The organism is Okeania sp. SIO2B3, from assembly GCF_010672525.1.
Lineage (GTDB): Bacteria > Cyanobacteriota > Cyanobacteriia > Cyanobacteriales > Microcoleaceae > Okeania.
The window spans coordinates 192,768-308,110 of the sequence record NZ_JAAHGH010000001.1 but is presented as its reverse complement, the minus strand read 5'-3'; the positions used below and the strand labels follow the sequence as shown (position 1 = coordinate 308,110).

Annotated in this window: 104 protein-coding genes, 5 tRNA genes and 1 pseudogene (2 of these 110 cut by a window edge); 54 read left to right on the top strand and 56 right to left on the bottom strand. The window is 36.5% G+C overall.

Annotation, left to right across the window (positions count from 1 at the left end; genetic code table 11):
- Positions 1 to 1,953, top strand: the end of a protein-coding gene (locus F6K15_RS01210) for a response regulator (protein WP_293056093.1). 3,693 nt of this gene lie to the left of the window's left edge; 1,953 of the gene's 5,646 nt are visible here — the last part of the coding sequence; its start codon lies off the left edge, out of view; the stop codon is at positions 1,951 to 1,953.
- A 1,002-nt stretch (positions 1,954 to 2,955) separates the two neighbouring features.
- On the top strand, positions 2,956 to 8,463 hold the full coding sequence (locus F6K15_RS01205; protein WP_293056091.1) for an ATP-binding sensor histidine kinase: 5,508 nt from the start codon (positions 2,956 to 2,958) through the stop codon (positions 8,461 to 8,463).
- Between the two features lie 108 nt (positions 8,464 to 8,571).
- Here F6K15_RS01205 and F6K15_RS01200 read toward each other — a convergent pair whose 3' ends face one another.
- Positions 8,572 to 9,351, bottom strand: coding sequence for an SH3 domain-containing protein (locus tag F6K15_RS01200; protein ID WP_293056088.1), 780 nt, complete (start codon positions 9,349 to 9,351; stop codon positions 8,572 to 8,574).
- Between the two features lie 434 nt (positions 9,352 to 9,785).
- Here F6K15_RS01200 and F6K15_RS01195 point away from each other — a divergent pair, with 434 nt between their 5' ends.
- From F6K15_RS01195 to F6K15_RS01180, 4 genes are all read left to right on the top strand, one after another.
- Complete coding sequence (locus tag F6K15_RS01195; protein WP_293056086.1) at positions 9,786 to 11,132, top strand: NACHT domain-containing NTPase; 1,347 nt, start codon at positions 9,786 to 9,788, stop codon at positions 11,130 to 11,132.
- Positions 11,133 to 11,371: 239 nt separating this feature from the next.
- Positions 11,372 to 11,614: a hypothetical protein gene (locus tag F6K15_RS01190; protein WP_293056083.1), complete on the top strand. Its 243-nt coding sequence runs from the start codon at positions 11,372 to 11,374 to the stop codon at positions 11,612 to 11,614.
- A 763-nt stretch (positions 11,615 to 12,377) separates the two neighbouring features.
- Entirely contained in the window at positions 12,378 to 13,196 is an 819-nt protein-coding gene (rsmA, locus tag F6K15_RS01185) for a 16S rRNA (adenine(1518)-N(6)/adenine(1519)-N(6))-dimethyltransferase RsmA (RefSeq protein ID WP_293056080.1), read from the top strand.
- A 223-nt stretch (positions 13,197 to 13,419) separates the two neighbouring features.
- Complete coding sequence (locus tag F6K15_RS01180) at positions 13,420 to 14,778, top strand: recombinase (RefSeq protein WP_293056078.1); 1,359 nt, start codon at positions 13,420 to 13,422, stop codon at positions 14,776 to 14,778.
- Between the two features lie 120 nt (positions 14,779 to 14,898).
- On the opposite strand, the gene F6K15_RS01175 is transcribed toward F6K15_RS01180, so the two are convergent.
- The 4 genes from F6K15_RS01175 to F6K15_RS01160 form a co-directional block, all read right to left on the bottom strand.
- Positions 14,899 to 15,609 (bottom strand): hypothetical protein, encoded by a 711-nt coding sequence (locus tag F6K15_RS01175; RefSeq protein ID WP_293056075.1) that lies wholly within the window; start codon positions 15,607 to 15,609, stop codon positions 14,899 to 14,901.
- A gap of 41 nt (positions 15,610 to 15,650) precedes the next feature.
- On the bottom strand, positions 15,651 to 16,196 hold the full coding sequence (locus F6K15_RS01170) for a C39 family peptidase (protein ID WP_293056072.1): 546 nt from the start codon (positions 16,194 to 16,196) through the stop codon (positions 15,651 to 15,653).
- Positions 16,197 to 16,376: 180 nt separating this feature from the next.
- Positions 16,377 to 18,599, bottom strand: coding sequence for a hypothetical protein (locus F6K15_RS01165; RefSeq protein WP_293056070.1), 2,223 nt, complete (start codon positions 18,597 to 18,599; stop codon positions 16,377 to 16,379).
- 81 nt (positions 18,600 to 18,680) lie between these two features.
- A complete protein-coding gene (locus tag F6K15_RS01160; RefSeq protein WP_293056068.1) occupies positions 18,681 to 19,223 on the bottom strand; it encodes a hypothetical protein in 543 nt (180 codons plus the stop codon).
- A 174-nt stretch (positions 19,224 to 19,397) separates the two neighbouring features.
- Here F6K15_RS01160 and F6K15_RS01155 point away from each other — a divergent pair, with 174 nt between their 5' ends.
- From F6K15_RS01155 to F6K15_RS01135, 5 genes are all read left to right on the top strand, one after another.
- Positions 19,398 to 20,168, top strand: a complete 771-nt coding sequence (locus F6K15_RS01155) for a hypothetical protein (RefSeq protein ID WP_293056065.1) — start codon at positions 19,398 to 19,400, stop codon at positions 20,166 to 20,168.
- 37 nt (positions 20,169 to 20,205) lie between these two features.
- Entirely contained in the window at positions 20,206 to 21,753 is a 1,548-nt protein-coding gene (locus F6K15_RS01150) for a hypothetical protein (RefSeq protein ID WP_293056063.1), read from the top strand.
- Positions 21,754 to 21,858: 105 nt separating this feature from the next.
- Entirely contained in the window at positions 21,859 to 22,539 is a 681-nt protein-coding gene (locus F6K15_RS01145; RefSeq protein ID WP_293056060.1) for a hypothetical protein, read from the top strand.
- Positions 22,539 to 22,859, top strand: a complete 321-nt coding sequence (locus F6K15_RS01140; RefSeq protein WP_293056058.1) for a hypothetical protein — start codon at positions 22,539 to 22,541, stop codon at positions 22,857 to 22,859. The genes F6K15_RS01145 and F6K15_RS01140 overlap by 1 nt, the downstream gene beginning before the upstream one ends.
- Positions 22,860 to 22,939: 80 nt before the next feature.
- A complete protein-coding gene (locus F6K15_RS01135) occupies positions 22,940 to 23,233 on the top strand; it encodes a hypothetical protein (protein ID WP_293056056.1) in 294 nt (97 codons plus the stop codon).
- 369 nt (positions 23,234 to 23,602) lie between these two features.
- Here the strand turns inward: F6K15_RS01135 and F6K15_RS01130 are convergent, their stop codons facing one another.
- The 17 genes from F6K15_RS01130 to F6K15_RS01050 form a co-directional block, all read right to left on the bottom strand.
- Complete coding sequence (locus F6K15_RS01130; RefSeq protein ID WP_293056053.1) at positions 23,603 to 24,145, bottom strand: hypothetical protein; 543 nt, start codon at positions 24,143 to 24,145, stop codon at positions 23,603 to 23,605.
- Entirely contained in the window at positions 24,127 to 24,828 is a 702-nt protein-coding gene (locus tag F6K15_RS01125; RefSeq protein ID WP_293056051.1) for a DNA N-6-adenine-methyltransferase, read from the bottom strand. The genes F6K15_RS01130 and F6K15_RS01125 overlap by 19 nt, the downstream gene beginning before the upstream one ends.
- Before the next feature lie 696 nt (positions 24,829 to 25,524).
- Positions 25,525 to 26,961 carry a hypothetical protein gene (locus tag F6K15_RS01120; RefSeq protein ID WP_293056049.1) on the bottom strand — a complete coding sequence of 479 codons (1,437 nt, stop codon included), beginning with the start codon at positions 26,959 to 26,961 and terminating at the stop codon, positions 25,525 to 25,527.
- A gap of 83 nt (positions 26,962 to 27,044) precedes the next feature.
- A complete protein-coding gene (locus tag F6K15_RS01115; protein WP_293056047.1) occupies positions 27,045 to 27,812 on the bottom strand; it encodes a hypothetical protein in 768 nt (255 codons plus the stop codon).
- 9 nt (positions 27,813 to 27,821) lie between these two features.
- Positions 27,822 to 28,289 (bottom strand): hypothetical protein, encoded by a 468-nt coding sequence (locus F6K15_RS01110; protein WP_293056045.1) that lies wholly within the window; start codon positions 28,287 to 28,289, stop codon positions 27,822 to 27,824.
- Positions 28,286 to 28,756, bottom strand: a complete 471-nt coding sequence (locus F6K15_RS01105) for a DUF1064 domain-containing protein (RefSeq protein ID WP_293056043.1) — start codon at positions 28,754 to 28,756, stop codon at positions 28,286 to 28,288. Before F6K15_RS01105 ends, F6K15_RS01110 begins: the two co-directional genes overlap by 4 nt.
- Positions 28,731 to 28,994 (bottom strand): hypothetical protein, encoded by a 264-nt coding sequence (locus tag F6K15_RS01100; RefSeq protein ID WP_293056040.1) that lies wholly within the window; start codon positions 28,992 to 28,994, stop codon positions 28,731 to 28,733. The genes F6K15_RS01105 and F6K15_RS01100 overlap by 26 nt, the downstream gene beginning before the upstream one ends.
- Positions 28,995 to 29,034: 40 nt before the next feature.
- Positions 29,035 to 30,222: an IS110 family transposase gene (locus F6K15_RS01095; protein WP_293056037.1), complete on the bottom strand. Its 1,188-nt coding sequence runs from the start codon at positions 30,220 to 30,222 to the stop codon at positions 29,035 to 29,037.
- Positions 30,223 to 30,355: 133 nt separating this feature from the next.
- Positions 30,356 to 30,937 carry a hypothetical protein gene (locus tag F6K15_RS01090; protein ID WP_293056035.1) on the bottom strand — a complete coding sequence of 194 codons (582 nt, stop codon included), beginning with the start codon at positions 30,935 to 30,937 and terminating at the stop codon, positions 30,356 to 30,358.
- 285 nt (positions 30,938 to 31,222) lie between these two features.
- Complete coding sequence (locus F6K15_RS01085; RefSeq protein WP_293056033.1) at positions 31,223 to 31,726, bottom strand: hypothetical protein; 504 nt, start codon at positions 31,724 to 31,726, stop codon at positions 31,223 to 31,225.
- Positions 31,726 to 31,992 carry a hypothetical protein gene (locus tag F6K15_RS01080; RefSeq protein ID WP_293056031.1) on the bottom strand — a complete coding sequence of 89 codons (267 nt, stop codon included), beginning with the start codon at positions 31,990 to 31,992 and terminating at the stop codon, positions 31,726 to 31,728. Before F6K15_RS01080 ends, F6K15_RS01085 begins: the two co-directional genes overlap by 1 nt.
- On the bottom strand, positions 31,982 to 32,350 hold the full coding sequence (locus F6K15_RS01075) for a hypothetical protein (RefSeq protein ID WP_293056028.1): 369 nt from the start codon (positions 32,348 to 32,350) through the stop codon (positions 31,982 to 31,984). The genes F6K15_RS01080 and F6K15_RS01075 overlap by 11 nt, the downstream gene beginning before the upstream one ends.
- A gap of 161 nt (positions 32,351 to 32,511) precedes the next feature.
- Positions 32,512 to 32,829, bottom strand: coding sequence for a hypothetical protein (locus tag F6K15_RS01070; RefSeq protein ID WP_293056026.1), 318 nt, complete (start codon positions 32,827 to 32,829; stop codon positions 32,512 to 32,514).
- Between the two features lie 28 nt (positions 32,830 to 32,857).
- Positions 32,858 to 33,355 carry a hypothetical protein gene (locus tag F6K15_RS01065; protein ID WP_293056025.1) on the bottom strand — a complete coding sequence of 166 codons (498 nt, stop codon included), beginning with the start codon at positions 33,353 to 33,355 and terminating at the stop codon, positions 32,858 to 32,860.
- Positions 33,356 to 33,477: 122 nt separating this feature from the next.
- The gene (locus F6K15_RS01060) at positions 33,478 to 34,470 is read right to left on the bottom strand and encodes a hypothetical protein (RefSeq protein ID WP_293056022.1); all 993 of its coding nucleotides are present in this window, start codon (positions 34,468 to 34,470) and stop codon (positions 33,478 to 33,480) included.
- A 3-nt stretch (positions 34,471 to 34,473) separates the two neighbouring features.
- The gene (locus tag F6K15_RS01055) at positions 34,474 to 34,800 is read right to left on the bottom strand and encodes a hypothetical protein (RefSeq protein ID WP_293056020.1); all 327 of its coding nucleotides are present in this window, start codon (positions 34,798 to 34,800) and stop codon (positions 34,474 to 34,476) included.
- Entirely contained in the window at positions 34,800 to 35,048 is a 249-nt protein-coding gene (locus tag F6K15_RS01050) for a hypothetical protein (RefSeq protein ID WP_293056018.1), read from the bottom strand. Before F6K15_RS01050 ends, F6K15_RS01055 begins: the two co-directional genes overlap by 1 nt.
- 296 nt (positions 35,049 to 35,344) lie before the next feature.
- Between F6K15_RS01050 and F6K15_RS38020 the strand changes: the two genes are divergently transcribed.
- From F6K15_RS38020 to F6K15_RS01010, 9 genes are all read left to right on the top strand, one after another.
- The gene (locus F6K15_RS38020) at positions 35,345 to 35,539 is read left to right on the top strand and encodes a ribbon-helix-helix protein, CopG family (protein ID WP_363267053.1); all 195 of its coding nucleotides are present in this window, start codon (positions 35,345 to 35,347) and stop codon (positions 35,537 to 35,539) included.
- An 8-nt stretch (positions 35,540 to 35,547) separates the two neighbouring features.
- The gene (locus F6K15_RS38015; RefSeq protein WP_363267050.1) at positions 35,548 to 35,715 is read left to right on the top strand and encodes a hypothetical protein; all 168 of its coding nucleotides are present in this window, start codon (positions 35,548 to 35,550) and stop codon (positions 35,713 to 35,715) included.
- Between the two features lie 71 nt (positions 35,716 to 35,786).
- Positions 35,787 to 36,119: a hypothetical protein gene (locus F6K15_RS01040; RefSeq protein ID WP_293056012.1), complete on the top strand. Its 333-nt coding sequence runs from the start codon at positions 35,787 to 35,789 to the stop codon at positions 36,117 to 36,119.
- Complete coding sequence (locus F6K15_RS01035) at positions 36,116 to 36,472, top strand: hypothetical protein (protein WP_293056010.1); 357 nt, start codon at positions 36,116 to 36,118, stop codon at positions 36,470 to 36,472. Before F6K15_RS01040 ends, F6K15_RS01035 begins: the two co-directional genes overlap by 4 nt.
- 24 nt (positions 36,473 to 36,496) lie before the next feature.
- Positions 36,497 to 37,006: a hypothetical protein gene (locus F6K15_RS01030; RefSeq protein ID WP_293056007.1), complete on the top strand. Its 510-nt coding sequence runs from the start codon at positions 36,497 to 36,499 to the stop codon at positions 37,004 to 37,006.
- 36 nt (positions 37,007 to 37,042) lie between these two features.
- Entirely contained in the window at positions 37,043 to 37,492 is a 450-nt protein-coding gene (locus tag F6K15_RS01025; protein WP_293056005.1) for a hypothetical protein, read from the top strand.
- A 67-nt stretch (positions 37,493 to 37,559) separates the two neighbouring features.
- Complete coding sequence (locus F6K15_RS01020; protein ID WP_293056002.1) at positions 37,560 to 37,838, top strand: hypothetical protein; 279 nt, start codon at positions 37,560 to 37,562, stop codon at positions 37,836 to 37,838.
- A gap of 40 nt (positions 37,839 to 37,878) precedes the next feature.
- Positions 37,879 to 38,928: a hypothetical protein gene (locus tag F6K15_RS01015; protein WP_293055999.1), complete on the top strand. Its 1,050-nt coding sequence runs from the start codon at positions 37,879 to 37,881 to the stop codon at positions 38,926 to 38,928.
- A gap of 488 nt (positions 38,929 to 39,416) precedes the next feature.
- Positions 39,417 to 39,998 (top strand): recombinase family protein, encoded by a 582-nt coding sequence (locus F6K15_RS01010; RefSeq protein WP_293055997.1) that lies wholly within the window; start codon positions 39,417 to 39,419, stop codon positions 39,996 to 39,998.
- A 340-nt stretch (positions 39,999 to 40,338) separates the two neighbouring features.
- On the opposite strand, the gene F6K15_RS01005 is transcribed toward F6K15_RS01010, so the two are convergent.
- The 3 genes from F6K15_RS01005 to F6K15_RS00995 form a co-directional block, all read right to left on the bottom strand.
- On the bottom strand, positions 40,339 to 40,716 hold the full coding sequence (locus F6K15_RS01005) for a hypothetical protein (protein WP_293055994.1): 378 nt from the start codon (positions 40,714 to 40,716) through the stop codon (positions 40,339 to 40,341).
- A gap of 609 nt (positions 40,717 to 41,325) precedes the next feature.
- Entirely contained in the window at positions 41,326 to 41,781 is a 456-nt protein-coding gene (locus tag F6K15_RS01000) for a hypothetical protein (protein ID WP_293055992.1), read from the bottom strand.
- A gap of 77 nt (positions 41,782 to 41,858) precedes the next feature.
- A tRNA-Met gene (locus tag F6K15_RS00995) sits at positions 41,859 to 41,931 on the bottom strand.
- A gap of 28 nt (positions 41,932 to 41,959) precedes the next feature.
- Here F6K15_RS00995 and F6K15_RS00990 point away from each other — a divergent pair.
- Positions 41,960 to 42,033: transfer RNA gene (locus tag F6K15_RS00990), tRNA-Glu, on the top strand.
- A gap of 65 nt (positions 42,034 to 42,098) precedes the next feature.
- On the opposite strand, the gene F6K15_RS00985 is transcribed toward F6K15_RS00990, so the two are convergent.
- From F6K15_RS00985 to F6K15_RS00975, 3 genes are all read right to left on the bottom strand, one after another.
- Positions 42,099 to 42,596, bottom strand: a complete 498-nt coding sequence (locus F6K15_RS00985) for a C39 family peptidase (protein ID WP_293055989.1) — start codon at positions 42,594 to 42,596, stop codon at positions 42,099 to 42,101.
- 157 nt (positions 42,597 to 42,753) lie between these two features.
- The gene (locus tag F6K15_RS00980) at positions 42,754 to 43,413 is read right to left on the bottom strand and encodes a hypothetical protein (protein ID WP_293055986.1); all 660 of its coding nucleotides are present in this window, start codon (positions 43,411 to 43,413) and stop codon (positions 42,754 to 42,756) included.
- Between the two features lie 193 nt (positions 43,414 to 43,606).
- A complete protein-coding gene (locus F6K15_RS00975) occupies positions 43,607 to 44,137 on the bottom strand; it encodes a hypothetical protein (protein ID WP_293055983.1) in 531 nt (176 codons plus the stop codon).
- Between the two features lie 50 nt (positions 44,138 to 44,187).
- Between F6K15_RS00975 and F6K15_RS00970 the strand changes: the two genes are divergently transcribed.
- Complete coding sequence (locus F6K15_RS00970; protein WP_293055980.1) at positions 44,188 to 44,892, top strand: hypothetical protein; 705 nt, start codon at positions 44,188 to 44,190, stop codon at positions 44,890 to 44,892.
- An 11-nt stretch (positions 44,893 to 44,903) separates the two neighbouring features.
- Entirely contained in the window at positions 44,904 to 45,473 is a 570-nt protein-coding gene (locus F6K15_RS00965) for a hypothetical protein (RefSeq protein WP_293055977.1), read from the top strand.
- Here the strand turns inward: F6K15_RS00965 and F6K15_RS00960 are convergent.
- Positions 45,470 to 46,039 carry a hypothetical protein gene (locus tag F6K15_RS00960; RefSeq protein WP_293055974.1) on the bottom strand — a complete coding sequence of 190 codons (570 nt, stop codon included), beginning with the start codon at positions 46,037 to 46,039 and terminating at the stop codon, positions 45,470 to 45,472. The two genes, F6K15_RS00965 and F6K15_RS00960, sit on opposite strands and share 4 nt — an antisense overlap.
- A 17-nt stretch (positions 46,040 to 46,056) precedes the next feature.
- Between F6K15_RS00960 and F6K15_RS00955 the strand changes: the two genes are divergently transcribed.
- The 9 genes from F6K15_RS00955 (at position 46,057) to F6K15_RS00915 (ending at position 53,453) form a co-directional block, all read left to right on the top strand.
- Entirely contained in the window at positions 46,057 to 47,862 is a 1,806-nt protein-coding gene (locus tag F6K15_RS00955; RefSeq protein WP_293055971.1) for a hypothetical protein, read from the top strand.
- Positions 47,863 to 48,402: 540 nt separating this feature from the next.
- Positions 48,403 to 48,825, top strand: a complete 423-nt coding sequence (locus tag F6K15_RS00950) for a hypothetical protein (protein WP_293055968.1) — start codon at positions 48,403 to 48,405, stop codon at positions 48,823 to 48,825.
- Positions 48,822 to 49,838, top strand: a complete 1,017-nt coding sequence (locus tag F6K15_RS00945) for a hypothetical protein (protein WP_293055965.1) — start codon at positions 48,822 to 48,824, stop codon at positions 49,836 to 49,838. The genes F6K15_RS00950 and F6K15_RS00945 overlap by 4 nt, the downstream gene beginning before the upstream one ends.
- The gene (locus tag F6K15_RS00940) at positions 49,838 to 51,013 is read left to right on the top strand and encodes a hypothetical protein (protein ID WP_293055962.1); all 1,176 of its coding nucleotides are present in this window, start codon (positions 49,838 to 49,840) and stop codon (positions 51,011 to 51,013) included. Before F6K15_RS00945 ends, F6K15_RS00940 begins: the two co-directional genes overlap by 1 nt.
- 173 nt (positions 51,014 to 51,186) lie before the next feature.
- The gene (locus F6K15_RS00935; RefSeq protein WP_293055959.1) at positions 51,187 to 51,522 is read left to right on the top strand and encodes a hypothetical protein; all 336 of its coding nucleotides are present in this window, start codon (positions 51,187 to 51,189) and stop codon (positions 51,520 to 51,522) included.
- A gap of 31 nt (positions 51,523 to 51,553) precedes the next feature.
- The gene (locus F6K15_RS00930; RefSeq protein ID WP_293055956.1) at positions 51,554 to 52,240 is read left to right on the top strand and encodes a hypothetical protein; all 687 of its coding nucleotides are present in this window, start codon (positions 51,554 to 51,556) and stop codon (positions 52,238 to 52,240) included.
- 119 nt (positions 52,241 to 52,359) lie between these two features.
- Positions 52,360 to 52,551 (top strand): hypothetical protein, encoded by a 192-nt coding sequence (locus tag F6K15_RS00925; protein WP_293055954.1) that lies wholly within the window; start codon positions 52,360 to 52,362, stop codon positions 52,549 to 52,551.
- The gene (locus tag F6K15_RS00920; protein ID WP_293055951.1) at positions 52,526 to 52,897 is read left to right on the top strand and encodes a hypothetical protein; all 372 of its coding nucleotides are present in this window, start codon (positions 52,526 to 52,528) and stop codon (positions 52,895 to 52,897) included. The genes F6K15_RS00925 and F6K15_RS00920 overlap by 26 nt, the downstream gene beginning before the upstream one ends.
- Before the next feature lie 340 nt (positions 52,898 to 53,237).
- On the top strand, positions 53,238 to 53,453 hold the full coding sequence (locus tag F6K15_RS00915) for a hypothetical protein (protein WP_293055949.1): 216 nt from the start codon (positions 53,238 to 53,240) through the stop codon (positions 53,451 to 53,453).
- 29 nt (positions 53,454 to 53,482) lie between these two features.
- Here the strand turns inward: F6K15_RS00915 and F6K15_RS00910 are convergent, their stop codons facing one another.
- Together F6K15_RS00910 and F6K15_RS00905 are read right to left on the bottom strand one after the other, a co-directional pair.
- Positions 53,483 to 55,081 carry an AAA family ATPase gene (locus F6K15_RS00910; protein ID WP_293055946.1) on the bottom strand — a complete coding sequence of 533 codons (1,599 nt, stop codon included), beginning with the start codon at positions 55,079 to 55,081 and terminating at the stop codon, positions 53,483 to 53,485.
- 533 nt (positions 55,082 to 55,614) lie between these two features.
- Positions 55,615 to 55,797, bottom strand: a complete 183-nt coding sequence (locus F6K15_RS00905; RefSeq protein ID WP_293055943.1) for a hypothetical protein — start codon at positions 55,795 to 55,797, stop codon at positions 55,615 to 55,617.
- Between the two features lie 629 nt (positions 55,798 to 56,426).
- On the opposite strand from F6K15_RS00905, the gene F6K15_RS00900 reads away from it, so the two are divergent.
- Both F6K15_RS00900 and F6K15_RS00895 read left to right on the top strand, forming a co-directional pair.
- Positions 56,427 to 56,972: a hypothetical protein gene (locus F6K15_RS00900; RefSeq protein WP_293055940.1), complete on the top strand. Its 546-nt coding sequence runs from the start codon at positions 56,427 to 56,429 to the stop codon at positions 56,970 to 56,972.
- A gap of 298 nt (positions 56,973 to 57,270) precedes the next feature.
- Positions 57,271 to 59,085 (top strand): BRO family protein, encoded by a 1,815-nt coding sequence (locus F6K15_RS00895; protein WP_293055937.1) that lies wholly within the window; start codon positions 57,271 to 57,273, stop codon positions 59,083 to 59,085.
- A 952-nt stretch (positions 59,086 to 60,037) separates the two neighbouring features.
- Here F6K15_RS00895 and F6K15_RS00890 read toward each other — a convergent pair.
- A tRNA-His gene (locus tag F6K15_RS00890) sits at positions 60,038 to 60,110 on the bottom strand.
- A gap of 96 nt (positions 60,111 to 60,206) precedes the next feature.
- On the opposite strand from F6K15_RS00890, the gene F6K15_RS00885 reads away from it, so the two are divergent.
- The gene (locus tag F6K15_RS00885; protein WP_293055934.1) at positions 60,207 to 61,727 is read left to right on the top strand and encodes a serine/threonine-protein kinase; all 1,521 of its coding nucleotides are present in this window, start codon (positions 60,207 to 60,209) and stop codon (positions 61,725 to 61,727) included.
- 1,445 nt (positions 61,728 to 63,172) lie between these two features.
- Positions 63,173 to 63,778: a VOC family protein gene (locus F6K15_RS00880; protein WP_293055931.1), complete on the top strand. Its 606-nt coding sequence runs from the start codon at positions 63,173 to 63,175 to the stop codon at positions 63,776 to 63,778.
- 385 nt (positions 63,779 to 64,163) lie between these two features.
- Here the strand turns inward: F6K15_RS00880 and xseB are convergent, their stop codons facing one another.
- Both xseB and xseA read right to left on the bottom strand, forming a co-directional pair.
- A complete protein-coding gene (xseB, locus tag F6K15_RS00875) occupies positions 64,164 to 64,361 on the bottom strand; it encodes an exodeoxyribonuclease VII small subunit (RefSeq protein ID WP_293055929.1) in 198 nt (65 codons plus the stop codon).
- A gap of 4 nt (positions 64,362 to 64,365) precedes the next feature.
- Positions 64,366 to 65,550, bottom strand: coding sequence for an exodeoxyribonuclease VII large subunit (gene xseA, locus F6K15_RS00870; protein ID WP_293055926.1), 1,185 nt, complete (start codon positions 65,548 to 65,550; stop codon positions 64,366 to 64,368).
- Positions 65,551 to 66,670: 1,120 nt separating this feature from the next.
- Between xseA and F6K15_RS00865 the strand changes: the two genes are divergently transcribed.
- Together F6K15_RS00865 and F6K15_RS00860 are read left to right on the top strand one after the other, a co-directional pair.
- Positions 66,671 to 67,822: a pentapeptide repeat-containing protein gene (locus F6K15_RS00865; protein WP_293055923.1), complete on the top strand. Its 1,152-nt coding sequence runs from the start codon at positions 66,671 to 66,673 to the stop codon at positions 67,820 to 67,822.
- A gap of 890 nt (positions 67,823 to 68,712) precedes the next feature.
- Complete coding sequence (locus tag F6K15_RS00860; RefSeq protein WP_293055920.1) at positions 68,713 to 70,455, top strand: mechanosensitive ion channel family protein; 1,743 nt, start codon at positions 68,713 to 68,715, stop codon at positions 70,453 to 70,455.
- A 656-nt stretch (positions 70,456 to 71,111) separates the two neighbouring features.
- Here the strand turns inward: F6K15_RS00860 and F6K15_RS00855 are convergent.
- From F6K15_RS00855 to F6K15_RS00845, 3 genes are all read right to left on the bottom strand, one after another.
- Positions 71,112 to 71,570, bottom strand: a complete 459-nt coding sequence (locus F6K15_RS00855; RefSeq protein ID WP_293055918.1) for an SRPBCC family protein — start codon at positions 71,568 to 71,570, stop codon at positions 71,112 to 71,114.
- A gap of 444 nt (positions 71,571 to 72,014) precedes the next feature.
- Complete coding sequence (gene zds, locus F6K15_RS00850; RefSeq protein WP_293055915.1) at positions 72,015 to 73,484, bottom strand: 9,9'-di-cis-zeta-carotene desaturase; 1,470 nt, start codon at positions 73,482 to 73,484, stop codon at positions 72,015 to 72,017.
- Between the two features lie 261 nt (positions 73,485 to 73,745).
- Positions 73,746 to 75,374 carry a DUF6930 domain-containing protein gene (locus F6K15_RS00845; protein ID WP_293055912.1) on the bottom strand — a complete coding sequence of 543 codons (1,629 nt, stop codon included), beginning with the start codon at positions 75,372 to 75,374 and terminating at the stop codon, positions 73,746 to 73,748.
- Positions 75,375 to 75,822: 448 nt separating this feature from the next.
- Here F6K15_RS00845 and F6K15_RS00840 point away from each other — a divergent pair, with 448 nt between their 5' ends.
- The 3 genes from F6K15_RS00840 to F6K15_RS00830 all read left to right on the top strand — a co-directional run bounded on the left by F6K15_RS00840 (position 75,823) and on the right by F6K15_RS00830 (position 78,724).
- A complete protein-coding gene (locus F6K15_RS00840; RefSeq protein WP_124146486.1) occupies positions 75,823 to 76,179 on the top strand; it encodes an iron-sulfur cluster assembly accessory protein in 357 nt (118 codons plus the stop codon).
- Positions 76,180 to 76,391: 212 nt separating this feature from the next.
- The gene (locus F6K15_RS00835; RefSeq protein WP_293055898.1) at positions 76,392 to 76,814 is read left to right on the top strand and encodes a hypothetical protein; all 423 of its coding nucleotides are present in this window, start codon (positions 76,392 to 76,394) and stop codon (positions 76,812 to 76,814) included.
- A gap of 1,691 nt (positions 76,815 to 78,505) precedes the next feature.
- A complete protein-coding gene (locus tag F6K15_RS00830) occupies positions 78,506 to 78,724 on the top strand; it encodes a hypothetical protein (RefSeq protein WP_293055895.1) in 219 nt (72 codons plus the stop codon).
- Positions 78,725 to 78,970: 246 nt separating this feature from the next.
- Here the strand turns inward: F6K15_RS00830 and F6K15_RS00825 are convergent.
- Positions 78,971 to 79,393, bottom strand: a pseudogene (locus F6K15_RS00825) (DUF1731 domain-containing protein); the annotation flags it as partial.
- Between the two features lie 841 nt (positions 79,394 to 80,234).
- Here F6K15_RS00825 and F6K15_RS00820 point away from each other — a divergent pair.
- Positions 80,235 to 80,645, top strand: coding sequence for a nuclease A inhibitor family protein (locus F6K15_RS00820; RefSeq protein ID WP_293055892.1), 411 nt, complete (start codon positions 80,235 to 80,237; stop codon positions 80,643 to 80,645).
- Between the two features lie 936 nt (positions 80,646 to 81,581).
- On the opposite strand, the gene F6K15_RS00815 is transcribed toward F6K15_RS00820, so the two are convergent.
- A complete protein-coding gene (locus F6K15_RS00815) occupies positions 81,582 to 82,391 on the bottom strand; it encodes a DNA/RNA non-specific endonuclease (RefSeq protein WP_293055889.1) in 810 nt (269 codons plus the stop codon).
- A gap of 384 nt (positions 82,392 to 82,775) precedes the next feature.
- Complete coding sequence (sfsA, locus tag F6K15_RS00810) at positions 82,776 to 83,507, bottom strand: DNA/RNA nuclease SfsA (RefSeq protein ID WP_293055886.1); 732 nt, start codon at positions 83,505 to 83,507, stop codon at positions 82,776 to 82,778.
- Between the two features lie 671 nt (positions 83,508 to 84,178).
- On the opposite strand from sfsA, the gene F6K15_RS38010 reads away from it, so the two are divergent.
- From F6K15_RS38010 to F6K15_RS00800, 3 genes are all read left to right on the top strand, one after another.
- On the top strand, positions 84,179 to 84,286 hold the full coding sequence (locus F6K15_RS38010; RefSeq protein WP_363267036.1) for a sulfotransferase: 108 nt from the start codon (positions 84,179 to 84,181) through the stop codon (positions 84,284 to 84,286).
- Between the two features lie 452 nt (positions 84,287 to 84,738).
- Entirely contained in the window at positions 84,739 to 86,358 is a 1,620-nt protein-coding gene (gene murJ / locus F6K15_RS00805; protein WP_293055883.1) for a murein biosynthesis integral membrane protein MurJ, read from the top strand.
- Positions 86,359 to 87,818: 1,460 nt separating this feature from the next.
- Positions 87,819 to 88,541 carry a hypothetical protein gene (locus tag F6K15_RS00800; RefSeq protein ID WP_293055880.1) on the top strand — a complete coding sequence of 241 codons (723 nt, stop codon included), beginning with the start codon at positions 87,819 to 87,821 and terminating at the stop codon, positions 88,539 to 88,541.
- Between the two features lie 148 nt (positions 88,542 to 88,689).
- On the opposite strand, the gene F6K15_RS00795 is transcribed toward F6K15_RS00800, so the two are convergent.
- Both F6K15_RS00795 and F6K15_RS00790 read right to left on the bottom strand, forming a co-directional pair.
- Positions 88,690 to 90,102: a DUF4403 family protein gene (locus F6K15_RS00795; RefSeq protein WP_293055877.1), complete on the bottom strand. Its 1,413-nt coding sequence runs from the start codon at positions 90,100 to 90,102 to the stop codon at positions 88,690 to 88,692.
- 728 nt (positions 90,103 to 90,830) lie between these two features.
- The gene (locus F6K15_RS00790) at positions 90,831 to 91,994 is read right to left on the bottom strand and encodes an MFS transporter (protein WP_293055874.1); all 1,164 of its coding nucleotides are present in this window, start codon (positions 91,992 to 91,994) and stop codon (positions 90,831 to 90,833) included.
- Positions 91,995 to 92,058: 64 nt separating this feature from the next.
- Between F6K15_RS00790 and F6K15_RS00785 the strand changes: the two genes are divergently transcribed.
- Complete coding sequence (locus F6K15_RS00785; protein WP_293055871.1) at positions 92,059 to 92,985, top strand: sulfotransferase domain-containing protein; 927 nt, start codon at positions 92,059 to 92,061, stop codon at positions 92,983 to 92,985.
- A gap of 750 nt (positions 92,986 to 93,735) precedes the next feature.
- On the opposite strand, the gene F6K15_RS00780 is transcribed toward F6K15_RS00785, so the two are convergent.
- The 3 genes from F6K15_RS00780 to F6K15_RS00770 form a co-directional block, all read right to left on the bottom strand.
- Positions 93,736 to 94,326 (bottom strand): Uma2 family endonuclease, encoded by a 591-nt coding sequence (locus F6K15_RS00780; RefSeq protein ID WP_293055868.1) that lies wholly within the window; start codon positions 94,324 to 94,326, stop codon positions 93,736 to 93,738.
- Positions 94,327 to 94,575: 249 nt separating this feature from the next.
- Positions 94,576 to 94,722, bottom strand: coding sequence for a hypothetical protein (locus F6K15_RS00775; protein ID WP_293055865.1), 147 nt, complete (start codon positions 94,720 to 94,722; stop codon positions 94,576 to 94,578).
- 457 nt (positions 94,723 to 95,179) lie between these two features.
- Positions 95,180 to 95,449, bottom strand: coding sequence for a hypothetical protein (locus F6K15_RS00770; protein WP_293055862.1), 270 nt, complete (start codon positions 95,447 to 95,449; stop codon positions 95,180 to 95,182).
- Between the two features lie 829 nt (positions 95,450 to 96,278).
- Here F6K15_RS00770 and F6K15_RS00765 point away from each other — a divergent pair.
- The 4 genes from F6K15_RS00765 (at position 96,279) to F6K15_RS00750 (ending at position 99,219) form a co-directional block, all read left to right on the top strand.
- Positions 96,279 to 97,445, top strand: coding sequence for a pyridoxal phosphate-dependent aminotransferase (locus tag F6K15_RS00765; RefSeq protein WP_293055859.1), 1,167 nt, complete (start codon positions 96,279 to 96,281; stop codon positions 97,443 to 97,445).
- Between the two features lie 701 nt (positions 97,446 to 98,146).
- A complete protein-coding gene (locus tag F6K15_RS00760; RefSeq protein ID WP_293055856.1) occupies positions 98,147 to 98,269 on the top strand; it encodes a hypothetical protein in 123 nt (40 codons plus the stop codon).
- A 591-nt stretch (positions 98,270 to 98,860) separates the two neighbouring features.
- Entirely contained in the window at positions 98,861 to 98,995 is a 135-nt protein-coding gene (locus tag F6K15_RS00755; RefSeq protein WP_293055854.1) for a hypothetical protein, read from the top strand.
- A 41-nt stretch (positions 98,996 to 99,036) separates the two neighbouring features.
- Positions 99,037 to 99,219, top strand: a complete 183-nt coding sequence (locus F6K15_RS00750) for a hypothetical protein (RefSeq protein ID WP_293055851.1) — start codon at positions 99,037 to 99,039, stop codon at positions 99,217 to 99,219.
- A 6-nt stretch (positions 99,220 to 99,225) separates the two neighbouring features.
- Here the strand turns inward: F6K15_RS00750 and F6K15_RS00745 are convergent, their stop codons facing one another.
- The 4 genes from F6K15_RS00745 to moaC all read right to left on the bottom strand — a co-directional run bounded on the left by F6K15_RS00745 (position 99,226) and on the right by moaC (position 103,637).
- Positions 99,226 to 101,484: a glycosyltransferase gene (locus tag F6K15_RS00745; RefSeq protein WP_293055849.1), complete on the bottom strand. Its 2,259-nt coding sequence runs from the start codon at positions 101,482 to 101,484 to the stop codon at positions 99,226 to 99,228.
- A 688-nt stretch (positions 101,485 to 102,172) separates the two neighbouring features.
- Entirely contained in the window at positions 102,173 to 102,481 is a 309-nt protein-coding gene (locus tag F6K15_RS00740; protein ID WP_293055847.1) for a DUF3181 family protein, read from the bottom strand.
- A 49-nt stretch (positions 102,482 to 102,530) separates the two neighbouring features.
- On the bottom strand, positions 102,531 to 102,788 hold the full coding sequence (locus tag F6K15_RS00735) for a 2TM domain-containing protein (RefSeq protein ID WP_293055845.1): 258 nt from the start codon (positions 102,786 to 102,788) through the stop codon (positions 102,531 to 102,533).
- Positions 102,789 to 103,070: 282 nt separating this feature from the next.
- Positions 103,071 to 103,637: a cyclic pyranopterin monophosphate synthase MoaC gene (moaC, locus tag F6K15_RS00730; RefSeq protein ID WP_293055842.1), complete on the bottom strand. Its 567-nt coding sequence runs from the start codon at positions 103,635 to 103,637 to the stop codon at positions 103,071 to 103,073.
- Positions 103,638 to 103,719: 82 nt separating this feature from the next.
- Between moaC and F6K15_RS00725 the strand changes: the two genes are divergently transcribed.
- A tRNA-Arg gene (locus F6K15_RS00725) sits at positions 103,720 to 103,792 on the top strand.
- A 2-nt stretch (positions 103,793 to 103,794) separates the two neighbouring features.
- On the opposite strand, the gene F6K15_RS00720 is transcribed toward F6K15_RS00725, so the two are convergent.
- From F6K15_RS00720 to F6K15_RS00705, 4 genes are all read right to left on the bottom strand, one after another.
- A complete protein-coding gene (locus tag F6K15_RS00720) occupies positions 103,795 to 105,054 on the bottom strand; it encodes an MFS transporter (RefSeq protein WP_293055840.1) in 1,260 nt (419 codons plus the stop codon).
- Positions 105,055 to 106,810: 1,756 nt separating this feature from the next.
- Positions 106,811 to 107,725: a lysylphosphatidylglycerol synthase domain-containing protein gene (locus F6K15_RS00715; RefSeq protein WP_293055837.1), complete on the bottom strand. Its 915-nt coding sequence runs from the start codon at positions 107,723 to 107,725 to the stop codon at positions 106,811 to 106,813.
- Between the two features lie 758 nt (positions 107,726 to 108,483).
- Positions 108,484 to 109,875 carry a glycosyltransferase family 39 protein gene (locus F6K15_RS00710; RefSeq protein ID WP_293055834.1) on the bottom strand — a complete coding sequence of 464 codons (1,392 nt, stop codon included), beginning with the start codon at positions 109,873 to 109,875 and terminating at the stop codon, positions 108,484 to 108,486.
- A 240-nt stretch (positions 109,876 to 110,115) separates the two neighbouring features.
- The gene (locus F6K15_RS00705) at positions 110,116 to 110,292 is read right to left on the bottom strand and encodes a hypothetical protein (protein WP_293055831.1); all 177 of its coding nucleotides are present in this window, start codon (positions 110,290 to 110,292) and stop codon (positions 110,116 to 110,118) included.
- A 41-nt stretch (positions 110,293 to 110,333) separates the two neighbouring features.
- On the opposite strand from F6K15_RS00705, the gene F6K15_RS00700 reads away from it, so the two are divergent.
- A complete protein-coding gene (locus F6K15_RS00700) occupies positions 110,334 to 110,477 on the top strand; it encodes a hypothetical protein (protein WP_293055828.1) in 144 nt (47 codons plus the stop codon).
- Positions 110,478 to 110,972: 495 nt separating this feature from the next.
- Here the strand turns inward: F6K15_RS00700 and F6K15_RS00695 are convergent, their stop codons facing one another.
- Positions 110,973 to 111,683 (bottom strand): C40 family peptidase, encoded by a 711-nt coding sequence (locus tag F6K15_RS00695; RefSeq protein WP_293055825.1) that lies wholly within the window; start codon positions 111,681 to 111,683, stop codon positions 110,973 to 110,975.
- A gap of 443 nt (positions 111,684 to 112,126) precedes the next feature.
- On the opposite strand from F6K15_RS00695, the gene F6K15_RS00690 reads away from it, so the two are divergent.
- The gene (locus F6K15_RS00690; protein WP_293055822.1) at positions 112,127 to 113,056 is read left to right on the top strand and encodes a serine hydrolase; all 930 of its coding nucleotides are present in this window, start codon (positions 112,127 to 112,129) and stop codon (positions 113,054 to 113,056) included.
- 155 nt (positions 113,057 to 113,211) lie between these two features.
- Here the strand turns inward: F6K15_RS00690 and F6K15_RS00685 are convergent.
- Together F6K15_RS00685 and F6K15_RS00680 are read right to left on the bottom strand one after the other, a co-directional pair.
- Positions 113,212 to 113,301 (bottom strand) — tRNA-Ser (locus F6K15_RS00685).
- A gap of 138 nt (positions 113,302 to 113,439) precedes the next feature.
- The gene (locus F6K15_RS00680) at positions 113,440 to 113,601 is read right to left on the bottom strand and encodes a hypothetical protein (protein ID WP_293055819.1); all 162 of its coding nucleotides are present in this window, start codon (positions 113,599 to 113,601) and stop codon (positions 113,440 to 113,442) included.
- 970 nt (positions 113,602 to 114,571) lie between these two features.
- On the opposite strand from F6K15_RS00680, the gene F6K15_RS00675 reads away from it, so the two are divergent.
- Positions 114,572 to 115,343: the 5' portion of a calcium-binding protein gene (locus F6K15_RS00675; RefSeq protein ID WP_293055816.1), read on the top strand. Its footprint extends 167 nt past the window's final position; the window shows 772 of its 939 coding nt (coding positions 1-772); the start codon lies at positions 114,572 to 114,574; its stop codon lies off the right edge, out of view.

Sequence of the window (115,343 nt, the reverse complement as noted above, 5' to 3'; positions counted from 1 at the left end):
GCTTTTTCCCAAGTAGATGCTTCTACAACTAGACAATATGGTGGTACAGGTTTAGGATTAGCCATTAGTCAACGTTTAAGTGAAATGATGGGCGGTAAAATGTGGGTGATTTCTCAGCAGAAAGAAATAGATGAATTGACAGAAGAAAATAGGGAAAATATTCAGTCAAAAACTAATGAGAATAACCGAGAAAACGAAGTAAATATTGCCAATTCAAATACTAATGAATCTCTAGTAAATATAGCAGGTTCTCCACCTCCTTACTTTGTTAAACCTGAAAAAGTTAATAGAGGTTCAACCTTTTATTTTACGATTCAAGCCGCAGCAATTACAGTTCCTTCTTCTGAAGGAATTGATAGTTTCTTAAAAGGTAAAAAATTATTAGTTGTGGAAAGTCATCTTGTTAATCAAGAGGTAATAAAACAACAAGTTAATTCATGGGAAATGATACCTATAATTGCTGATTCTGGTACAAAAGCTTTGAGCTGGTTGAACCAGAGAAGAGATTTTGATATAGGAATTATTGCTATGAATCTTTCAGATATGGATGGGTTGACATTAGTGAGAAAGATTCGGAAGTTGGAAGCTGAACAAAATGCCAAGCAAAATAGTTTGTTATCTTTGCCCTTATTAATGTTTACTTATCTCGGCAAGGCAGAAATTTTCCGAGAACTACAAGAGGCAAAAGTTAATTTAGCTGGTTTTTTGAATAAACCAGTGAAACAGTCTCAATTTTATAATGTTTTATTGCAAGTATTTGGTACTACAGCAGATGCAACAGTTAGTACAAAAACTCCTAGTTTAGGTCTGAAATATTTTCAAAAGTTTAGCGAGAGAAGTAGCGATCGCTCTCATCTCCGTATCTTGTTAGCAGAAGATAATGTAATTAATCAGAAAGTAGCAATACACTTACTAGAAAGAATCGGTTATCGTGCAGATGTAGCTGCTAATGGAATAGAAGTTTTAGAGGTTCTCAAGCGAGTACCCTATGATGTGATCTTAATGGATGTACAGATGCCAGAGATGGATGGGATAGAGACCACTCGTCGTATTCATCAAGATTATCCAGAAGAAAAACGTCCTTGGATAATTGCGATGACAGCTAATGCTATGCAGGGCGATCGTGATAAATGTCTCAATGCTGGTATGGATGATTATGTGACCAAACCAATTCGTCGCGATCAATTAGTGGAAGCTCTCAACAGGTGCAAGTTGCCAATACGAAAGGAGAAATCAACGTCTAGAAATGATTCAGCATTGGTCAAAAGAGATCCTCCGAAGAAACCAGTTACTTATAAGCAGCAGAAATTTATCAACGGTAAAGTAAAATCCAACTTTCAGTTGGAGGAAGCAGCATTAGTTAAGAATACATTTCCCACTCCAGGGTCAAGTAGTAGTTTGCTTCCCAGTAATGATGATGAAATCAAGCTTATTTCTCAAGCAGGTTTACAAGAATTGGCAGCAGTTGACGAAAATTTAATTGATTTAGAGAATTCACCAGAAAGCGATCGAGCTATAGCTACAGATTTAGATTTATTGGAGAATATATTAGAAGCAGAAGATGAGAAAAAATCAGCGATAAATCCCAAAACTTTAGAAGATTTCCGCAATCTTTATGATGATGAACCAGATACTCTAATTATTTTGATACAAGACTATCTTGTTGATGGTAATAAGCACATGGATATTATGAGGAAATCTATCAAAAAACATGATTATACTGCATTAAAAGGAGCTTCTCATACTCTGAAGTCTAGTAGTGCTTTACTAGGAGCAATTAATTTTTCTCAATTGTGTCAAGAATTAGAGCACATGACTCGTGCTGTGATTGAGTCTGGAGCAGATTTTAATTTAAAAAAAGCTCTTGAAATTCTTTCTCTAGTTGAAACTGAATGGGAACGAGTTCAAGAAGAGTTAAACCAAGAAATAGGGAGTAGGGGAGTAGGGGAGTAGGGGAGGTCAAGAAAGATTTGGCAATGGCGGTCAGATGGAACATTTTTTTATACCGAATTAAACGGATTTGATCTCATATAGTATCTTATATCATGTTCGGATAATCAGTTATAAAAAAACTTGATCCCTTTTAACCCTTTCTTCCCTCTCTTGGTGCGCATTCCGCAAGCGAGCTGACGCCGACGCGGGGTCGCACCGCTTCTGCCTCCAGCTCCCGCTGCCTTCTGCCTTCCTTCCTCCAAAGTGTAAGTATTCAACCGAACATGATATTAGTATCTGGATAATTAGCGATCGTATAATTCAGGAGTCATATCATGTCCGGTAGCATCGGTATTGTATAGCTAAGGTAAGGAAGAAGCAAGAAGGAAGAGGGAAGAAGGAAGAGGAAAGAAGCAGGAATGCTTAAGAGCAAGAAAAAAACTTAAATTTCCAGATATAGCGCTGTGCGCAGGCAACAGCTCATCTGGCAACAGCGGTGCGACCCCGCGACGACGCCAGCTCGCTTGCGGAATGCGCACTCCTGTGAGGCAACAGCTCCGGAAGGGGGAATAAAAAACCGATAATATAAGGCTTTTAGCTATTGGACAGTTCTTGTAATTTGTAAATATGCCAGCGCACATTGCTATATTCACTCTTGGGTTTACACAAACGCGCCCCAACGGACATGATATCACTAGAAAGGAAGAATGAGAGTGGGAAAAATCTTGGGATATTCCGACATTTTATATGTGCATTGAATGGAAGTAAAGATTGCGATAACTGTATAGAAGCCATTTGGTATCTATTTAACAAGCTACAAGTTCAATACCCATCTGGGTTTTATGATTCTGGCAGTCATTTTTCATAATTTTTCGGTTTCCTGAAACCTTATAGTAGTAATTTATCTTTTTCGTCCAATAATATTTCCTATAAATTATTTTAATACTGCTTACTACTTGTAACATTCTTTTTTCAAAATGGTATAATACTATAGGATATTTATTAAAAATTTAGGGTTTGCTGATGCACAAAATACTTAACTATGAACTCGTAGAAAAAATATACGTCAGCGATCGCACTGTTGTTCATCGTGCTAAGGGAAAGTCATACCAAAAACCAGTCATCCTGAAGCTGTCGCATCATCCCTATCCTAATTTCAACGAATTGACTAGATATCGCAATGCTTACACACTTATCAAAAATTTGAATTTTCCAGGAATAGTAAAAATGCTTGCTCTGGAAAAATTTGAGCAACGTTTAATATTAGTAATGGAAGATTTTGGGGGTATCTCTCTAAATCAATTTATCAACAATCAAAATACTTCTAATTTCAACAGCTTTTCTACATACATTAATCAATTTTTTCACATTGCTCTGCAAATAGTTAATTCACTAGAAATATTACACCAACATCAGATTATTCATAAAGATATTAAACCTCATAATATTATTATTAATCCCCAAACTAAACAAATCCAAATAATTGATTTTAGTAGTACTACTAAGTTACCTAAAGAGACTCCAGAAATACGCAATCCTCATACTCTTGAAGGTACTCTTGCCTATATGTCTCCCGAACAAACTGGGCGGATGAATCGAGGTATTGATTATCGCAGTGATTTTTACTCGTTGGGAATTACATTTTATGAATTATTGACTGGAAGACTCCCTTTTCAATCAACAGATCCTATAGAATTAGTTCATTTTCACATTGCTCGTCAACCACAATCTATAATTAAGCTAAATCCAAAATTACCAGCAGCTCTCAATGCTATTGTGCTGAAATTGATGACAAAAATACCAGAAGAACGTTATCAAACAACAGCAGGATTGCGCCACGATCTAGAAAGATGTCAATCTGAGTGGGAAAGTACTGGAAAAATCAGATTATTTGACTTGGGAGAAAAAGATAATAACAACTGCTTAATTATACCGGAAAAACTTTATGGGCGAGGACAAGAAATCGAGATATTACTAACAGCTTTTAACCGCATTTGTAACAAAAATAAATCTAAAATAGAACTGATGTTGGTCGGGGGATTTTCTGGTATTGGAAAATCAGCGTTAGTTAATGAAATTCACAAACCTATCCTCAATAAACGAGGTTATTTTATTTCTGGAAAGTTTGACCAATTTCAACGAAATATTCCATTTTATGCTTGGTTAAATGCCTTTCAAGAATTGATTAAGCAAATTTTAAGCGAACCAGAAGAAAAGTTACAGGCGATCGCTACTGAATTACAACAAGTATTAGGAGAAGAAGCACAAGCTATAATTGATGTAATTCCCGAATTAGAATTATTGATTGGCAAACAACCCCTGGCCACGGAACTATCTCCAAGTGCAGCAGAAAATCGCTTCAATTTATTATTCTCAAATTTTATCTCTGTATTTGCTCAAGCTGAACATCCTTTAGTAATATTTCTTGATGACTTACAATGGGCAGATTTAGCTTCGTTGAAGTTGATGAAGTTGGTAATGGAAAAAGTTGACATTAACTATTTATTACTGATAGGAGCTTATCGAGATAATGAAGTAAATTCTGGACATCCTTTGATATTAACTGTTGAGGAAATCAAAGAAATAGGTGCTGTTGTTAATCAAATTATTCTCACTCCTTTGAGTCAGTGGGCACTCAATAATTTAGTGGCTGATACTGTCAATTATTCTCCACAGGAATCACTACTACTTACCGAACAAATTTATCAAAAAACTCAAGGTAATCCTTTTTTTAGCAATCAGTTTATCAAGTCTCTCCACAAAGAAGGATTAATTTTTTATAATTATCAACAGGATAAATGGTTGTTCAACTTGCCAGAAATTAAAACTTTGGCAGCAAGGGGAGATGTAATAGAATTAATGGCTGCCCAAATACAAAAATTACTCCCTTCAACTCAGGAAATATTGCAATTAGCAGCTTGTATTAGTAACAAGTTTGATTTAAAAACTCTATCTATTGTTTCTGAAAAACATCTGTCAGAAACTGCGTTGATTTTGTGGAATGCTTTATCAGAAGGATTGATTTTGCCAGAGGACGAAACCTATAAATTTTATCAGGGAGAAAATGACGATCGTTTGCCTGAAATAACCGATTTACAAACACCAATTTATCATTTTCTCCACGACCGGGTTCAACAAGCAGCTTATAGTCTAATTCCACAACAGAAAAAACAAGAGATTCATCTGAAAATTGGCAGATTACTCTTAAATAGTACGGCGGATGACCAACTAGAAGAAAAAATATTTGAAATTGTCAATCAACTCAATTATGGTGTGGAATTAATTACAGAAGCAGAAGCTAGGGAAGAATTAGCAAGTTTAAATTTAAAAGCTGGAATTAAGGCTAAAGTTTCTACTGCTTATAAAACAGCAATATCTTATTTTAATACAGGGATAAATCTACTAACTGAAAATAGTTGGTCAACTCAATATCAACTAACATTGACATTATATGAAGAAGGAGCAGAAGCTACCTACTTGAATGGTGATTTTGAAGAAATGGAGAAGTTAGTTGATATTGTATTAGAAAAAGCTAATAATCTCTTGGATAAAGTCAACATCTATGAAATTAAAATACAAGCCTACATTGCTCTAAGTAAACTACAAGAAGCTTTAACTATTAGTTTATCTGTTTTAGAACTTCTTGGTATTAGCTTTCCCAAAAATCCAACTCAATCATATATTCAAAAATGCTTGCAAACAACTAAGGATAAATTGAAAGGAAAAAATATTGATGAACTGATTAATTTACCATTGATACAAGACCAACAAAAATTAGCAGCAATGCAGATTTTATCATCAATTTTTTCTTTGACATTTGTTGGTAAACCAGAACTATTACCACTGATTATATGTGAACCAATTGATCTATCTTTACAAGTAGGTATTTCTCCATTATTTGCTTTTTTTTGTGCCAATTATGGTTTACTTTTATGTAGTGTAGAACAAGAGATAGATATAGGATATCAGTTTGGTAGACTTGCCTGTGAGTTGCTCGAAAAATTTCATAGTAAACACCTCAAAACGAAAGTATTTCAAGTGGTTTACAATGCCATAGAACATTGGAAAAATCATGTTCAAGAAATTTTTCCTTATTTGCTTGAAGCTTATAAAATTGGTTTAGAAACAGGAGATTTAGAGTATGCTGCTTATAGCATTCTTCACTACTGTGGTTACTCTTACTTAGCAGGTATATCTCTAAATAAACTAGAGTCAGAAATAGCAAATTATAGCAATTCTCTAAAGCAGCTTAAACAAAAAAATAATTATTATTATAATCAGATTTATCATCAAGCTGTACTGAATTTACTTGGGGAGACAGAAAATCCTGAATTATTATCAGGCAGTGCTTTTAATGAGACAAAATTTATTCCTTTCTATGAAAATATTAACGACCGCTATGCTTTATTTCAAATTTACTTCAATAAATTAATTCTGTCCTATTTCTTGGGAAATTTTCAAAGCTCAAAAGATTATGCAATTCTAGCAGAAGAATATGTTAACGGTGTAACTGGGTTATTTTATTTTCCTGTATATTACTTTTATAGCTCACTAGCTAAATTAGCTTATTACTCAGATGCAGAAACTAAACAACTAAAGCACATACTAGAAGAAGTAACTGCTAATCAAGAAAAAATGAAGTTTTGGGCAAAACACGCACCAACAAACCACTCCCATAAATATTATTTAATAACAGCAGAAAAACAAAGAATACTCGGAAAAAAACTCGAAGCGATAGAAACTTACGAACAAGCGATCGCCCTTGCTACAGAAAACAAATATATCCAAGAAGCAGCTCTCGCAAACGAACTCTGTGCCAAATTCTATCTAGAGTGGGGTAAAAGCAAAATTGCCAAAACCTATATGTTAGAAGCTTACTATGGATATATTAATTGGGGAGCGCTAACAAAAGTCAAAGATTTAGAAAAACGCTACCCACAACTACTAACATCAGTTTTTCTTGGCTCCTCTGAAAATAGCGACTCCCTGGCAACTTCCCAGATACCAAGCACCAACAGAGAAAATATCCTCGATCTATCAACTGTACTCAAAACTTATCAAACTCTATCTGGAGAAGTAAAACTAGAAAACTTACTATCAACATTAATTCGACTGATGATGGAAAATGCTGGTGCCCAAAAATGCGCTCTTATCCTACTCAAAGAACAGCAGTTAATTCTAGAAGCAATAACTCATGTTGTAGATCCTCAGCAGTATTTACAAAATTTTGAGCGTCCGGTCATACCCATTTCAGCAACTCAAGAGTTACCCCAAGCATTAATTAACTATGTGTGGCGAACCCAACAATTCCAGGTATTCGATGACGCTACTATAGAAGCAACATGGGTAAACGACCCCTATCTCAAACGAAAGCAACCTCAATCTATATTATGTACTCCTATTATCAAGCAAGGTAAACTTATCGGTATTATCTACTTAGAAAACAATTTAACAACAGGTGCATTTACCCCAGAAAGATTACAGTTATTAGAAATGATTACCACCCAAGCAGCTATTTCTCTAGAAAATGCTTTGCTTTACGATACTTTAGAAAAAAAAGTAGAGCAACGCACCCAAGAATTAAACGAAAAAAATCAACGTCTAGCTCAAACTTTAGAAGAATTAAAACAGACTCAAACCCAACTAATTCAAACAGAAAAAATGTCTTCTTTAGGTCAGTTAGTAGCAGGAGTAGCTCACGAAATTAATAATCCTGTTAACTTTATTTATGGCAATCTAGACCATACTCAAGAATATGCTGAAAACTTATTAAATATCATTAAACTATATCAGCAATATTATCCAGAATCTGTTCCGGAAGTAACAGATATTATAGAAGAAGTAGATTTAGATTTTTTAGTTGAAGATTTGCCAAAAATACTAACTTCTATGAAAATAGGGGCTAATCGAATTAAAGAAATTGTAGCATCTTTACGCAATTTTTCTCGCCTTGATGAATCAGAAGTTAAGAATGTAGATATACATGAAGGAATAGATTCTACTCTAATGATTCTCCAAAATAATCTCAAAGCTAAACCCCATGAATTGGAAATTAAAATTGTTAAAAATTACGGTCAATTACCCAAAGTAAGATGCTATCCCGGCGAACTAAACCAGGTATTTATGAATATTATTGGTAATGCTATTGATGCAGTACAACCAATCAGAAAAGAATCAAGCAATTCCCTTCCTCAAATTACTATTACTACAGAGATAGAGACAGAAAATCAAATAACAATTAGGATAACTGACAATGGTATGGGTATGAGTGAAGCAGTACAAAAGCGAATATTTGACCCTTTCTTTACCACAAAACCAGTGGGTCAAGGTACAGGATTAGGTTTAGCAATTAGCTATCAAGTTATTGTTGAACACCACGAGGGGGAATTAGAATGTATTTCTGCTCTAGAAAAAGGCACAGAATTTATAATTAAAATCCCCCATTTTATTGACTGGGGGAGTAGGGGAGATGGGGAGATGGGGAGATGGGGGGATGGGGAGATGGGGAGTGTGGGAGAAATTAAAAAATAATATCTTCACCATTACGCGAACTCCACTACAACAATAATTATTACAGCAGTTTGATAAATGTTTGCTACAAATCCCTATTTCTATTCCCTATTCCCTATTCCCTATTCCCTATTTCCTATTTTCTTTAATTTCTACTAAAAATTCATATTCAAATCCACGGAAATTAGAATCTAATTCTAAAGTATATACTCCACTAATAGGCACAGTATCTGTCCATTCATTTTCATTACCTTTAATATTAGGTTCCCTTGCCATAAGTTGGCCATCAGGACTAATAATTGCCGGAAATACATCCCCAAAATTTTTGATAGTCATGGTCTGACCCTGGATCATCCTGACCCGATAATTATGATTACCAGTACCAATCATCTCCCCTCTAACAATAGCTGTGTCACTTTCTGGAGAAAAAGTAATAGTCTTATCTACTCTCTGACAAGTACTACGAGTCCGGTTCTTGGCAACCCAACCTATAACTGGATCGGTAATTTGTAGCCAGCCAGATTTTTCATCTGCGACAGAAACAAAGGTATTATTGTTAAGTTGAGCAACTTTATTGCCTTCTCTAACTTCTGGACTGTTACGAACATTTAGAGGTGGTTCAGGATCATCTACTATGGCCATACTAACTTTACATCCCGATGTTGATGGTGTAATCACAACGGGACTAGAATTTTGACTAACTAAATCTGAGGAATTAGGAGTTGAATATGAAGATTTTAGTTGATGTTTAGGAGCCAGTGAAACTAGGTTGCTATCCAATTTTTGTGTCTGTAAAGAATTAGTAGTAAATTGTGACGAATCAGACTGAATTGTGAAATAAGCAACAGAGGTAGCACTAGCAAGGCCAGTTATTCCTGTAACGATTAGTTGTCCTATGTTGAATGACATAATTTTTCACCCTTTATACACTAGATTTTATGTTCACTTTATTGGCTAATTTGCATTTTGATCACAAGTATCACTATTACCTATTAAGACTGATATATGCTGTTAATATTTTAACTATAAATATAGTTAAATCAAAATAACAGGGTAAGCATTTCCTGTGGAATGCGGAGCTAACAGCCATCAGCTATTAGTTAGCCTCCTAGGTCGGAACTGCGGACTTCAGCTATTAATTTTGGGAAAGGTAAAAACAACCTTTGAAATTGAAAAATAATAAAAAGTTACTGCTATGGGCCTGAGGACAAAACCTTAGAAGTAATTATTCATTACTAATTGCTGTTTGCGTAGCATTCCGAAGGAAAGGAATAGCTGACTGCTGATAGCTAAATGCTTATATAACAGCTAACTCAATCATCTAACAATAGAAATATACGAAGGTGCAAAGAAATCGCGATAAACTATTAAATACAGTTAAAAGAGAAGTTCTGCAACTGCGATCGCAGTCTCTACACCATGCAGTGATAGTTAATCTTGTTCGTCAGCGACCCCCCCAACAGTTAAAACGTTCTTGGGATATAGAAGTAAAAGTAGGAAAGCGCCCTAGTTTTCAACTACCAGAAAAAATAAGTATTATCCAAGTTTTTGACAGAATGAAAGGAAAATTACTTATATTAGGAAATCCTGGGGGTGGAAAAACTACAACTTTACTAGAATTAGCTAGAAAGCTAGTAATTCGGGCGGAAAAAGAACCACAAACATCAATCCCAGTATTATTAGACCTTTCGGCATGGCAAAATAAAAATCAGGATATTTTAGATTGGTTAGTTAATCAAATTAAATTTAAGTACAAGATACCCAAAAAGGTCATTAGAGATTGGTTAGAAAATCAACAATTGTCACTTCTAATAGATGGATTTGATCGAGTATCTCCAGAATTATCTAAAAGTTGCTTAGAAGAAATTAATAAATTATCAGTATATTTGCAACCAAAGGACTTAGTTATTTGCAGTAGTTTTACCGCTTATAAAAATTGTCGGACTAAGTTTAAATTAAATGCTGCTGTATTATTACAGCCTTTAACCACAGGTCAGATTCAAGATTATTTATTAGCAGCTAGTAGTAGAGAACTTTGGCATTATCTTCAGGATGAACCAGAGTTATTAAACTTAGCTGAAATACCATTAATGTTAAGTATGATGACCTTAGCTTATGAGGAAATTTTAATTGCTGCTTGGAGAAGAATTACTTCTCAAAAGGGAAGAGAAAAATATTTATTAAATGCTTATATTCGTCGTCAATTAGGGCGAGATAATAACTATAATTGGTATTCTAAAGGCCGAGAACCACTGCCGGAACAGACAAGACGATGGTTAGCATGGCTAGCACAACGAATGGCCGCAGATAACAGTCAGGAATTTACAATAGAAAAACTACGGCCAGCTTGGTTAGATTCTAACGGCGAGTTACAGGCATATCAGTTAATTGTTAATTTGATTAGTGTGTTATTTTGGGGGTTTATTTTTGGGTTTATTTTTACCTTGGTTTTCGATTTATACCAAGGTTTAATTAGTGGTTCTATTGGAGGTGTAATTATTGGGATGTTTTTTGGTTTGCCCGGACTAAAAAATTTTGTGCTGCGGATTATTCTATTTTTTAATGGACATATTCCCTGGAATTATCGTCGTTTTCTCAATTATGCTGCGAGTCGTTTATTATTGCAAAGAGTAGGCGATCGCTATCAATTTATCCATCATTTATTGTATAAACATTTTACTGAAATGTAGCGGGAAGACAGAATGCATAAGGCAAGAAAAGGCACGGTTCATCACTTATCTTAATTAGTCAAATTGACATCTCCTGTAAAGTCTTTTTATCGTCTTTAATTATTGGTAAAATTATTTTTTTAAAATGCTATTAATACCCCTGCATCTAAATAATACTTAGGAAACTTTGAAGATTTTGAGAATTTACTATAATCTCCTGTAAAGTTGTTATTCAATACAAAATTCTGGAAATGTCTATTATGAAAATAGATGTTTTTGGTGCTTCTATAGATACTGATCCTTATTTTGCAGGTGTTACCCTGACGCTCGTGTTAGCGCAGCTCCTCCGGAGGAGGCACTACAACACCACGCCAGTTGCTTCAAGTCGGGGGACCCGCAAGGGCGCACTGGCTCCTCTATCCCATGGTCAAAGACATTTGGGACTACTTTTTCTTTTCCTCTTTTTTGATTATCTCCCTGATTCGATTTCTACTTGGTTATAATACAGAGGCTTGGACTTATGTTCTTATGTGTCTAGAGGTAGCGTGTCATTTCAGTTATCAGTTATCAGTTATCAGTTGTCAGTCCAGGAATTTCACCCTATTGAACTCAGATCACTGACTCTTGAGACTCTTTAATTTTCTATTATTACCGACAAAGTTAGATTATGTCAATAGTCGCCCAAATTTCTAAAGACTATATCTAACTATATATGACTATATTTATATACAACGTTTATTATACCTGAAGTATAGCCATAAGAAATCATTCGTGAGAAAAAACTCTAGGGGTTTGGTCTCCAAACCTAAGCGCCAAGGGATTTGGAGACCAACCCCCTACGGTAAAATCTTACAACCTATGCGTGGATTACTATAAGTAGTAAGCGTTAAAACTTACCGTATTTATGAAGGCATAATGCGCGTACCTGACGAGTATGAGAACTCCTATATATTACATGACAGAATTTATGATTAATATTACCGAATTCTTAATTCTTAATTCTTAATTCTTAATTCTTAATTATTTTGAAGCTAGTCTCCTATTCATATCTAAGTCTATTTATAAATTTATAAGTCTAGTAAAGATTTTACCAAGATAAAATTATCGTAAATCAGCAAATAAAACATTTGAAAAACTCCCAAACTATTTGTCAGATAATCAGAGGATAACAGAAAATATTCTCCTTCAAATTATCAATTTTTTTGTAGAATTTCCTACTTTATTCTTGCCCCTTCTTCCTGCTATATAATTTTAACAACAACCAACATGACTATTCAACCCCGAAAAAGATTTGCTCAACATTGGTTGAGGAGTGAAAAAGCACTTAATAAAATTGTTCAAGCTGCTGAATTATCAGATAGCGATCGCGTCTTAGAAATTGGACCAGGTACAGGTATTCTAACTCATCGTTTATTGCCTCTAGCAGAGTCAGTTGTTGCAGTCGAAATTGACAGAGATTTATGTCAGAAATTAGTCAAAAAAATTGGCGGAGTAGAAAATTTTTTATTGTTACAAGGAGATATTTTATCCCTAGATTTAGAAACAAATTTAGCACAATTTCCTACTTTCCAAAATCCCAATAAAGTTGTGGCGAATATACCTTATAATATTACCGGTCCGATTCTTGAAAAACTCTTAGGAACAATTGCCCAACCTGTGGCTAATACTTATGATTTAATCGTCTTATTATTACAAAAAGAAGTAGCAGATAGAATTTGCGCTCAACCAGACTCAAAAGCTTATAGTTCCCTATCAGTAAAAATCCAATATTTAGCAAATTGTGAATTTATTTGTGATGTACCTGCCAAGGCATTTTATCCTCCACCAAAAGTTGATTCAGCAGTAGTAAGACTACGCCCTCAATTAATAGAACCCCAGGCAAATAATCCTAAACAAATGGAAATGTTAGTTAAATTAGGTTTTGCTAGTAAACGGAAAATGTTAAGAAATAATCTTAAGGCAGTTATTGAACGCGATCGCCTCTTCCCATTATTAGAAAAGTTAAAAGTAAATCCTCAAGTCCGTGCAGAAGATTTAAGTGTGCAGGAGTGGATAGCACTAGCAAATAGTATAGAAGAGTTGTAGCAAAACTTAAGCAACACTTTCTTCGTTAAGGGCGAGGCACATACCCCAATTTTTTGGTAAATTATGAGTAAAAGTCGCCAACGAATCATCCTTCTAGGTTTGGATGCTTAAGACTCCATAACTTGACAAAGGGCGAACGATGGGACTCGAAGCGGAGGACAGACCTGTAATTACGATATAGCGTTGATTTTACTTACTCAAAATAAAGCCGGGTGAGTAAAAAATGAGTAAAAATCAATATACAAGTTTTGAAGACTTATTGGCCTTTTTCCACCGGAAAAAGAAAGAATGTCCAAAAGGGGTATCCTTGAAATTGCAAGGTAATAAATATTTGTTACTCCAATTTGTATTCCCAGATAGTGGAAAACGCAGTAGTAAGGCTTGCAATACTCAATTCACTGAAGAAGGTATTATTATTGCGGTCAGCAAGGCCAAAAAAGTGGCTGATGCACTGAAAACTTTCTTGCTAGCTAGTGATTTCTGGGATTGGTACGATAAAGAAATCCTTGAGATAAGCGAGATCGAGAACGACTTAAAGACTTATGAGCAGATATTCCAAGAAATAGAAGAGAATTACTTTAATGGGTTTCACAAAAATACAGGGAGGAAACGCGATCGCAACAATTTAAGCGACCAAAATTCATTCAAAAGAACTAAGGAGTATTATTTTAAAAAAATTTCTAAGCGAGATGTTTATCCTGACTGGAATGGAATTCAAAAAGTATTGTTCTCCTGGGAACAGGGGACGAAATCTTTTAGAGACGCTTATTATTTCCTTAAGGATGTCGCTAGTCGCTCTGGGAATGCAAGCTTAATTAAGACCCTGGATGAAATTAACCCCAAACAAACAATATTCTCAGAAAAGCAGAGTTGTAGCTGGGACGATTTTCATTCATGGCATCAGCTTCGTTCCCGAGAGCTGTCATCTTTACCTACAGATGTGGCAGAGAGGAGGAGGGGATGGCTATGGGTATCTGCGATGTGTGTGATGTATGGATTGCGTCCGAGCGAAATAGCAGCAGTAGAAAATCTGGAAGTTCCTTGGGCGAAAGATGATGCGACAATACCTGCTATCACTGACGTTAACAACAAAGATATGTTATTGGTTGTTGGCGAGTTTACATACTTCGGAGCATCGACCAAGACTGGACAAAGGATATCTCGTCCGATGGTTACAGATAAAGGTATTTGGGATGAATTACATTTAAAGGACGTTTGTCTGCCTATTTATGAACCTAATTCAAATAAACCTGAAGTGATAGTGAGAGGCTTCAGCGATCGCTTTTCTCAGTCCCTTAAGAGAATGGATTGCCCAGTAAGCCAGGCGTATGCTTTTAGACATTTAGCCAATCAATTAGGAGAGAAATATGGGATACCTCAAGAGATAAGGGCAAGGATACTGGGGCATTCTGTCGCTGTAAACGATCGGGTTTATAAATCAAGAAAAAATTTAAAAACTGAGATCGATTTACTAATGAATCACAGCAAGCAACCTTTGAGTTATGAGTTGGCCTTGGAAAGGCTCGAAGCCCAAGGCTTGGATTTTGATCGGGATATTCTAAAAATCATTTATCAACTATAAATTCGTTTCTCCCATCAAAAAGGTGACGTAACGGTGTTGACGAGAAATTTATAACACTGCCAACACTCAAGAGCGTTAACATACTTTACCCCAGAAATTTCTGGGGTAAAGTAAATATTATTAAATATTTTGGGCAATGTCTTGGTCGACCATTTCTTCTGGCATATATGCCTTGATAAGCCCAGAGAATTTAATCTTGACGTTCCAAGTCAAATTATCTCCGAACAAAACTGGATAACGACCATCTTCCTCGTCGTACCTTAACTTAATGAGGTCACTGCTAGGAAGAGAGAATGCGTCAAGCGGTTCTAGCCAGTCTATTTCATCTCCATTTTGAGTATTTACCCATAAATGATCTAAGTCGCTATCGAGACGTTTCCTTGAGCCGGCAAACCTCATTAGGGGGATTCGCAGATATTCCTCTGTCTTGCTTTTAGCCGTGTAAGAGGTACCATTATTTGAGTTATAGTCGTCCAATACGGTCGTAGGGAGCTGTGCAATATTCATAGCTTCGTATTCCCCTTCGATATAGAATAGGTCACTGCCTACTCGGACTTGTTCATAATTGAAGGTATTTTTTAACGGCTCTACTAGAGGTTGTAACTCATCCGGGTATGGACTTCCGTCCTGCCCGTAGAAGAATTTCATTTCAGTAGATCCAACCAAGAGTTGGCTTACTTCCTCCGCGGGAGTTGCCAACTCTTTGACACTCACCTGTACCGTGTTTCCTTCTCCCGAGAGAACATCAACAAGTTTTTGTTGACCGATCGCGATCTTATGAAGCATCGCGATCGTTTCTTCATGTCTAGTTAATTGAATTTTGCCCGGCATTGTTTTGGTATGTCCTATTTCTCCTCATTATAGCGCAAATTTCAGCTCTTTTTATCATCTTTAAGATTCCGGACAAAATGACACCAAAGAAACCCATCTGGGAGGCAAGTCCGCTTGATTAATTCGTACGAATAGTGTAAATACGCCCCACTCAAGTCCTTACGGTATCCAGTAGAAAACCATTCACCGTAAGGATCATGCACAATAAGACCGTTCTCGTCGTATCCCACGACTGTTACTATGTGCCCGAAGCTTGTGAAGTACCCATGGATAATTACAGGTAGATTCCATTTATCCATCCACGATTTCAATTCTTCTATAGAGCTTTGCGAGCGGAAGGAGGCGTTCGCTCCATAATTTTCCGCAATTTGCCTCAAATCATACGGGCTATGCCTTGAGTAACTATGGTCTAAAGCATATTGGTATAATTCATCTTCAAACTGAGAGTACTCTTTGTATCTAGGATACCGTTCTATGCCTAGATTATTCAATACCATTGCTAAGGCGGTAACATTGCAGCTACCACTTGGGTTGTGCCAATTATCATTCTGAGAGAGATATTCTACGTCTAGTTCAAGTTCTGCCATTTCTATGTGTCCTGACAAGGTTTAGGGTTGGGATACTTTTGTATTGTAGTCGATATCAACTGAGGTTTTGATTATTTTGTTTATATAATAATTTTATATAATAATTTTATTATATAAACTAGGTTGATGCTTCTCCGATAGTCATAAAATATTCGCGGAGTTACTACAGGCAGAAAGTGCCTAGCTATTCGATTCGTCCTTTGATGTAGGGCTGCTTATTCTGGGGTTATCTCCACTTCCTAAGTCGTCGTCAGTGAATTTCCCGTCTTCTAGTTCCTCTTTGAATTGATTCCACTCTTCGGCAGGATCGTTTCCTAAACCTTTTATGAAACTCAAAATGCTGCCAGAGATATCTCCTGGGTTTACAGGAATACCGAAAGCCTTCTGAATCGTAGTAGCGGATCTCAGTAACTTGTCTAGGTAATACCGAAAATCTTTATTCTTTTTATCTTCCTTGAATTCTAAAACCTCTACATTTCTCTCGCTAGGCTCCAGGAACTCATCATACTTTCTTTTCTTTGGATTTGTTGCGAATTTAAGCTTCTTCCTTGTTAGGTCAGGTTCAAATCCTAGCCATTCAATTATTGAATTAATCATATACTTTGTTTGGAACAGATTCTTTTTAATAAAATAAATTTCAGCGTTAGTAGCGACTTCTAGTCGCTTGTCTTTTATATTTATAGCGTTAGTATATGCTACGCCATAAAGTTCAGCTAATGCTTCAGAAATATTAGGTAACTTGATTACTTCGGGTTGCTCCCCCTCTTTTGATATGTCAGCATCTTCTATCTTTGTTTCGATAGGATATTGCCCTAGAACGCTATCTAAGTATTTAAAAATGTACAAAAGCATCTCAGGGGTATTACTGATGTCTATCTGCTTAGGGTCATTCCCTATCATCGTTTCAGGAAGTTTCCCGTATCCCTCCAGCGCACCTGTTACTTTAGCAATTTCTATTAAGACAGCAAGTTTCTCACGGATCTCTTCTAGAAGGTTGTTTACTTGCTCGCCTTCTTCTCCTGATGGATATGGGTATAAAGGTGTTGCACTTGTTCCTGTCACGTTTGCTATGCCCTGAAGAAGGGTATTATCGACGTTCGACTTTTGCCCAGGAAGAGAGAGAAGATCGATTTTCTCTTTAATATTGTTAACCTCTATCACGTCGTCAGACTCATCAATTGTCACCTCCGAGGGATATAGGGAATCTTCTGCCCCTCCGGTTACATGATATATTTGCCTCAACAAAGATAAAGTAGCTTTGCAACATTCATCACTCATTTTGTCACCGTCCTTTTCTTCTACGATTAAATCATCAACTTCTTCAACTGATGGTGGGCTAAGGCTAGGAGGAGGCTCTTCTCCTAACGGTAGTATATAGCAAGCATCACTTCTTGCAGAAGAATATCTGATTAGAGTCCTAGTAGTTTCATCTTTTCTTATAAATTTAAGATAATCAGTGGCACTGTCAGGGAAGCTGTATCCTGACAATAACTTAAACTCTTCAAACAGACTATTTGTTGTGTTTGAACTCTCTCCAAAAGAGGATGCGTAAAGAGTAGCCCCTCCTGATGTCTTTGGGCCGAATTCGCTTTCACTATAATCCCACGCTACGTTCCAGGCGGTAAAGCTTTCTGTCGCCCCAGAAATAATACTGTAATCAATACCATGAGGCTCTAATAGGTATTTGGTCTCAAATGTCGGCGTAAACCATCCTACAATATATTCAGCTATAGGCTCAATCTCTTCTTTATACCTTCCAGTCTTGGTAACTCGAAAAATTATTTTGTTAATAGGACAAATCAGTCTGCCTGGTTCAGTCGGGGGTATAGGAGGATCTATTGTATCTTTTTCTTCTAAATCAATATCTGGTGGTTTATTTGGGTCTTTTTTTTCTATTTTTTTATCGCAAGTGCTAAACGTGATTTTTTTATCACCTACCCCTAATGATATAATCCAGCACTTCTCCTTAGTGTCTTCTTCGCTGTCCTCTTCATCAGGGATGTCTTCTTCGTACGAGACCTCTTCGGTTTCCTCTATGGCATCTGGAAGTTCGTCCTCAGTTTCTTCTAAATTTTCAATCTCTTCTTCAAGTTCATCTATTAAATCTTGCATCTCCTCCCCCCATTCATCCACGATATCGTCGAGCAAGTCAGAGCTATCAAGATCCCTTAATGCTTCCTCTACTTCTTCTATAGTTGGGAAATCACTTTGTGGAAAATCTTCTTCAGGATCATTATTGTAGAACCCTCTATCGTCATACGTAGGAATTCCGTCTAAGGCTGGTTTAGGCGGGAGTATAGCGAAAATAGGAGTTCCTTTCCTTTTGAAAACGGCGATCGCAGCTTCAAATATAAATCTTCTTTTTTTTTCCGCTTCTTCTTCTCTGTTCTCAAATTCCACCATTATTTTTAAGAGTTAGTAACAAGTTTTTTTATTATGTCTTTAATCCTGGAAGCAGAATTGACGCTATTTACCTCGTCTAAATTATTCATTTTCAAACTTCACAGTGAGATCGTTGTTTATCTTGAACCCGCTTAATTCTATCAAATAATCACAGGCAATATCGATATAGTCATCACCTAGCGTCAATCCATATCCTAAGTCCACCAAGGAAGCGGAAAGGATGTCTCCTCTTCCTAGATATTTTGCTGTCCCACTTATTTTTGACATCAAAGGAATTGTGTTTGATTTTCCGTAATTAACAATTCTCTTCCTTAATATTGATTTTTCATTTACTTTAAGTTCTATGCCTAGTCTTTCACTGGCTAATTCTGACGTAATTGTTTGTTTCACTTTACGTGCGCTGCTGTCCTCTGGTCTAATGACTGGAACCGTAGCTAAGTTTAGACTAGCTAAATTCACTTGCAGTCTTATATCTACAACCGCAAATATGATGCCGACTTTGTAGTCGCTCAATCCATCAAAAAGACCGATAATTTCGTCCTCCACGATAATGAGATCGCTCTTCAACGTGGAGGATTCTAATCTAGTTATGGTTGTTCCACTAGAATTTAATAACCCTGCCATGATTTTCTCTTTTTGATACTCGTGTACTTCTGTTTCTTATATAACTTATACAAGTAATTACTTGCATAAATGAAATTTTGCAAGAGTGTATCCACTCAAGATAAAAAAATTTTATACTAAAACACATAAATAAAGAAAGACATTCTTGGATAAAAAGAAGGAGAGGGGTAAAATATGGGAGGAAATGCTCCAGTAAAAATAACGAACTTCAGTGATTTCAAGATTGACGATACTAAGTCGATCGCTGAGATGACAGGAATCAGAAATGCTTTACTGCAAGTGTTTAACAAATTGGACGATATATATCTCCTGTTTGGAGGAGGAGATGATATGAGTTTAGACGATACAGGAGGAGATATGGAAATTCCACTAAAAATTAAGAAATGGGTTGGGACAGGGGCAAAGCTTGGGCAAGACTTGCCACTATCTTTCTTGCAAAGTATATATTCCGATTGGGAATATATACTCGCACAAAGTATTGACAGTGATCAAGGCGTAACAGGGCATAAACTAGCTGGCCTTTCCTGCTATCAACCAGGAAAAGAATACACTTTTAAGGTTGATATTGACACAACCTTTCTCGACATGGATAAGACCTCTAAAAGAAAACTTAAGAATTCGGCAGGAGAAGTTATTGGGGCTGAAGTTCGCCCCATCCTAGTTTTTTATTTTGATTTAATCAAAATTTTGTCTGAACTATCTCCTTTAGCTATCGTTGAAAGTTGGAACGTAGGAGGAGACGAAATAGCCTCAATGATTGGCAGGATTAAAGACAGTACTTGTGTAGCTTCGTTACCACCTAATGGCGGTGAATTTAGAATAACCCCTCACAATACCCCTGGTTTTATTCATTTTACCTCCAGTACTATCAATGATGGAGGTCAGGGATGTATTATCACCCAATACGACACCGGAACGCAGACTTTCACACTAGGGGGGTATTAATTCTTAGAACAAAATAGTGAATATATAATTAAAAACAATGGCATTTAATTTAACAAGGGATTCATTTTCAGGCATCCAAGTCAGGCAGGCTATAACCGGTAATAGCGAAGGCTTGAGAACCATTCAATCGACGAGTATTCAAACCCAAACTGAACTTGGTTTTTTGGCATCTATCGTTCGCGGAGTAGGAAGTTTATTAGGGTTCCTAACTTCAGGGTTGAAGACGGCTTTGGCTAGCATCGAATTCACTGCAACAAATATTCTTGACTGGTTCAAGGAAGGATTCGACTATATATGGGAATTCAACTTTCAAATCTCAGATGAGCAGATAGATAAGCAAATAGAAGGATTATTCAACTCTATTCAGACAAGAGTATTCGGAGTGTTGGGGAAACAAATAGGTTCAATTACTGCGATCGGGATAGGGGGCGCTTTAGCTTTCTATATAAATCCGGTCGCTGCTAAATTACTACTAATCAACACGGCTGACGACTACTTCGCTGAGATATTAAGTGATACACAGCAGTTGTTACTCCTAATGGCTCAGAGTTCAGTGAACGCTGGCTTTCTTGCTGCTTTCAAAAATACTCGCGCTTTCATTAGAAAAGCGTACAAAGATCCTGTGTTGAGGGAAATATCAAAAAATGTTGGCATCGACCCTAAGATAATAGATCAATGGGGGGAGAAGGAAGCTTCAGAATGGTCTTTCTCTGAAGCTTTGAATCAAAAGATAGAAGCGATAAAAGACGATCAACTCCAAAACAATATTGAGGAATTCAAAGAGGAATTCACTGACGCTTTCTGGGATACCGCTTTTAATATGACTTATCTATGGGATCAATTGCAGTTACAATCAATTAATCAAGCAAGTCCTCAAACAGTCATTTATGAACCTAACCGTAATCAAAGCGAAAGGGTCTATCTCCATGGAACTCCTGACGAACTAAGGAACCAGGTTATATCAATTAACGCCAATCAAGTACTCCTTGACAATAGAGACATAGGAAATGTATCGGTAACGAATGACGACCAGCCTGTTATCAGTAGTAATGGTATTGAGATAGAGCTTGTATTCTACTCCACTCTAGATACCCCTTGGGGAAAGGAGAATAGGAAGACGCTTGCAAGGCATTGCCCTAAGATACCTAATGTCGATCGCTCCAAATTCACCTGGGAGCTTTTAGAAACATCTTTTAGGCCTAGCGCCTTTACTGATGGCAATGTTACTGTCAGCCGAGATTTGAAGAACGGAAGAAAAATAGTTTGCAGAGGGAATTCAAAAAAAGAAGCATTTAGGCTATCTGAAGTGCTATTAAAGATAACTGAAGTCGAAGCAGTAGGGACTCCATACTATAGCGAGCTAGACGGCGAGATCACTCCCAGATGGAAGCCACGGAAACATCAGCCTATGTATCTTAGCCATTTTTATGTCAGAAATTATGAAAGAGCGACAAAATATCAAAATCAGGGCTTAATAGCGGAGTCTAAGCAAAACATAACTAGGAGATTTAATTTTGGAGAAAAGTCGAAGCCCGTTAACTTCGACTTCCTCCTAAATGAAGCGTTCAAAAGCTCTATCGATTAGAATGGCAATGCTCTAATATTAGAGCACTGGTTTATTTGCTCTAATCGTCGCCTGAGCTGGTTTAGAAGATATATATTTATAGTGAATATATTTTTAAGAGGATAAATGGCAACAGAAAGACCAACCCAGAAGGAGAAGCAGAATAGTCCTGCTGTCGATCCGAAGGGGCTGAACGCTGATGGAAACGCCGGGACTGGGAATACGAAAGCAGAGCTTGAGGAAATTAACGAAGGGAGGCTGGATAAATCTCTCCCTATCACAAGCAAAATTCTTATATCTACTACAGGGACAGGATACTATATCCCTGTATCAGTACCTCACAACCTTGCCCACGCCTTAAAGATCCAGACAGACGCGGACCTAACGGCTGCTAACACAAGAGTTGCTGTAGCTGATACAGCGAAAGTGTACGTCCCTCGAATAAATAAGGCGACAGAAGAAGGGGACGAAGGTTCGACACCGACTAACACGTCAAACAAGGCTAATACGAAAAACATGGATGAGACTCGCATCAAAAATAAGCAAATAGTAGGGAAACGCTTCATTGTAAGAGTCAAGTCCCCTGTCGATCAAACGGTGAAAGGAGTGAAGAAGACTGGATATATCAAGAAAATAGGAATGAGGGTACCGGACGCTGTTTCTATAGCCGCTTTTGGGACTTGGCTGAGTAAATTCGCAGACCCGACCGAGATCCCTCTCCTTTATTGGGTGGAAAAATCTAGTATTGCTCGTCCACCTGGAGACTATACAGACAATCTCACAAAAATAGATATCTCAGGGCCGTAATGTGGATAATCAAAGATGAAGCCGAATTGACTGAAGAGAGCTATGGCAGTCCCCTGATTGCTAAAGGGAAGAACACTATTCTCCTTCAGGTTACTACAGAAGGGCGACCCACTTGGAAATTCGCAGGAAATTGTGGAATTTTAGCAGGGGAATTGGCTCCTGTTCTCCTTTCTTACAAAAAAGTTTGGCTGGAGTACAGACAACTAATATCGGCGTCATCATTCAGTCAATATATCGACAATTATTGGCAGATTGTATTTGAGCCTGCACGTTGGGTGGGTTTAAATACATACTATTTAAGACTATGGGAGGAGGTTTGAGAGGAAAAGCATATTAACTATAACAGAGACTCCTGCTCCTCTTTTGTTACGTTTTTAATATTTGGATACGGAGTCAATGTATGAGAACAATCGACTGGGAAATAGTAGGAGTCTTAATTGCTTTATTTGGGGGAGTTATGACTACTGTATTTCAAATCGGAGTGCTGTATGCTAAGATGAGAGCAAATTCTGAGCAAATAAAGAAGATAGAGGAAGTGGTATCCGATCTTAATCGAGAAGTCAAAGAGACAGAGGAACTCTTTTTTTCTTATGAGAATACAGCCAGAAACATACAGATACGCTTAATCAATCTGGAGGAATGGAGTGAATCTAAAGGGTATAGAAGAGTCAGGACAAAAACAGACTTTGAATAGTGGCGAGGGGGAGCATGACAGTATCGAAGATGAATGTATCCTTGAGTGCCCAATGTGCGGAAATATCGTTGAAATATTAGAGACTGATAATGAATATACTTGCAAGAATTGTGGATTTACTTTTTGGGAATAGAATTGTCTGTCCTAGGTGCGGTAGCACAGATATAGAAAACGAAACTCATTGCAATTATTACTGCAATGAGTGCGGTTACTATTGGCCTAGGATGTGGTGAAGGGTTTCTTTTCTTCACTTATGTTGACGTTATTGAGTGATATTTTATTTATACTATAAATTATATAAGTAATTTATAGTATAAAGTTCAACACGCGCCTTCATTCAGCGGAATAGTCGTTTTCAGCCGTGACTATTCATATTTTTATTTCGGTTGAAATATAACGTTTCTCAACTGCCTTGTTGCATTTTAGAAAATCACTGCAAGCTTTAAAGCTTGCAGCCTGGGAAACTATCTCGTTAACCTCCTCTTGAGAGGTTTTGCCAGATATACTACCCAGGATATATACCATCAGGGTTAGTGAACAATCAATTTCAATCACGGCGGGACAGAGATCAAGCTCTACAAAGACCTTCGATGGAATCATCTCGACATCTCTCTTTCTGACCCCATAACTATCTAAGATGCAGATCAAGATTTCTTCTTGTGAATGAATAATGAATGGGTGCAAAGGAGGCAGTTCCTGCAAAAATTTTATTGCGAAAGAAGTTCTCCTTAGGAGCTTTCCGTCTTCTAGAGTTAAGCGACTCCTAGGCATTTCAGCGAGAAAGATGAATGGGTCTTCGTGAATAATTGTATGCTGCATGAGTGTTTTAATTGGCAAAAGGAATAAAAAGAGAGAAGTTAAGCTTAACTTCTCTATATATTGAGTGGTTGACGCTATTTGACGTGCTTCCACGACTTTCTGGCTTTTACACGATCTATAGTTGTTACAGACACTTTGTAGTAATCAGCAAGTTCTTTCGAGGGCGTATAGAGACACCTCCTGATTGCCCTAACATCTTTTTCTGTCAGCTTTGCAGAAGTTATTTCGTTCCCCTTTCGTCGAGGCCATTTTTGAGAATGATTGATAGGCATAATTATTTTGTTCCGAGAGATAATTTCTCCAAAAGGGCAAAAAATTTGATTGAATTTTTGTTCGTCGCTTCCACAATAGACAAAAACACTCCCTTTAGCTGCCGGATATTTCTCCTCGTATCCATCTAATATATCCAAGAATTTAATCCTGCCATACCAAAAGCAGATAGCTCGCGATCGCTTCCATACCTCTCCAAACCATCGAGTATCGGTAGAGGCAGGAAGTAGCCCTATCCCCTCTTTCATATTCCCTTTTTCGTATTCAAAGAAGAATTTTTCTACCCATGGAGCAGGGTTGGAGTAAGGAGGGTTCATGTAAATTTTACCAACCCAATCTTTTGTCAGTCCGTCAGTCTTGACGGTGAAATACTGATTTGCCCAGATGTTCTTAGTTAGCAAATCTTCAGCGCAAGGATCGATATTTATCTCCCCTAATACATTCTTGATGAGCGTTTTGATTTCACAGGGAGTCCCCCAATAGTCTGTATTTTTGTTTTTTACCATTCTTGTCATTTTGGCTAATTGTGCTCAATCAGAAACGATATAATCAGCAGTGTCTGTACGTACAAAGCAGCCACAAGGGCACCGAATATTATTGCTTTAACCATAAACCTCGTAGTTATCATTTTTCTTCAACAGCACTTAGTGCGTGTCTGATTAACATTTTTGGAGTTGATCTTCCTAACTAGAGAAGAATCGATCTTCTCTTAGAGAAAGAATTTTCATCTCTTTGGTCGCATCCTGGCGCATCAGGTTAGCAATGAAGGATTGGGCTATCAGACTTTCTTTTATCCGCCTGACGACAAGGGCTTTAGCAGAAATAGACGACGCTAGGTCTAGAGACCCTAGATAGGATGCCCTTATAGAAAGGGATTCAATGATTTTTACAGCCCTCGATGAGATCGAGTGAGGTTTTGAGTCCCTTGATATCTCGCAAATAAAGGTGTAATAATGATTTATTGTATGTGCAACGTCTGTGACGCAAAAAGGTTGATAAGGCTCCCATTGAGATATCACCTCAATGCTTTCCAGTGAACTTAGATCAATATTAGGGATTAGAGGGAAGTCGCTTTCTCCTCTGATATTAGGTAATTTTGGTGCCATTTTAAAATCGTAAAGTACTTGGGATGACACTTAGTAAGTGTCTAACAGGGTTCCTTGGAACCCTGTTAGCACCAACTTAACCAAAGAAAGTACGTCTTATGCGAAAGGTTTCACCCAATACCAAGACCCCGAAAGGTTTTTCAGCTCATAGCACTTTTCTCTCATTATTTGAGAAATAGTTTGAGTATTGATGGAATCAAAAACTCCATTTTCAACTCCCTGTTTAAATTCCTGCCTGATGGTAGCAGCAGGGATAATCACTGCTACTAAAAGTTCATCTCCATCCTTCTTCCTTTTTTCGTTAGTCCTCATAGCTTCTGCCTCTTTCCTTTCGAGGTATTGGTTGATGTACGAGTGCTTAGGATCGGGCTTGAATAGTATAGATTTAATATATTTCCTATATTCTTTTACCTTGTCCTTAGCAGCAGGGATTTCCATGTCATAGACTACCGCCATAGAAGCAATCAACTCCTTTTCCTCACCACGAAGTCTTTTTAGGAGGATTTTGAATTCTTTTTGCTTCTCAAGCCAAAAATTACGAATCACGTCTGCTAGAGGGAAGTCGCTTCCCTCATTGAAAACCAGCATTTCTTTATCAACGAAATCTCGATTTTCTTTTTCTGTAGGAATTATTATTATCCTCCTTCGGATTTCGTGAAATTCAGGGAGTGTCCAGAAAGGATCGCAAGTGCTTACGGCTTTTGGACACGCTGAGTTGAAAGATTGGTTTTTACCAGTTTCGGCGCTGCTGATTGCAGTTTTTGCATTAGAAATAGAAGTTCCTGTTTTTAAGAGGGTATAGATTTTTTCCTCCTTGAAAGTGTTCTCGCTGCAATCATCTATACAAATAATGATGTTCTCTTCTGACTCTTCACCATTGTCGTCTACAGAGATGCGACAGCTTTCTATATGGTTCCTGATTCCAGCGTAGGTCGCTGTAGAAGACAGAGTAGGGCAATCATACATTTCGCTTGCTAACCTTAGAGCAGATGACTTGCCAGTACCTGACTTACCCCAGAAAACGGTAATAAGATAGTTGCTACACAGCGCAGATGGTATCATTAATGTCGATATCAAGACTGGCATCACTATTTCTGGGTTTGAAATAGTGGTCAAATTACAGATCAACTCTTCTAGCTGAAGTGCGATAGGATTACTTGGGTCACAGTATTCAGTATACTGGTCTCGTGTATCTTCTCTTGAGAATTTTCCTTTTTTTCGTACTTTTGGTTGAGAAACTGTCTTTGAAATTAATTCTAGATTTTCTTCACCCTTGGAGGTGTCACATTTTTGAAAAGCAACAATATCTCTAGCTTCAACGACTTTAAATCCTAGCTCTGAAGAGTATATCAACCGCTGATCTTCAAGTAGCGGTTCTCCTTCAAGAAAATAACCACAGTAGATAGCCTCATGCTTTTTGTGCATTTCGGGATTAACCCATTTAATCCTTTCTAGGACTTTAACAACTCTTGCCTCAGAGGAATCAATAGCTTTCTTGTTCCTCTCTAAATTCTCTGCCCAAATGTTATTCATTACTTCTCCATTTTGTTTTGTCTTGTTTTTTCTTTTATGCAAGTAATTACTTGCAGAAAAGACTTATATAAAAGGAAAACTGCTTATGACATCAACGCTCGTAAGACAATTCCTATCTCCACGCCCAATCCTTCAGCTACTTCCTTGATACCTGACGAATTAGATTTCAAGAACTCCAGCCTGGACTTAAGTTTCTCAGTTGTAGACTCGCCATAGCTATAATTTTTTTTGCTACTAGCCGAAACGTCTGGAGGAGATGAAGATAAAATTTCTTGAGCCTTATCACCAGTCGCCTCAGTAATGATGATCCGCGGAGGTCGGCTTCCTTTACTGACAGTGAGTGCCTGCCAGTCTATGTCTGGAGTATTAAAGCTAGGATCTCCATGTAGCTTAAGCTCGGATTTGTAGTACTCATCATAGTATAAAGAGTGTAAAGGAAATTGAAGATCGAAGACTTTAATGTCACCTGATGATGACAGTATCTTCTCAAAGACTACTTTGAATACAGAAAAGTCTGTAACTTCCTTTCCGTAAATCTCGCTTGGAATGATAATGCAATGGATTTTTCCAGCGTCAACAGGAACTGGCTCCTTCTTCCACTTTGTTTTTCCTTCTGAATCCTTGCCGTCAGGTATGTTTTTGCAGAAATTGAAAGAATCTAATTCAAAGTAACCGAGAAGGACAATGGCGTTATCCTTGATTTCAACCTTGCATATTCCTTTGAGAATCTTATCGTCCTCTCCGGCTTGTAGCTTAGTCGTGCCATACTTAACTCCAAGCTCAAAAGTTTGTATTTTTTCATCAGTGAGCTTGGATGCAATTTTGCCGTCGTAATTCTTGTAATTTGACATATTCTTGTCCTAAATTTCTGTAAGCAGGCCTTGAGCTTCGCTCGCTAAGAGCTTGCGAAACGCGGTACTGAATGGAAGCGAAGGGTTTGTCTCCACGAGCAACAGCCATTCCCTCCACTCTTCACTATCTAAAGATACTTCAATAGTCGCGTTCTCCAATTGGGCATTTAAGATATTCGCAATTGCAGAGAACACTGGAAACATACCTTCATCCGGGAAGACTACATAAATGCAACCTGACTGGTAGTGGGGCACATTTATAACCAAGTACCTATTATCTTTTAGTTTTCTAACCGAGCTTCTCTCGCGTAGAGTTAAGCGCTTTTTCGGAAGTAAGGAAAATTTCTCCTTACTTCCCCATCGATAACGCGGAGGGCAGAAGACGTCAAACTCTTCTGGGGTTAAGCCACAAAGAAATTGTAGCTCTTCTATTAACAAAAGAAGGTTGATGTCTCTTTTGATTTGATTAGTAATCATCTAGAGCGATCGCGAATTAGCTGCAATAGTTCGACCAAATCGACTTGCGACATCAGGCTAAAATGACGCCAAGATATAAAATGAACAAGTCCGCTAGAGTGAAACCCTCTTGGCTTTTTATCGTTCAAATGAACCACCAGAAGAGGGATGTCCTGGTATAACTGCCAGAGCAAGAACTTGAACTTGTCACTCTGGAGGAACCTACCTTTAGCCTCCAAAGCAAATACTCTAGTATCTGTCTTGCGTCGCACCAAAAAGTCCACCCTCCAACTTGTATTGGAGATACAAAGTTCCCTGCTATTTAGAGTGTCATTTCCTAAATAAGCAGCTCTAGCATGAGGGCTGATAAACGCCTTGTTTACTAAAGAGCAAAGCTTTTCATAGACTTGACTCTCATAAATGGAGTCGAATTTAATGCCGTGCAATACAACTCTCTTGGCATTATACTTGTTCGTTTTCGATCTCATTTTTCTCCTCTATTTTCTCTACAGGCGAAGCAGCTTTGAGAGTCTCTATTTCTGCGATTAGAGAAGCAAGGACACTTACCTTATCTCCCGACGTTATCTTTGATAAGAGTTGAGTCACTCGGTACTTGATATATTCTTTGTCAAAACGAACATACCGCTCACTTTTCGCAGCTAATTTTTGAGATTCATTGGCTAATCGACAATTAATTTTTAAAATGTAGCCTTCAGGTAGCATCATTAGCTCAACAGGGGCGGTTTGATGATGAAGGTAGTGAATTTCATCTTAGTGCATCTACTAATTTATTAAACATAATTTCCACAGCCTTGGCCCACACTTTCCGCCTAACTTTAGCGATCGGTTTACCCGATTGTTTCTCGCTCAAATAAATACCGTGCAAATAATCCCCTACTTCATTTTTTAATCTCGATCGCTCAGGCTCAATCCTAACAAAACTCCACTGCCACAAGCTTAATCTGCATAAATCGCTTCCGCCTTTTTTATGCCTCCGCTTCCCCCCACTCCAATCACGAGTAGGGGCAACACCTAAAATTTTTCTAACTCTACGTAAACTCAAAGGCTTCTTGGTTAGCTTTCCAGAATTTTTGCCAACAGAATAAATTACCTCCGGTTTTCCGTCTGGGCCATAAAATCTCTCTAATGGGTAAAGTTGAGACAACAAAATTGCCTGATGAGGCAATCCAAATCCAAATTCTTCAAAAACTTCAATATACTCAGTAAACTTATTTTTTAATAAAATCCTATCAATCTGTTGTTCGATAATTTTACAATGCTCGCCAAGTCGGCAAACAATATCAGCATTAAATTCAGTAAAAACTGACAAACCAAATCCACAGGAATCTGCATATAAATCGTCATATCGACTCAACTCTATTTCAGGATCTGCTAACCAGCGCCAAAAAACAGCAGGAGATTTCAAAATTCTCCTTGGCGATTTAACTGTAGAAACTTCGGGAAATTCATAACCTAAATCTTGATGAACTACATTGATATATTTGGTAGCTGATTCTTCATGGAATATCCTACGAAAAATCAACTCTCTCAAAACATTAATATCAGAGTCCTTCCGCGAAACAAACTTTCTAGGGTTATCAGAATAATCGAACCAATAACAAGCCAACGCCAAAGCATCAGCCTCATCATCTTTGTCTGGCAAACCTAAAAATTGTCTGTAAGAAGGAAGAGCTTGATTAGGAATTAAAGAAACTTCACAGCCAATTTTTGCCAACCATTTTTCCCAGAATTTTAAATACTTAATCCCCGTAGGTTCACCTACCGCAAAATCAGGAGATAAGACTTTCAACAGTTCTACTCCTGATTGATTATTTTCAATGTGATAATATTTATTATTTTCCAAATAATACTTGCTGACTTTTTGGGGTCTCTTGTCTAACAAGCAACAAACTATCTTTCCTCTACAAACATCAAAACCCAAGACTTTTGGCATATAAAAATAAGTATAATTATAAAAAGAGCGCATGAATCTTTTGGGGCACAAAAGCCCATTTCATCTTCTGCGCTCTTAATTGATAGCCCAAGAAATTCATAGGGAACAAAAGCCCATTTCTGACCAAGGGCTATCAAGCTTTTAAATCTTGAATCAAAGTCTTAATTTCAGCTAATTTAGCCTTCCCTTCGTCCCACTTCCTCCCAGAGCAATGCAACACTTCCTTGATGATGCGAGTGTCGCTAGTTCCAAGTTCCAGTTCCTTCTTAATTTCCAATATTAGCTTGCCGGAAAATTCTGGGGAACTGTTACTGGAACCACAATCTGGAACTATTTCTGGCTGCAAAGGCTCTGGCACATCTGTTGCATCATATTCAGAAAAATACCCAGATTGACTCTCCTCGCAAGCCAATGGAGGATTATAAGTTAACTCTGCTAAATGTTGGTTAAAAGCAGTCTTTTCCGCAAGGTCTAAAGCCTCATATAAACTCCGATGTTGCTGAAGCTTTTGAGAAGAAATTAAACCAGCACTGCTTAACCCAAAACCCAAGAACAAACTACCTATTCTAATCGTATGATTTTGGGTTGTAAAAGGAGGAATTAGCCATAAAAAAAAGCTGCAAACTGAAGTTCCTAAACAAGTCCCTTGCAAACAAGTCCTGCTCAATTTAACAGAATCTCTCAGTCGGACAAACTTCAATAAATTTACGTCCATTGAATCAATCCCCCCAGTATTAAACATCCCAAAATAGTCCAACAAACGATTCTAACCAGAGGGTTCTTTTCAAGATAAATTATTAATCCAGCTAAAATAATTATTAATAAAGCTGCGGACAAGAAAGGGGGCAACAATTCATAATTAATCCTGGCCAGATAACTAAGAAAAGAAAAGGAAATTAAGCCTATGTTGCAACAGGCAATGAAACGATGTATCATGTTTCTATAGTCGGTTCCTAAGAATAAATTAGTAGGCAAGCGTGACACCTTGCCTACTATTAATTTACAGTTGATTCATCTGTTGAGCTAAAGCATTAATTTGATTTTGAGCTGAATTGTCAGCTCTTTCTAATGAAGCATTAGCTTTTGCATACCCAGGGCGCAAACTGTGCAAAGTTCGCCCTACTCCAGCGTTAATTCGGGCTTGCTTTAGTCCGGTTTTAGCGTTGTTCTGGACATACTTTCCCCAAGAAGCATGAATCTTAGCTTCATGGTTATCGATGCGCTGCAACTCTTGATATCCAATTCGACTGGACTTTCTCAGTTCGGCCACCTGCTTTCGGTGAGCAGTCAAAGCTTTTGCCTCTGAAGGCGTAAGCGGACGACTTTTATCTACCGTAGGAACTGATTGAATGTTCCCCCACTCTGGATTATTAGTGGGAGAAAATCGACCCCCAGCGCCGCCATTAATAATTGAATTGCTGTTAATTTGGTGATTCCCGCTACCCAAGCTATTATCTTGTTTGGCTGATTTCTCTACACCCAATCTTTGAGCTAAAAAACCCATTACTTCGTTCCTCCTGTGGTAGTTTCAGCGTGGGAAATGAACATAGAGGGGCTGGGTAAATCGTTGAACATAGACTCATCCAAATCCCCATCGATGGAAGGCAAATTATTGCGCAATTTTGCACAAATAATCATCCGTGCATCTTCTTTGTATTCTTGATAATAATGCTGATAAACTTGCCCCCATGTAATTATGTCCTCCCTGGCGGTTCGTTTAGCATCATCGATAATTTCAGTTAACTCTAGTTTTTTACGATCAGATGGCAACTGATTTGACTTCGATACAGTCGCCAGGATGTTGTTGTTGCTGTTTGTTGACATTTCTAACCTCATTTAATAACGGCAATGCGTGGATGACTCCTTGCCCGCGACTCCTGTACCTACCAACAATCCAGCGGAAACAAATCATAATTTCTGCCGATTCGCGATCGAGATAACTGTCTCGCGGGAAGTAACTGAAGCCTGGCAAGCAAGAGTCTTTAAGTAAAGTGATATCAGCATAAAACTGGGATTTTTTAATGTTGAGCGATTGAGTCAAATCATCGCGTTCAATCCAGTCATTGTTGCCTAAAATTCTTGATATCAGTTCTTGCACTTCTAATTTAGTGTTGCGGTGGTAATTCATTCCTCCTTTTCCATCTTTGATGTAGTTTAATGCTAGCGAACTTGAGGTCGGTAGTCAAGCAGTTTAGCAAAATAATTTTATTCAAAAATTTCGCAGAAAGAATCTATCAACTCACTAGGCGCAAAGTATTTGATGAGTTGATTTTTATTGATTTTCAAGGCTTATTCTGTATTATGTTGTTCTATTGTGGTTAATTCACTAGAAGTATGAATAGCAATAGAAATCAGTTCTTTTTCGCCATCTTCTGTCTCAAAAACTCGTCTGGATGTTGGAAGCCTCTTTGACGGAAATATCCATATCACATCACCGGGATTCATGTTAACTGCCTTCGATAGGTGAGGTGCTGAAGCTAATATGCCTTTAATCCAATCATATTCATCAGGAGCAAATTCATAAAGCTTTGAGTTTAAAAAATCAATACGGAGATAACCTTTTATCGAGTTAAGAGATAATAACGAATTTGTATAATAGTTAGTCAATTTACCTCCTTCGCTGCAAAGAAAACACTTACAACGAGTCGCTTCCATCTGGTTTAAACCCGAAAAATTCTAAAGGGAAAGATTCGACAGTTGGCATAATACAAATAGTTCCATTTTCGTCGAGTTCGAGACCGTCGTAAAAATCGACATCAAAAAGGCCGTAGCAACCATCGACATCAGGAAGGTCGTCGCAATAATCGACACGAGAACAAAAATCAGGAAGAAGTTGTGGAAATTCCTTCCTTGCCCTATCTTCAGCCTCCTTTGTTATAAAAGTATCGCTATAATTAGGATTATCAACGGGCTCATGCCAGCCTGCCTGCTGATAAGCCTCAATGATGCAATTATCATCCGAGTCTGGGTCGTAAGGAAAATAAACTTCCAACCAAGAATAATCTTCACCATCTTCCTTCTCAGAAAAAGAATAGGGAATACGCCAAGCTTCAGCCCATCCGCACTCTTTCAAGTCGTCTAGGGTGTTTTCAGAGTAACCGTAGATAGAAACCATTAATCTACCCGGATACACTTCATAAGGTAAGTGCAAGCCCTCACCCAAGCGTCTGCATTCATAGTGATTAATGCAATAACTAACGCCATAGACAACATTATCAGGAAAAAGACTGCAATCAAGCCCTATTGGGCATTCTTTCACCAGTCAACCCCCACTTTCATATAACCACTTTCCTGCTCCCAATATTCTTTGCCCTCAAAGTTGTAAAAGACACCGCATTGGTTAATTCTAGTTACTTCAACTATTTGCCCGTGGCGATCGCCTGCCAAACCAACACCAGAAATAATTTTAATCGTATCGCCCACTGAAGCATTCCGGTGGTAATGTTCGGGTTCGAGCAGGTCTGGATTTAATCCAGACATTCGTCGTCCATCACTCAAAACGACGCCAACAGCGCCATCCAAGCTTACCCCGGAAACTTCTCCGAAATTTTCATGCTCCAGGCAGTAGATACGATCGCCTTTCTTGAATTTACCTGGTAAAGTTTCTGTTTCTGGTTCGTCAAGATTCTCATCAGGTTCAGTAGGAATTGGTGGTGCGGGTGGTTTAGGGAAAGGTGGTTTGAAGTTTTCCACAGGGGGAGCTGTAACTACGTCCAGATAAAAAGCGTAAGCCTTGATATATGTGTCTTTGCGCCTACAGTCGCCACCGCCCCATTCCCGGATTTTTTCAATAGGAATTTGCTTGCGCCAAAAGAATTTTCGATACCACTGAATTTTATGAATTTTTCGTGGTTTAGGAGTTAGTGATGGGGAATTAGTATAGCACTTTTCTAATAATTCCAATGACTGGACAGGCTGAGGCTTAGGTTCAACAACCTGAGTTTGAGTGCGACATTTTTCTGTCAATTTTGTTTTAGGTAAAGAATTCAGAAACTCTTCCCGCGATAACTGTTTACGTCGAGGGTTAGATTTAACAACCGGAACTCGACATTGAGTGCGACGTTTTTCCGTCAACTCTGTTTTAGGCAAAGAACTCAAAAACTCTTCCATTGATAACTGCTTAGGTCCAGTCTCAGCCTTGAATTCAATAACTTTCCCTAAATGGGGACGCTTCTCCACAAATTCTGTCTCTGATTTGTGGACAAATGTTGCTATGTCAAATAATTGTTGTTGTACTGCTGTTACCATTATTCAAACTCCTAATGAATTAAAACTTTCTTGACAAACCTCAACGGTTAACTGGCTAAACCGAAAAGCACGTTGTAATTGAATTTTGATTTCCTCGGATGTTAAGTCTTGCTCAGACTGCCAAATTTTTATAACCAATTCTTTGTAAATATCAACTATAAGATGATGTAAATTGGCTTTGTTTTCGTGAATTGCCTGTCTGATGTGTTCTCCCATCACTTCTGCAAAGAAAGGACTGGAAATATTCACGCTAAGGGTCTCATCTTTAAGAATTTTTGGCAGTTCTTTTTTGATTTTGGATATTAAGTAATCAGTTTCTGTTTCAGTCATTAATACCTCTTTTTACAATCTGGACGTTTGTTTCGGTAATCATCAAATTGGCGTCGCCTTTTTTTGTCCCTAAACCGTTTTTCATAAATGGCCTTTCTAGCTTTGCGCGATCGCCTCTTAGTTGGCCTCAGAGGATTTTTGCGATCGCGATAAGTGGCCGATTCAACTAATTTGCGGTATCGGTTGGCCGTTCTTATTCCAGCACTTTGGATTAATAGAAAGTATTGCTTAACTTGGCAAGGCAACATTTTGTTTTATAGGTAAGGGGCTGACTTGGCAAGAAGTAAGCCCCTGGCAGATGGATATAAATTAAGTAATTTAGAAATTTTTAAGTCAGCTTGAACGACCAAGGAGTCGTTATGTCATGCTTTTGTTGGTTAGATTCTCCTGTTAACTTCCCCCTTTTCTTTGGCTTATGATTGACATGGTAACTCAATAAATATACCATGTCAACATGGTAACTCAATAACTCTAGTGTCAAAAGTATAAATGGTGTTACAAAGCATGGATGGTGTTACAATGAGTATCAAAACCAATAGAGGAAATGAAAACAGAGCATCAGAAGTACGGAGAACTCAAGGTAAAGACAGGTGTGTCCCTGACCAAGACAGCGATGAGCTACCTGGACAAACTAAGGAAGGAGGAGCAGGTCAGTCGGAGCGAAATGCTGGAACGGTTGGTCAGGGAAAAAGTAAATCCATCACCATTAACAGAGAAGGAGGCCATGCTAAAAAACTAGCGAGCCAGTTGGAACTGTTAAAAGAGGCTTTCTATGAATATGTAGGGGCGCATCGTGGCAGACTTGAACAAAGGCTAGACGAAAACAAACAGTTCACTCAAATATTTGAAGAAAGACTTGTTGCACTAGAACAAGAAGTATTAGGGTCGCCCCAGCATCACACCGAAGAAGAATAAAAGTCCGACGGTAGTTAATACCGTCGGATTTTTTCATGGAAAAATGACTCAATTAATCAACAATTAATCAAATGGAACGAATAGAAATAGAACTACCCCAACACTCAGTCGATGGAATAAAAGAAGCCATTGAAGGAGGAATTTGCAGCGGACTAGAATACGAAATTACGGGAGTAAAAAACGCCGTATCGGAAGGTGTTAAAAGCGGAATAGACACCAACCTAAACGGCAGAGAACATAGAATATTTGAGGTGTTTAAAATCATCTTTAAAGAAAAATATGAATGTTCTGAAGTAGACCTAGAATATGCTGTTGGGTGGATGACAAAACAAGCTATTAGAGTTGTCGATCGCTTCGAGGAAGAAATGTCAAATGAGATAGAGCAAGGAACAAACAACAAATGAAAATTAAAATCAAACCATACACTTTTAAAGTAGAAAGCGCCATAGCTAAAGCTATACAAAAAGCTATTGACTCATCAGAAATTAGTAGGTTAATAGTTAACAACTTTGACAACTTTGTAAGCATTTTAGGAGGCATTGTGCTTCCAACACAGGCTGCCAAAAAAGCAGCAGCAGAGGAAGAAGAACGAAGACAAGTATTTGAACTATTCAAAATACTCTATAAGGAAAGGACTAAAGAAATAGACTTACTGGACGAATTCTCAATAGAAAGAATGGCACAAATAGCAGTTGGTGATACAAAGGCGTTCAACAGAATAGCAGAGCAAGAGAGAGAAAAATTACGCGATAAATAGAACCTTGATTCCTTAAGCAAACAGATGAGCATATTAAATCAATTAAAAGCCCTAAATTGGCAAAACCAAGTATCAGTAGAACATAGATTTTTTGGGCAGATGCCTAAACATTTTTTCAAACAAATACCAGATGTTTATATCAAAGAAGTAGAACAAGCTTTATGTACACAAATGACAGAGGTTCGGCTTAGAAAAAAGTTCTTTGGGTATGTTATTTGCTCTATTAATTTGTTGAACACAACAAACAGAACTATCAAGAAGAGAGGGGATAAATATGTTTGCGAGGCCAATATAGACATAAAATTTACTGCTAGATTCGTCTCAAAAGTAGATAATAAGCTCGGCGAATCATTTTGTAGACTACATAATGTCTCAGTAGGAAGGTTGTCTAAATACATATTCAAAGAAACCGAGAAAATATCTGAGAAAAATTATAATCAAGCCAAGGAAGAAATAGAGAGATATATGAAAGGATTACAATCCGACTTATCCAACTCAGCCTCAACCATTCTTGAAAAAGTTTTTGATATTTAACCTCCTAGCTGTTCCAACACAACCATTAGAAACAATATGGGAATCGAAAAAGATTTAATCTCAATAAAAAGTTTAGGAAATCTAATATTTTGGCACGAAGAAATAATCGAACTTATTAGGTTCAAAAGCCAGTCAGGATTAGTGCCTAATACCAATGATGGATTTTATAAAACTATAGGATTTAAACCTACCTTTTACAGCGCTCATTCAGCAAAAGTAAATCAAAAAGATATTCATATTATAGCCTTTACAAAAATTACCAAAGATTATAGGCCTATCACAAAAATAATGGGATTAAGAGAAGAAACAAAAGAAATAAATCTTCCTCCCCTTGAAAAGTACGAATACATTTTAGGGTCAATAATTACTAGGCATATAAATGAAATCATAGCCCAGGTAATCTCATCAGATGACTTCGACCAAAACTCTTTAGCGATGGGACTTTTCGTCCTACGAGTAAAAGCAGAAAAAGCTTTATTTGAGTAGTTATTCGAGTGGTTATTAGAAGCCTCAATTCCACAAATATTAACCCACAAAAACAAGGTATTAACTAGTGAATAAAAACCTAGAAAAAATCAAATTATTAACAAGAAGCTTGTCAAAACCAGAAATAGAATTATTGATAATCTCCCTCAAAGACTTGCTGCTGGAGCCTCAACCAGAAGCTGCGATCGCAACTTCCAGCACTTCAGACAAATGCAAGTCCCGTTGGACAGAAATCAAGTATATAAAAGGCCATCCCTACTTATACGAAAGAAGGAAAGAGGTGGTCTCAAGTCCCACAGAAAAGACCGAAATAGTTACACGAAGTAAATATTTAGGCAAAGTTTAACCCCTCAGAGTTAGGGAGATATCTCCCTAACAAAATACTCATGATACTATTCCCATCCCGACTATTCCATCACTACAAAAACCCGCTAGCTCTATGGCTCTATGCCAGACATATAGACGAAAGAGGTAGTGGCCAAGCAATCTTTAGCTTGGAAAGTGCTGCGCGATCGCTTAATTTCGCAGTCCAAACTCTCAAAGGCTGGCTATGCGAAGGTAAAAAAATGGGACTGTGGCGATATTACGACACAAATCAAATATTAGGGATGGGAGCATGGGTCAAATTATTTTATACCTCTAGTCATCGATTAGCATCTCAAGCCAACCTTACAGACTTTGGCCCCGTAGCAGAAATTAGTCTAGATGATTTTTCAAACCACCGACTAACAATACTTTCCACTGAAATAGAACTTCAGTCCCTTCAAAAACAATCAAGATTTGCAGCTCATTGTGAAGCGATCGCCAAAATCCAGGAAAAATTACTTATCAAGAAAGTCTTAAAAGCCAAGAAGCTAGCCCCAAAGCCCTTACAACCAGAGAAAATCATCCCTGCGACAAAAATGGCGCGGGTACTTTGGCGCTCTGGCTGTCAGTTAGGAGTCTCAGAAGGATTCCTGAGTTATGGGGCCAGTCATCAAGGAGTCGCAGACCGTCGGGGTGTTTGTGCCAAGACGGTCCAGCGTCATCTTTCTAATAACTATAGATGTGATGGAAGTCCTATCAGGGATTTCAAAAAATGTGCCCCTTTGCAATCCATCCATATTAATCAAAGATTGAATCGCTACCATGGGAAAGCACTAGATGTAGCGTCATTGTCTGGGGAGGATTACCCAGAGTTAAACGGTAAATACTGGAGAAACAAAGAGGGGAGGTGGTTTGAAAGCAAGCCCAACATTTACGAGCCTAGTGTTCAACTAAGGAAGGTTAAATTTAGGCGATCGCGACTTTTATCAGAAAAAGGATTGGGTTGCTATTCAATCCAGAAGGCTGAGGGGAGTAGGAGGTTTGTGTCCAATCACGAGTACTTTATTCATAAGTCTAGCTTATCGATTTTAAGAAATGGCCGGGGGATAAGGAATAATTATGATTGCTGATATTTAATTGAATTTTTGAGTCTTGGTGAAGGCAGATAAAATTTATTTTTATTTTTTTTAATTCACTTAAAACTAAAAACCCAATCCCCCAACCAACCAGGGGTATCCAAGACAAAAAAGAAATTTGTTAGAATTTCAAATGTGATGCTCCCTAATGTAGATTGACCGCCGGGGCTTCACAGGAATCTCTGGCGGCTATCAGTATTTAGGAGACCCTGGTGGAGATTGGTTAGTGGGTATATTTGTACTGCCCTTAGTCCATAGGGAATGCCCACTTTTTTGCAATTAACAAAAACGACCGTATTTAGAGACTACTAAAAGCCCTCAAATCTCGTTATATAAATATAGTCTCTTTGAAGTGTACTTCATAGCGACTGCTTTGTTAGAAGTAGCGTCAAACACTCAAATGGGGTAGAAAATTTACCCCTATAACTAAAACCCCCCTTCAATGGGGTAGAAAAATTTACCCCAAAAATATTGGTTTACACATGGCCAAAATTGGATATGCCAGGGTTAGCAGCGAGAATCAAAATCTAGACCTACAGTTGGAATCACTTAAAGACTGCGGCAAAATCTTCACTGACAAACAATCAGGCAAAGACAACGAAAGGCCACAACTCAAAGAATGCTTAAAGTTTTTAAAAACTGGAGATACTTTGAAAGTTTGGAAGCTTAGTAGACTTGGAAGATCTACAGCCGGGTTATTGGAAATTCTCCAAGAACTGAGAGATAGAAAAATTACGTTTGAATCCCACACTGAAGGTATAGACACAAATTCAGCGATGGGAAGATTGATTTTTGGGATATTAGGCTCAATTGCAGAGTTTGAGAGAGAAATTATTCTTGAAAATCAAATGGCTGGAATAGCTGCTGCTAAGGCATCCGGGAAAAAGTGGGGCGGAAGAAAACCTGTGAACTTAGATAAACTCCAGGCGATCGCTCTGTTTATAGAACAGGGCAAATCCGTAAAAGAAGCTTGCCAACTCATAGGAGTCAACAAATCAGTTTGGTTCCGGAATCGGCATCGAGTTATCAATACCTCGAACAACGAAGGTCAAAGGAAAAATTGACTTTTGATTGATACATATACACCGTGAAGAAACTCCGGAGCTGTATAACGGACAGAAGCCTTGCTAAATCAAAGCTTTTGTTCTTAATACTTTCGCACTTTTATCGATACATCTGTAGCAGGAAAATAAAAATAATAGCTGCTGTTAATTTAATTAGTGCTCTTAGTACTCAAAAGTCAGGGGGACTGTCTCCCTAACCCTCTATTGGGTTTTCAAAAACTAGAACCTTTTATTCATCAATAGTTTTGAAACTTTTTAAAGTTATAAAGCGACAAGTCTATTATAAACTCGCAAGTAGCATAATATCCTTTCCCCGACCGCAAAATGGGGGAGCTTATCTCTACGGAATTTGAATCTTAGCTTTATCTTTTAACCATTTATTGAATAAAAGTTTTAATCTTTGAAGGTCGATTAAATTTAAATAATAAAACACATAACAATAAATATCTAAAGTGGCATCAGTAACAGCTTTATCCTTGTGTACAATAAATTTGAAATTAAGACAAGGAAATTTGAAAACATTTATTCTCTTCAATATAAATATATTGAAGATATTGAGAAATGATTCAGAAATCTTACAGTTAATTAAAATTCGGCAAATATCTCCTTCTTCAACAATATTCAAGCATTCCAGTTCCCATCTAATAAAATTAAGGTCTACAGGAAACATCTTCTCAATAAAAAGTTGAATCGCAATAGCTTTTACTGACTTACACATATTAGATGTAATATTAATGAAGATTGCATTGATACTTTATCCTAAGAATATTGTTCAAATATATTTAAGATTAAGAAGGACGTTCTGATGAATTTTCAGCTTTTATTTCCCAGCAACTCTAATAATTGCCATTAATTTAATTAGCACTCTTAGCACTCAAAGTTAGGGAGATTATCTCCCTAACAAACTAATCCCTACTCCCCAACCTTCCCTTTAGTTTTCAAAAACTAGACATATCTTAATGTAGTAGAGGCTTAACCGCTTGGGAAGATTGGCAATTGGATTACTGAAAAATTTTCGAGAGCCAAGAGTTTAGGAATGAAAGAACAATAATTGCCATTAATTTAATTAGCACTCTTAGCACTCAAAGTTAGGGGATTGCCTCCCCAACAAACTAATCCCTACTCCCTAACCCTCTCTTCAGTTTTCAAAAACTAGACATATCCTGATGTACTAAAGGCTTAACCGCTTGGGAAGATTGGCGACCGGATTACTGAAAAATTTTCGAGAACCAAGAGTTTAGGGATGAAAGAACAATAATTGCCATTAATTTAATTAGCACTCTTAGCACTCAAAGTTAGGGAGATAATCTCCCTAACTAGTCATGAATCATAAAACGTGGTAATAGGTGGTGTCCAAAGCCCACCAATCATAATTGGTAAAAGAAGTAGGCAGGTCCTCAACCCCTAGTCCTTCTAAGTTAATAGCCATCACTGAGTCTTGTCGATCTTCTTCATGCTCTGGGTTTAGGGCATGACCGAACTCATGCCATGCCACGAACTCTTGATATAATTCAGGTTGCCGACTCAAATCTGGTGACAACAAAATATCTCCACTTATTGGAAAATCTCCAGGAAAATAAGCCAAACCCAGAAAACCTTCAGTATCGCCAAACCCAATCAAAATATCAGGGGAAGCGCTTCTGGTTAAAGTTAAACGAGAATTTAACGTTATTTCAGAGGCTATTTCGTTAAATGAATGTTGAAGCTCAGAGGATAGATTGGGATTGAAACCATAAGTGACATTAGTTCTGCCCCAGTCAAACCCGGTCAAGATATCGTACATTTTTTTCGAATCAGTTTATTTTCTGTCCAGTTTGATTGTGTAGTATAATACCCTAATTGCGATCGCAACTTTGACAAAACGCCCTGCCGGAATCGAACCGACCTAAAAACAAATTATGAGTTTGTTGCCTCCCCAATCGGCCAAGAGCGCAGTTAATTTCCTGCTAAAATTAAAAGATGGTACTGTAGGCAAATTGGTAAAGCCACCTGTCTTTCATGCAGGAATTTGCGGGTTCAACCCCCGTCAGCACTTTAGTCAATGTCAAAGTTAGGGAGATTATCTTCCTGGTTAAGTTTTGATGGGCATAGAGGACGTTACTAAAACATCCTTCCCCATCCAGTATTTTGCCCCTCTACTAGCCATCTAGCATTCAAACTTTGGTAAGGATAATAGCAATCTCTACCATTAACATCGTCATAACTAAAACCTCTCCCCCAAGGATCATGACAGAGATAACCCCCTGATTCCTTACCTACCACTACACAAACGTGGCCTCCACTAGGATAATTTAACGTCCCTTTGTGTAACACGCCTATCGGGATAGGTTTTCCTCTTTCCAATTGAGCATCCAAGCTTGCATAGCTTAAGTCGGTTCTCCAAGAACTGTTTATCCCTAATGAAGCCAGTAATTCAGTATGAGCAGAGTGGTTTGTAGTGTCGCCATAATCAGCTAGACGATCGAGGTAATCGTCATCACCAGAAATACATCCAGGCTTGAGGTATTGCGCGCACATTGCCATGGATGAAGCATTACAAGTTCGCCACCAATCTACTGTATTGTCACGCTGAGAATAATAAGGAACTAATAATCGCATTTTGTTGAGTTATCGTGTAAAGCCTGACTCTATGCTCACTATTGTCAGGCATTGAACATCGTTTGTGGTTTTATAGATAGACAGTCTACTACCGCTCTATATTCTCATCTTTCTCTCGTGTCTAGAGTCCCTCAATCTATGTCTAGTAGTCCTAGGTTTAATCTGCTTCTTCCATATCTGGCAAATCTAGAGTAGCTGCAGCCCAAAAAGACATTTTAATATTCCATACCAAACCTGTGCCAAAAGGTACGGAATAAGTTGCTTTATCAAACTTCAGCTCTATCTCTTTGCTATTCTTACGCCAAACAGCGAACAACGGTTCTACATGGGTTACGACATTTCCATTGCTGGAGTTTACCCAATCACTCTCGCAAGAAAAAACCAAAGGAACATCCTGCCCAGATGAGTTTCGTATAGGAGTTATGATTTTATCGATAGGCCGTTCTCCGAAAGACGTGCCATTGTCAGCGTTATAAGTGCTGAGTATAGCAGGAGCTATTTGAGGTGTGCCTAAAGATACAAACTCTCCATAAATGTGAAAAAACCTTTCCGGATGCTTGATTTGATGCCAGTAAAAAGTGCTTTCATCTGGAGTGAATTGTGGCTGCAATTCTGGAGGGTACTGAATTTCAGTCTCATTGTCAAAAAGAACATATTTCATTTCGCCTTCTCCTACTACCAATTTTGGCATAGAAACATCCCCTGACTCAAGAGCTGGGATTCTGACCTCTAATTTGCCCAATTCTAAGTCCCCCAGCCGTGAATACACTTTTTCTACCGCAGCCTCAAGACGCGGAGACTCAAACTGTATAGCCATACTTCTGCTCCTCGGTTAGTTTAATTCGTGATTAGGTTTGCTTTACATCTTATCACACAAATTAAAGTAGTGCACGAGCATTGAATCAAAAGTAAACAAATCGTTCTAAAGAGCGCAGCAGTAATTCACTTATCAATAAATCGATAATTATTTAGAGATTATTTAGAAAAAAAGCGTCAAGAACGCTCGACGGTCAAGCAAATAAATCGCTGTAACTCCCCTGCAAATAAGCAGCACCTTTTGTTGTACTCCCAGCAACTATGACAGGCAAGTTGAACTCAAAGCTGATTAAGCAGTTAGCGCCCAAGTCTCCTACATCTATCTCTTGAATTTCTCTGGTAATATTCTCTACTTGAGCTGAATTAAAATCTAATATCCTTTCAGCTCGATATTGTGCTGAGATAGCTTGATAAATAGCGCTACTAATGTTCGTGCATAATTGGTCGCCTCCACCAACTTCTGAATAAGCGTAATTATAAGCGTCAATTATTCTAATCTCGCCTCTATCAACATCAGAAGTCTCTATAAAAATTGCAGGGATGACAATAGTCCCGGTTGCTGTTTTTGGATTTTCGTAACTAACAGAAAAGCCCGTTAGATAGTCCAATCCATTAGGATTAGTTGAAGATTTGCCCTCCGTCTCATCTACTTTGAGCAACAAAGCGAAAGTTCTTTCCTCCAAAGTTGTGTAAGGACTAAATTCATCAGTAGAGTTAAATAACATAATATTTTGCGTTTGCGTTAAAGTAAATATATTATAGATGAAGAATAAACATGGGAGAAGCACCCCTAAATATAAAAAAATGGGATGACAAGACCATTCCTGATAAACTTTCTAATATTGAGAATAATATTGCTAATGTTGGGAATTATTTACAGTTAATCTATGAATTGCTCAAAACACCAAGTACACAAAGCATTGGAGGAGGTGACGAAGAAGTGCCGGTCCCTTTGAAAGTCAGACTAGAAATGCCAACAGGAACTAATTTTGAGTTTCCGCAAAATTTTCATAACGACTGGAGCGGTGAATCATGGTTGCGCGATCGCCTCGATTCCGATCTAGGGATTGATGGCTATAAGATTTTAACTTTTGAAAGCTTTGATTTAAGCATCTCAAACACTGAGGGGTACACATTCCTTGTAGAAGTAGACCCTGCTTTCACTACTATAGATACTACCGCCACACCTCATGTCCAAGTTCATCGGCTTAATCCGATTAAAGTGGCAAAGCTAGGATTGTTAATGCTTGGCGGTTGGAGTGACGATTATTTAGGTTACTTCCCTGACAACATAATTGGTTGGGTCAAAAAGGGAGGTTTGGCTATTCAATTATCTACCACTCCTAATGAAATGACTCTTAACCCTAATCTATTATCATGGGTGTACTTCTTCTCAGTCAAAATAGAAACTGGAGAATGGAAAAGTGCAGTAATTGATTTTAATCCAATCAATAATAAGATCGTCATATTAGGTTATTAATTAAAATTAAAATGAAAATAGCAATTGTAGGAGACTCGCACGCTACTTACTTACCATCAGATGCCAACAAAGGCATTCCTGGATTGCCAGCATGGGATATTGAACTAAAAGAAATGACAGAAAGTTTGATAACTCAAGATTATGACCGAATATACCTTTCTCCAGGATTTTATTTGGTTGGAGTAAAAAAAGCTGAAAAAGCTATTGAGGCATCAAAAAGTAATATTTTCATTCCCTGTCAAAAAGAAGATAGGTCTTTTTATTCTAAATCTAACTGGAGAAAATTTATTCTCAACGAGGATAAATCAAAAGAATTATATGACGCTTGGGCCAAGGCAGTGAAAACTTTATACAATTTATCTGATAATATTTGGCTTTTGCCATTATCCATGTATTGGTTTGAAATGAAAATAAAAAAAGAAAAAATAATCAAAAATTACTCAACTTTTTGCGCCAAATTTTCTCGAATAATTAATGTCGAACCTATCCTCAAAAAGAATCCTTTTTTTCACAATAATAAATTTGGAAGATTAACCAAGGAAGGTATATCTTTGCTGCAACCAATATTGAAGGAACATTAAGGAAAAACTAAAGAGTGATTCCCGTTATCAAATGTATAATTCACACTTCCTCTATAACTACCTGAAATTATGAGCGAGTCTGATTCTAAAGGCTTGATATTTATAGCTTTAGCTTTCAACGTACATGAATCACCTACTATTGGTGTGCCTAAATACTGAAGCAAAGGCTGGTTTAATCTTGTCAAAGAATTATACAACAATATTTCTCCAAAAGGAATATTTAATGAATTATCAATAATTGTTAACACTAATCTTATTGCATAATATTTTTCAATTCTTTCATCAAAAGTTAATTCGTTGTATTCTCTTGAGAACTCCACATCTTCTGCTGTTCGTTGCGCTTGAGTTATTCCCTTGTATTCTCTATAAGGTTTTTCAATTAAAGAAGGCAATAAATAAGATGCGGTCAGGTAATCCAGGGCATAATTAAAATTATAATCACTACCCGAAATAATGCTTTTATAGTAATTAGTTTCTGCGGAAAAATCAATAATTGTGATATCAGTGGATGAATCAATCCTTGCACTAAAAAAACTGCTAATTGGTTCGGAAATTCTATCTAACATCCTAATATAAATATAAAGTGAATAAACTCAGCAAAAGCCTTAAAAATAATCTTAGCTCAAAAAATAATCTTAGCTCAGAGCTAGAATCTTCTGAAAATGGCTTTGGAATTAATCTAGAAATAGCAGGAATAGGCATTGTTGCATCCACTGAAAATGGCGGGACTGTGGGGATAGGTATCGGAATCATGGGGATTGAATTTGATGCCAAAGGGGGAGGCAAGCTTGAATACTTAAACGGATTGTACACGATAGAAGTAGAAAAAACCGAATGTACCTATATTAAGCAATATTATATAAATGGAGTTTACACTCATACAGAAGTTGAAATAATTCCAGCGTGCAAAGAGGAGACATTACAAGACGGAGATACAGAACAAGCTGAATCATACTTTGATCCAAACTCTTTTGAAGGCTTTGCTAATCTTGATGAACCACTACAAGAACCGCCACCCGATAGTCCCCCACAATCAGAAGGAAATCCCAATGATTTATTGTTAGTTTCTTTTAATTCTATAGGTTTTAGGGGTGATGACTTTCACTCTAAATCTTTCCAGAATAAAACATTAAGGGACATCACTCGGACAAAAAGAACTGTTTGGCTTGACGGAACTGGAATGATTTTTTATCAAGATTATGATAATTCTGCTGGAGCAAGAGTTCCTAGAACTGGGCAACCAGGCCAATTTTCCAATGAGCATACTTCTGAGATAAAATCATTAAATATGCGGATTAAATCTTTTTTGAGTGTTCAAGGGTGGCATCCTGAATTTACAGATTGGAGAAATCCTAGGTCGCCCGATTTAACTGCTGATTACACCCCTGTAGCTAGTGGCTATGCTCTAGATCAATCAATAGAGATTTTGTACCGTTGGCAACTAAATTTGTTGTTACAAAGGTTGAACGTATCATATTATTACGCTGATCTTTTTACCACTAATCTACGAACAAACATTTGCAGTCCAGAATCGATAATTGTCATTAGAGCCGATAAATCCTGGTATCCCACCTATAACAGTGAAAATCACCAGAATCAATTCAATTCAGAAGATAGTAAATATAATAACAAGGACGAAGCCATGAATCAAGAGTGTTGCTTTACTGAATACGATCGCTTAATGCTGTACTTAAATATGCAAGCATTAGATAGTTTGAACTTAAGTAACGGGATTACTTTTCCTAAACATTTATTGCTTCCTGGAGAAGACCCCAAAGCTCAAACAGCACCTTATTTTAATTATAAAGACTTATGGGTTGCCACCCAAAAGCATCTAGAAAAAGTAGGGATTGGAGAAATTGCTCTTGACTTAGATGACGATGGAGAAATAGAAAAATATTATCCTACTGGAACTTTAGCTATTAAGTCGCTAATAGAAAGCAATAGCAAAATACAAGAGTCTAACGACTCGAATAATGATTTATTGCCATTGTTAATAGCGATGGCCAAGTTATTGCTAGGAGCTTACAGAAACTCAGCAAAAAACGGGTTTCAACTAACAGAAATTGGTGACTTCTTAGGATTCCCAGCCACTTCTGTTACGGCTAAGATTCCATCATCAATAGACCCTTCGCTTGGTGCTTATGCTGCTTGCAAAAAAGACAAGAAAGGTTTTAAAGAAGGAGATACTGAGGAACCTACCCATGAGGAATTAGAATCACAAATCGCCAAAATGAAAAAGGAAATATCTAAAGCATCAAACCCCCAAAAAGAGTTATTGTCTCGACTGATTGCTGAAACTTATTTAATAATTAATTATGAAGAGTTTAACAATGAAGTTGAGTCAGTTTTTGACTCAATACAAAACAGGAAAATTGATTTTGAATGATGTATAATAATCAACAAGTCTGCCAGCCTCACTCACACTTTACTCGCAGAATCACTCACACTTTACTCACACCATAAAAAAAAAAGTCAAGAAAGTCGAGCAAGATAGCGATAAGCATAATGATAGATTAAGAAGAGAAATAGCAAAACGACTTAAAGCAGAAATAGATGATTATGTAGCAAGGTTAGAATTAGATATAGACCAATAAAGGTTTTGATGTTTTACTAGCGTAAAAATATAAATCATTAAGAACATGAAAATTATCTTTATAAAAGTTCAACGTTTTTTTTGAGCCAATAGCCAATACTGAAAATCTTAAGTGCAAATGATGCGAAAAAGATACCAGCACTTATGCATAATTTTACTATTAGCATGGTGTTTAATATTCTAGAATTTTTCTATAAAGATTCCTGCCTGCAAAAATGGGTGGAAACCAAAATCGCTGAAATGTAAATTTAAAAGCTGAAATTTTTAACATTTCAGCTTTGTTTCTCACAACTAGGCCGCTGTGTAATGGTCCTATTATACAGCAAACTTTTTATGGGTAAAAGGGGACGGGCTGGTAGAGCCAATTCAAAACAGGCTTTAAAGGAGCCAGCCAACAGAGATAGATACACAAAGCGGAAGCCTAAAACAGCTACTGAGGAAGCTCAGATGATAGCTACTGACTTGGCGGCAGAGTTGTCTGCTTACGTTATTCGACTGGAGATGGAATCAGCACAACTTCGACGTGACATCAGACAAGTTTTGGGAGTTGGAGACCCCTCTCCATTTTTGGAAGAGTTTCGCAATAACTACCAACTAATGTTGGCCAAAAAAACTGAGGGGAGGGAAGAGCAGCAATATCTTGAGAAAGAAAATCAAGAGACATATATCAGCTACAAAGACCGTAAGCAAATTCTTGATGATATGTTGTATGGTCGCAGTCCCGGAAAATCGTCTAATAAATCTAAGAAAAAATGACAACAGCAGTAATAGAGTCTAGCGATTTAGCTACAGCTTTATCGTTACCCGGAGTAGGTTTAGGTTCTGCATGGCAAACCAGTAAGCTAAAAAATGTCAAAAGAACTATAACGGCAGCCCCTGACAAGCAAAAGCTCGCAGAACATTTAGCTAAAAAGTCGGAAGGAAAATCACCTAATTTTTTCAATAAACTAAGAGGCGATGCCTGGAACTTTTTTAAAAACAGGGCTATTTTTGGATTAGGAGGCGGGTTCGGCCGATTATTTCTAGGGATTTTTTCTGAGAAAGAATTGGGAGGCAATGTTACCGGATTTTTGAAAAAAAAATCTGGTGAAGTGTTTACAGGATTTCTAGAGAAGCCTTTGCAAAATACAGCCGAACTACTTATTGGAGGCTTGGGCGTTGCTTCTCTAGCTTTCCAGGTTGGCGACGGTGACTTGATACAGGGGAGTCTGAATTTGGCTGAGACGGTTTACGAGTTTGATTTCAATATATCAGACAAACAACTAAACGAACAGATAAAAAGCGCTATCGATGCGCTTTATGGCAATACGGGGGAGTTTCTTGGACGGAGCATTGCAGGCCTGACTATTGGCAGCATTTTCTCTCCACCGAAAGTTGAGATAAACGTGCGAACACTTGCGATTCAATGGAGGCTTGCTCCTGAGTTGATAAATGAAATCTTACAAAATGTGAGTAATTTTGCCCAGATTGGTCTTAACGCCTTTAGAACTATCACAATTAAGCGGATGCTAATTCAGGGCAGGAAAGGAATCAAAGCATTATATAAGAATGCTTCGTCCGCACAGAAAAAATTCATAGAAAGTCAATTTCCCGGTATTAGCAAAAATATTGAAAAGTGGGGGAAAGGTGGTGAAAGCTGGAGTATTGAGCAAAGCGTAAACAAAAAGGTAGAGAAAATTGAAGACAAAAGAGTTCAAGCATTCGTGCGCGAGTTCATTAGTGGATTTTGGCAGGGAGTCGGTGACGGCGTAACAATGAGGTATACTTGATGGCAGGAAAAAAGCAACAGCGAGATTTCCAAACTTACTTGTTACAAAAAATATCACGAGAGGATGAAGCGGTAACAGTTACCTCGGAAAAGCCTACACGGAGACGTGACGACTTGCACTCACGATTTGATGTTTATGAGTTCGCACCGTCAAATCGTTTCCGCAAAGAAGCTAAGGATTTAGGCTTGCCAAAAACTTATTTATCGGGACCTGAGTGGAGCATTTTCAGCCAAAGTTCTCAGTTACAAGCTGAGTATCAAATACTTGGCAAGGAGTTGGGATTTAACCAAACTTTTGAAAATTGGTGGAGTCAATGGCAAAGAAATTTTCCCACCTCGATTAACCGACCTGCTACCGATAAACGGTTAAAGACGAATTTTCCTATCAGGGGGCAGGACGACAAAGATGGCTTGCCTCAATATATAGAGTACGAAGATCCTTCGGCTAAACTTGGAGCGCGGGCGATTGAGTATTTTCCTGATGGGTTCTCATCGCCTCAAACCTCTGTTAGGTTCACTGGTTCGGACTGGCAGATTATCTGGAAAATCGAACAGTATGAAGCCGGGAGGATGGAGGCAGAAGCTGCGAGTGGTGGTGGTACTTTTTCCAAAAAAGTTCTTAGCGGGTGGCCACTTATTGGCTTGATTTTCAGGCAAAGAGAATCTTTGCAATCAGACCAAAAAACCGCCCTGGAAACAGAGCTAACAATAAACCTGACTGGATACTCTGAATTTTCTAATAACTATAATGACGAAGTCTTGACTATATCCAAACTTAAACAATTTGCCAACAAGATCGAGGAACTTTTTCTTGTTCCGGAAGTTTTTAAACTTGAACGTGGCAGAGAAATTTACTCTTACAATGATTGGCGATTTGGTTATGCTAACTGGTGTGCTTTCGCCAGTAAATCAGCAGCTTATAATTTATATCAAAGATTAGTTCAAATCAAAGGAGATATTTTTAACGAAGCAAGAATTAGTATTGGAGCTAAGGCGATCTACGAAAGCTCAAAGGAAGTTAAGATTCTGGACGAAACAGTGAAACTTCCGCAAAGATATCGTAAGGTCACTCTTGAATTTTGGAGAGCTTATGCGTACTTGCCTTTCAGTAAGAAAAAAATAAATTTAGTATCTCGAAGTAAGTGGAGTCCAGTTGATGAGCGGCTGCTTAATTAATTTTGAGAAAATTTTTTACTCCTTAACACCCCAACCAACTTTTTCGTAAAGTTTAAACTTTCCGACTAACCCCCTACTCCCTTCGCGGGTGAAAATCAAGAAAAAAGACGAGACAATAACGATGCATATCTGCTAAGAATAGATTAGACAGTTTTCAATTGAGGTAGTAAAAGATGGCAGATTTCATATTGACTAATGCTGATTTCCGGGAAAAGCTGACAGCTAATGGAGTAGACCCAACTGATACAACAACTTATCCTGATACCCAAAGTTGTTTAAAGCTTGTGAATGATATTCTAGATTCTCTGAGAGAAGCACAGTTAAAACAGAACGCAGATGCTACGGAGGGAGCGGATGTTAATATAATATCTGCTACTGGCAGAGGGATTACTGAGGAGCGAGAGTACCCACCCGGCAGCGGTACATTGGTAACCGTCACCCCAGTAGCTCGGACGATCGGATACACCGAACGGATACAAGTATCCTCGTTTATTCCGAACTTAGCTTAATTCCTTTGAAAATATTTATTAAACTAAAAATATGGCACAAAATCCTTATGCAGCAGAAAATAGGCTGTTGTACTGCAACATGAAGCTAGGTAGTACAGCTTCAGTCGTAAAATACGGCTTTCCTACAAACATAGATGGAACTACTTTAGGAGCTTTAGGTCTGGCTGTTGCGACGGAAGGCACAAGTAACGTGCTTCTCCCAGGGGTCGTAATTGGATGCAACGCGCCAAAACCTTTTCGAGCGACGAAAGACCTTGCTGGAACCCAGGGAAGTGAGAGCAGCTTCATCTCAGATGCTCAGATTGCTACAGCGAAGGCTGCTGGATGGACAATCCAGGCTCCTAAATATAAAAATCCACCACGTTCTGCTAGAAGTAAATTGGTCTATATCGAAACTAAGGTAGGCGCAACCAATATTCCCTATGGGTGGGCGATGCCCTTATATCAGTACACTGCAATGACTCCAGCAGGATTGGCTGAGTTGGGAATTACAGAAATTGCAGATACAGAGGTTCCTATTGAGAAAGCTCTCTTTGGGTTGAATGCTCCAAAACCTGGCAGAGCTAGAAAAGCCTATCAGGAGTTGGCGGGTGCTAGTGGTGGAGGCACAGGAGTCTTGAGTACTTTCTACAGCGATGCGTCTGCCACGACAGCAGCTAACGCTGGATGGACGACGAAATCAAAACCTCAAATCATCAAAGGTTATGTAATTCCGTAATGAGTGAATATTTAATATTACCCGGCACTCCATTATTTGATGCCTGCCTGCAATCGCTACCACCACCGCCAGATAAGGAGATTGTCAAGCACAAATCCTCTGGCGAGTATAATTATATTGTGCATGCAGATGGAAGTGGGTTGATGGAATGCGTCCATTCATCGGTAGCTAGGGAATACGTTTTTGGTGGTGAATACGAACTTCGGCTATCTGAAATTGTATCACCCGACGATGATGATGAATATATTGACTATGATGAATGGTTGGCTTTAACAGAAGGTAGAGATGTGGAGAAGCCTGGGGACGGTTGATTTTTGGGGGATGGGTGTTATCGAAGATTGGAAAGGATTCCAATTAGGCGGTAATCTTTCGGAATCCACCCTAAAAATAGAGTTTTTAAATATCACAGAACCATTAGATTTTAGATACCTATTAAGGAGGAGGTTTTCTGATACTAATGGTAGAAAGATTGTGGAGAAAGCAAATTATTTATATCCTTCTGTGGAACCACAAATAATTGAAATGGTCATCCCTAAAAGTTACCAGGAGTCAATGGTGTATTATACAGTAGAAGTCAAAAAGATACTATACTGGAAATATAGATACATTCATCCTGACCCGCAAGTACAAATGAATATTCAGAGTTGGCAGGCATGATATTAAGTACAATAGAGATAATTGTCGCTGCTATCTCTATCGGTGGCAGCGTAGTAAGTGTTTTCTTCTACATCGGTCGCCTTCAGGCATTGGTTGAGCGGAATCAACGCCGAGCCGAAAGATTAGAAAACGACGTTGGAGAGATAAAAGCAGATTCAAGACAAGTGCATGAGTCACTAACATACATCGGAAATTCTCACAATACATCGCAAATCAGAATTAATAGTATTGAGCAGTTTTTAGAGACTAATCACAACTTCGACCCTGTTAGCGTCCACACAGATTCTTTCGACAGAAGAAAAAGGTGAAAGACGTTGACAACGCACCCAAGAATGCACCCATGCTTTCAACGAATTACAAATCAAAAACTTTAAAGCTGGAGCAGGGAACAATTGCTCTGGTTAACTCAAGCGAGAATGATGAAGAGGGCGAGAATGATGAAGAGAATACTCTCAAATGTCCTAAATATGGCAGTAAGAAGTCACCCGTGGGCATGTCAATTGTTACTGCCATAGCTGCGGTCATCGTTGGTAGGGCGATCGCTCGCTTCAAATAAAGATTCTGACCAGTGAAATATATCCATTGTTAATCTTTGTTGATGATGTACAATTTTTTTGACGCTCGACTAAAAGCCGTGTATAGCAAAGCAGGAGTTATGTCTCCAGCTCCCAATAGATCATTCAAGAGGACAAAGCAATGCTCGATAGAATTACCCTGGGATTTGTGTACTGTAGACGCATACAAGTCTTTGTATAGATCACCAAGATTGTACAAGCACTTAAGCATAGACTTAGTATCCTTTCGCCGACCAGATCCCTTTAGTTCTTTGCGGAACTTGGTAATCAAATCTTCTTTTGAGAGTATAGTTCCAGGTGATAGCACTATTGCTTCATACCTGATATTGTCTGGAGTTAGTGCCTGGAACCTAATAGATTTTCCAGGCAAAAGGGAGACAAAAGGGTGCGCTGTATCGTATCCTAGAATGCCACCAAATTTTTCCGCAATATCCTCTACAGAGGAAATAACCGGACTAGATCGAACTTCAATTATTTCGCTGTTATTTGCCAAGATGTCAAATTGAGGTTCAAAAGATCGATACAGAGACCCCGCTACCATAACGCGAGTGACAGGCTTGTAGCACTTCAACTTATTCCCTTCTACAAACATTGATGGGAGGCCTAATGCTTTCCTGAAGCTATTATTTAAGCTATCTACAGCTTTATTCGTGAAGGCAAGAAACCTACAAAAGTTTGACCTATCTTTGTATTCCTCACTCCTAAAAAGGTCTTCTCCAAGAGATATCGCTTTTCTTAACGATATATACTCAACGTCCTCTCCTTCGATCGGGATATACTGTCGCCCCTCTAAAGAAGCCTCTCTTGATTTGGTCACTTCTTTAGAAAGATGACCGCTTGACCGCATTACTCTGTTCAAGCAAATCTGAGAAAAATCAGACTCAAATATAGGGCTAATTCTTTTTCCGACCGGGGGTAATTGCGCCCGGTCCCCTACAAAAATGACTCTTTTGCAATTAAGAAGAATCTCTTGGTAATCTTCCTCCGAAATCATAGAGGATTCATCACAAATCGCTAATTCTTCGATATCAACGATTTTAGATCGCCTAAATGTTTGCTTACCAGTCTTTTCATCTACAATAGGTTGCTTACCTAAAAATTGAGCCACTGTATTGACTTCCAGAAAATCAAGATAATTCTTCTGGAGAGCAGTTTCTAACACTTTCTTGGCTTCGTGAGTAGGGGTTAAAAAGGTAGGGGCAGCTTCTGTCTGCATCGATAGCCATTTTGCTATCGTATAAGTTTTTCCCGTGCCTCCTCCTCCTGTGAGGATAATAGCTTTGAATCCGTTACAATACCAGTTTCCTAGCTCGTTAACAGCTTTTTCCTGGTCTTCATTCAGGTCGTTTGGCGTCTGACTGGATATCTCAAGATATCCAGGAATCACCTCGTTTAGGGGGATGGGCACTATTTCTCCCTCAAAAAAATCCTGGACTCTTTTGCATATCTCATCAAAATGAGATAAGTCTTCATCCTTGAGGTCATACTCTAGGATTTCGCCTACGTCAAGAAGTATGAGCTTTAAGTCTGAAATAAAATAGTCTTCAGACTCTAGACTCAATCTTGCTTCTGCTTCTGGCGAGAGTTCTATCTTGATGGTTAATTCCACATTTCTCTATTCCGTTTTCAAGGTACTTAAAACAATTGTTCTACCTGCTTCCGCTTCCTCTCCCCCCCCACACAACTCATACGGAGAAAAGCCTTGCGAATATGGATAGATTTAGTCGAAATTCGCCTCAGATCAAGGTTTATATAAGTAATTACTTGCATAAAAGACTTATATAAACTCAAGCGAGGATATAAGCAATAGAGCAAAACTTATTTTACAGAGAAGCAACTTATGATACTCGGAACCTTCACGGCCTTTTTCTGGTTGCCTGTCTTGTTTATGTTTTTTTCTTTGCTATGTGCTTACTATAGCCGTATACGGCATAAAAGCACAAGGCTTTTTATATTATATTTTATTATAATAAATATAAGTAATTTTAATATTATAAGACGGATCTATATAATGCTTGAAAAATTCTTCCTAAGAAAAGTGATAAAGTATTTTTAACTGCAAAGAAAAAACTGTTAGTGATCAATAGTCACTAACAGTAATTAACTAAAAAATAAAAGTATTAACGATGCTCAATCTATTTATTAACTATCGTCAGTGTCTGGCAACTTGTTATCGTCAAGAAGCTGCGATCGCTTGCGCTTCTTCCATATTTCGTGCGCAGCCTCTTCAACTTCTTCTTTTATCTCTTTTGGTATTTTGATAGTAGTTTTTTCGCGATCTGGCACTCCATAGGGGTATCCTGATCTATGACCGCCTCTAGGCATAATATCCTAACTCCTCGTCTTTAAACTAAACAATCCCCTAGTCTAACATTAATTTAGGCCAGACGAAGGAGGGCGATCGTCCAGGATCGCCTGTCAGCAAGCATTACAATTTTTATATAAGTAATTACTTATATAAATTATACAAGAGACAAAATATGCACAAGTATACAGTCACATAATACTCAACTTGAAAATATTGATAAAGAAAATGAAAGACAAAAGAGAGTTTGACGCTGATTTTCTGGAAGCATTAGAATTGCTGAACTTTTCGCAGGATGAAAAAACGTACCTAATCAAATATATGTCAATGTATTTAGAAACAACGTATTTAAAAAATGGCGCAGATGTGAATTTCAACAAGGTAGTGTCAATTATGAGTTCGTTCAACGAACTATCTTATAAAGGGAAGATAAGAGCAATAAAATATATTGTTCTCAACACGTAACAAAATTCCCTCTGCAAGAAACAAAGTGAGCTATATAGCTCACTTTTAACAACCCTCACCTGAAAAATAGCAGTCTTCTAGATATATAAAAAACTATCTAGAACCTGTCTATTTACGAGGGAAAATGTTCTGTCTATTAAAAACTGAGGATACAATCAACAGCTGCATTGGTTGTAATTATTGCTTGAACTATATAATTACAGCGTCCAGGAAGCAGGTTGACAGTTATCAATCCGTTAAGGATGAATTTGATAGCACGTATGACCATTGGGAAGGCGATTACTTCGCGATTCTCTCTGACGGCATATCAGTAAAAATTGAAAAACTGAAATCCCATCCACATGGCTCAAGGCATTGGTCAACAAGTAACTCAAATAGAGTCAAATCAATCCTTCGTGACTTAGTAAAATTTAAGCGATCGCCTGATGAAATCGTTCGTGAGTTACTAATTGAACTAAGAAATTTAGCCGTACAACTTCCATGGGAGCTAGTTGAAGACAAAGAGCTTGTACCGAAGGATAAAGACCTACAGAAATTTCTCAGGAAGGCCAATGAACTAGCTAAGAAAACTGATGGTTTGATAGCTATCAGAAACAGAGCTAAAGCTGATATCTACTTGAGGGTCTTAGCTGGTATCGTAGGATGTTTCGTAAAGAGTGAGGGTAAAACCTTTCAGCTCATCAAATCCTACGAGTGCTCAATCGCAGAAAAAATTGAAGAAATAAATTAATGATAAAAGTGGGAACAAATAGAAAACAAGGAGAATTATGAAGTACAAGTATTATTTCCAAAGGGAAATTTGTGGATACCAATTCTTTTCTCCCATCGTCGCCGAGAGCGAAGAGGAAGCTAGGCGGAAGTTGATAGAGTTATTTTGGTTGAAGGAATAAATGAAGACGCTATAGAAGAAGACATCGCCCCTGGGCGTTTAGAGCTAGCTGATTCAGAACCATTAGATTAAAAAGTCTAATCAAGAGGGGGGGGGTAGCGCCAGTAATTATGACCTCCCTCCTCTTCCTGGGGCTGGAATGTCGTTTATTCAGCCTGAAAACAAATTGCAATCATCTGGGTTCACTAAAATGATCTCAGAAATTGTAATTTACTCAATAAAATCAAGGCAAATGAAACCGCAAAATTATTCTTCAGACATTTCAAGAGAAACGCTAATGTTTAGGGGGTTTAAGCAGATTAGAACTGCAATAGTTGAGGGCGATCGCTGGTTTGTAGCGAGAGATATATGCTCTGCTATAGATTTAACTGGAACCAGCGTTGCACATAAGAGACTCTCCTCTGAAAACCCAGTTTTTATACATTTTGAAGACGCTAAAGGAAGGAAAAGGCCTTATTTAGTTGTTTCGCTGGCAGGGGCAATGGAGATCGCCCGTCGCTCACGGAAAAATTGGGCAAAAGATTTACTTGAATGGTTAAGCTCACTAGATGAGAAAGGCATCCACGCCATTACAGCAGACCAGGAGGAACTAAGCGAGAAAAATACTGAAGTATCACAAGAAGCTGTTGAATCATCCAGTGTTGAAATTACCACCCTTGAAGTAGATAATTCACCTATTATGAATAATGATTTTTGGATTGATAAGTCCGGAGAGGGGCGCTGCTCTTTTCCTGGGGTAGCGGAATTATGTGGGATAGACCATGAGGATTTAATTGCGTTGTTAGAGGTTTCGCTAGAAGAGAAAAAATATTCCTTTTTCCCAAGGCTGGTTCAAAGTCTTGTGTCTGGGGGGATAGACCGTGATGAGTTCCTTATCTGGAAAAAGAAAGGAATTCCAGTTGTTGCAGCATCTTTAATAATTGAATATTACGCGTTCGGAGCTGGAAAGCATCGTACTGACATTGCGAGAAAGACTTATCGTTCTTTCTCTACAACGAGCCTCCAGGATTGGATCGCCGAAAAAGCTATGAATTGTGACCTTGAATATACATCAGTTTTACCTGTTACAGAAGAATCAAAAAAGCCAGCGGAGATTCAAAGAGTCAATAGCTCGACTGGATCTAAGTCAGAGGATATGGAAATTACGACTCTTGATAATTTCCTTGAATCTTTTGATACTCCCAAAAGAGACCCTGAAGTTCAGGCTACAACGACCAGCCCAGATGGGACGATCGCAGAGGTGTTAACTGATGATTCTGTTACGCCGTTCGATTTTAAAGGGCATGACGTCAGGGTAGTCCTTATAGAGGGTGAACCTTGGTTCGTCGCTAAGGATTTGTGTGACGTGCTAGAATTATCTGATGTTTCTATGTCATTAAAACGACTGGATGATGATGAAAAGCTGATACAAACACTATTTGTATCAGGCCAAAACCGAGACGTATCAATAGTTTCAGAGTCTGGTATGTATTCTTTAGTTTTAAAATCTCGTAAACCACAAGCGAAGGTCTTCCGGAAATGGGTTACTTCAGAAGTTTTACCTAGTATCCGCAAAACTGGAGGCTACCAAACTTCTTCGGCAGAAAAGGCGCAAGAGCCGGAAAACCAGTCTGCGCCCAAGTTTGCAGTAGCTAAACCTGAAGTATTGCATCATGCTATGTCTCTATCATACCCCGCTCAAGACTACTTTGTCGAGCTAAAGTATATGAAACCAATCATGGAGAGAATTCTCCACCAGGTTCATCTAGTCAATTTAAAACGGCTCTCTAACAACGAGCCTCTCATTGACGCGATGATATCGTCAACAGAGGCGATCGCCTACTTTAAACAAGCGACTGTTAGTGGACTATTCCCAAAAGCAAATGCTAGTAAACGTAATCAAGTAATGAGCTTGCTTGGATGGGAGTTTATTAAGGTTAATAACCGCTATTATTACCGCTATACTGGCGAGTAGCTGTAAAAACACGGGGGTATATACTATATACCCCCTCTCATCTTCATCTAATTTATTTTACAAAAGGAAGGAATTAAGCATGGACATTGAATTTAAACTTACCATAGGGCTATGTAACGCTGAACAATCATAGATTGTTCCCCTTGAAAACTTGGTTCCCCCTGAAGTAACATTGTCTGTGAAAGAATGGTGGGATGGAATGACAGAGAAAGAGAAAGAAGAGCTTATGTATGAAGCTGCTGAAGAGTTTTTGTCTGAGTATATCGAATACTCTTGGAGAGAGCTGCCTTAAGAGGATGATTCTGAGTAGTCGTGAGTCATTCTTCAATTTGCCCTTCGCAATTCAAGCTCAAACATAGAGTGCTTGACGTGCATCATTTTCTTTATACAATAATTTACTTGTATAATTTACTTGTATAAAAAAATAACGCTAGTCACTGGAAAATATTACCTTATAGCAATCCCAGGCTAGCGTTATTTTTTTTGGAGAATTTAACTAGAGTGAAGCTACCTCCGGTCGCTACGTTATGATCCCTCTAGCTGGCATAGTCACTTATATCCTGATTATTGACCAACGGCACTACGATAAAAGTCGTAGCAGGAAGTCGAACATTTTTAGTATACAAAATAGAATATTATTTTGTCAACTTTCATTTTTTTACCCATAGTCGGATGCAGAATATTTTTTATTACATAATTTACTTACATAATTTTATAGTACAAGAAATGATATAAGCAGTTAATGGTGTTAATTAGGCCATTTATAGATTTTTATTGGCCATGATTTTATTCGCGATCGCGAATAATCTGACCTATCTTCCTCGTGAAAGTTTTGACTTTTTACTCAATCATCCCATCATGCTAGACTTAATTGAGTAAAAAGTGAGTAAAATCAACGCTTCTCTTTCATCCTTCTAGGTTTGGATGCTTAAGACTCCATAACTTGACAAAGGGCGAACGATGGGACTCGAACCCACGAATGGTGGAACCACAAACCACTGCCTTAACCACTTGGCCACGCTCGCCATACATATTTTTCTTACAGTAAACTAATATAGCATTACTAAATCATATTTGTAAACCCCCTAGGCAAAAATCTAAAATATAAAACTAACCCTTCAATGAGTTATTGCGTTAATTCTCTATGTCCCAATCCTGAAAATCCAGATACAGCAACCTATTGTCAGAGTTGCCGATCGCCCCTACTCCTCCACAGGCGCTATCGTCTCCTGAAAAAAGTTGGTCAGGGAAGCTTTGGCAAAACATTTTTGGGCGTAGACGAACAACATCCTCTGAAGCTCCCATGTATTCTCAAGCAAATATCATTTTCCACCCTCGACCCCGAAAGTCATCACACAACAGCTAGATTATTTCGGCAAGAGGTAATGAGGTTAGGGCAGTTGGGACAACATCCACAAATTCCTCTGCTTTTAGCCCATTTTCAATACAATCAAAATTTGTATTTGGTGCAGGAATATATTCAAGGTTTGACATTAAAGCAAGAATTACAACAAGGTCTCTTCAACGAAGAACAAATATGGCAATTTTTGCGGGAGTTACTGCCAGTATTGCGCTTTATTCATCAACATCAAATTATTCATCGGGATATTAAACCAGAAAATATTATTCGTCGTACCTCCCCACCTATTAACTATCAAAAACCACCCTACCTACCAGGAGAAAATAGAGCAGGGGAAAAATTAGGAAAAGTGGGAGAATTTGTATTAATTGATTTTGGCGTGGCGAAGTTGTTGACAGGTACTGCTTTAATTCGTACTGGTACTGTTATTGGTAGTCCGGAATATATGGCACCGGAGCAAACCAGAGGGAAAGTATTACCAGCAAGTGATTTGTTTAGTTTGGGTGTAACTTGCATTCATTTACTGACGAATGTTGCGCCGTGGGATATGTTTGATGTTGTTAATGACTGTTGGAGATGGCGAGATTTTTTGCCGAGTGGTAGTAGTGTTAGTCAAGGTCTCGGCAATATATTAGATAAGTTATTGCAAAATTCTGTGAGTCAACGCTATCAGACGGCGGAACAAGTTTTGCAAGCGTTGGAGTCTAGGTCAAGTATTGTCAGGCAACCTGTGAAAAATATAGAGTCTTTGGCGTTGGTAAATCAAAAGTTGTCTGTGTTGCCATCGGTTCAGAGTTTGGTAGGGAGGTTTATTCCGCAAGTTTTAACACTAGATGAAAATGAGTTAATTTCGGCAGTGGGGGTAGAGTATGGGAAATTGCAGTATTTGTTGGCAGTGCAAAAGTGGCGGGAAGCGGATATGGAAACATGGGCAGTTTTATGTGAAGTTTTGGGGAAGAGGAGAAAAAGTTATTTGTTTCAGGATGATATTGATAATTTGCCTTGTGAAGATTTGCTGACTATCGATCGCCTTTGGGTGAAGTACAGTCAGGGGAAGTTTGGGTTTAGCGTGCAAAAACAGATTTATGAAAGTGTGGATGAAGATTATGGGGAGTTTTGTAGTCAGGTAGGTTGGTTGACTTATAATTTGCATTTTCGCGATCGCGGATTTAAGTTTAGAAATTGGGCACCAGTTGGTCATTTACCTTCACGAATTTGGTCAGGAGGTCAGAAGTGGTGGAGTCATGCAGAGGCGATGGCGAAAAAGTTGGATAAGTGGTAGGATTCAGGAGTCATTTCAGTTTATAGTTATCAGTACCTCTGGCTGAAGCTATGGGAACTTTGAATACAATGGAAATTTTTTTATCTCTTTAAAAGGGGGAGACTTGAGACATTATTTTTTGTTCACTTGACTACTTTACATGGCTTTGTTGCATGAAAGTAGTGTTCTTAACATCCATTCCGCAGCTATATCGTTCTGTTTCGCGATTATTGATGTTCGATTTATCTATTGTCCAATAGTTATTGCTCTGCTGAGAAAGCGTTGGCGGAGGATGGTGGCGGCAGCTTAATCGCACTGTTTCACGATTATTGATGTTCTATTTATCTATTGTCCAATAGTTATTATCGTTCTACTGATTAAACCTCAAAGCTTTTACAGATAATAGTTTCAACCTTTTATGTCAAACTGATATTTTCGATTTATCTATTGTCCAATAGTTATTGCTCTGCTGAGAAAGCGTTGGCGGAGGATGGTGGCGGCAGCTTAATCGCACTGTTTCACGATTATTGATGTTCGATTTATCTATTGTCCAATAGTTATCGTTCTACTGATTAAACCTCAAAGCTTTTACAGATAATAGTTTCAACCTTTTATGTCAAACTGATATTTTCGATTTATCTATTGTCCAATAGTTATTGCTCTGCTGAGAAAGCGTTGGCGGAGGATGGTGGCGGCAGCTTAATCGCACTGTTTCACGATTATTGATGTTCGATTTATCTATTGTCCAATAGTTATCGAACTACTGATTAAACTTCAAAGCTTTTACAGATAATAGTTTCAACCTTTTATGTCAAACTGATATTTTCGATTTATCTATTGTCCAATAGTTATTGCTCTGCTGAGAAAGCGTTGGCGGAGGATGGTGGCGGCAGCTTAATCGCACTGTTTCACGATTATTGATGTTCGATTTATCTATTGTCCAATAGTTATCGAACTACTGATTAAACCTCAAAGCTTTTACAGATAATAGTTTCAACCTTTTATGTCAAACTGATATTTTCGATTTAACTATTGGACAATAGTTATTGCTCTGCTGAGAAAGCGTTGGCGGAGGATGGTGGCGGCAGCTTAATCGCACTGTTTCACGATTATTGATGTTCGATTTATCTATTGTCCAATAGTTATCGAACTACTGATTAAACCTCAAAGCTTTTACAGGTAAAAGTTTCAACCTTTTATGTCAAACTGATATTTTCGATTTAACTATTGGACAATAGTTACAGCAGTTTCCGCGCGTTATTAAGTACATATGCAGAGCAAGTGCGGTAGTTATATACTTTCATGCAACAAAGCCGAATTAAAATTAAATATTTGGTAGTGCATTGAGAAAGTGTGGGAACGATCAACCATAAAAGTAAAAAAAACCGATATTTGAGGAATTGATTTTTTCTTAGCGATCGCTTATACTACTACTAAAACTTTCAAGAGGAAAGAGGATTGAAAATATGTATGAAAATCTGGAAGTAGACCATATTTTTAGAATAGTTGAAGATGATGCGGATGCGATAAATAAAATATCATCACTAGGTTTTTCTCCTTCTGAAATGAGGGAGCATACTGGACAAGGAACCAGTTCAAGGTTTATTTTTTTTGAGAAAAATTATTTAGAACTAATATATCTTAGAAGTAGAGAAGAATCCCAGAATAACTTTGTTAAATTTCATCAAAGGGTGGATAATTTCAGAAATAAATCTGGTTCCCCTTATGGAATAGCTTTTAGAGGTAAACTTTCAGAGATAGAGAAAAAAGAGTTTGAATTATATCAACCTAAATACAATTTGTATGGTAAAAGTTTCATTATCTATATGCACGGTTCCTATTTCACAAATCCAGAAATGCCTGCGATATTTTTCCTGGAAGTAAATAACAGTACAAAAGAGGAATTTTATCCTATAAACAGGGGGTTGTCTTGTGAAAAAGATTTGTCTTTAAATCAATTTACTGATGTAGTATTAATTTCTCCAATATTAAAAGAAGAGTCTTTTGGAAATTTTGAAATTCAGAAAGGGGATGAGGAAAAATTACTAATTAACGGTAAATTTTCATTTTGATAATTATTAGCGATATCAGTTAAAATGTTGCAATAGTAGGAGTGGGTTCTAGTGCAAATTAATCATATAAACGTTCAATGAGATGAATCAGCCCTAATGCAGTGAAAGAATTTTATCGAATAGGTTTAGCTATCAACCATAAAAGTCAAAAAAACGATATTTGATGAGTTGATTTTTTCTTAAGCTATAACTTTTTTATTATCCTTCACGATTAGAAAACTTTTGCCAAAAAATCTAACAATAATCTGATAATTGCTAAAGTCAATTTAAAGTATGAAACCAGACTCCCGACTCCCGACTCCAAATATTTATCCATATTAATCCGTATATCCGAGGCCAAATCCTTGTGTGATATCCGTAGCAAAATCCTTGTGTGCCAGACCTCCTAAAAATCATCTTCTAAAGTTTCAATTAATAAATTCATTTGTTGTTGACCTTGAGCGAGAAAAGCTTCACATTTTTGCAAATCTGCCACAGCAAGAGAAAATTTTTCAAATACTTCCTCTAATGTTAATTCTCCCGATTCAATTTCAGCAATAATATTTTCAATATTAATGACAGTTTCCTCATAATCAAATTCCATTTTTTTACTCCATACTCTCAGATTCAAAAATATCCATAATTTTAACTTTTACCTTACCACTATTTAACTGAATAATCAATTCTTGGTATGCCATTAAATCCGACGTTGAATTTACTAACTTACCATTATTTTTTTGCACCACTGCATAACCTCTAGATAAAACTGCTTTAGGGTCAAGTGCCGCTAACTTTTGCCTTAATATCTGACATTTAAAATTTGCTTTGTCTAAAGTTTTGGAAGTTTGATGAATATTTTTCAGACGATTTTTGAGAGAGTTTAAACTTGCCTTTTCTTCATTAAACTTAGTTCTCAAAGCATCAATAATTATTTCAACTCTTTGACAATGTTCTTCATAAAGTTGATTTTGGTCTGGCACAACTTTTTCTGCTGCTGCGGTGGGAGTATGAGCAGAATAATCTGCCACTAAATCTGCTAAAGTTTCATCTCTTTGATGACCAATACCCGTAATAATTGGAATTTGACAATCAGCAATAACTCTGACAACTCTTTCATCATTAAAACAGGATAAATCTTCTACCGCTCCACCACCTCTAGCTAAAATTATTACTTCAGCACGTCCGTCTAATTCAACTTTTTTTATAGCTTCAACTATGGCAATAGGAGCAAATTCTCCTTGTACAAAAGTTGGCGACAATAAAACTTTTACCAGAGGATAACGTTGTTTAATTGTCCGTTGAATATCTCCCCAGGCAGCAGCAGTATCCGAGGTAACTACGGCAATTATTTTAGGAAATTTGGGGAGATTTAGTTTATTTTCTTGGTCAAATAAACCTTCTTTTTCTAGACGGGAACGAAGTTGTAAATAGCGGAGATTTTGTATTCCCTCTCCAGCAAGGGAGACAGTATTAACTATTAATTTATAGTCCCCTCTAGGAGGATAGAGACTAATTCTACCTGTGACAATTATTTGTTCTCCTTTTTCAGGTTGATGATGAATATTTTTGAGAGTATTTCTCCAAATAGCACAGGGAAGAGAGGCAGAATTATCTGGTTCAGAAAGTGTGAAATATAAGTTCCCTGAATTGAGCTTGGCGCTAGAGACTTCTCCGATAACTGATATTTTTTGAAGTTGGTAATCTTCTTCTAAAATATCTTTGATATAAAAGGTAATTCCTGCAACTGATAAGGGAGATTCTTCTATGAATTGATTGGAAAGATTGAGAGTCATTGATAATAGTTTGGTTTCCTTCGTTATTGTGGGTAAAGTTTACAATAGATGGAATTCAAAGGTCAAAAAAATCACTATGATATTTGACAAAATTATTGTATACATTGAGTAATAAAATTTTGACAAAAGAATGTTACGAATAATAAGCATGATTAAAAGATTTTAAAGGAGATGTCCCTTTGACAAAAAAGAGAATTTCCTAGGTCAAAAATGGTATTGAAGCCATTCCCATACGACTCCTGACTCCTGACTTCCCCTCCCCTCCTGGGAGGGGTAGGGGCGAGGGGTGGGTTGACTCCTAATAAATATCCTGGCTATTTGTAGCAAAAATTTATCAAATTCCGATAACACCTTATTTTTTTAGCTTAATCCTACCAAACTAAAATCCGCATTAATGGGCAATTCAAACCAGTTTTTTTCCGATAGTCTTTTTGAGAAAAACATTACTTCCAAATTTTCAATTTCATTTGTTTCCGGGTTGAAACGAGCAACAACTCCATAGTCAATTTCTGTTGATTCTTGTTCTGGATATGGAGTGCATTTATTGATATAAAAATATCTCCAATACGGTCATATTCAAAAGTTAATTTCGAGTCCATATAACTTCTCCTTGAGTAATTTTGAGAGTGAGGTAAGCAGTTACAATCCAATTGCGTTCTTCTGGAACAGTATCAGTGACAACAGCTACCACAATATACCTGCCTTTACGAATATTAGGATACCACCTTGATAATAAGATTGTATTTTCAAACCGTACATCACATCTAACTTAATTAGGATAAAGTAAGGTATCAGCAATTAGCTGTTGATATCCTCTACCTAAATCTGGGTGTTTTTCAGTAATATGAAGTTCTCTTTAATTTGTTAATTCAACATCACTGTTTAGGTAAAAACAGAAAAATTGTATGCTCAATTTTTTTTGCTATTCACAAGTTTTACTAAGATTATTATACTATGAATTAATTGGAAATATTAGGAGTCATAAATGACGCTTTGGTTGGCATCGTTATTTTACTCAAACTTTATAGTTTTGTCTGAGCGATCGCTCTAAAAATTAAACTATTATTCGTTTGGCTTTTGTAATTATAATATAGTAGTTGTTAATAATCTGAGATTTGATATGGATGCTGAGGAACTTTTGAAGCATTATAACAGTGGGGAGAGAAATTTTAGGGGTGTTGAGTTAAGCAATGCTAACTTGAGTAATGCCAATTTGAGTAGTGCTAATTTGAGTAAAGCCGACTTAGATGAAGCAGACTTGAGTAACGCCAATTTGAGTAATGTCAACTTGAGTAATGCAATTTTGTATGAAGCCAATTTGAGTGGTGCTAACTTGAGTAATGTCAACTTGAGTAATGCAATTTTGTGTGAAGCCAACTTGATGTATGCCAACTTGATGTATGCCAACTTGAGTGATGCTGGCTTAGAGGAAGCTAATTTGAGTGGTGCTAACTTGATGTATGCCAACTTGAGGTCGGTAAATCTTACGGAGGCCAACTTACATGGTGCTAACTTGATGTATGCCAACTTGTTTAGTGTCGGTACAAGGTTCCTTAGTGCCCATACAAACTTTAGTGAAGCAAATTTGAGTGATGCAAATTTGACTGGAGCTAATTTGAGTTATGCCGACTTAACTAACGCCGACTTAACTAATGCTAAACTCTCTTGTGCTTTTTTATGTGATGCCAAGCTTAGAGGTTCATACCTTGAAAATACAGAATTATGCGAAGCAAATCTATCTTGGGCTGACCTTGAAGGAGCTAACTTAACTAATGCTGATTTAACCTATGCTAATCTAGCAGGTGTAAATTTAACGAGAGCTAGATTAGATAATGCTAAAATTAAAGGTACTATGCTCGAATTATTATCATTAAATAACAGCAGGTTAAAAAATATAAAGAGAGACAATACCATTACATGGGAAAATCTGCTTTTTCGCTTTGAATCAGAAGTTAATATAGCCCAAGTACTTGACGCAAGAGGCTTACTTTTTTTTCCCAATAGTATCGCCCGTCTTACCGCAATAAACGGAAGAGAAAATCAAGAACCAGATTTTCTAATTTGCTATAAAACTGCCAAAGGACTTAAGTGGGGAATACTCGAAATTGATGGTTTATCTCATACACCTGAAAGACGAGTAAAAGAACAAGAAATAGAAAAATATTTTGAGCAGAATGGTGTGAGGGTTTATCGGTTTGACTCCCAAAAATGTTATACAGAACCAAATAAAGTTGTAGATGAATTTTTAGAACTTTTAGAAAATCAAAATTAATATCTTTCTAATAGCTATAAGAATCAAGCTAAATTATGTTTAATAGACATCTCCAATAAGAAAAAATAAAATCAATTATAGCACATAAATTATCAATTTTTTTCTCTTACTCCCTACTCTCTCTTTATCTGGATATGTCTAATGTTACAGAATGGAATGGTGCGTTACGCTATCACTAACGCACCCTACTGGACCAACACAACTACTGGAAGAGAAGATTTAAAAAAATATAGTATGGATTTTCCTGTTCGGTCGTAATTATTATGAATAATAGTACTAATAATACTGCTTGATCATCAAGTAAATGTTTCAAAAAAAACTGAGGTGTTGTTTTGAATGATTGCTTTTATTAGTGCTTCAATGATTAATTCCTGGTAAGCATTCAGCTATTAGCACTCAACTTTTAGATGTTTCATAAATAATGAATATACAGTCTCTCTCGTCCTAGTCAGTTTTTTTCCATACTTTTAATTCTCCTTAAATCTATCAATACTAATTCCTGCTCAAAAAGTAATAAATTAATAGCTGATAGCTGATAGCTGAGTGCTGAATGCTTACAATTCCTGATTACTGTATGGGGAGATAGAAAGTAGGAGATATGGGAGTATTTTTCCTAGATATATTAATTTTCATATTCTGCAAATAAGAGTCCAATCATCGGCAAATCTATGAAAAATTTATGCTCAAATTAGAAATATTTATTTAGAGAAATTCACGAATACAAAATTAATTTCTAAGTTGCATAGAATAATATTTTAATCAGAGTTGACTGTAGATCGAGATAGACAAGTTAATAAATTTCATAACTCTATGCCACCTCACGTAAAATTGGTATAATACCCAATACCTAAAACCTAATACCTAACACCTATTATTAGTGAAATAGATCAATGAAAAAAAGAAAAAAATCAATTTTTAGCCATAAATGGCAAGCATTTTGCCTAACAGTAATTGCTTGTACTCTAACGCTATGGGTCTCTCCAGTTAGTTCCCAAGAATCAGAAACAGAAATTGCAGCAACTACTACTGAAGAACCAGAAATTCCTGTCGATGAGCTGAAGCTTTTGCTTAAACCTTTGACTCAGCAGGAATTAGAAGTCGAAGCCAAAGCTTGGCAGAATTTGCTCAAAGCCAAAGTTCAGGAAATTAGCGATGCTGAAATTGCCATCAAACGCAAGAATAGGGAAACCCGAAAATCTGAAGAAGCAGTTGATGCTATAGAAAAAGCTCAAAAATCTCTTGAGGAAGCAGAAGCAGGAAAAAAGAGTGCATCTCCTAGTTCTCCAGAAGCAGAAGAAGCTGAAAAAAATCTAGAAGTGGCACAAAAAGAACTCGCCAAAGCTCAAGAAGCAGTTGAGGAAGCTGTTGAGGTTAAAAAGCAAAGTGAAGGAACTGAGGAAGCTACCCAAAATCTAGAAGTAGTAGCAGAAGCGATCCAAGATGAAGTTAGTAATACAGATAATATCGATAGTCAACAGGAATTAGCAGAGAAAGAAGAACAATTAGAAGCATTATCACAACAACTCGAAGATTCTAGTGAAGAAGCATCGGAAGTCAAGACTCAATTAGTCGTTGGTGTCACTGAGCTGCAACAGGAACAAACTGCTCTTGCCGATCGCTTTGATACTGTTTTGGATGAATTTGAGAGTAAAGGGGGCAAAGCTGAATCTTTCCGGCAATATATTGAATCTGTTAGTGGTGTCGAGATTGATGTAAGCGATACTGAAGGTTTGTGGTTAAGGATAGCTGGTTGGCTCAAATCAGAAGAAGGTGGTTTACGTTGGGGCCAAAATATTGGTATCTTTTCTGCAATTGTGGTTACTTCTGTAATTGTGGCTGCAATTTTAGGCTTTCTTACTAATAGGAGTCTGCGAATTGTAGGGGGAGTTTCTGACCCTTTGCGTCAATTATTGGTCAGAACTGTGTGGCAAACAACTGTTGGTGTTGGCGTCTTATTAGCATTGACAGCTTTGGAAATAAATCTTGGTCCAATTCTCGCCTTAGTTGGTGGTACTAGCTTCATCTTGGCATTTGCTTTACAAACCAATATTGGAAATTTGGCTAGTGGTCTAATGATTATGATCTATAACCCATTTAACGTAGGCGATGAAGTAGAATTATCTGGGACATGGGGCTACATTGATTCTATCACTCTCGCTAATACAAAAGTCAAAGGTTGGACTGGTCAGATTGTTACAATTCCCAATAACTTAGTTTTGAATAGTGTGGTGGTTAATCATAGTGCCAGAGATACTCGTCGCGTTAGTTTGCAAATTCGGGTTGGTTATAGTGAGAATTTGTCTAAAGTTGAGCAATTACTTTTGGATGTTTTTAAATCTCATCCTTTAGTATTAGACCAACCAGGACCGAGTACATTTGCATGGAAATTTGAAGAGTATTTCGTCGATCTGTATGTAGGAGGATGGACTAAAACTTCAGATTACTGGCGAGTATATAATGAAACTCTTCATCAGATTCAGGAACGATTTGTTCAAGCAGGAATAGAGATTCCTATTCCCCAGCAAGATATTCGTTTTCAAGAGTCTACCTCATTATCTTTGAAACCTCAAAAAAATAGTAATTCTGTAGTGCAATTAAGTAGCAATGGCGAGCAAAGTGACGCTAAAAGCTAACATAGGGGTCTTTCAGAAAACGGAATCCTCTTTCTGTTGATTGTTGAGCTTTATATTCTGCTAATTTTCTCAACTAAACTACTTTTAACTCCCCCGGCGGGAAGTCCCGCGCTCTCCTGGAGGGGAGCGCCGTATGGGAAAGCCGGGCGTTATAGCAATGAGCGCTCAAGTATTTACAATGTCCAGTTCAAAGTGCAGTAAGCGAAAAGGTGTACAAAAAATAATGTGTAAATATGCCAGCGCACATTGCTATATCTGTGTTGTTCTGAGGGGATTTTCTCTTTGTAGCATACATATTGTATTGTAGTATGTGCATTGATAGCTATTGACAATTACAAATAAATAGATTTTAATTGTTCTAAACACAGGGGGAGGACATCACCTCTGTATAAACAGCAGTCAGCTTTTTTTTCTGAGAGACGAATCCCGCGTTGTCGCGTTAGCGCAACGTCGGGAGTATGTCAAAGCCTCTCCTTCCTTTAAAGGAGAAAAAAGCGGTCGAGGCATGGCGAGGCCTCCTCGCTGTCCTCCAATCAACCAAGAGAAGAAAAAATTTTCACGCTCCGTGTCAATCCTCTTCTTTTCAAGAAGAGGTAATAATTAATAATTAATAATTAATAATTAATTGTTGAAAAATTACACATCCATCACTATAGTTAAATTTTTCCTTCTTCCTTCTGCTTTATAGCAACAGCATAATCACGAAATCTTTCCATATCTGCCATCAAAGTAGATTCTACTATCCTACCTAAAAATAAGTTATCCATAATCTTAATTAACCATCCTGGAACTCCATAAGCTACAGTTAACTTAACTATACTACTACCATGGCGGTCGTAGAAACGAATTGCGCCCCGGTTTGGTAAGCCATCTACAGACTCCCACTGAATAATTTGATGCTGAACTACCCTTTGTATCCGAGAAAGCCAACTAAATTGGAAATTACCACTGGCTAATTTCCATTGAGATAAATCAGGATTATCTTCCAAAACTTTAACAGATTCTATCCACTTCATCCATTGAGGCATTTGTTCTAAATCTGACCAAAGATTCCATACTAAATCAATTGGAACAGCTACCTCTATTTGTACGCTATGTTCTAGCCAATTAGTCATTTCAGTTATCAGTTATCAGTTATTAGTTATTAGTTATCAGTTATTAGTACCTCTACCTGTTTTCAAGGAGAGATAATTAGGGTTTGCTTATGGAAAGTTTTTTGGTAGGGGTAGGAACCCACCCCTCGCCCCTCCCCCTCCCAGGAGGGGAAGACAGGAGACAACCCACTCCCTAGCCCCTCCGGTGGAGGGAAATACAGGAGAAATGGAAATTATAGAGGAGATAGTCGTAAAAATTGTAAGAGTGATTTTTCTGCCATAATCATCCCAAAATACTAGCATGCATGAGCTTTTTAGACCGAAAAAAGGCGCACTTTTTAAAGGCAAAAAAAGGCAGCAAACCAATATCTGTCAGTGCTTTGATATTTAATCAGCAAGCCCTAATTATTAATTATTAATTATTAATTATTAATTATTAATTATTAAACTCTCCCCCACTTAATTTTAACTAGCGGTCACTGGAGTTCGCCCCAAAATATGTTCCACATTTGCCAAAATTTTCTGAGCAGCTTGCTTTCCAGAAATAGTTGCCCCCTCCATACTGTCAATATAATCCTGTTGAGTATAACTACCTGCCAGAAAAAAGTTAGGCACTGGTGTTTGCTGGTTAGGGCGATATAAGTCCATACCAGGAGCTTCCCGATACAAAGACTGAGCCAATTTCACCACACTATACCAAGTCATATTTAATTCCCGTGAGGAAGGAAACAATTCATGGACTTGCTTTAAGACATGATGAGCGATCGCCTCATTATTCTCCTTAATAAAAGGGTCTCCTGGTGTTAACACCAACTGTAATAAAGAACCTTGTCCTTGTCGATAATAATCTCCTGGACTTGTTAATGCTAAATCCGCAAAACAGGAAAAGTCCGCATCTGGAGTATAAAGTAAATTATCAAGACCAGCAGCACGATCTAATTGTTCACGTTGGTTTTTATCGTGTAACTCTGTCACCCAACCATCAAACCTAAGCTGTACCGTTGCTACTGGTACTGCATCTAATTTATAGATTTTGTCAAATTCTGGCCATTTGCGCCAAGTTTCAGGCAAAATGCGCTGAATACCCGGTACATCACAGGCAAACACATAAGCATCAGCAGTAATAGTTTCTTCAGTCTCCCCACTAGCGACAACTATCCCACTGACACGAGTTTCCCCATAATTCTCCGTAAACTGAATTTCTCTGACTCGTCTCCTGGTATAAATTTTTGTCCCCCTGGCCTCCAAATATTCAACAATTGGTTTGTGGAGATATTCGTAAGGAGACCCTTCCAACATCCGCAGCACCGATGCTTCTGTTTTAGCAGCAAATAATTGGAATATTGTCAACATACATCGAGCAGAAATATTATCTGCATCAATAAATCCTAGAGCGTAGGCAATAGGGTTCCACATTCTCTTGATACTTCCATCAGACCCACCTTGGCCACGAAACCATTCTCCAAAACTAACTTTATCCAAATCGCGAATAGTTTTCATCGCCCCATCAAAATCTACCAACCCTCTAACTATGGGACTTGTGCCTAGAGCGATCGCATTTTGTAGCTTATCTTGCACAGATAACTGAGATGTGGTAAAGAAAGCTTTTAAGCCATTAAAAGGCGCTCCAGTCAAAAAGCGAAAATCTAGCGAACCTGTTTTACCCCCCTTATTGATAAAATTGTGAGTATGTTCTTTGAGGCGGAGATTCTCAAAAGCTCCTACTTTTTTCATTAATTCAAACAATTGGTAGTAGCAACCAAAGAAAACGTGCAAACCCATCTCTACATGATTTCCATCCCCATCTACCCAACTACCAACTTTGCCCCCAACAAACGGGCGAGATTCAAAAATTTCTACTTGATGTCCAGCATCGGCCAATTCTACGGCTGTGGCCATGCCTGCTAATCCTGCACCTGCGATCGCGACTCGCATTATTTACTTCCTTACTCATTTTTTTTACAATTCTTAATAATTCTACCTCCAAATTTTCACTTTTGACTTACAGCAGAAGAAAGAAGGAAGAAGGAAAAGTATTACGTTGTCTGAGTTTTAATCTTTTGACCTGTCCTAGCCTTTGCTTCGACTGCTATAACTAGCTACTAGCTATCAGCTATCAGCCTAAAAAGGTAGTGCTTATGTAATGGTATGTGTTTACGGAGCTGACCGCTAAAATGCTGAAATGCTGATAGCTATTTAAAAAGATACTGGCATTAATTGTAATGGCCCTATCCCCAATTCTTGAGTTGAGAGAAAGCGCACCTCAAACAAAGCCATCATATCCTTAAAATCTGGTTGACCACGAGAAGCGCCTGTAATACCCCTAGCAATAATTAAACCACACCAACCATCAGTAGCCTGGCAACGCTTGTCCCATTTTTGTTTAGCTTTCTTGTGTGCTGGGTCATTCTGCACAAATTCACCAAATAAATGAAGCACACCATCATGAGTTTTAAATATGCCCAAATCGTAGCTTGTTTCTTCCATGGGGTCTTCTCCTATGTTAAACCCGATACCATGAAGTCCTTGAGCTTCTTGTAAATCATCTATCAATTTAGTTGCTTTTGGCAGAGAAGTTTGAATCAAAACTATTGGTAAACCTTCTCCTAATGATTTAATATCTACTTCCGCTGCCTGGTATAGTTTGGTATTGTCTCGTAGATATGCCACTGTATCCCAAGGTACCACTCCTAAACTCAAGAAAGAATTAGCCGGGACCAAATCATTCTTCAGCATGGGCATTTCAATTTCTAATTCTTCATCTCCCTCAAGATCGGCCTCGGCAGCCATTTCATATAATTCTTCTGCCACTTCTGGCATTGTAGCCACTTTGACTGAAATTACTTGTTCAGATTCTGGTATAGGGATACGGTAGCGACTATTGATGCTAGGAAACTTATTACCTGTAATCTTTTTGCGGTAAGAACGTAAAAAACGATGGAGTGCCTCTATCGCCACTAATGTTGTAACTGCTTCTTCTTCATATAGAACAGACCTTAAACCTTCTAGAGGATGTAGATTACCAAAATTGGGCTTAATTTCTGATGCAGATAAATTTTGGAGGTCGATCTCCTCGCTCTCATCGTCTTCTTCTTGAAAATTGTCGTAAGTGATAAACAAACAATCTTGTCCCAAAAAAGCTTCTTCTAAATTTTCATAAGATTTTTCATAAGCTACTCGTTGCCGAAACCTTTTGAGAGAATCTAAAGAACGATATAGTAAAATGCCATAGTCCATACCTAACTTACCTAAGACACAGACGTAGAGATTTTTGATATCCCATTGATTAAGTTCTATGGAAATAATTTGATGCTCTCCTAATATTTCCCATGGCGCATCATCCCAAACTTGATATGCTTTTTCAACTAAAGCTTCCGCATACTCAGGAGGTAAGTTAGGAGGACGATTTTCTGCTACTTCCTGTAGTCCTTGAAATATTTCATCAATTAGAGGTAAATCTGGGACATAATCAATGGTAATTCCTAGGTCTTGTAAAACTCCCCTCAGAAAAAATTGAATTTCTCGGTCTTTGACTACTATTTTTTGGGGTCTAATTGCTGGAGCTGGACTTTGAGGATTTTCCATTGCTCGCAGCAGTGTCCGAACAATTGCTTCTGGGCCAATGTCTGATGTTACCATGTCCATTGCTCGTACCATTCCATGGGAGCCATCGACCCAGAGAATACATTCATTTGTTGTCTCTGCCTCTAACTCTGGGGTAGAGCTTGAGTCTGAGTATATAGGGCGACGATCGCCTTCCCACACACTTGGAACTTGTTGTAATTTTTGTAACCTACGAATTGTTGAAGGATTAAGAGCTGCCATAGACTAAGCCTGTAAAAGTGAAGCAATTGGTAAATATTCTTTCCTTGTTGCATTAAGCCATATGATTAATGTATTTTGATATACATTTTTCTCTATACAGCTTTGCTAATGTGACGGGAATTTTATTTTCTACTATCTTAATGACTGCTCAGAGCAATTGAGCGATGAATCATAATTAACATAAAAATATATAGACTTACTATATAATTCTCTATCTATAATTTTGATCATTTTAACATTATTAACGACAGTCTTTAAGTTTTTGATACCTATATATTAAAGTATGAAACCACAATAAGGCCAGATTTTTAAAAATGATGATTTTTTACTGAGGATACTATTCAAAAAGTATAGTTACAATCTTTATCTAGAAATATAAATATGAAATAGAATAAAATAGTAAGGAATTACTATTTTAAAGTAATAGTACAAGGAGCTAGAAAGAAAAATGACACAAGCTACTCAGTCTCAGCAAAAAGGTATAATGATGAGCGAAGCTGCTTTAGCTCAGGTTAATTCTCTGAGAGAGAAAGAAGGGAAAGACCTGTGCCTCAGAGTAGGGGTGCGTCAAGGTGGATGTTCTGGAATGTCCTATATGATGGATTTTGCTGACCCTAATACTATTAGAGAAGATGATGAAGTTTATGATTATGATGGATTTAAGGTGGTTTGCGATCGCAAGAGTATTCTATATCTCTACGGTTTAGTACTTGACTATAGTAATGCTTTAATTGGGGGTGGGTTTCAATTTAGTAATCCCAATGCAACTCAAACCTGTGGTTGTGGTAGTTCCTTTTCTGCCTAAAATTAATCAAATCAAATTATATTTGTGAGAAGCTATCTAGGTCTAGTATTCCCTAGAACTTCTGTAAATACAACTGCTTAATAATAGGCAAACTAGAGAGTAGGGGTACAGTATTGATTGTGCCCCTATCCTATGTAAATTGATTATATTAATGTACAATCTTAAACTTACTTATTGTCATTAATTTTTTCAACTAGAAAATATCGAATATTATGACTCAGACACCTGAAGAATTATATCAAGAAGGATTAGAAAGATATAAAGCTGGAGAAGAAGCCAAAACGTTAATTCCAGTATTTAAAGATATTACAAATCGTTCTCCTAAAAGTAGTAGTAGTTGGATAAGTTTATCATGGTTATATCTATTAGAGAAAAAACCTAAATCAGCTTACAAAGCAGCAAAGACAGGAGTTAAACTTAATCCAGACGATCCACAAGGGAGAATTAATTTAGCTTTAGCAATGCTGGAAATGGGAGAAAAGGGTGTAAGAATTCATGTAGAAAGGGCACAGCAAATGATTATGGCTGACTCAGATTGGCTGGAGGAAATTAAAGGTAATATTCAGGATGGTTTTGAGAGAAGAGCTGATTGGCCTAGTTTGAGTCGAGTTAAGAGTTGGTTATTCGATGTTTAATTGAAGAAGGCAGCTATTCTGAAGGGAAAATTGCTTATGGATAGTCAACGATCGGCCACTCCGTGTCTACAAACCCCAAGCAATTTTAAGCACTCCCATTGACGGTGGGGTATTAAACCCGCATTCATAAAAGATAAATTAAATAATTGCTATAGCAATCCTCATACTGATAGGAAACAGGGAACAAATAAATAAAGAAGAAAAATCATATCTCATAATTCCGAAACACACTATCTACTATCTATATAGTATAGTTATTTAGATTGTGTATAAAATTTCCTGGAATTAGGGCATAGTTATATTAGTAAGGGTTTCAGACTTTATTCTCTATATTCTGGGTTTCGCTATGGTTCTACATGAATTGCTATAGTTTTTCTAGATGAGATGGAAAACTAGATTGTCATTCTTTAATTACCTGTTATACCAAATTGAAATGAAGCTGCATAGAATAATATTTAAAGCATAATTGACCATAGGTAAGCGTAGATAAATATAGATCGATTTAATGAATTTCATCATTCTATGCAACCTCATATAAAACTGGTATTACTTTGATCAAGGTAAGCTTTTTTTTGAAGCATTTTATTATCTATTTATAGCAGTTGAAGGAAAGGGCGCGGACATATCAAAAGCTTAAAACTCAGACAAAGCAATATTTTTTCAACTTCGGTCTTTTCTTCTTACTTATTTCTTCTGCTATCACACCTCAAATGTCAAATATATACTATAAATAAACAGTGTTATAAAATCCATAAACTTCTAAGATATAGCAATCTTATTTGAGTTGTGAGATATTGTAAATTTTAGGGAATAGGTAATAGCGGTGCGACCCCGCGACGACTACAGTAGCAAGGGGTCGAGGGATGGCGAGGTTCCCTTGCCATATCCATAAGACCAAGAGAGGGAACGCACACCAAGAGAGGAAATAGGCAACAGGGAATAATCAACACCAAAGCAATAAAATTATCACAAAAGCTAATAACTAGATGTTGATAACTGTATAGATTAAGCAAAACAGTAAAAGCTATTTTTCAAAGATATAGAACTCGCATAAATGGTCAACATTAAATCTTTTTTCCTTTCCCTAATTCAACTACTCCTCACTTATTTAAGAAGCATAAATATATAAGTTTAAAAAACTTAATAATTCATATAGAAACTTTATGAAATATCCAAGAAAATCATGTTATGATTTTTAGAACTTTAAGAGATTACTTAATCGTTGTAAATTGAGAAAATCCCATAAGAGCATCTAGCTCTAGGAACTACCTCTAAACGATCTAGCGAAAACTTGAAGAATGCTAATTTTGGCATTACGTAAAATTTCAGCTAAACCTTGACTTCCTAAAGATATTTACCCAAATAATATCATAAAGTTGTCTGCATAAATGAGGATAGGGGCAAATTATCTGTACAACCCTAAGACATAGATAAAATGTCTTAGTTAATAGCCTATTATGAGCTACAAAAATTGCTGAAAGTCAAACAATAACAAACACTAAGCAATAAAAAAATGAATAGGTAGTTAAAGCACAAATAAATTCAGAAAAAGATGTTTAGAGTGTGAGGCTGTACCTAGTATATACACAAGCAAGTCTGGGAAAACTTAACCACTTGTTTAGTCTTTAGTAAAAGTCTCTATTGAGAGAGTGAAACCTAATTTTTAGATAATACAAAGGAGTTGAAATACAATGACAATTAATAACAACAATAAAGAAGTTAGTTTAAAGCCAGAAACTCGTAATCACAAAGGATTTTTTATACAGCAAGGAGATTATAAACTAATGAGCATAGATGAGTCTGGTTGGGCTTTAATTTGCCTAGATGACGCAGTATGTCATTATGTTGATCCAGATAACTTGGAACAAGTTAAAGAATTAATGAAAGAATCCGTAACTGCTCAGAAATAAAGATTTTAACTACCTATAGGTTTAAAAATTATTCGATAGAGCTGCCTTGAAATTTAAGGCAGCTTGATTTTTTTTTAACTCCCATAGCGGGAAGTCCCGCACTCTCCTGTAAGAGACGGGATGATAGCCATCCATTTTATAATAGAAAACAAACAGGGGGAGGGCATGACCTGGTGTATAAACCGCAACTCTTTTTTGAGTTGAAGAATCCCGTGGTGTTGTCTATGTGTACCGCCGGGAGTTATGTCAAGGAGCTAAAATATTTTTCAGAGCAGACTTAGCAGTTGGATATTGATACTCAAAGCCAGAAGCTTGAGTCTGTTTTGGTAAGACCTTTTGACCTTCCAATACCACCACCGCACCATCTCCTAATAACAATTCAATGGCAAAATCTGGCACAGGTAACCAAGAAGGTCGATTTAAAGCTAATCCTAAATCTTGACAAAATTCTCCCATTCGTACAGGATTAGGAGAAGTACCATTGAAATTACCTTCTATTTCTGGGTGGCGCAGAGAATGTAAAATCAAACCAACCAAATCATCAATATGTACCCAAGAAAACCATTGCTTACCACTACCAATAGGTCCACCAGCAAATAACTTAAACGGAGTGAGCATTTTTGAGACAGTACCCCCCATACCCAGTACAATACCAATCCGCAAAATAACTTTATTATTGAAGTGCTTCAGCGGATGATAGTTTTCTCTGCTTTGATTGTGTGAGTATGCCTTCTATATGTATTCAGTCAGGATATGCTGTTTTTGGGTTGAATAAAAAGTCATGCGTAGGTACGAGTAACACCCAATAATTACATACTACTATGATTTTTTTGAGGATGCAAGGGGAAAATCCTTGCCGTTTTTTTGGTGCTTCACAAGATGGTGTCTTGCATTTGTGAAGATAGCGTTGGCGGAGCAAGTGCGTTAGTTACATCGCTTCTGCATGAGTCAATGTATGGATGTGTTGATGGGGTGAAAATTTTTCGGTGTCGCTACTTCTTGTCATTTCTTTATTATTGAAGTGCTTCAGCGGATGATAGTTTTCTCTGCTTTGATTGTGTGAGTATGCCTTCTATATGTATTCAGTCAGGATATGCTGTTTTTGGGTTGAATAAAAAGTCATGCGTAGGTACGAATAACACCCAATAATTACATACTACTATGATTTTTTTGAGAATGCAAGGGGAAAATCCTTGCCGTTTTTTTGGTGCTTCACAGGATGATAATTTTCTGGATTTGTGAATATTGCGTTAGCAAAGCAACTGCGGTAGCTACATCGCTTCTAGATGAGTAAATATATGGCGTTGCATAGAGTGGGGGATGAATTTTAGGCTCTCGAACACAGGAAGTATAAAAAACACGCGCATGGGATGTACCTTCTCCCAAAAGTTTCATCCCGCCCCTCAGCAACACCTATTATTGATGTGTTGGCCTATGGGGAGGTAAACAAGGATTAGATATTTCACCTCAATAGTCTATAAATGTATTAGTAATTTGAGCATTAATTACAATGGCTTTAACTAATTTAGAAATTTTTGAGCAATTAGATGAAGTGGTAAAAGGTTTACTATGGATGAGTGAATCTGATTATCCTTTTGAAGTTTTTATTTGGGAATTTGGAGAGAGAATTTCATTAAATAATGAAATTGTTTTGAAAATTACTAAACATTCTCTAGAGACTACAGTTAAAGTAATAGAATTTGAAGTTTTTTTTAGATTGGTAATTACAGCAAAAGATTGGCATAACGCACAAGAGTCTGAAGTGGTAAGGAAATATCAAAAACTTGTCAGTATCATGAAGCAATATTTGAGTGATTTAAAGGTTTATAAGGTGGGTGAGGTTAGAAAAGATGTTTATATAGTTGGTAAGACAAATACAGGAGATTATGCAGGTGTAGCTACAGTTTCTATTGAAACTTGAATTTAGGAAAAAATGATTAGAGATAGGTAGTTTCTAGGAGAAGAAGAAAGAAGAAAGAAGGAAGAGGGAAGAAGGAAGAAGGTTTAAAAGCCTGAAAAAACTTCAATTTCTTCTAGATATTCACCCTTGGGCTTACACAAACTATTGCCTTCGGAGATGATATTATCTGGGATAGTCTGAGTAAAGTACATCTAAAACTTAACTCAAATTTTTTTGATGTACATTACCTATTTAGGGTTTGCTGAAAAAGTCTTTTTGTTGGGGAAGGAGACAGGAGACAACCCACCCCTAACCCCTCCCAGGAGGGGAAGACAGGAGAAATGGGAATGTAGAGGAGGTAGGAGGAATTATTGTCCCAAGATTGTTCTGCCATAATCGCCCCAAAATACTAGCATGCATGAGCTTGAGCAACCGAAAAGCTTGCACTTTTTCAAGGCAAAAAAAGGCAGCAAACCAATATCAGTCAATGCTTTGATATTTAATCAGCAAGCCCTATTTAAAATGTCTACATATAAGATTTTGAGAATTTTTTAGTATGGGAAAGTTAATTTCAAATTAGGCAATTTTTTTCTACAGATAAAATTTTTGGCAACAGAAAAAAATTATAATTTACAGCACAGGAAAGAGTTGGTTAAAACGTAGACTAATAATGCTCAATAGACAGGGAAATATTTTTACTACTTTTGCCTATTTTCTTTTATCTTATCTAGTTTAACAACTTATCTGGAAACTATATATATACTCGAAATTTTTGGTAGTGGTAAACAAGTAATAGTAGTGGTAAACAAGTAATAACTTTACAGATTACCTCCTGAACATCAAAAGGATTTACTAATCAATATCCTGAGATATTTAGGACTACCAAAATTTTTAATTTACAACCTACAACCTACTAGCTTATTAAAGTAAATTTTGAACCTATTAATTTTAACTTATCTATTGGTTATCAACTCTGCTTTCAATTACATCTTGAATTTCTTTAGGAATTTTTGAAAGAAAATCATAACCAGTAGCTGCTTCAATTTTATCGACTGAAACTCGGTAAGCTTTCCAGTCACTTCTAATCCCATTGAAATTAGGCATATCTACTGCAATAACTCTGGTATTTTTATTAACTCCTCTCACTCCAGAACCAGGTTTTACTACTACTATAATTTTCCATGTACTATTAGGAATAGTTACTTTACCTCCGGCAAGAGTTGCTTTTTTTCTGTATCCTCCAGCAATAATATAAAGTTCATTTCCTTGTTGTACAAGTTCGCGGGAATATTGTTCTAATCCCCGCCAAGTTACACGATTATTATCTGGACTCTGAGGAATTATATTTGTCATTAAAAATGTGGCTGAATTATCTTTTTCATTAGCGGTACGGTCTGCGGAAGGAATTAAATGTCCTCGGTCATAACCACTATTTCGATAATCACTAGGTCTGACCTGATACCAGTCTTCAGGTAAACTATTATCAGGGCGAAAATCATCCTGTCTTTCTACATTTCCTAGCCAAGATTTATTCAGTTGCCAACTTACCCAATTAGCTGTTCCTTTATCTCGGTTATATGACAATACATATTGAGGTTTTTCTATTAAATAATTATCCGTATTTTCGATAGAAGATATGGCATTACTTGGATTTCCTAGAGTTATATGAACTTTAGGAGAAGGTTTTAACAGTAGAGAACATCCACTGGCAAGTGTAAGTAAAAGTATTGTGATTAAAATAGTAAGTTTTTTTGGTGAAATTAACATTTGTTTGGTCGATCAATAAAAATTTTTTTTCTGAAAGATAGACTTGAGCAGGGGAGTGAGGGAGTAGGGGAGTAGGGGAGTAGTAAATACTAAGAAAAATTGTTAATTACTTATAAATTTTCAGATTCATGTAGAATTTCATGTTCATAGCCTAGATGATTACAGGTTTTAATCAGTATTGAAATGTTTTGGTTCATAATTGAAGAGGGAAGAAGGCAGAAGGGAAAATTGCTTATGGATAGTATTCTACACGGCACTTCGTGTCTACAAACCCCACAGAATTTTAAACAACCCCGTTGACAACTGATAACTGATAATTGAAATGACGGTGGGATACTAAACCAGCAAAATCAAAGATAAATTAATTAATCAATATAAAACACCCTAATTAATAAATTCCGCCATACCTAAATAGCGAATTTCTTGAGGAGTAACTTCAAATCTACAGGGCAAAATTTCTACCCCTTCTTTAACAGCTTCTCTCAATATTTCACCATAATCAGGGTCAGCAATATCTCCCGGGGAAAACTGATAACAATCACCACGATTTATAAAAAATAAACATACCGCCCTTTCCCCTTCTTTTACTACTTCAATTAATTCTCGCAAATGCTTTTGCCCTCTTTCTGTAACAGTGTCTGGAAATAAAGCAAGTCTTTGATTTGCCCAAGTCGTATTTTTTACCTCAAGATAAATATTTTGACTATCGCTAATTAACTTAAAATCTACCCTACTTTTTTTATCTTTTCCATAAACAACTTCTGGTTTAACTTCACAATAATCTCCCAATTCAGGAAATAAATATTCTGCCAAAGCTAACTTAATAATTCGATTAGGTAAAGCCGTATTAATTCCCACCCAAGTCGGTTCATTATCCATTACTTGAATTAATTCCCAAGTATAAGCCAACTTCCGTTTAGGATTATTACTATGAGAAACCATCACAGGACTACCAGAAGCACAAACTCCTTTCATCGGACCTGTATTTGCACAGTGAGCAGTAATAATTTCCCCAGACTTTAACTCTATATCTGCCAGAAACCTTTTATAACGTTTAATCAAAATACCAGATTCAAGTGGTGGGTAATTGTAAGAAAAAATTTGAGAATTATTCATAATGATTTAGTGATAAATTACCTGAATTTTAATCGGGAAAAAATTTAAACATTCAGCTATTAGCTGTCAGCTCAAGCGCAACAAGAGTCTCTCCTTAAGGATAGTTTTTAAATTAATATAGACTTTAAGGGCAAGGGAGCCAACTTTTGTAGTAAGACAATTAATAAAGCTTTGATCGTAAACTAAAAGCAATACCTATTTGCGTAGCATCCCGCAGGGAAGCGCTGATAGCTGACGGCTGAATGCTTACGAAAAAATTGATTATAAATTGTCAATCAGGTTACTATGGGAATAAAAAAACAGGTTATAGTCATTTAACTTTAGATTGAGACAAAGCTTTCTTGGTATAAGAGAGTTTCAGACGAAAAAACGTCTCATTTTTAAGTTAAACAACTATATTAATAAATATTCCTGAAGAATTTATCATATCTCATAATATAGTAATATCCTAATATTGTATTTTGATAATTAAGTCGATAATTATGATTTCGTCAATATGTATAGATATGAAAAATCTAGCATATTATTGTTTGTAAAAAAAATTGAAAAATATGAATCTTTTTATGACTGCCACAGAAACAATCAGTACATTACTCAAAAATCCTTCTCGCCTACCTAAAAATGTTATCTGACATTTTCCTAAATCAAAATCTCATCAAAGACATATATTTGTGTTTGGTGCTCCTAGAAGCGGGACTACTTTAATGAAATTAATACTAGGAGCACACCCAAATTTAACTGGTCTTAGTTATGAAACAGGTATATTTATGTATAAATAATTATTTAGTATACCATTTTCTGAAATTACTAAATCAGAAATAGAAGATATTCAGAAACAATCGCAAGATATTGTAGATTATTTTGACAGATTTAAAAATAGGAATAGCTTAATTATTACTTGATAAAAAATAGCTAAAATCACTGTCAAAAATCAGAGTTTTTTTCTAATAGCCGAAATTTACTTTTGACTAACTAGCTTCCCAATTAAAATCAAGAAAAGTGATACATTACAGCTCTGCATTTCTCGTAGTAAAAGTTAACTTCACTAGAAGTCTAGGTAGTAGAAACTAAAAAAATGTTTGCTAATCCTAATAATTTTAATTCCTCTGGAACTTCTAGCTAGTCTATGTCTGAAAATTTACTTTATACACAATAGATATCTCCGGTTTCCTATCAATTAATACCGAATCGTGATTAAACTTAATTTAAGCAACATTACTATATTGTAGTCGTGTCTAAATCAGAATCACAAAAATCTTCTCGTTCCCTAGCAGGAATAGCAGGTATCGTAGCAGTAGCCACATTAATAAGTAAAATATTTGGCCTAGTACGTCAACAAGCGATCGCCGCCGCCTTTGGAGTAGGTGCCGCAGTGGACGCCTATAACTACGCTTACGTCATCCCGGGTTTCCTATTAGTCCTATTAGGAGGAATAAACGGACCATTTCATAGTGCCATAGTAAGCGTCTTAGCAAAACGGGATAACTCAGAAGCAGCACCACTAATAGAAACCATCACAACCTTAGTCGGTGGAGTCCTACTATTAGTCACAGTAGGTCTAATTTTTTTTGCCGATCCTTTAATTGACTTAGTAGCACCAGGTTTAAGCCAAACAACAACAGGTCTAGAAATTCGAGCGATCGCCATTCAACAATTTCAAATTATGGCTCCAATGGCTTTATTAGCAGGATTAATAGGTATTGGTTTTGGCGCCCTTAATGCTGCAGATATATATTGGCTACCTTCCATTAGCCCACTATTTTCTAGCGTAGCTTTAATAGGAGGAATTTTTATCTTAGCCCTACAATTAGGGGAAAAAATTATTCAACCAGAAAATGCCATGAGAGGAGGTTTAATTTTAGCCTGGGGTACCCTCATCGGAGCAATATTACAATGGTTAATTCAAGTTCCCGCATTGTGGCGAGCAGGTTTAGGAAAATTACGTTTAAGATTTAATTTTCGACACCCAGGAGTACAGGAAATTACCAAAGTAATGATACCCGCAACCTTATCTTCTGGAATGTTACATATTAATGTTTATACAGACTTATTTTTTGCTTCTTATATTCCCCAAGCTGCTGCTTCATTAGCTTATTCTGGTTTATTAGTACAAACACCTTTGGGAATTATTTCTAATGTTATTTTAGTTCCATTTTTACCAATATTTTCTCGATTAGCTGCACCGGAAAATTGGCAAGATTTAAAATATAGAATTCGCCAAGCTTTGGTATTAACAGGAATTACAATGTTGCCTTTGAGTGCAATTATGGTGACATTAGCTTTGCCTATTGTTAGGGTAGTTTATGAGCGTTATGCTTTTGATTTATCAGCTTCAAAATTTGTCGCTTCTGTATTGATGGCTTATGCAGTAGGAATGTTTTTTTATTTAGGAAGGGATGTTTTAGTTAGGGTTTTTTATGCTTTGGGAGATGGAGAAACTCCTTTTAAGGTTAGTGTCTTTAATATTTTTCTGAATGTGCTGTTAGATTATTTGTTAATTAATGCTTTTGGCGCTCCTGGTTTAGTATTGGCAACTGTGGGAGTAAATTTAATTTCAATGGTAATTTTTCTCTGGTTATTAGATAGGAAACTCGGTGGTTTACCTTGGGGAAAATGGTTGATACTTTTTGCTGGTTTAATTACTGGAACTTTAGCGACAGGTTTAATTTGTTGGAGTGTGCTTTGGGGTAGTCAGTTGGTGTTGGGAACTGAGGGATTTTTTGTACAGTTATTGGAACTTGGTTTAGCAAGTTTTTCGGGGTTAGGTATCTTTGGTTTGATAGTAATGAAAATGAATTTGCCAGAAGTAGATATTTTTGTTACTCGAATTAGACAGAAATTGGGAATTTGACTTGATATCCTCCTAGCTTTTATCTTTTTTTCTCGACTAATAAAGCGATCGTCAGTTCAACTATTACCCATAAGTCAAAAGTTAAAAGTTAAAGGTATTTTTAACTAAGTCTTTCTGACAGAAACCTTTCCTTGAGAAAATGAAATTACTATTTCTCTATACGCAATAGTCAAAAATTTACCACGCACCTCCGGAGTGCTCAACAAAATGAAATTACTATTTCCCTATAGACAATAGTCAGAAATTTCGCAACTCATCTCCTGAGTGCTTAAGGGAATGAAATTACTATTTCCCTATACGCAATAGTCAGAAATTTCACAACTCATCTCACAGTCGGAGTTCTCTATAAAATGAAGTTACTATTTCTCTACCCGCAATAGTCAGAAATTTACAACTACTCTCTGAGTCGGAATTTTTCATTTCCTGAAGCTTCTACTTCCCTATAGACAATAGTCAGAAATTTACAACTTACCTCTGAGACTGAGTGCTTCAGAGAATGAAATTACTACTTCCCCATAGGCAACAGTCAAAAATTCACAACTCACTTCTGAGATTGAGTGCTTCAGAGAATGAAACTACTATTTCTCTATACGCAATAGTCAGAAATTTCACAACTACTCTCTGAGTCGGAATTTTTCATTTCCTGAAGCTTCTACTTCCCCATAGGCAATAGTCAGAAATTTACAACTTACCTCTGAGACTGAGTGCTTCAGAGAATGAAATTACTACTTCCCCATAGGCAACAGTCAAAAATTCACAACTCACCTCTGAGATTGAGTGCTTCAGAGAATGAAACTACTATTTCCCTATACGCAATAGTCGGAAATTTCACAACTCACCTCTGAAATGGAGTGCTTCATAAAATGAAATTACTATTTCTATATCCGCAATAGTCAGAAATTTCACAACTACTCCCTGAGTGGGAATTTTTTATTCCCTGAAGCTACTATTTCCCTATACGCAATAGTCGGAAATTTCACAACTCATCTCTGAAATGGAGTGCTTCAGAGAATGAAATCACTATTTCTCTATACGCAATAGTAGAAAAGGTTGAGAACCAGAAGACAGAAAAACCTTAAACTATCCTTTTTCATTCAAGAGGAACTAAGAAAGATACCAAAATATCCTCAACACAATATTTTGCAGTGGCCTAGAACGAGTATATATGAGCGCACCTTTTCCATTATATAATTTATACCATATAAAACTTTTTTTGTCAAGTAACTTCTATGTATCAGCCGTCATAAGAAGCAGGGAGTAGTGAGTCAGTGTTCAACTCTACTCCCGACACCCCTGTTCAAATTTAACTTACTATCCCATCCAGAAAAATCAACAACTCAACCAAAAATCACCAAAGAAATTAAATAAAATCACATAACTATTTCTCTTCCTAAATACCGACTCCTAGAATTTAGGATTTGTTATGATGTCAATAGTTAAATATCAAATCAAAAGTAGATATGAACACAGAACTTGGTAAAATTTTAGAAAACATTACTTTAGGGATAATTGCTGGAATTTTAACTAATTTTATTACAGCTTTAATAGTTAACTATTTTCAACCAGGTGTAGTAGCAATTAAACAATATAAAACCATTAGTACAGCATTTTTTATATTAATTACTCCAATAATTTTCAACTATTTATTGCAGAAACTGGATATTGATTGGAGTAAAATAGCATTAGTAAGTTTGATATCTATAATGTTATTAGAAAGCATTTTATTTAGTGCTTTTCCCACTAAAGAAATCAATATTAACCAATATGTAACACTCTATCCAGAATACTCAGAATACTTTGAGGGAGTTGATTTAAAGAGAACCGATCATAATAAGGTTTGGACACATGATGCCAAAATTGGAGTTTTGAAGAATCAATTGCACATATTACTCCAAGTAGAATGGAAAAAAGAGGAAAAAATGAAAGGTCTAAGAAGAAACTATGGAGGGTATATCTATTATCAAATGGATGTATCTGATAGTTTGCTTAGAGGAAGAACTGAAACGACAACAAAAATAATTAATTATTCTTTTCGGCCAGCTAGAGGAGTTTTATCTTACATCATAGGATTCATTGATACAGGATATCTCATCAAAAGAACAAATATAAGTGATTTGACCTCGAAAGTAGAAGAGATAGTTAAGGAAAATAGAATTTTAGAGAAGATAAGAGAGGGTAGATAGAGATAAAAGTTTAGGTAAACATTCAGCAGTCAACTCTCAGCAATAAGCTATTAATTTATTAATTTTGCCAAAAGAACTAATATAGATTTTTTTACTTTTATAGTGTATCTCATATTAATGAGATACACTATTTTTTCTTTCCTACTCTCTACTCCCTACTCCCTAAATTTAAAATAGCAGCCATATTTCCATCTGCTAATAAAACAAGAAAAATATCATTATTTGTCACAACAACCTTTTCAACTTCAATTTTTTTAACTTCAATATTTGCATCAATTTCAGGAGGCAACTTTATCTGCTGAATATATTTATTAGCTTCATCTTTAGCTCGATTCAATTCTTTGTCTAAAGGAAAAGAAAGACGTTCTTCAATTTGCTGAAGCAAAACAGGTTTCAAAAGCGAATCTGCTGTTGATAATAAAGCATTTTTTGTATCAACATCATAATCCAGTTCAACCACTTTCAGATTATTAGACTCTTGATCATAAAAAATCTTACCCCAAAGATATAATATTCCTTTTGCTCCCTGAAGCAAACTGCCTTTATCAGTCTTAAAATCAACCTTAACAAGAATTTTTTCACCCAATGGCGATAAATTAATTTCATTAACAATAACCTTCAAATTTTCATCAACAGACAAAGACTTACCCCTAACCTCAGATTCAAGAGTATTATTCAATTCATCAACAGAAACTTGCACAGGCAAACTTATTAAAAACTTATCTATTATCCGGTCTTGAATAATAAGATTAGGCAACGGCTTAAAATTAACAACAGGAGCTTCTTTACATATACAAGTATCCACAAACATCTTAATAGCAATTCCAGACTGAACATTTTCACCATCACTCAAATCAAACTCTTTAAAACTAACACTTTGTGGTTCAGTTTTAATCCAAATTGAAGGGTCTTGATTTACCCTTTCTGACAAATGCAAATTATTCCATTGTTTTGTTACTTCTGTCTTTAAGTTTAACTTTTCAACAAGTTCTGCAATTAATTTAGGCTTCTCTTTATTAATAGCCTTATCCACCTGTTTTTTCAGAATACTACGAATACTAATCGTGCCAACATTTTTTATTGGTACATCTGCTTTAGTTAAATTAGTCGATACATTTAGATTCGGTTGAATATTCCATTCATTATCTATTCCTAAAGAAAGATCGCCAAAAATTGTACCTGCAATATTTGTCCGCGCACTAACTGGAATTTTCGTAAAACCTAAATTAACTTTACCTTTTATTCTTGCAGTTCCTGATATTGGTACTGAAAAAGTTATCAGATTATTTTGAGTCCCAATACTCAAATCTTTGCGATTAATTTCGTAGGTAAGAGTATCATTAGAAAGCAAATCTGTAGGGTCAGCCTCTGTGCCAGAAAATGTCTGGGAAATATTCAAATTTAATGCTTTTTGAATATTAGTCAAAGGAATTCTTACAGGTAGATTTAATATACTTTCACTACGTTCAGGTTGTAAGGTATTAGCTGATCTCAACTCCGGCAGTTTAGGTTGAATATCTATTTCCTTAAAAGCTGCTCTCGAAGAAAAAATAATAATCATAATTAGTACAAATATTATTAAGATGAAAAATTTAATTATTCGTGGAATAGAGAATATTTTCATGGATTTTATTTGGATAAACTTTAAATATTTCAACTATGCTTTCTCCTATCAACTAATACCAAGTGTGAAAAAATAATGCGTAAGCATTCAGCTATTAGCATTTAGCATTCAGATGGATGAATATAATAAGTTACTAAAATTAGTTAGTTTAACAATTTCATCCATAACTTTTAATTCTACTGGAAAGACTACTTCCTCCTTCCCTGGGAGTTAATAACTAAAAGCTGATAGCTGTTTTGCTACGCGACATTTTTGCGGAGCATTCCCTATACGAAAAAGCGCAGCTCCTATGTTTCGCTACGCGACATGAAAAGCGCAGCTCCTCCGCAGGAGGTAAGAGGCTAGCTGACTGCTGAATGCTTACCGAAATAATTAATAATTAAACAATTAAATAATTAGATAATTTAGGTTTAAAGCCTCCCCTTTCAAGGGGAAAAAAATAAATCTTTTCCTTTTAGTCAATCCTCTTCCTTTTAGGGAAAGGTAATTATCCATTATCCATTATCCATTAATGAAAAGAATGCTATGCTTAGGTGACACTTCAATTATTAAGTAACTAACACAATCTTTTTAAACTTTTTGATAATTATTAACTAGGAACGGGTTAATTTTTATTATGTTTACTTCTCCTGTACGGACGTTCCCCTTTTTGTTATGCAACATCCCTACACTCCCCTACTCCCCCGCTCAGGAAAATGAGGAATTAACAAACCAATTGCAACAATTAAAATTAATCCTTCCAAAACAAATATTAAACTTATTCCCATTTTTTCAATCAGACTACCAGTTAAAATAAAGCCAAGAATTCCTCCGACTCGGAATGCAGTCCTAAACAAAGAAATACCTCTTCCCAAAAAATCTGGAGCAACTAAATCTGTTATTAGAGCAAAACTAGGACCTAAAGCAACATAAGACAAGAAAGATATTCCACAAGCAGCTAAATAAAATTGCCATAGAGATACCGCACTTGCAAGAGAGAAAATACCCAATGCACCTATTAAATAACATGAAATTAATATTGGTTTGTGACCAAATTTATCGCTCATCCAACCACTGAGAGGGGAGAAGAAAAAAGAAATACTAGCACTGAAACCCATCACAAAAGAGATATGTCTCAACAGAAAACCTTGCTGGTTCATTGCCAAAGAAATACCTAAATTACCCCCAAAAGAAACCAACCCCATTATTAAAGTTGCTATTAGCATCAATAAAAATTCTTTCGACCATTTTTTTGTTGACTGTTTAGTTATTGTTTCTGGTAAGGGAATATTAGAGAGAGGTTTATCCTCCAAAAATAATTCCGATAAAGCAAAAAAGCAGGAAAATAAACAGACAAATTTAAACATAGTCGAATAACCCCATAGATCGGCAATAGGACCAAATGTTAAACCTGCTAATAATCCAGCCAAAGCTGCTATAACAGAAAATATGCCAAATACTTTTCCTCTTTCCTCTGGTAGGCTCAATAAACCGACTAGAGTAAGATTAAGATTAATGCCAATACCGAGATAAAAACACCAAACAATAGCTGTCAACGTAGTAAGTTGCCAAATATTATTGACTTGACCCATCAACCAGAGAGCTGGAATACTAGCTACCGTACTAACAATAAGCAAAATTTTTTTATTTCCGAGTTTATCTCCTAACCAACCACCCAAAAAATTCCCACTAATTAAAACAATTTGCAAAAAAGACATATAGTAACCTACTAATTGGGAATTAGCACCTAAATATATTGCATATACTGGTAATAGAGGAGATAAACCTCTAGCTACCATAGCTACTGCAAGTCGATGTAAACCAAGGGCTAACATTTGTTTTTTATTCATCTTAAAGCTATAAAATTAAGCATTTTTTTTACTATCAAAAAATTCACTTATTCAGGTCGTTCAAATGAAAACTCAAGATTCTTCTTGGTATTGCATGGTAGATGGCATAGTATATCCTCAATTTGTTACTGAAGAAAAAGTAAATACTATGCTGACTCGCTTCAAAACCAGAAATGAAGATATTTTTTTTGTTTCTTACATAAAATCTGGCAATACTTGGCTAAAGCAGATTTTGTTACTTTTAACTCATGACGGCAATCAACCTAATTTAACTATGATGGAGGCTTTTCCCTGGCTAGAACTTTGTTTACCTCCATGTCTAGATCCTGCTAGAGAACATTCTTACGAATATTTTGAATCTCTCCCATCCCCTCGAATTTTAACTTTTCATGGCTGGCCTCATTTAATACCCACAGGAATGCCAAATACAAAATACATATTTCTACTTAGAAATCCTAAAGATGTTGCTATTTCTATGTACCATCATTTGAGAGCAAAAAAGAGTATATCTTATCAGGGAAATTGGGATGAGTTTTTTGAATTATATTTATCAGGTCAAGTTCATTATGGAAGTTGGTTTGATTTTCACTTGCATTGGGAAAAATTTTTATCATCTCGTCAACAAGTCTTATACCTTACATACGAAGAATTGCATAAAAATATCAAAACTTATTTGCGTCAATTAGCAGTTTTTTTGGAAATTAAAGTTTCAGAAGAAGTTATAGATAAAGTAGCAATTGGCAGTAGATTAGATGAGATGAAAAAAAATGATAAAGCTAATTGTAATTGGATGATAATTAATCAAAATGAAGCTCCACATTTAAGAAAAGGAATAGTAGGAGACTGGCGTAATTATTTTACAGATGAACAAAATCAACGTTTCAATGATCTATATACAAAAAAAATGTCTGACTCTAAATTTAAAGATTATTGGGATGAATCTATTTTAGGAATTACCCTAGAAGATTATTCATTAATGGATAATGGATAATTACCTCTGGTTAAAACCGTAACGGAATTGAATATAAGGAAATATTATTTCTTTTTTTCACCTTTATTTGGTCCGCGTTTTAACCTGATTAAATCTAAAAGCATTCACATATAAAGGTTGAGCGCATTTTTTAGTGAGAAAAAGTCCAAGCTTAATGGTCGTAATGGTTCAAAAAATTAGCATTTTAGGCGCATAGTTGCGCAGAATAATCCCTTGATTATTCTTCCTCCTACCTCCTCTATAATTCCCCTGACTCCTGTCTTCCCCTCCCCTCCTGGGAGGGGGAGGGGCGAGGGGTGGGTTATCTCCTGTCTCCTATCTCCTACCCTGACCCATAAGACTTTTTCAGCAAACCCTAATTATTAATTATTAATTATTCGGTCAATAAATAGAAGTAGAAAAATATATTTAATCCGACAGAGAAAGTCCGCGATCGCTCACGACATTCAGTACCCTGAAAAATTTTGCCCTGAGTTACGCTCGCCTTTATAAAATATAGAAATAAACTTTCTGTGATTCTCAAGAAACATCAACACTAAAGCGAGTTTTAGTTATGCCTAAAACTTCCTTTTTTTTTACTAAGATGCTCAACATTTTCAATCACAAGCAAAAAATCAAGAACGAGATTAGAGATGTATTTTTTCTTTCTCAGTTATATTGATCAAGAAATTTTAATGCTTTGAATTTAGTAGCGATCGCCTAATTTTTTGAGTAGTTAATTAAGTTAATTAGCCTCTGGATTATTTATGGCTAAATTTCCGATTCTAATTCAAAAGAGACATCTTCATAAAGGTCGGCTAAACTGCCTTCAAATTCAACACTTTTCAGTTGAAATACAGATTTTTCTGCCGTGTAAAATTCCAATATCCACAAACCATCTTCCCCACGCCGAAAACATTCTACTCTCTGAGATTTTGGATTAATTAAAACGTACTCTTGTAGACTTTCTAAAGTTTGATAATCAGCAAATTTATCTCCTCTATCAAAAGCTTCTGTAGAATCAGAAAGAACCTCTACAATTAAACAAGGAAAACTTTTATAATTAGTAGTTTCTTGGTCTCGTTTGTCACAAGTTACCATCACATCAGGATAATAGAATTTATTCTTATTCTTAGTTTCAATTCTAGCTTTCATGTCAGAAATATAAACTCGACAACCACGACCTCTAACGTGACTACGGAGCAATGCTGCTAAATTAAGAGATATTGTAACATGAGCATCACTAGCTCCAGCCATTGCATAAATTTCTCCATCAATATATTCATGTTTAATTTGGCTTTTATCTTCCATTTGAAGATATTCTTCGGGTGTGATATTAAAATTTTGGGGAGAAGCAATCATAGTTAAATATTTAAAATAATTTGATCTTTACAGTAACAGAAAAAAATTAAATTTTCCGTTTTGTAGTAATATGAAATGATTCCTGAAAAAAACTGTCGGGAGTTTGATCATATCAATCCCATTTTGGCTTGGGTTTGAAGACCAAACTACGATAAGATTTTACAACCTATTTAGGATTGCTATAGCATTCAAGATTTTGATAAAAAAAAGTATTTGCTATACTAGCTAGATTAATTTTTTACTGTGCAACTATGGTTGTAATTTAAGTTCTTGAGACATAGCTTTACAATTTTCTAACAGAAACCAATACAGCCAAATAAATAAAATTCTCAATATTAACCAAGGCGAAAAAGTCTGTTCTTGTATAGAATTCCAGAATAAAAAAGGCGTTTTCATTAATGGATAATTGATAATGGATAATTGATAATTACCTCTCCCTTTTAGGGAGAGGATTGACTAAAAGGAAAAATTTATTTTTTTCCACTTGAAAGGGGAGGCTTTTAACCATAATTATTTAATTATTTAATTATTAATTATTAATTATTCGGTAACTAACATCATTCCTATTCGTATCCATAATACTGTAGTTATCATTTTTGGTAGTTTCAAGAGAATTCTCTTTAACCAAAAAGCAAATATCAGAAAGAAAAATCCAAAAATTAGCTCAATTCCTAGTCCGATATAGAAACCGATTAACTCATTGACACTATATGTTGATCTTCCATATTCTATATAATTTCTTACTATTATAAATAACCCTACATTACCTATAAAAACTAAACCTATGCAGAAAAAAAATATTCTCAGCAAACCCAGTGTTATTGAACTCATTACACCCTTTTTTATTTGTATATTATTCCGGTTCACATTGTATTTTATTAAACCTGAAATAGTACTTTTTCACATTGTATTTTATTAAACCTGAAATAGTACTTTTAAAACTGACACTATAGTTAGCTACTTCGGCACTTTCACTAACTTCAAAATTATGAATAGAAGATAAAGTTAGCGAATTTTGTTGTTCAGAAATTATTTGATTATCGTAAATGATATATTCTTTACCACTCGATTCACAAATTAACTCTAATTCATGCTCTCCCACACTAAAACTAGTTTTAGGCATAACTAAATATTCCTTTTTTAACTAAGATACTTACCCTAAACTACTAAAAACTTTAAATCATAATCACAAATTAAGCAGGTAGCTATAAATACAAATTAAAATGAATAATCTGAAAATGAAGCTATAAAGCAGTTACTCAGAAGTTTTCAGCTTTTTTAATCTTAATTCCTATTTAACCAAAAATTCAATCAATCTACTTAGCATAAGGATATATTTTTCTGGCTCAACTGCCTTGATGAAAAAACGTAAGCATTCAGCTATTAGCGGTCAGCTTTTAGCTGTTTCATAGATAATGTATATACACTGCTAATGTTAAGGTCAGTTTCTTTCCAATACTTTATAATTCTCCTTGCATTTTTTAATACTAATTCCTGCTCTCAAGGCAATGAATTAATAGCTGATAGCTGATAGCTGATGGCTGAATGCTTACGAAAAAACTCTCATGAAGTAGCGATCGCCTAATTTTTTAGTAATTAGTTAATTAGGGTTAATTGAGAGTCACGTCCTTCGGAAGATAAAAGAATTTTGATTCATGTTAAATATCTTACAATATCTCATAAATCATTCGGTGATTGCTATATAACTAATTTTATAACTTATATTGTAGTTAAGTAACTAATTACTATAGTAAAATTATTTGAGTTGTGAGATATTATAGACTTTTAGGGGGTAGAGAATAGGGTATAGGGAACAGATAACAAAGAAAAAACTAATATACATTAATCCTTAAGCGGCTATTTTCTATACTTTTAGAGAATACTAAAATTCTCACATTTGATTCGGTGATTACTATAGTAAAATTATCCATAAAATATCATCTATATTAATTATGAACTTTGCAACTAGAATGAATGGTTTAGGTGGCGATGCTGCTATTGAGGTTTTTACTAAGGCAAAATATTTAGAATCTCAAGGTCGAAATATTATTCATTTAGAAATTGGTCAACCTGATTTTCAGACTCCTCAAAATATTCGCGAAGTTGCTTTTCAAGCCATGAATAATGGTTATACAACTTATACTCCCGCAGCAGGTTTATTGGAGTTAAGGGAAGTAATAGCAGAACATATTTCTCAAACTCGCAATATATTAGTTAATCCTGATGAAGTTGTAGTAATGCCAGGGGCCAAACCAGTCATATTTTTTACTCTTTTAGCATTAATAAATTCTGGGGATGAAGTGATTTATCCTAACCCTGGATTTCCTGTTTATGAATCAGTGATTAATTTGGTGGGAGGCAAACCAATTCCATTACCTTTGTTGGAGGAATTAGACTTTCAATTTAGTCTGGATAATTTGATTAATTCTATTTCTGAACGGACAAAATTATTAATTCTCAATTCTCCCCATAACCCAACTGGAAGTGTATTAACTTCTGAGTATTTGGAAGCTATAGCTAAACTGGCAATTCAACATAATTTTTACATCCTTTCTGATGAAATTTACTCCCATTTAGTCTATGACTCAAATTTTTCCAGTATTATCAGTTTTCCTGGTATGAAAGAACGCACAATTTTATTAGATGGGCATTCAAAAACTTATGCTATGACTGGGTGGCGTCTAGGTTATTCTGTTTCTCCTAAAGCAATAGCTGAAAAGTTAGACCAGTTGATGTTAAATTCTAATTCCTGTGCTTGTTCATTTACTCAAATAGCTGGCATTGAAGCAATTAAAAATTCTCAGGAGTTTGTCAAGGAAATGTTTGCAGAATTTAAGGAACGACGCGATGTTATTGTCGAAGGTTTAAATTCTATTGGAGGAATTAATTGTGGAAAACCCGCAGGTGCTTTTTATGCTTTCCCCAATGTGAAGCAACTGTCGATAAGTTGTGAAAAACTGGCTGATTATTTATTATCTGAAGCTGGAGTTGCTTTGTTGCCGGGAACTGCTTATGGAAAATTTGGTGATGGATATTTGAGGTTGTCTTATGCTAATTCCATTGAGAATATTCGAGAAGGTATTAGTCGGATGAAAATGGCGGTTGAAAAATTTAGTTAAGCGGTTGAAGGTCATTTCAGTTATCAGTTATCAGTTATCAGTTGTCAATATAGAAGATACTAATTGTGGAAAACTCTTTGGTGCTTTGATGATTTTTCCTAAATATTAAACAACTGCTGATAGGTTGTGATAAACTGGCAAATTATTTATTACTTGAATCTGGAGTTGTTTTGTTTCTGGGCTACTTCTGGAAAATTTAGAGACGGATATTTGAGGTTATCTGATGTAAATTCCATGGAAAATATTTTCTCAGATATTGGTCGAATAAAAATGGCGGTTGAAAAATTTAGTTAAGTGGTTGAAGGTAAGTATATAAGGTATTAACTGTGGAAAATTATTTGGTGTTCTGATGATTTTTCCCAAATATTAAATAACTGCCAATAGATTGTCAGAAACTGGCAAATTATTTATGGATCGAAGCTGGAGTTGTTTTGTTGCCGGGGACTGCTTATGGAAAATTTAGAGACGGATATTTGAGGTTGTCTGATATAAATTTCATGGAAAATATTCCTTCAGATATTAGTCGGATAAAAATGGCTGTTGAAAAATTTAGTTAAGTGGTTGAAGGTCATTTCAGTTATCAGTTATCAGTTGTCAATATAGAAGATACTAATTGCTGATTTTTCCTAAATATTAAATAACTACCGATAAGTTGTGAAAAACTGGCAGATTATTTATTAGCTGAAGGTGGAGTTGTTTTATTGTGGGGAACTGCTTATGGAAATTTTGGAGATGGATATTTCAGGTTGTCTTATGCTAATTCCATTGAGAATATTCGAGAAGGTATTAGTCGGATAAAAATGGCTGTTGAAAAATTTAGTTAAGTGGTTGAAGATCATTTCAGTTATCAGTTATCAGTTATCAGTTATCAGTTGTCAATATAGAAGATATTAATTGTGGAAAACTCTTTGGTGCTTTGATGATTTTTACTACATATTAAATAACTGCCAATAAGTTGTGAAAAACTGACTGATTATTTATTAGCTGAAGCTGGAGTTGTTTAATTACTGGAAATTGCTGATGGAAAATTTAGAGATGGATATTTGAGGTTGTTTTATGTAAATTCCATTGGGAATATTCGAGAAGGTATTAGTCGGATGAAAATAGCTGTTGAAAAATTTAGTTAAGTGATTGAAAGTCATTTCAGTTATCAGTTGTCAATATAGAAGATATTAATTGTGGAAAACTCTTTGGTGCTTTGATGATTTTTCCTACATATTAAATAACTGCCAATAAGTTGTGAAAAACTGGCAGATTATTTATTAGTTGAAACTGGAGTTGTTTTATTACTGGGAATTGCTGATGGAAAATTTAGAGACGGATATTTGAGGTTGTTTTATATAAATTCCATTGAAAATATTCGCTCAGATATTAGTCTGGTCAAAAAAGCGACCCCTCAACTATAGAAATTCTATTTGAATAGTCAAATTTTCTGGGTAAGTTGTGAGAAACTGGCAGATTATTTATTAGTTGAAACTGGAGTTGTTTTATTACTGGGAATTGCTGCTGGAAAATTTGGAGTAGTAAAATTTTCTGGGTTGGAGATGTGATGTAATTTTTGAGGAATTAAATTCTATTGAATATATTGACTATGGAAGACCTCCTGGTGCAATTGATATTTTTCTCAAATATTAAACAACTGCCAATAAGTTGTGAAAAACTAGCAGATTATTTATTAGTTGAAACTAGAGTTGTTTTATTACTGGGAATTGCTGATGGAAAATTTAGAGTAGTAGAATTTTATGGAGAAGAAGGCAATTTAAAACTTTTTTAAGCACACTTAAATCTGACCAACTTCCATCGCTTTCTCTTTTGGTTTTCTTTCAAAAATAAATCTTGGTTTTAACAATACTTGTAATAATAACCATAAAGATTTTAATTCACTTGGTGCTTCTCGTCGTTGCCATTGTCCGGGACGACAGAATAATAATTCTATTAATTGTCGCTTCTCAGATAAATTTACCTTTTCAAATATTACCTCCATACAAGGAAATTCTCCATTCATCTGTAGATTAGTAATTTTTCCTGCTAAACAAATTTTTTCTTCAATAATTTTCAACTTTACTGGCAAAGTCTCTCCTACTAAATTAAAAGGAATTTTCTGATTAACTTCTATCTTTGCACCTACTTCCGATATTTGTGTAGTAATACCCCATAATATCTGGTCATTAATTTCTAATTTAACCACCCTTCGCAGATTAAACCATTCATATATGTCTTGCTTCGGTACATCAATTAATGCTAATAATGCCACCCAAGTCATCAATATATTATACCCACTCCAAAATAACCCCAAATTAAAATATTTTGTTTTTTCCATCACTTCCCAACTATGACTCATATATTGAGATAAACCCAAGCATAAACTTATGATATTAAGCCCTAAAAATATAACTAAAGGCAAAGCCAACTTCCAGTTAAAATAGTAGCGATCGCTTCTAGTTCCTTTTGGTGTAACCTTAAATCCTTTTGAGAATGGATTGAGTAAAGTTTGAATTATTGTTATTGCTTTGGGAAAAGCTAAAAGCACATGATTAAAACATGACAAAAATAATGACTGGGAATGATAATTTAGCCAAGAAAATACAGTTAAATTTACAAAATAATAAGGCACAAAAAAATATAAGTATTCAGCAGCAGAAGCTTTAATGGGAATCACATCAAAAAAAACATAAGCTAATGGCATGAACAAAAAACCGATATGACTAGCATTAGTAAACCAATGTAAAAATGTTTCTAAATATGCCAATCTTTGGATAGGACGTAATCCAGGAATTGTAAGAGGATTTGAATTAATAAAAAATCCTTGAAAAGTTCCTCTTGCCCATCTTAATCTTTGAGTAGCATAACAGGAAATATTTTCAGCAGCTAAACCAGCGCTTAATTTTTCTTCTAAATAAACCGATCTATAGCCTTTAGATGATAAAAGAACTCCTGTAAAACAATCTTCACAAATTGATTCTGTCACAAACCCTCCTACTGACTCTAAAGCTTTGCGCATAACTAAAAAAGAAGTTCCTGCACACAAAACTCCATCTGCACCATCTTTTATTGGTTGAATTTGTCGGTAAAATATTTCTTCTTCTGGAGTTAAGATATTTTCTAAACCTAAATTTCTAGAAATGGGGTCGATATTATAAAATGTTTGAGGAGTTTGTACTAGAGCAACTTGTTCATTTTGGAAAAATCCTAAAGTCCGAGTTAAAAAGTTTTTTGTAGGAATAAAATCAGCATCAAAAACAACAATAAATTCACTGTTTGTTTGAGCAATGGCATGATTGAGATTTCCAGCCTTAGCATGAGTATTATCAAATCTAGTGATATATTCACAACCTAATTTTGCTGCTAATTTTTTCACCCCCGGTCGATTAGTATCATCTAGTAAATAAACTTTTTTGTTGGCATAATCTAGAGCTTGACACCCAATAATAGTACGTTCCAAAATAAACTCTGGTTCATCATAAGTAGGAATTAAAATATCCACTGATGGCTGAAAACTTTTGTCTAAAATTGCCTGAGAAAAATAGTCTGCTTCCTTGTGACGATTTTTGACTCTTAGCATCAAAAATAAACCCAGGATACTACTACTTATTGTCACAAATTCTAGACCAAATAAACCTAGACTAAATACACCATTTACCGGATCGACTAAGTTTAAAGTAGAGAGCGATCGCCAAGATAAATAACGAATAGTTAAACCTAATAAAATCCCTACTACCAAAATGCGCGACCAATTTTTGGGAGTAGGAGAAATTCTCATAATCCCTTGAGCTATTAAAAATAGTAATATTGTCGGTAATAGTAAATATTGACTCTTTTTTGTTGGTGCTTCTACCCACATTGGCGGATTTTCTTGAAAGTAATGAATTTGAGCAAAAAATCTGTCTATTTGATCTATTTCTGCTAACCAAGCAAGAAAAATAATTGTTAATAGTGTGACTAATCCTATCAGCAATAATTTTGTTAAATTGCGTTGACCAAAATTCAGAGTATTTATACGGCTTTTGAACTTTTTTTTAGTTATATTCGAGGTAGTCATTTCAGTTATCAATTATCAGTTATCAGTTATCAGTACCTCCGGTTAAAGTTAGAGGCTTGAAATACTAAAGTTTACTTTTTTTATCCACTTTCAAGGAAAGGCTATTGACCCTATTTTTTTGTCATAGTTAGTTATATATACTAATTTCAACTTAATTAACAGAACTAAAGATATACTATAATTTTTTACTTAGTATTATTCTAATTAATGCTGAGATTTTCCTGAGATTTATCGATAGTTTTACCAATTGATTCGTAAGCATTTCCTGCGGAATACTTCGCAAACAGCTTTTAGCAGCTATAAGCAAATAATAAATAATTCCTTTTAATGCTAAAAGAGCTTACTTTGGCAGTAAATAAATTTTAATTCTCCCTCTATTTATCAATTACTTTTACTTCCTTCTCTCATCAATAGTTGATAGCTAATAGCTGAATGCTTACATTGATTTGTTGTACCATTTCATAATATGACAATAGCCATTACTTTATTTGACTAATCAAAAGCTTAAAACTTAGACAAAGCCAGATTTTTCCTTAAATTCGCCAATTTTTATATTAAATTTGTTGCTTTCGCCCTACAAATATCAATATTTATTTAGGTCGATAAAAAAATTAGGTTGTCTATGGCAGTAAGCTTGAATAGACAACCTAGTTATTCTTATTTCTATAGACTAAAGTATTTTTTCAAATTAAATTTGTTGTCTAAAATCTGCTAAAACTTCTATCAACTCAGTCTGACACTGCATCGGCAACAAATCAATCAGAGGAAGCTCCTTTCTACCACCACCTAACTTAACAGGAATTCCTTGTAATATTTCCACAACTTGACCTTCCGAAGGTACTTCCTCTGTCAGAATAGGATAAAACTTTTCTGCCAAAGTAGTATGTAGCTTCGCATCAGATAAATAGAGATGCCAACCAACAATATCAATGTAAACCTTATCCCCAATTTCTGCTGCTAAACCTTCAATTATTTGTGTTGTACTACCATTACTCATAAGAACAATAAAACCTAATTTTTTTACCCACAGAATCACTAAAATTCTTTTACACAGAATCCTCAGTAGTAGATGAATAATCTGCCAGTGCGAAAATATAAATCCCGTGAACTAACAATAATAATATCCAAACACCTGTTACCCAGATAGCCCAAGGCCAAGATGCTGCTGTGAGATTACGGAAAAACCATATTCCAGAATTACTGGCTGCAAAAATAGCCACATGAATAGCAAAATTCATTCGGTCGTCCAACTTGCGGAACTCTGGGTCATTACGGTCAGGTTTACGAGGCCAACGAGGAGGCATAATACTTGATAACTCTTTTATTCACAATTATTAAAAATATTATAATAAGGAATCTAACAATCAATCTGGAGATTATTTGGTAAACACACTCTGGAGAGCAATATCGCAAGGTGTTTAATTTAAGTGGACTTAATGTTGGCGTAGCCTTGTGGAACGTAAACCACTGACTCCTATTTTCAGGAGAATCTTCGTGGTTGACGGAGAATATATCAAGCACTAACTTTTAACTTAATTGATACAGCACTACGCAAATAGGGCGCGGACATTTATAAATGTTCAAAGTTAGTCAGGGATTACTTCTGACTTCTGTACGGGCGAATGCCATTCGCCCCTACTGACTTCTGATTTGCGCGTAGCGCTATAGTCCCCAGACTTACCCCCACTCTTACTCAACAGACGAATCAACTCAATACAAATAGACTTTTCCAAACCCTTCGCCATATCGTACAAAGTCAAAGCAGCTATAGAAACCGCCGTCAAAGCTTCCATCTCCACTCCAGTTTCCGCCTTAGTTTTCACCATGGCCCGAATTTGATATCCAGGGAGTTGTGGATCGGCAATTAACCGAACATCTATTTTTTGTAAGGGCAAAGGATGACATAAAGGAATAAGTTGGGCAGTTTGCTTGGCCGCCATAATACCAGCCAACTTAGCAGTTCCCAAAACATCACCTTTTGGCGCATTACCAGCTTGAATAACCTCAAATGTTTCTCTTGACATCCTTACTTGTCCACCAGCCTCAGCTTGCCGCACAGTAGGCACTTTAGCAGATACATCAACCATTCGAGCTTCCCCCTCTTCGTCCAGATGAGTTAAACTTTGCTCGAATTTAAAAAAATCTCTTGTCATTTTGTTCAAGTGTGCTATTATTTATTATTAGTGCGGAAGAAAAGCTATTTAATTAAGCTTAATCCAGCACTAAAGATAACGGGGGCCTGTAGCTTAGTGGATAGAGTGCGTGGCTACGGACCATGAGGTCGGGGGTTCGAATCCCTCCAGGCCCGTATCAAGAATTAATAGCATAAGTATCTTGTCCCTGACCAGAAGCAAATCTGATGGAATGGGGCAAATCTTTGTTTGACATAGTGATAAATGTAGCTAGTGCTAAACAAACAAGACAAGCATCTAGAGCAAACATACTTCTATAACTAAAACTAAATTGCTCTGCCACCAGACCAAAACAAGGACCAGCTAAAGCCAAACCTAAATCAAACCCACCAATACAAAGAGAGAAAAACTTACCTCTTTGACTAGGAAGACATCGGTCTGTGATTAAAGTAATCATCATAGGAAGAACCAAGCCACTAGAAGTCCCTCCGAGAATAGCTGCGAGTAAAATGCTGTTACTGCTATTTGCTGTCCATAAAGTTAACATATCCAACAAACTACAGACTAGACCTCCACAGATAAAAATGCCACGACCAAATCTATCTGAACCTCGTCCAGTAAAACAGCGGATGATAAAACTACCGATCGCTCTGACTGTATAAAAAAGTCCTGCGTTCAGAGCAATTCCACTTTCTTGAATGAAAAGTGGCACAAAAGTGTCTGTTGTGCCAAATACTAAACCCACTATTAACATCACAAAACTAGGAACTAAAACCCTACGACTCCCTAATATCTGCCAGAATTTTTGTTGCTGTAACTCATTGAAAACAGGATTTAGCTCGGCTTGATTTTTTTCTACTATGGTGTTTTGTTCCTTAACAAAAGAAGCACATAATAAACTCATAACTCCCAGAGCAGAGCAAAGGATAAATAAAGCCACATAACCACTCGCCTCTGCTAAAAAACCACCTATTGCTGGGCCTATTCCCATACCTATAGGAGTTGCTAAACTCATATAGGCAATTAATTCTCCCCTACGACCGGGAGGAGACAAGTCAGCGACCAAAGCACTATAGCCAATAGTAACTCCAGCAAGACTAATACCGTGAAAAGCACGAACTCCCATTAGTAAAGGAAAAGACTTTAGTAGTAAGTAACCGAGTGGGGCGATCGCTGCTACACTCATGCCAATTATTAGGACTAACTTTCGACTTCTGGTATCAGCTAATGGTCCTAGAAAAAATCGTGATAATAATAGTCCCACAGCAAAGCAGCCCATTACCAGGCCAATTTGTTGTTTTGTACCTCCAATAAAATTTATGTAAAGAGGTAAGGTGGGTAGTAAGGTGGTTATACTTGACCAAAATAATAAACCTGCAATGAATAACATCATTAGACTGCGCTGGTTTTGAGGCTCAAGTGTTCGGAATACTTTCACTGTTAATTGACTCTGAATAACTTGTATTCATATATTTTGTGACAGATTGTTAAAATTTGCTTGCTTGAATGTTTCTAAATAGCACTATGGCTATATATTTGTCAATTAGTGCTTAAGGAGGGTAAAGAAAATTAGTTTGCTGTGCTAGTAAAAATTAAGGGCGATCGCTACAAAAATAACGACATAATAGGTATTTGCAGCTTTGTTTTGCTATTAAGTTATAAATAGCTCAAGATTATACTATTTTTGATAATATCACATAATTGAGAAAAAGCTCTGAAAGTTTTGAAATTTCGTGAGTTGATTCAGGAATTTTTTGATGTTTTTTTGTCAGGGATTGATGACAATATTTTGATTTTTTAAATTAAAAACTAAAACCTATAATTAAAACTGTTCAGATATCTATAAAATACCTATGGGAAGTTTTTTAATATTTGGAGGTAGACTTACAGCAAATTTCAGGAAGCGTGAGGTAAAGTTCAAGACGAATCTATAATTTTTATTCATTCTCTGTTCCCTCTGTTAGCGCGCATTCCCTCTCTTGCTCGGCATTCCCATGGCGAGGAGACCCGCTCTTACCGAATAATTAATAATTAATAATTAGGGCTTGCTGAATAAAATTGTAATCAATACCTGTAAAGGCTTTCATGGTTTTTTCTCCTGAAAAAGTACAAGATTTTTGCTCAATTAGTCTAAAAATGCTAATATTTTTCCCCTGGCGATCAGAAAATTTAGCCGTAGCAGATAGTCTAAACTGTTGCCTGTTGCTTTCCGGAGCTGTTGCCTATAATCACCATCAGACTTTTGAGCGCAAACCCTAATTAAATAATTCGCGCCTTGAAGCCGACCCTTTTAAGGGAAAAAAAGCGGTCGAGGGATGGCTCCGAAACCTGCGCCATATCCAATCGACCAAGACAGCGGTCGTTTGCTTTTGCTTCGCAAAACTGGCGTAACGCAACGCTGACGCGAAACGCGACAGCGGAACGGAGTTCTCTCTTCACAGCTTTCCCGTAGGGTGGGATGGCTCCGAAACCTGCCCTGTCCGACCATCGACCAAGAAAAGAAAATATTCCTTATATTCAATTCCGTAGCGGTTAAAACCCGAGGTAATTATCAATTATCCATTATCAATTAATGAAAGAGCCACGCTCCGCTAACGCCGGGTTCCGACCGCTTGCGTCTACCGCCGACGTGGGGTTGCACCGCTATTCCCTAAAAGCATAAAACTTTGTACCCAATCGACTCAAAAACTGGTGTATTAATTTGATATATCTTGAGAATTATGGCAGTAACATTTATTTAGGGCTTGCTGACTAAATATCAAAGCATTGACAAGTAAAGGTTTGAGCCTTCTTTGATTCCCCAAAGGAGCGTTGGTTTTAGTCTAAAACCCTCAAAAAGGCACGCATAAAAGGCAAACCTTCGGACAGAAAAATCTGAGGACAAAACGCCCGCTCCTACCTCTTTACTCATTCCCATTTCTCCTGTCTTCCCCTCCACGGTCGGGCCCCGCGGGTGGGTTGTCTCCTGTCTCCTACCCCTACCACTCATACTTTCCATACGCAAGCCCTATTTAGGGCTTGCTGACTAAATATCAAAGCATTTGCAGATAAAGGTTTTCGCCTTTTTAGATTGGTATGAGCAAAATTAATTGTATAGCAACTTCCATGACTACTATTGACTCATAGAGTATCTAAAACAAGGAAATATAAATAATCAACCTTCTTCCTCCCTTTTTCCTTCTTGCTTCTTCCTTTTACTTTTGATTTTGTTGCTCCAACCAAGCTAAACCAGTAGCAAAAGTTTCAGCTAAAACACTAATCAAGCGATAAAATGCAACAGCACTTAATACAATACCAGGAGAAAATTTTTGCTCCAGTAAAGCCAAAACAGTTGCTTCAAATATCCCAACACCTCCAGGCGCTCCTGGCACAACTAAACCTAATAGCCATGCTAAACTAAACACACTAAATATTAATAAAATTTGATTAAATTCAATAGAATTGAACGCCAACATGGTCAACAAAAATCCAGAACCTCGAAGCAGCACAAAACAAATTTCTCCGAGAAAAGGCTTGATGGGATAGCGTTCTAATTTTAATTCAGTAGCTGGCTCCAAATCATATTTTTTAACTTTTAATTTGAGTTTAACTAAATACTTAATTACTAGGTTTAAAATGCGTGGATGAATAATAGAAATGACTGCCAAAAAACACAAAAATTGTAAAAACCAACTTTCTTGAGTAGAACCGACTAAAGCGACTCCTAAAGCTGCCGCTGCCATTAAAAGTGGTTCTATTAACACAGTTAAAATTGCAATTTCAAAGGGTACTCCCGCTTGTTTTATTGCAGAAATCCGACCATAAAAATGCCATATATTTCCTGGTAAATACTTAGCAACATTTGTGAGGAGATAGACTCTAATAGCCCATCGTAGATTAACTGATTGATTAAATTCTTTAATAATCCAAAACCATACCCATCCAGACCATAAATGAGCTATTGTTGTGACGATAAAAGCAGTTCCTAAACTTACCCACCCAGAATCACTAATCCTAATTTCTAACACTTGTTCCCATTGGTCTTTGAGAGTTTTAGCTAGAAAAAATAAAGTCCCTCCTAAAATAATCCAGCCCAGATAGGATTTCAACCTCGATAAAACTTTTTTCATAAAGTATAAAACTGATTTGGTTAATAATTGCTAACTTTTTGCCTTTCCCCTCTAAACTGTGTAATACCATTTCTCAAAAACTTTTCTACATTTTCTCGATCCGGGGAGTAGGGGCGTTTTGCTAGGGCACAACTAAGTTAACGCTCCGCGACATATAAAGCGGAGCTTTGCGGAAGGCAAACGGCTGTTAGCTTCGTATAACTATCGTTAACGCCCGTATAGGACGTTGCATCCAACGTCAGTACAGAGAAATAAACATCAGAATAATTAACATTAACTGGGCTTTTAATTAGCAAAAAGGTGATTCAGCTTGTGTTAATTACTTAATAATTGAAGTGTTACCTAAGTATAGCATTAATGCTTATGAATTGGTCTAAGTAAGTCAATATTCAGCAGTCAGCTATAAGCCAACAGATATTGCTTTTAATTCATCCAAAAGCAATTAATAAATTGAGCTAAAATTAAAATTTTTTTCTCAAAGCTTATGGGTAAGTGCTCAGATACTTTTTGTTAAAGGAATATTAAATTTTGGTTTAGGGTGGGTATGAAAAGCGCAACATATTTGCGGAGCATAACCTAGGAAAAAGAAGGTAATAAATATTCTTACCTCCAAACTCTGAACTACCTGCCATAACCCGCCTAAAATACTGAAAATTAAGCGGTCTAGCGGTATTAATCTTTGCTTTACAAACACTATTCCATCGCTTAATCCTTAGGAAGTTTATTTGTTTGTTGTCCAGATATTAAGATCCTAGTAGTCATTTTTTATCCAACTTAGGAATCAGCAATAATATATTTGCATTACCAATAATTTCCTGTGATTCAATTGTAAATTGCTCTGCAAATACAGACTTAAAAATTTTCATATCTCCTCCGTAATAGATAAACCATATACGTGAAGCTGTAGGAGGTAAACTTTCAACCCAATTTTTTAAATGAGTTGGAAGATTTGATTTATCTGTTTTTTCTTTCTGATCGACATATATGGGCGCAGAACCTTGATAATAGTAAGTCAGAGGAAAAGAGCCGCCATTTATAGGGAAAGAATTAGCATGATATGTAGAGTACATGATTATGTCGCCTTCTCTATCTTGACTTTCAATCAATTGTGCTACTGGTTTGTAGTGGTCTAATGCTCCCATGTATCGTTTCGAGCTTGTATAATAAGTTACCAAACCTAAACTAACGGCCAACATATATATTACAGCTAGCACAACTCCTATTATTTTTTGCCAATCCAAAATCTTAAAAAAGCCAATTGCAACCAGTAATATAAAGTATGGCTGAGAAATGATTAGGTAACGACTATTCCAGATCGAGTAGAATACATTAGAAAAAACAAAAATGGATGCAGCAGGTATAATTCCCCATGAAGCTACCCATACAACTTCCTGAGTACGAGGTTTTTGAAGAATTGCAACCAGAATAACTGTAGCAACAATTAAAGCTACAACTTGAATCAATAATGGTATATAAGGTGGTGGGGGACTGTGAGCAAATACAGTCATTACTCTTAGTTCTCGGAAGATTTCTCTCACACCAGGAATTGGCAAATTTACTCGGTGTGAACCTGAATACCTTTTTACAGAAATAGCCACAGGAATACTAGCAAGAATTATTGTTAAATATAGAATCAGATAACTGATTAATCTGGAAATTTTAAACCTAAACTTAAGCCATAAAATCAGAATATCTGGTACTAAAAAAGCTGCATTTAAAGGTGTAGTGTAAAAGGATAAAATTCTACCTATAACCCAGATGAATCGTGGAAATTTTTTATCTGGTTGCTGCAGAGAATGTGCAATACCAAGACAGCCACAAAGCCCTAGGCAAACACTCATTGTATAGTATCTAATTTCTTGAGCATGATTGATAAATAATGGAGAAATAGTTAGTAAAAATGCGGCAAGAAGACCAACTTTTTTGCTAAAAAAGTCATTACCTAATCTATAAATTATATAGACAGATAACAATGCAAAAATAATAGCTGGAACTCTCAACCATACCTCATTATCAGAAATGTTAATCCATGGATTTAAAAGAGCATAGTAGAGTAACCTACCCTTATTAAAAGCCATCCGCATTCCATCCCTAATACTGAAAAATTCATCTATCCATAGACCTCGAAAATTTATTTTGTAAAAGTACAAAAAACACCCTAAGACAAGAATCAACAAAATAGGGAAACTTTCTTTTCGTTTTATAGAGTAAATAAACCTCTGAAAAGCATTTAACATAAACTATATTTCCTGAATTCAAAAATTAGGTTCTACAATTTCTTAAAGAGTATGTTTGTTTTGTAGAAATGCTCGCCAACTGATAGAAACTATTGATATCCTCAGACCAGAAATTGACTAGATTTAAAGCTTAAATAATTATTGCCCATCCTATTATATCATTTCCGGATGCATAGGATTTTTGTAATGATTTATCCAGACTCCTCCAGGCCAGATATAAGCCATTATTGTGACAACAAAAGCGATAGCCAAATCCACATCAACTACCCCAAACTCGCTAATACGAATTTTTCTAAATTGCTGCCAACTATCTTTCAGGGGTTTAACCATAAAAAATATTGGGTGGTGGTGCATAGTAATGGTAAAGGAGTGTGGGGAGATGGGGAGATGGGGAGATGGGGGGATGGGGAGATGGGGAGATGGGGAGTATGAGAGAAATTAAAGAATATGTATCCTACCATTACCATGCAGGACTATCAAATATTGTTCCTCCTAGAATCATCCAGCACATATAGATTTTTTTCAGATCATATTATCATATTAGTATTGCTGTTTATATAGTTGTCATGTAAGGATTCAGTTATCAGTTATCAGTTATCAGTACCTCTTCAATCAGGAGGGTTAAAATCAGGAATAGTCTCTTTTCTCTTAGTCAATTGATTGGATATGGCGCGGAGACCTCGCCATCCCTCCCTACGGGAAGCTACGAAGATCGACCGCTTTTTATCCCTTTAAAAAAGGAGGCACATACCCACAATTTTTCGGTAAAATTAGCAAATTTTTAACCATAGATACTGATAATAAATCAAGTCACATTTTCCCTCCTTACTTCTTTTAATAACTTACAAGGTAAGCAAATCTGTAACAATAGAAACTCATCCAATATCAATTTATATTAGCCCAAGCTATTTCCTAAGTAGAGAGAGATAAAAAAACCCAAGTATTAACGTACCCACAATCCCTTTCATGTTGTCTGTTGCCTTCTGATAATAACCATTTTTAACATCAAACTATTTAGTATTTCCATAACTTCTAACTACTCTTGCTGCACTCCGAAATTTTTGATAGTATCTTTGACTAACTTCATCCCCTACTTCAGATAATACATCAATGCCAATGCCATTACGACCCTGACTTTTTCCAGAACTATGAATATAACGTCCTTCTCCCAGATATAATCCTACATGATCTGCCTCTTCACCAGTGCCAAAAAACACTAAGTCTCCGACTATGAGTTGATTATTTAATTGATATTTGTCTAGAGAAATATTCTGACAAAAAGCTTCTTGTTGATGAGCATCTCTAGGCAACCAGATACCAACAGAAACAAAAGCAGCTTGAATAAGGCCAGAACAATCATAATTAGGCCCCACTGTACCTCCCCAAAGATAATAATTAGAAGTATTCATAGCTTTATAAGTAAAAGCAATTACTTCTGGTAATTTCTCTCTAATTTCAGTCTCGCCAAAAATGTGAGGCTGAAAAGGAGTTTTCGCTGGTTGAATCTTATCAATATCTGTATATTTTAACCACCCTTGATAGTCATCTTCTTGTAACTTGACCAAAATTGCACTGTCGAATTTTTCCTGTAACTGGATAACTTGTAAATTTCGCCCAGTTGCGGCTTGAGTTGCCAAAATATTACATTCAGAAGAATCATAGATATTGATATTATCTTGGCATTGATACTCAGTAACATTAGATAATTGGCGATCGAGCACTAAATTTCCCCTGGATAATTTATAGAGTTATTAAAATATTTTTATAGATATAAACTATAGCCTTAGTTATCAGAATCACTATTAGACATCTCCATAAAAGAGGGAGTAGGCAGTAGGGAGTAGGGGGAAAGAATTGATGAATAAGAGTACGATAATTGATTTTATTTTTTATTATTGGAGGTGTCTATTATCAAAGATAGCTTTGATTTTCAATAACTATGGAATAATTAACAGATAATTTTTCACTTATTCTGTATATTATTAAATTAAGTATTTTGATCTTTTCTAAATCTTATAGCAGTCGCAGGAAAGGACACGGACAAATAGAGAGCTTAAAACTCAGACAACGCAATATTTTTCGCTCCTTCAGTCCTTCGCTCCTTCGGTCCTTCGGTTCTTCCTTCTGTTATACCTGATTTTTACTATTTACTTCCTTTTTCTATATGACTTTTTTCGAGCGAGATGAACAGTTAAATATGCTGGGTCAAGACATTATAGAGGCAATCAAGCTAGAGTTTTCAGAATTAACTTATGAGCAAATTGCTATAACTTGGTTAGTCTACGATTTACCAATGGCAGAAAATATTAAGAATGCCACAGAGTTTTGGCAACAACAAGTGCGTGGTTGGAGCGATCGCGGTGATGAACAGATGTATGCTGGTAGAATAGTCCATTTATTCTATCTTATAGCTATCTATGAGTGGTTAGAGAAAGGAATGGTCAAAACCTCAGTAGAGTTAGAAAGAGCAATTCGAGATATGATTGTTTATTCGAGTAACGATGCTACTGGTTTGGTTGTAGATGTTTTAACTGGAACTACCAGTGGACCTGAAATATCATCAGGACCTTTTCAAACCTGGAAATATCAACGTAACTTTGTCAATCGTTATTTTCAATCTCTGAAGTGGCCTGAGTTAAAATCAATTAATATTAATCAAAAAACATGGTGTGATGGTCCTTATGGACGAGAAAGGATGTTTCAAGGACTATTGATGGAAAATCGGAATATACTGACTACTCATAGCACAGCTCGTTTGCTACATAGTATTGTCGGTGGGGTTGCAGTATCTCCTGTAGCTTCACAGAAAATGATGAACTTGTTAAAGAAAAATACTGGCCAAGATGAGTTAAGAGATAGAAGTAAGGAACGAGCTATAGGATTTTTGGATGATAGTCTACCTCAAGATGCTAATGTATGGGGTAAGGGAATCTCAGATTTCCAGGTGCGTCATAATTTTGCTTATATTGAGTTACCAAATATTAAGCCATATCTTTTAGTTGTATTTACAGAAGGCAAGAACCTTAGTCAAAATGAAAAGATACTGCCTTATATTTCCCAAAGGTTTGTAGAGGCAATGAAAAAATTACAATAAAATAACAAAAAAAATTTTGCCTATTTATATCTTTAAAATTTATTTAATTTAACTAGCTATTAGCTTTTAGCATTCAGCTACCAGCTACTAGGAGCGAATGGCCATTCGCTCCTTCTAACGTTTACTGCTGACCGCTTTTTTAACTATATTTATAACGGAGAAGGAGGGATTCGAACCCTCGGTACGGGGTTCTCCCGTACAACTCATTAGCAGTGAGCCGCTTTCGACCACTCAGCCACCTCTCCAATAATTATAATTATCTACTATAACAGATATTTGTTAGTTATGGCAAGACTATTATAGAAGTTATATTTCCTAAAGTAAGTTAAGTAATTGACATCCTCTCCGGTCTGAAGACACGGATAAACAAAACTGAGCCGTAGTTATTCGGCGGGTTGACGTTTTGTGCCACTAACATCGGGTACTGCACCCACCCCTCTTGCTCCCCTCCCGGAAGAGGATGGGGGTGGGTTACGCTCCCCTCCGCGTCCATTGAAAGTTTCCGCAATTGGCAGCTCCTCCTCTGGAGGCGTGCCCCTCGGCAACTCAATAGTATTATAACATATCTATATCAGGGCGAAGCACCTAACCCAAATTTTCGGTAAAACTATTAATTAATTTTATTGAGTGTATATTTTGAATCGGAATTTATAAGTTTGAAAAATATAAAGACGAATATAATTAAATTTTGTTCCTTATAAGGAAAGGATAAAATCATCTTAGTATCTTAAATTAGTACAAGAACACAAATACTATCAAGTATCTTTAACTTCGCAAGTAATACCAAGTCCAATTTGTCAAAGAAATTTAGAATTTTGCCCTGTTACCTGCTTACTTCTTTTAGGAATAATTTGCGTAAAGCTAATCTTATACCGTTTCACGGAAGTTATAAGTCAAAAGTAATGCATTAAGATTTTATAAGCTAAAAACTTTGATTATACAGTAATTTAAGGAAATTATTTAACATTTAAAGGAGCGAAACTATTTGTGACATCTTTAAAGTGAATTGATATTAGTATTATATAAACCAACCAAATCTGTAAAACTTATTCAAAGTGAAAGTTAACTTGTAACTACAGAATTTATTTATAGAATTTTAAATTAATCGGCAAATTTGGCAATTGACAATAGCTCATACTATGTTAAAATTTTTGATGTTCATATTGATTGAGCCAAAAAATATCTGTAATATTTAGACAAAATCATATATAGTCTTAAAGATGCAAAAATACACGAAACAGTACATACTTAGAACTTTCTAAAAAATGTATCTGTTGCAGCAGAAAAAATCCTGGCCTAGTTCCTGAAATAGGAATTATGTCATTAGGTATTGCTGTAGTTAATGGGGAACAATGGTTGTGCTTGTGATGTCTTAATTCACAAGGGCAAAGTTTTCCCTAGAAATGAAAATTATAGGTTGACAAAAACGGTTATCTATACAGAATCTAAAATTAGCTCTTTGAGCAAAACAAAGATAAATCAGTAATAGTAAATACTAAAGAACGAGGTAAGTAAGTGACTCAAGTAGTAATTCCACCAGGTACCGAAACAGATCCAGTAACCGATGTAAGTACTGGCATCGCCGATGGAGGTCGTGTCCGAGTATATACACCACAACCAGACCGTGGTGTTGGGACACCTGGTGCAGATCAAATTTCATCTTTAGCTGAAGATGATATAGTAGCATCTGGTGGTGGCAATGATGTAATAGCATTAGGAGACGGTAGGGATACTGGAGCTGGTGGTACTGGTAATGACTCGGTCCAAGGAAACCGAGGAGATGACTCTATAGTAGGAGGGGATGGAGATGATTGCCTCAGAGGTGGTAGAGATAATGATACCTTAGAAGGTAGTCCAGGAGACGACATTATCTTTAGCGATCGTGGAGACGATGTAGCACGAGGTGGATTGGGAGATGATGATATCAGAGGTAATTCAGGTAATGATTTCCTAGAGGGTAATGAGGGCAATGATATTATTGATGGAGGTAAAGATGAGGATACTCTTGATGGTGGTGCTGGGAATGACTTCTTATCAGGAGCTAGGGGTAACGATACTTTAACTGGTGGCACTGGAGCTGATACTTTCTTCTTCTGGTACGATTCAGATGGTAGTTATGGAACTGACTCTCTAACAGACTTTAATAGAGGTGAGGGAGATAGGATAGTTCTTGCTGCTAGTCCATTTATTCCTGAAGATGCAAGGTTTAATGCTTTAACAGGTACACCAAGTGGCTCAGCATTACCAGCAGATGAGTTTGCAGTGATTGAGAATTTCAACCCTCTAG

What these genes read in the sequence shown, in the direction of transcription:
- F6K15_RS01205 (WP_293056091.1), top strand. Translation starts at nt 2,956, where the DNA reads ATGCACAAAATACTTAACTATGAACTCGTAGAAAAAATATACGTCAGC.
- F6K15_RS01200 (WP_293056088.1), bottom strand. Translation starts at nt 9,351, where the DNA reads ATGTCATTCAACATAGGACAACTAATCGTTACAGGAATAACTGGCCTT.
- F6K15_RS01190 (WP_293056083.1), top strand. Translation starts at nt 11,372, where the DNA reads ATGAAAATAGATGTTTTTGGTGCTTCTATAGATACTGATCCTTATTTT.
- rsmA (WP_293056080.1), top strand. Translation starts at nt 12,378, where the DNA reads ATGACTATTCAACCCCGAAAAAGATTTGCTCAACATTGGTTGAGGAGT.
- F6K15_RS01180 (WP_293056078.1), top strand. Translation starts at nt 13,420, where the DNA reads ATGAGTAAAAATCAATATACAAGTTTTGAAGACTTATTGGCCTTTTTC.
- F6K15_RS01175 (WP_293056075.1), bottom strand. Translation starts at nt 15,609, where the DNA reads ATGCCGGGCAAAATTCAATTAACTAGACATGAAGAAACGATCGCGATG.
- F6K15_RS01170 (WP_293056072.1), bottom strand. Translation starts at nt 16,196, where the DNA reads ATGGCAGAACTTGAACTAGACGTAGAATATCTCTCTCAGAATGATAAT.
- F6K15_RS01165 (WP_293056070.1), bottom strand. Translation starts at nt 18,599, where the DNA reads ATGGTGGAATTTGAGAACAGAGAAGAAGAAGCGGAAAAAAAAAGAAGA.
- F6K15_RS01160 (WP_293056068.1), bottom strand. Translation starts at nt 19,223, where the DNA reads ATGGCAGGGTTATTAAATTCTAGTGGAACAACCATAACTAGATTAGAA.
- F6K15_RS01155 (WP_293056065.1), top strand. Translation starts at nt 19,398, where the DNA reads ATGGGAGGAAATGCTCCAGTAAAAATAACGAACTTCAGTGATTTCAAG.
- F6K15_RS01150 (WP_293056063.1), top strand. Translation starts at nt 20,206, where the DNA reads ATGGCATTTAATTTAACAAGGGATTCATTTTCAGGCATCCAAGTCAGG.
- F6K15_RS01145 (WP_293056060.1), top strand. Translation starts at nt 21,859, where the DNA reads ATGGCAACAGAAAGACCAACCCAGAAGGAGAAGCAGAATAGTCCTGCT.
- F6K15_RS01140 (WP_293056058.1), top strand. Translation starts at nt 22,539, where the DNA reads ATGTGGATAATCAAAGATGAAGCCGAATTGACTGAAGAGAGCTATGGC.
- F6K15_RS01135 (WP_293056056.1), top strand. Translation starts at nt 22,940, where the DNA reads ATGAGAACAATCGACTGGGAAATAGTAGGAGTCTTAATTGCTTTATTT.
- F6K15_RS01125 (WP_293056051.1), bottom strand. Translation starts at nt 24,828, where the DNA reads ATGGTAAAAAACAAAAATACAGACTATTGGGGGACTCCCTGTGAAATC.
- F6K15_RS01120 (WP_293056049.1), bottom strand. Translation starts at nt 26,961, where the DNA reads ATGAATAACATTTGGGCAGAGAATTTAGAGAGGAACAAGAAAGCTATT.
- F6K15_RS01115 (WP_293056047.1), bottom strand. Translation starts at nt 27,812, where the DNA reads ATGTCAAATTACAAGAATTACGACGGCAAAATTGCATCCAAGCTCACT.
- F6K15_RS01110 (WP_293056045.1), bottom strand. Translation starts at nt 28,289, where the DNA reads ATGATTACTAATCAAATCAAAAGAGACATCAACCTTCTTTTGTTAATA.
- F6K15_RS01105 (WP_293056043.1), bottom strand. Translation starts at nt 28,756, where the DNA reads ATGAGATCGAAAACGAACAAGTATAATGCCAAGAGAGTTGTATTGCAC.
- F6K15_RS01100 (WP_293056040.1), bottom strand. Translation starts at nt 28,994, where the DNA reads ATGATGCTACCTGAAGGCTACATTTTAAAAATTAATTGTCGATTAGCC.
- F6K15_RS01095 (WP_293056037.1), bottom strand. Translation starts at nt 30,222, where the DNA reads ATGCCAAAAGTCTTGGGTTTTGATGTTTGTAGAGGAAAGATAGTTTGT.
- F6K15_RS01090 (WP_293056035.1), bottom strand. Translation starts at nt 30,937, where the DNA reads ATGGACGTAAATTTATTGAAGTTTGTCCGACTGAGAGATTCTGTTAAA.
- F6K15_RS01085 (WP_293056033.1), bottom strand. Translation starts at nt 31,726, where the DNA reads ATGGGTTTTTTAGCTCAAAGATTGGGTGTAGAGAAATCAGCCAAACAA.
- F6K15_RS01075 (WP_293056028.1), bottom strand. Translation starts at nt 32,350, where the DNA reads ATGAATTACCACCGCAACACTAAATTAGAAGTGCAAGAACTGATATCA.
- F6K15_RS01060 (WP_293056022.1), bottom strand. Translation starts at nt 34,470, where the DNA reads ATGGTAACAGCAGTACAACAACAATTATTTGACATAGCAACATTTGTC.
- F6K15_RS01055 (WP_293056020.1), bottom strand. Translation starts at nt 34,800, where the DNA reads ATGACTGAAACAGAAACTGATTACTTAATATCCAAAATCAAAAAAGAA.
- F6K15_RS01050 (WP_293056018.1), bottom strand. Translation starts at nt 35,048, where the DNA reads ATGTTGCCTTGCCAAGTTAAGCAATACTTTCTATTAATCCAAAGTGCT.
- F6K15_RS38020 (WP_363267053.1), top strand. Translation starts at nt 35,345, where the DNA reads ATGAAAACAGAGCATCAGAAGTACGGAGAACTCAAGGTAAAGACAGGT.
- F6K15_RS01040 (WP_293056012.1), top strand. Translation starts at nt 35,787, where the DNA reads ATGGAACGAATAGAAATAGAACTACCCCAACACTCAGTCGATGGAATA.
- F6K15_RS01035 (WP_293056010.1), top strand. Translation starts at nt 36,116, where the DNA reads ATGAAAATTAAAATCAAACCATACACTTTTAAAGTAGAAAGCGCCATA.
- F6K15_RS01030 (WP_293056007.1), top strand. Translation starts at nt 36,497, where the DNA reads ATGAGCATATTAAATCAATTAAAAGCCCTAAATTGGCAAAACCAAGTA.
- F6K15_RS01025 (WP_293056005.1), top strand. Translation starts at nt 37,043, where the DNA reads ATGGGAATCGAAAAAGATTTAATCTCAATAAAAAGTTTAGGAAATCTA.
- F6K15_RS01015 (WP_293055999.1), top strand. Translation starts at nt 37,879, where the DNA reads ATGATACTATTCCCATCCCGACTATTCCATCACTACAAAAACCCGCTA.
- F6K15_RS01010 (WP_293055997.1), top strand. Translation starts at nt 39,417, where the DNA reads ATGGCCAAAATTGGATATGCCAGGGTTAGCAGCGAGAATCAAAATCTA.
- F6K15_RS01005 (WP_293055994.1), bottom strand. Translation starts at nt 40,716, where the DNA reads ATGTGTAAGTCAGTAAAAGCTATTGCGATTCAACTTTTTATTGAGAAG.
- F6K15_RS01000 (WP_293055992.1), bottom strand. Translation starts at nt 41,781, where the DNA reads ATGTACGATATCTTGACCGGGTTTGACTGGGGCAGAACTAATGTCACT.
- F6K15_RS00985 (WP_293055989.1), bottom strand. Translation starts at nt 42,596, where the DNA reads ATGCGATTATTAGTTCCTTATTATTCTCAGCGTGACAATACAGTAGAT.
- F6K15_RS00980 (WP_293055986.1), bottom strand. Translation starts at nt 43,413, where the DNA reads ATGGCTATACAGTTTGAGTCTCCGCGTCTTGAGGCTGCGGTAGAAAAA.
- F6K15_RS00975 (WP_293055983.1), bottom strand. Translation starts at nt 44,137, where the DNA reads ATGTTATTTAACTCTACTGATGAATTTAGTCCTTACACAACTTTGGAG.
- F6K15_RS00970 (WP_293055980.1), top strand. Translation starts at nt 44,188, where the DNA reads ATGGGAGAAGCACCCCTAAATATAAAAAAATGGGATGACAAGACCATT.
- F6K15_RS00965 (WP_293055977.1), top strand. Translation starts at nt 44,904, where the DNA reads ATGAAAATAGCAATTGTAGGAGACTCGCACGCTACTTACTTACCATCA.
- F6K15_RS00960 (WP_293055974.1), bottom strand. Translation starts at nt 46,039, where the DNA reads ATGTTAGATAGAATTTCCGAACCAATTAGCAGTTTTTTTAGTGCAAGG.
- F6K15_RS00950 (WP_293055968.1), top strand. Translation starts at nt 48,403, where the DNA reads ATGGGTAAAAGGGGACGGGCTGGTAGAGCCAATTCAAAACAGGCTTTA.
- F6K15_RS00945 (WP_293055965.1), top strand. Translation starts at nt 48,822, where the DNA reads ATGACAACAGCAGTAATAGAGTCTAGCGATTTAGCTACAGCTTTATCG.
- F6K15_RS00940 (WP_293055962.1), top strand. Translation starts at nt 49,838, where the DNA reads ATGGCAGGAAAAAAGCAACAGCGAGATTTCCAAACTTACTTGTTACAA.
- F6K15_RS00935 (WP_293055959.1), top strand. Translation starts at nt 51,187, where the DNA reads ATGGCAGATTTCATATTGACTAATGCTGATTTCCGGGAAAAGCTGACA.
- F6K15_RS00930 (WP_293055956.1), top strand. Translation starts at nt 51,554, where the DNA reads ATGGCACAAAATCCTTATGCAGCAGAAAATAGGCTGTTGTACTGCAAC.
- F6K15_RS00920 (WP_293055951.1), top strand. Translation starts at nt 52,526, where the DNA reads ATGTGGAGAAGCCTGGGGACGGTTGATTTTTGGGGGATGGGTGTTATC.
- F6K15_RS00915 (WP_293055949.1), top strand. Translation starts at nt 53,238, where the DNA reads ATGCTTTCAACGAATTACAAATCAAAAACTTTAAAGCTGGAGCAGGGA.
- F6K15_RS00905 (WP_293055943.1), bottom strand. Translation starts at nt 55,797, where the DNA reads ATGCCTAGAGGCGGTCATAGATCAGGATACCCCTATGGAGTGCCAGAT.
- F6K15_RS00895 (WP_293055937.1), top strand. Translation starts at nt 57,271, where the DNA reads ATGTCGTTTATTCAGCCTGAAAACAAATTGCAATCATCTGGGTTCACT.
- F6K15_RS00885 (WP_293055934.1), top strand. Translation starts at nt 60,207, where the DNA reads ATGAGTTATTGCGTTAATTCTCTATGTCCCAATCCTGAAAATCCAGAT.
- F6K15_RS00880 (WP_293055931.1), top strand. Translation starts at nt 63,173, where the DNA reads ATGTATGAAAATCTGGAAGTAGACCATATTTTTAGAATAGTTGAAGAT.
- xseB (WP_293055929.1), bottom strand. Translation starts at nt 64,361, where the DNA reads ATGGAATTTGATTATGAGGAAACTGTCATTAATATTGAAAATATTATT.
- xseA (WP_293055926.1), bottom strand. Translation starts at nt 65,550, where the DNA reads ATGACTCTCAATCTTTCCAATCAATTCATAGAAGAATCTCCCTTATCA.
- F6K15_RS00865 (WP_293055923.1), top strand. Translation starts at nt 66,671, where the DNA reads ATGGATGCTGAGGAACTTTTGAAGCATTATAACAGTGGGGAGAGAAAT.
- F6K15_RS00860 (WP_293055920.1), top strand. Translation starts at nt 68,713, where the DNA reads ATGAAAAAAAGAAAAAAATCAATTTTTAGCCATAAATGGCAAGCATTT.
- F6K15_RS00855 (WP_293055918.1), bottom strand. Translation starts at nt 71,570, where the DNA reads ATGACTAATTGGCTAGAACATAGCGTACAAATAGAGGTAGCTGTTCCA.
- zds (WP_293055915.1), bottom strand. Translation starts at nt 73,484, where the DNA reads ATGCGAGTCGCGATCGCAGGTGCAGGATTAGCAGGCATGGCCACAGCC.
- F6K15_RS00845 (WP_293055912.1), bottom strand. Translation starts at nt 75,374, where the DNA reads ATGGCAGCTCTTAATCCTTCAACAATTCGTAGGTTACAAAAATTACAA.
- F6K15_RS00840 (WP_124146486.1), top strand. Translation starts at nt 75,823, where the DNA reads ATGACACAAGCTACTCAGTCTCAGCAAAAAGGTATAATGATGAGCGAA.
- F6K15_RS00835 (WP_293055898.1), top strand. Translation starts at nt 76,392, where the DNA reads ATGACTCAGACACCTGAAGAATTATATCAAGAAGGATTAGAAAGATAT.
- F6K15_RS00830 (WP_293055895.1), top strand. Translation starts at nt 78,506, where the DNA reads ATGACAATTAATAACAACAATAAAGAAGTTAGTTTAAAGCCAGAAACT.
- F6K15_RS00820 (WP_293055892.1), top strand. Translation starts at nt 80,235, where the DNA reads ATGGCTTTAACTAATTTAGAAATTTTTGAGCAATTAGATGAAGTGGTA.
- F6K15_RS00815 (WP_293055889.1), bottom strand. Translation starts at nt 82,391, where the DNA reads ATGTTAATTTCACCAAAAAAACTTACTATTTTAATCACAATACTTTTA.
- sfsA (WP_293055886.1), bottom strand. Translation starts at nt 83,507, where the DNA reads ATGAATAATTCTCAAATTTTTTCTTACAATTACCCACCACTTGAATCT.
- F6K15_RS00800 (WP_293055880.1), top strand. Translation starts at nt 87,819, where the DNA reads ATGAACACAGAACTTGGTAAAATTTTAGAAAACATTACTTTAGGGATA.
- F6K15_RS00795 (WP_293055877.1), bottom strand. Translation starts at nt 90,102, where the DNA reads ATGATTATTATTTTTTCTTCGAGAGCAGCTTTTAAGGAAATAGATATT.
- F6K15_RS00790 (WP_293055874.1), bottom strand. Translation starts at nt 91,994, where the DNA reads ATGAATAAAAAACAAATGTTAGCCCTTGGTTTACATCGACTTGCAGTA.
- F6K15_RS00785 (WP_293055871.1), top strand. Translation starts at nt 92,059, where the DNA reads ATGAAAACTCAAGATTCTTCTTGGTATTGCATGGTAGATGGCATAGTA.
- F6K15_RS00780 (WP_293055868.1), bottom strand. Translation starts at nt 94,326, where the DNA reads ATGATTGCTTCTCCCCAAAATTTTAATATCACACCCGAAGAATATCTT.
- F6K15_RS00775 (WP_293055865.1), bottom strand. Translation starts at nt 94,722, where the DNA reads ATGAAAACGCCTTTTTTATTCTGGAATTCTATACAAGAACAGACTTTT.
- F6K15_RS00770 (WP_293055862.1), bottom strand. Translation starts at nt 95,449, where the DNA reads ATGCCTAAAACTAGTTTTAGTGTGGGAGAGCATGAATTAGAGTTAATT.
- F6K15_RS00765 (WP_293055859.1), top strand. Translation starts at nt 96,279, where the DNA reads ATGAACTTTGCAACTAGAATGAATGGTTTAGGTGGCGATGCTGCTATT.
- F6K15_RS00750 (WP_293055851.1), top strand. Translation starts at nt 99,037, where the DNA reads ATGGAAGACCTCCTGGTGCAATTGATATTTTTCTCAAATATTAAACAA.
- F6K15_RS00745 (WP_293055849.1), bottom strand. Translation starts at nt 101,484, where the DNA reads ATGACTACCTCGAATATAACTAAAAAAAAGTTCAAAAGCCGTATAAAT.
- F6K15_RS00740 (WP_293055847.1), bottom strand. Translation starts at nt 102,481, where the DNA reads ATGAGTAATGGTAGTACAACACAAATAATTGAAGGTTTAGCAGCAGAA.
- F6K15_RS00735 (WP_293055845.1), bottom strand. Translation starts at nt 102,788, where the DNA reads ATGCCTCCTCGTTGGCCTCGTAAACCTGACCGTAATGACCCAGAGTTC.
- moaC (WP_293055842.1), bottom strand. Translation starts at nt 103,637, where the DNA reads ATGACAAGAGATTTTTTTAAATTCGAGCAAAGTTTAACTCATCTGGAC.
- F6K15_RS00715 (WP_293055837.1), bottom strand. Translation starts at nt 107,725, where the DNA reads ATGAAAAAAGTTTTATCGAGGTTGAAATCCTATCTGGGCTGGATTATT.
- F6K15_RS00705 (WP_293055831.1), bottom strand. Translation starts at nt 110,292, where the DNA reads ATGGTTAAACCCCTGAAAGATAGTTGGCAGCAATTTAGAAAAATTCGT.
- F6K15_RS00690 (WP_293055822.1), top strand. Translation starts at nt 112,127, where the DNA reads ATGACTTTTTTCGAGCGAGATGAACAGTTAAATATGCTGGGTCAAGAC.